110 protein-coding genes and 1 riboswitch (2 of these 111 running past the window's edge) are annotated in these 115343 nt (G+C 44.4%); of the genes, 94 read left to right on the top strand and 16 right to left on the bottom strand.

Annotated elements, in window-relative coordinates:
- Together LOR49_RS07480 and LOR49_RS07475 are read left to right on the top strand one after the other, a co-directional pair.
- Positions 1-541 carry the 3' portion of an alpha/beta hydrolase gene (locus LOR49_RS07480; protein ID WP_240375683.1) on the top strand. Its footprint begins 50 nt before the window's first position, so the window shows 541 of its 591 coding nt (coding positions 51-591); its start codon lies off the left edge, out of view; the stop codon is at positions 539-541.
- Between the two features lie 56 nt (positions 542-597).
- Positions 598-1134, top strand: a complete 537-nt coding sequence (locus tag LOR49_RS07475) for a YceI family protein (RefSeq protein WP_240375682.1) — start codon at positions 598-600, stop codon at positions 1132-1134.
- 490 nt (positions 1135-1624) lie between these two features.
- On the opposite strand, the gene LOR49_RS07470 is transcribed toward LOR49_RS07475, so the two are convergent.
- Positions 1625-2239, bottom strand: coding sequence for a CadD family cadmium resistance transporter (locus LOR49_RS07470; protein WP_240375681.1), 615 nt, complete (start codon positions 2237-2239; stop codon positions 1625-1627).
- A gap of 190 nt (positions 2240-2429) precedes the next feature.
- Here LOR49_RS07470 and LOR49_RS07465 point away from each other — a divergent pair, with 190 nt between their 5' ends.
- The 16 genes from LOR49_RS07465 to LOR49_RS07390 all read left to right on the top strand — a co-directional run bounded on the left by LOR49_RS07465 (position 2430) and on the right by LOR49_RS07390 (position 19960).
- Positions 2430-2735 carry a monooxygenase gene (locus LOR49_RS07465; RefSeq protein ID WP_240375680.1) on the top strand — a complete coding sequence of 102 codons (306 nt, stop codon included), beginning with the start codon at positions 2430-2432 and terminating at the stop codon, positions 2733-2735.
- Positions 2736-2900: 165 nt separating this feature from the next.
- Positions 2901-5180, top strand: coding sequence for an ATP-binding cassette domain-containing protein (locus LOR49_RS07460; protein WP_240375678.1), 2280 nt, complete (start codon positions 2901-2903; stop codon positions 5178-5180).
- 557 nt (positions 5181-5737) lie between these two features.
- Positions 5738-6286 carry an O-acetyl-ADP-ribose deacetylase gene (locus LOR49_RS07455; RefSeq protein ID WP_240375751.1) on the top strand — a complete coding sequence of 183 codons (549 nt, stop codon included), beginning with the start codon at positions 5738-5740 and terminating at the stop codon, positions 6284-6286.
- A 215-nt stretch (positions 6287-6501) separates the two neighbouring features.
- The gene (locus tag LOR49_RS07450; RefSeq protein ID WP_240375676.1) at positions 6502-8097 is read left to right on the top strand and encodes an ABC transporter substrate-binding protein; all 1596 of its coding nucleotides are present in this window, start codon (positions 6502-6504) and stop codon (positions 8095-8097) included.
- 43 nt (positions 8098-8140) lie between these two features.
- On the top strand, positions 8141-9115 hold the full coding sequence (locus tag LOR49_RS07445) for an ABC transporter permease (RefSeq protein WP_240375749.1): 975 nt from the start codon (positions 8141-8143) through the stop codon (positions 9113-9115).
- Positions 9116-9117: 2 nt separating this feature from the next.
- The gene (locus tag LOR49_RS07440; protein ID WP_275899570.1) at positions 9118-9966 is read left to right on the top strand and encodes an ABC transporter permease; all 849 of its coding nucleotides are present in this window, start codon (positions 9118-9120) and stop codon (positions 9964-9966) included.
- A gap of 16 nt (positions 9967-9982) precedes the next feature.
- Positions 9983-10930: an oligopeptide/dipeptide ABC transporter ATP-binding protein gene (locus LOR49_RS07435; RefSeq protein WP_240375672.1), complete on the top strand. Its 948-nt coding sequence runs from the start codon at positions 9983-9985 to the stop codon at positions 10928-10930.
- The gene (locus tag LOR49_RS07430) at positions 10923-11546 is read left to right on the top strand and encodes an ABC transporter ATP-binding protein (RefSeq protein ID WP_240375670.1); all 624 of its coding nucleotides are present in this window, start codon (positions 10923-10925) and stop codon (positions 11544-11546) included. Before LOR49_RS07435 ends, LOR49_RS07430 begins: the two co-directional genes overlap by 8 nt.
- Positions 11547-12232: 686 nt before the next feature.
- The gene (locus LOR49_RS07425) at positions 12233-12670 is read left to right on the top strand and encodes a MarR family winged helix-turn-helix transcriptional regulator (protein WP_240375669.1); all 438 of its coding nucleotides are present in this window, start codon (positions 12233-12235) and stop codon (positions 12668-12670) included.
- A 462-nt stretch (positions 12671-13132) separates the two neighbouring features.
- A complete protein-coding gene (gene wrbA / locus LOR49_RS07420; RefSeq protein WP_240375747.1) occupies positions 13133-13744 on the top strand; it encodes an NAD(P)H:quinone oxidoreductase in 612 nt (203 codons plus the stop codon).
- A 322-nt stretch (positions 13745-14066) separates the two neighbouring features.
- Entirely contained in the window at positions 14067-15191 is a 1125-nt protein-coding gene (locus LOR49_RS07415; RefSeq protein WP_240375667.1) for an acyl-CoA dehydrogenase family protein, read from the top strand.
- A 446-nt stretch (positions 15192-15637) separates the two neighbouring features.
- Positions 15638-15775: a hypothetical protein gene (locus LOR49_RS07410; protein WP_240375666.1), complete on the top strand. Its 138-nt coding sequence runs from the start codon at positions 15638-15640 to the stop codon at positions 15773-15775.
- A 375-nt stretch (positions 15776-16150) separates the two neighbouring features.
- Entirely contained in the window at positions 16151-17704 is a 1554-nt protein-coding gene (locus LOR49_RS07405) for an AMP-binding protein (RefSeq protein WP_240375665.1), read from the top strand.
- 1 nt (position 17705) lies between these two features.
- Positions 17706-18482: an SDR family NAD(P)-dependent oxidoreductase gene (locus tag LOR49_RS07400; RefSeq protein ID WP_240375664.1), complete on the top strand. Its 777-nt coding sequence runs from the start codon at positions 17706-17708 to the stop codon at positions 18480-18482.
- A 29-nt stretch (positions 18483-18511) separates the two neighbouring features.
- Positions 18512-19648 carry a thiolase C-terminal domain-containing protein gene (locus LOR49_RS07395; protein ID WP_240375663.1) on the top strand — a complete coding sequence of 379 codons (1137 nt, stop codon included), beginning with the start codon at positions 18512-18514 and terminating at the stop codon, positions 19646-19648.
- Between the two features lie 3 nt (positions 19649-19651).
- Entirely contained in the window at positions 19652-19960 is a 309-nt protein-coding gene (locus LOR49_RS07390) for a Zn-ribbon domain-containing OB-fold protein (protein ID WP_240375662.1), read from the top strand.
- A 410-nt stretch (positions 19961-20370) separates the two neighbouring features.
- On the opposite strand, the gene LOR49_RS07385 is transcribed toward LOR49_RS07390, so the two are convergent.
- From LOR49_RS07385 to LOR49_RS07375, 3 genes are all read right to left on the bottom strand, one after another.
- Positions 20371-20970 (bottom strand): TetR/AcrR family transcriptional regulator, encoded by a 600-nt coding sequence (locus LOR49_RS07385; RefSeq protein WP_240375661.1) that lies wholly within the window; start codon positions 20968-20970, stop codon positions 20371-20373.
- A gap of 369 nt (positions 20971-21339) precedes the next feature.
- Entirely contained in the window at positions 21340-21717 is a 378-nt protein-coding gene (locus tag LOR49_RS07380; RefSeq protein WP_240375660.1) for a hypothetical protein, read from the bottom strand.
- A 184-nt stretch (positions 21718-21901) separates the two neighbouring features.
- Positions 21902-23692: a sulfate adenylyltransferase gene (locus tag LOR49_RS07375; RefSeq protein ID WP_240375659.1), complete on the bottom strand. Its 1791-nt coding sequence runs from the start codon at positions 23690-23692 to the stop codon at positions 21902-21904.
- A gap of 825 nt (positions 23693-24517) precedes the next feature.
- Here LOR49_RS07375 and LOR49_RS07370 point away from each other — a divergent pair.
- Positions 24518-24901: a DUF302 domain-containing protein gene (locus LOR49_RS07370; RefSeq protein ID WP_240375657.1), complete on the top strand. Its 384-nt coding sequence runs from the start codon at positions 24518-24520 to the stop codon at positions 24899-24901.
- 291 nt (positions 24902-25192) lie between these two features.
- Entirely contained in the window at positions 25193-25966 is a 774-nt protein-coding gene (locus tag LOR49_RS07365; RefSeq protein WP_240375656.1) for a hypothetical protein, read from the top strand.
- A 110-nt stretch (positions 25967-26076) separates the two neighbouring features.
- On the opposite strand, the gene LOR49_RS07360 is transcribed toward LOR49_RS07365, so the two are convergent.
- The gene (locus tag LOR49_RS07360; protein WP_240375655.1) at positions 26077-28284 is read right to left on the bottom strand and encodes an S-layer homology domain-containing protein; all 2208 of its coding nucleotides are present in this window, start codon (positions 28282-28284) and stop codon (positions 26077-26079) included.
- Positions 28285-28637: 353 nt separating this feature from the next.
- Between LOR49_RS07360 and resA the strand changes: the two genes are divergently transcribed.
- The 21 genes from resA to LOR49_RS07255 all read left to right on the top strand — a co-directional run bounded on the left by resA (position 28638) and on the right by LOR49_RS07255 (position 49318).
- A complete protein-coding gene (gene resA, locus LOR49_RS07355; protein ID WP_240375654.1) occupies positions 28638-29171 on the top strand; it encodes a thiol-disulfide oxidoreductase ResA in 534 nt (177 codons plus the stop codon).
- Between the two features lie 25 nt (positions 29172-29196).
- Positions 29197-29913: a cytochrome c biogenesis CcdA family protein gene (locus LOR49_RS07350; protein WP_240375653.1), complete on the top strand. Its 717-nt coding sequence runs from the start codon at positions 29197-29199 to the stop codon at positions 29911-29913.
- A 108-nt stretch (positions 29914-30021) separates the two neighbouring features.
- Positions 30022-30210, top strand: a complete 189-nt coding sequence (locus tag LOR49_RS07345) for a four-helix bundle copper-binding protein (protein ID WP_240375652.1) — start codon at positions 30022-30024, stop codon at positions 30208-30210.
- A 691-nt stretch (positions 30211-30901) separates the two neighbouring features.
- Positions 30902-32419, top strand: coding sequence for a multicopper oxidase domain-containing protein (locus LOR49_RS07340; protein WP_240375650.1), 1518 nt, complete (start codon positions 30902-30904; stop codon positions 32417-32419).
- A gap of 217 nt (positions 32420-32636) precedes the next feature.
- Entirely contained in the window at positions 32637-32876 is a 240-nt protein-coding gene (locus LOR49_RS07335) for an SHOCT domain-containing protein (protein WP_240375649.1), read from the top strand.
- 95 nt (positions 32877-32971) lie between these two features.
- Positions 32972-35050, top strand: coding sequence for a heavy metal translocating P-type ATPase (locus LOR49_RS07330; RefSeq protein WP_240375648.1), 2079 nt, complete (start codon positions 32972-32974; stop codon positions 35048-35050).
- A 98-nt stretch (positions 35051-35148) separates the two neighbouring features.
- Positions 35149-36660, top strand: a complete 1512-nt coding sequence (locus LOR49_RS07325) for a multicopper oxidase family protein (RefSeq protein ID WP_240375647.1) — start codon at positions 35149-35151, stop codon at positions 36658-36660.
- Positions 36661-36876: 216 nt separating this feature from the next.
- A complete protein-coding gene (locus tag LOR49_RS07320) occupies positions 36877-37584 on the top strand; it encodes a response regulator transcription factor (RefSeq protein WP_240375646.1) in 708 nt (235 codons plus the stop codon).
- A complete protein-coding gene (locus LOR49_RS07315; protein ID WP_240375645.1) occupies positions 37581-38936 on the top strand; it encodes a HAMP domain-containing sensor histidine kinase in 1356 nt (451 codons plus the stop codon). Before LOR49_RS07320 ends, LOR49_RS07315 begins: the two co-directional genes overlap by 4 nt.
- Positions 38933-39151, top strand: coding sequence for a hypothetical protein (locus LOR49_RS07310; protein WP_240375644.1), 219 nt, complete (start codon positions 38933-38935; stop codon positions 39149-39151). Before LOR49_RS07315 ends, LOR49_RS07310 begins: the two co-directional genes overlap by 4 nt.
- 318 nt (positions 39152-39469) lie before the next feature.
- A complete protein-coding gene (locus LOR49_RS07305; RefSeq protein WP_240375643.1) occupies positions 39470-39808 on the top strand; it encodes an ASCH domain-containing protein in 339 nt (112 codons plus the stop codon).
- A 143-nt stretch (positions 39809-39951) separates the two neighbouring features.
- Positions 39952-40284 carry a cupin domain-containing protein gene (locus LOR49_RS07300; RefSeq protein ID WP_240375642.1) on the top strand — a complete coding sequence of 111 codons (333 nt, stop codon included), beginning with the start codon at positions 39952-39954 and terminating at the stop codon, positions 40282-40284.
- Between the two features lie 1222 nt (positions 40285-41506).
- Positions 41507-43153 (top strand): DUF2207 domain-containing protein, encoded by a 1647-nt coding sequence (locus LOR49_RS07295; protein WP_240375640.1) that lies wholly within the window; start codon positions 41507-41509, stop codon positions 43151-43153.
- Between the two features lie 606 nt (positions 43154-43759).
- Positions 43760-43933 carry a hypothetical protein gene (locus LOR49_RS07290; protein ID WP_240375639.1) on the top strand — a complete coding sequence of 58 codons (174 nt, stop codon included), beginning with the start codon at positions 43760-43762 and terminating at the stop codon, positions 43931-43933.
- A 33-nt stretch (positions 43934-43966) separates the two neighbouring features.
- Entirely contained in the window at positions 43967-44158 is a 192-nt protein-coding gene (locus LOR49_RS07285) for a winged helix-turn-helix domain-containing protein (protein ID WP_240375637.1), read from the top strand.
- Between the two features lie 443 nt (positions 44159-44601).
- Positions 44602-44928, top strand: coding sequence for a YnfA family protein (locus tag LOR49_RS07280; RefSeq protein WP_240375635.1), 327 nt, complete (start codon positions 44602-44604; stop codon positions 44926-44928).
- A gap of 99 nt (positions 44929-45027) precedes the next feature.
- Complete coding sequence (locus LOR49_RS07275; RefSeq protein WP_240375634.1) at positions 45028-45414, top strand: HI0074 family nucleotidyltransferase substrate-binding subunit; 387 nt, start codon at positions 45028-45030, stop codon at positions 45412-45414.
- A 164-nt stretch (positions 45415-45578) separates the two neighbouring features.
- Entirely contained in the window at positions 45579-46136 is a 558-nt protein-coding gene (locus tag LOR49_RS07270) for a DUF488 domain-containing protein (protein WP_240375633.1), read from the top strand.
- 117 nt (positions 46137-46253) lie between these two features.
- Complete coding sequence (locus LOR49_RS07265) at positions 46254-47417, top strand: lactate 2-monooxygenase (protein ID WP_240375632.1); 1164 nt, start codon at positions 46254-46256, stop codon at positions 47415-47417.
- Positions 47418-48243: 826 nt separating this feature from the next.
- Positions 48244-48714 (top strand): hypothetical protein, encoded by a 471-nt coding sequence (locus tag LOR49_RS07260; RefSeq protein ID WP_240375630.1) that lies wholly within the window; start codon positions 48244-48246, stop codon positions 48712-48714.
- Between the two features lie 61 nt (positions 48715-48775).
- Positions 48776-49318 carry a DinB family protein gene (locus LOR49_RS07255; RefSeq protein ID WP_240375628.1) on the top strand — a complete coding sequence of 181 codons (543 nt, stop codon included), beginning with the start codon at positions 48776-48778 and terminating at the stop codon, positions 49316-49318.
- 223 nt (positions 49319-49541) lie between these two features.
- Here LOR49_RS07255 and LOR49_RS07250 read toward each other — a convergent pair whose 3' ends face one another.
- The 3 genes from LOR49_RS07250 to LOR49_RS07240 are packed head-to-tail and all read right to left on the bottom strand — an operon-like array spanning position 49542 to position 53187.
- Entirely contained in the window at positions 49542-51053 is a 1512-nt protein-coding gene (locus tag LOR49_RS07250) for a sodium:solute symporter family protein (RefSeq protein ID WP_240375626.1), read from the bottom strand.
- Positions 51054-51103: 50 nt separating this feature from the next.
- On the bottom strand, positions 51104-52474 hold the full coding sequence (locus LOR49_RS07245; RefSeq protein WP_240375624.1) for an LLM class flavin-dependent oxidoreductase: 1371 nt from the start codon (positions 52472-52474) through the stop codon (positions 51104-51106).
- Between the two features lie 50 nt (positions 52475-52524).
- A complete protein-coding gene (locus LOR49_RS07240; RefSeq protein WP_420830411.1) occupies positions 52525-53187 on the bottom strand; it encodes a carboxymuconolactone decarboxylase family protein in 663 nt (220 codons plus the stop codon).
- Positions 53188-53783: 596 nt separating this feature from the next.
- Positions 53784-53894: riboswitch (SAM riboswitch) on the bottom strand.
- A 247-nt stretch (positions 53895-54141) separates the two neighbouring features.
- Between LOR49_RS07240 and LOR49_RS07235 the strand changes: the two genes are divergently transcribed.
- From LOR49_RS07235 to corA, 4 genes are all read left to right on the top strand, one after another.
- Positions 54142-54885 carry an alpha/beta hydrolase gene (locus tag LOR49_RS07235; protein WP_240375623.1) on the top strand — a complete coding sequence of 248 codons (744 nt, stop codon included), beginning with the start codon at positions 54142-54144 and terminating at the stop codon, positions 54883-54885.
- Positions 54886-55010: 125 nt separating this feature from the next.
- Positions 55011-56525 (top strand): flotillin family protein, encoded by a 1515-nt coding sequence (locus LOR49_RS07230; RefSeq protein ID WP_240375622.1) that lies wholly within the window; start codon positions 55011-55013, stop codon positions 56523-56525.
- A 918-nt stretch (positions 56526-57443) separates the two neighbouring features.
- Positions 57444-58649, top strand: coding sequence for a YecA family protein (locus LOR49_RS07225; protein WP_240375621.1), 1206 nt, complete (start codon positions 57444-57446; stop codon positions 58647-58649).
- An 89-nt stretch (positions 58650-58738) separates the two neighbouring features.
- The gene (gene corA / locus LOR49_RS07220; protein ID WP_240375620.1) at positions 58739-59692 is read left to right on the top strand and encodes a magnesium/cobalt transporter CorA; all 954 of its coding nucleotides are present in this window, start codon (positions 58739-58741) and stop codon (positions 59690-59692) included.
- Positions 59693-60444: 752 nt separating this feature from the next.
- On the opposite strand, the gene LOR49_RS07215 is transcribed toward corA, so the two are convergent.
- The 5 genes from LOR49_RS07215 to LOR49_RS07195 form a co-directional block, all read right to left on the bottom strand.
- Positions 60445-60984 (bottom strand): hypothetical protein, encoded by a 540-nt coding sequence (locus tag LOR49_RS07215; protein WP_240375619.1) that lies wholly within the window; start codon positions 60982-60984, stop codon positions 60445-60447.
- Positions 60985-61850: 866 nt separating this feature from the next.
- Positions 61851-62129, bottom strand: a complete 279-nt coding sequence (locus LOR49_RS07210) for a hypothetical protein (RefSeq protein WP_240375618.1) — start codon at positions 62127-62129, stop codon at positions 61851-61853.
- Between the two features lie 15 nt (positions 62130-62144).
- Positions 62145-63137: a hypothetical protein gene (locus LOR49_RS07205; RefSeq protein WP_240375617.1), complete on the bottom strand. Its 993-nt coding sequence runs from the start codon at positions 63135-63137 to the stop codon at positions 62145-62147.
- A gap of 108 nt (positions 63138-63245) precedes the next feature.
- Positions 63246-63992, bottom strand: coding sequence for an ABC transporter ATP-binding protein (locus LOR49_RS07200; RefSeq protein ID WP_240375615.1), 747 nt, complete (start codon positions 63990-63992; stop codon positions 63246-63248).
- Positions 63989-64378 carry a GntR family transcriptional regulator gene (locus LOR49_RS07195; RefSeq protein WP_240375613.1) on the bottom strand — a complete coding sequence of 130 codons (390 nt, stop codon included), beginning with the start codon at positions 64376-64378 and terminating at the stop codon, positions 63989-63991. The genes LOR49_RS07200 and LOR49_RS07195 overlap by 4 nt, the downstream gene beginning before the upstream one ends.
- A gap of 639 nt (positions 64379-65017) precedes the next feature.
- Here LOR49_RS07195 and LOR49_RS07190 point away from each other — a divergent pair.
- From LOR49_RS07190 to arsC, 8 genes are all read left to right on the top strand, one after another.
- Positions 65018-65266, top strand: coding sequence for a nucleotidyltransferase substrate binding protein (locus LOR49_RS07190; RefSeq protein WP_240375612.1), 249 nt, complete (start codon positions 65018-65020; stop codon positions 65264-65266).
- 275 nt (positions 65267-65541) lie between these two features.
- On the top strand, positions 65542-66030 hold the full coding sequence (locus LOR49_RS07185; protein WP_240375611.1) for a YjdJ family protein: 489 nt from the start codon (positions 65542-65544) through the stop codon (positions 66028-66030).
- 131 nt (positions 66031-66161) lie between these two features.
- A complete protein-coding gene (locus LOR49_RS07180; RefSeq protein WP_240375610.1) occupies positions 66162-66329 on the top strand; it encodes a hypothetical protein in 168 nt (55 codons plus the stop codon).
- 394 nt (positions 66330-66723) lie between these two features.
- Positions 66724-67179 (top strand): helix-turn-helix transcriptional regulator, encoded by a 456-nt coding sequence (locus tag LOR49_RS07175; protein WP_240375609.1) that lies wholly within the window; start codon positions 66724-66726, stop codon positions 67177-67179.
- On the top strand, positions 67179-67562 hold the full coding sequence (locus LOR49_RS07170) for a hypothetical protein (RefSeq protein WP_240375608.1): 384 nt from the start codon (positions 67179-67181) through the stop codon (positions 67560-67562). The genes LOR49_RS07175 and LOR49_RS07170 overlap by 1 nt, the downstream gene beginning before the upstream one ends.
- A gap of 984 nt (positions 67563-68546) precedes the next feature.
- The gene (locus tag LOR49_RS07165) at positions 68547-68891 is read left to right on the top strand and encodes an ArsR/SmtB family transcription factor (protein WP_240375607.1); all 345 of its coding nucleotides are present in this window, start codon (positions 68547-68549) and stop codon (positions 68889-68891) included.
- A gap of 14 nt (positions 68892-68905) precedes the next feature.
- Complete coding sequence (locus tag LOR49_RS07160; RefSeq protein ID WP_240375606.1) at positions 68906-70204, top strand: arsenic transporter; 1299 nt, start codon at positions 68906-68908, stop codon at positions 70202-70204.
- Between the two features lie 27 nt (positions 70205-70231).
- Positions 70232-70651 carry an arsenate reductase (thioredoxin) gene (gene arsC, locus LOR49_RS07155; protein WP_240375605.1) on the top strand — a complete coding sequence of 140 codons (420 nt, stop codon included), beginning with the start codon at positions 70232-70234 and terminating at the stop codon, positions 70649-70651.
- Positions 70652-70715: 64 nt separating this feature from the next.
- Here the strand turns inward: arsC and LOR49_RS07150 are convergent, their stop codons facing one another.
- Complete coding sequence (locus LOR49_RS07150) at positions 70716-71297, bottom strand: LOG family protein (protein WP_240375603.1); 582 nt, start codon at positions 71295-71297, stop codon at positions 70716-70718.
- 690 nt (positions 71298-71987) lie between these two features.
- Between LOR49_RS07150 and LOR49_RS07145 the strand changes: the two genes are divergently transcribed.
- From LOR49_RS07145 to LOR49_RS07060, 18 genes are all read left to right on the top strand, one after another.
- On the top strand, positions 71988-72545 hold the full coding sequence (locus LOR49_RS07145) for a DUF3231 family protein (protein ID WP_240375602.1): 558 nt from the start codon (positions 71988-71990) through the stop codon (positions 72543-72545).
- A gap of 273 nt (positions 72546-72818) precedes the next feature.
- Entirely contained in the window at positions 72819-73388 is a 570-nt protein-coding gene (gene folE, locus LOR49_RS07140) for a GTP cyclohydrolase I FolE (protein ID WP_240375601.1), read from the top strand.
- A 27-nt stretch (positions 73389-73415) separates the two neighbouring features.
- Entirely contained in the window at positions 73416-73634 is a 219-nt protein-coding gene (gene mtrB, locus LOR49_RS07135) for a trp RNA-binding attenuation protein MtrB (RefSeq protein WP_240375600.1), read from the top strand.
- Between the two features lie 265 nt (positions 73635-73899).
- Entirely contained in the window at positions 73900-74685 is a 786-nt protein-coding gene (locus LOR49_RS07130; protein ID WP_240375599.1) for a heptaprenyl diphosphate synthase component 1, read from the top strand.
- A gap of 37 nt (positions 74686-74722) precedes the next feature.
- The gene (locus LOR49_RS07125; RefSeq protein WP_240375598.1) at positions 74723-75445 is read left to right on the top strand and encodes a demethylmenaquinone methyltransferase; all 723 of its coding nucleotides are present in this window, start codon (positions 74723-74725) and stop codon (positions 75443-75445) included.
- A gap of 63 nt (positions 75446-75508) precedes the next feature.
- The gene (gene hepT / locus LOR49_RS07120; RefSeq protein WP_240375597.1) at positions 75509-76480 is read left to right on the top strand and encodes a heptaprenyl diphosphate synthase component II; all 972 of its coding nucleotides are present in this window, start codon (positions 75509-75511) and stop codon (positions 76478-76480) included.
- A gap of 101 nt (positions 76481-76581) precedes the next feature.
- Positions 76582-77025 carry a nucleoside-diphosphate kinase gene (gene ndk / locus LOR49_RS07115; protein ID WP_240375742.1) on the top strand — a complete coding sequence of 148 codons (444 nt, stop codon included), beginning with the start codon at positions 76582-76584 and terminating at the stop codon, positions 77023-77025.
- Between the two features lie 354 nt (positions 77026-77379).
- Positions 77380-78552, top strand: a complete 1173-nt coding sequence (gene aroC, locus LOR49_RS07110; RefSeq protein WP_240375595.1) for a chorismate synthase — start codon at positions 77380-77382, stop codon at positions 78550-78552.
- Position 78553: 1 nt separating this feature from the next.
- The gene (gene aroB, locus LOR49_RS07105; protein ID WP_240375593.1) at positions 78554-79645 is read left to right on the top strand and encodes a 3-dehydroquinate synthase; all 1092 of its coding nucleotides are present in this window, start codon (positions 78554-78556) and stop codon (positions 79643-79645) included.
- Positions 79642-80010 (top strand): chorismate mutase, encoded by a 369-nt coding sequence (aroH, locus tag LOR49_RS07100; RefSeq protein ID WP_240375591.1) that lies wholly within the window; start codon positions 79642-79644, stop codon positions 80008-80010. Before aroB ends, aroH begins: the two co-directional genes overlap by 4 nt.
- A gap of 608 nt (positions 80011-80618) precedes the next feature.
- Positions 80619-82157 (top strand): anthranilate synthase component I, encoded by a 1539-nt coding sequence (gene trpE, locus LOR49_RS07095; RefSeq protein ID WP_240375590.1) that lies wholly within the window; start codon positions 80619-80621, stop codon positions 82155-82157.
- Complete coding sequence (gene trpD / locus LOR49_RS07090) at positions 82126-83151, top strand: anthranilate phosphoribosyltransferase (RefSeq protein WP_240375589.1); 1026 nt, start codon at positions 82126-82128, stop codon at positions 83149-83151. Before trpE ends, trpD begins: the two co-directional genes overlap by 32 nt.
- Complete coding sequence (gene trpC / locus LOR49_RS07085) at positions 83144-83920, top strand: indole-3-glycerol phosphate synthase TrpC (protein WP_240375588.1); 777 nt, start codon at positions 83144-83146, stop codon at positions 83918-83920. Before trpD ends, trpC begins: the two co-directional genes overlap by 8 nt.
- Entirely contained in the window at positions 83901-84542 is a 642-nt protein-coding gene (locus tag LOR49_RS07080) for a phosphoribosylanthranilate isomerase (RefSeq protein WP_240375586.1), read from the top strand. Before trpC ends, LOR49_RS07080 begins: the two co-directional genes overlap by 20 nt.
- A complete protein-coding gene (gene trpB / locus LOR49_RS07075) occupies positions 84535-85734 on the top strand; it encodes a tryptophan synthase subunit beta (RefSeq protein WP_240375584.1) in 1200 nt (399 codons plus the stop codon). Before LOR49_RS07080 ends, trpB begins: the two co-directional genes overlap by 8 nt.
- Positions 85731-86537, top strand: coding sequence for a tryptophan synthase subunit alpha (gene trpA / locus LOR49_RS07070; protein ID WP_240375583.1), 807 nt, complete (start codon positions 85731-85733; stop codon positions 86535-86537). The genes trpB and trpA overlap by 4 nt, the downstream gene beginning before the upstream one ends.
- Positions 86538-86582: 45 nt before the next feature.
- Complete coding sequence (hisC, locus tag LOR49_RS07065) at positions 86583-87680, top strand: histidinol-phosphate transaminase (protein WP_240375582.1); 1098 nt, start codon at positions 86583-86585, stop codon at positions 87678-87680.
- A 55-nt stretch (positions 87681-87735) separates the two neighbouring features.
- Positions 87736-88836, top strand: coding sequence for a prephenate dehydrogenase (locus tag LOR49_RS07060; protein ID WP_240375581.1), 1101 nt, complete (start codon positions 87736-87738; stop codon positions 88834-88836).
- A 766-nt stretch (positions 88837-89602) separates the two neighbouring features.
- Here the strand turns inward: LOR49_RS07060 and LOR49_RS07055 are convergent.
- Positions 89603-89839 carry a hexameric tyrosine-coordinated heme protein gene (locus LOR49_RS07055; protein WP_240375580.1) on the bottom strand — a complete coding sequence of 79 codons (237 nt, stop codon included), beginning with the start codon at positions 89837-89839 and terminating at the stop codon, positions 89603-89605.
- A gap of 424 nt (positions 89840-90263) precedes the next feature.
- On the opposite strand from LOR49_RS07055, the gene LOR49_RS07050 reads away from it, so the two are divergent.
- From LOR49_RS07050 to LOR49_RS07015, 8 genes are all read left to right on the top strand, one after another.
- Positions 90264-91529, top strand: coding sequence for a tetratricopeptide repeat protein (locus tag LOR49_RS07050; RefSeq protein WP_240375579.1), 1266 nt, complete (start codon positions 90264-90266; stop codon positions 91527-91529).
- A 50-nt stretch (positions 91530-91579) separates the two neighbouring features.
- Positions 91580-92044 carry a YpiF family protein gene (locus LOR49_RS07045; protein ID WP_240375578.1) on the top strand — a complete coding sequence of 155 codons (465 nt, stop codon included), beginning with the start codon at positions 91580-91582 and terminating at the stop codon, positions 92042-92044.
- Between the two features lie 143 nt (positions 92045-92187).
- A complete protein-coding gene (locus tag LOR49_RS07040; protein WP_240375577.1) occupies positions 92188-92688 on the top strand; it encodes a Rieske (2Fe-2S) protein in 501 nt (166 codons plus the stop codon).
- A 17-nt stretch (positions 92689-92705) separates the two neighbouring features.
- Positions 92706-93380 (top strand): menaquinol-cytochrome c reductase cytochrome b subunit, encoded by a 675-nt coding sequence (gene qcrB, locus LOR49_RS07035; RefSeq protein ID WP_240375574.1) that lies wholly within the window; start codon positions 92706-92708, stop codon positions 93378-93380.
- Between the two features lie 54 nt (positions 93381-93434).
- Entirely contained in the window at positions 93435-94304 is an 870-nt protein-coding gene (locus LOR49_RS07030) for a menaquinol-cytochrome c reductase cytochrome b/c subunit (protein ID WP_240375573.1), read from the top strand.
- Between the two features lie 94 nt (positions 94305-94398).
- Positions 94399-94995: a lipoprotein heptaprenylglyceryl N-acetyltransferase LhaT gene (lhaT, locus tag LOR49_RS07025; protein WP_240375741.1), complete on the top strand. Its 597-nt coding sequence runs from the start codon at positions 94399-94401 to the stop codon at positions 94993-94995.
- 91 nt (positions 94996-95086) lie between these two features.
- Positions 95087-95908: a sporulation protein YpjB gene (locus LOR49_RS07020; RefSeq protein WP_240375571.1), complete on the top strand. Its 822-nt coding sequence runs from the start codon at positions 95087-95089 to the stop codon at positions 95906-95908.
- Between the two features lie 107 nt (positions 95909-96015).
- On the top strand, positions 96016-96696 hold the full coding sequence (locus LOR49_RS07015; RefSeq protein ID WP_240375569.1) for a zinc metallopeptidase: 681 nt from the start codon (positions 96016-96018) through the stop codon (positions 96694-96696).
- Positions 96697-97418: 722 nt separating this feature from the next.
- On the opposite strand, the gene LOR49_RS07010 is transcribed toward LOR49_RS07015, so the two are convergent.
- The gene (locus tag LOR49_RS07010) at positions 97419-98297 is read right to left on the bottom strand and encodes a YitT family protein (RefSeq protein ID WP_240375568.1); all 879 of its coding nucleotides are present in this window, start codon (positions 98295-98297) and stop codon (positions 97419-97421) included.
- An 830-nt stretch (positions 98298-99127) separates the two neighbouring features.
- Between LOR49_RS07010 and LOR49_RS07005 the strand changes: the two genes are divergently transcribed.
- From LOR49_RS07005 to LOR49_RS06935, 15 genes are all read left to right on the top strand, one after another.
- Positions 99128-99487 carry a nucleotide pyrophosphohydrolase gene (locus LOR49_RS07005; protein ID WP_420830409.1) on the top strand — a complete coding sequence of 120 codons (360 nt, stop codon included), beginning with the start codon at positions 99128-99130 and terminating at the stop codon, positions 99485-99487.
- A gap of 3 nt (positions 99488-99490) precedes the next feature.
- On the top strand, positions 99491-100306 hold the full coding sequence (gene dapB / locus LOR49_RS07000; RefSeq protein WP_240375566.1) for a 4-hydroxy-tetrahydrodipicolinate reductase: 816 nt from the start codon (positions 99491-99493) through the stop codon (positions 100304-100306).
- An 11-nt stretch (positions 100307-100317) separates the two neighbouring features.
- Complete coding sequence (mgsA, locus tag LOR49_RS06995; protein WP_240375565.1) at positions 100318-100716, top strand: methylglyoxal synthase; 399 nt, start codon at positions 100318-100320, stop codon at positions 100714-100716.
- A 56-nt stretch (positions 100717-100772) separates the two neighbouring features.
- Positions 100773-101480 carry a bacillithiol biosynthesis deacetylase BshB1 gene (gene bshB1, locus LOR49_RS06990; protein WP_338021128.1) on the top strand — a complete coding sequence of 236 codons (708 nt, stop codon included), beginning with the start codon at positions 100773-100775 and terminating at the stop codon, positions 101478-101480.
- A complete protein-coding gene (bshA, locus tag LOR49_RS06985; RefSeq protein WP_240375564.1) occupies positions 101477-102595 on the top strand; it encodes an N-acetyl-alpha-D-glucosaminyl L-malate synthase BshA in 1119 nt (372 codons plus the stop codon). Before bshB1 ends, bshA begins: the two co-directional genes overlap by 4 nt.
- 6 nt (positions 102596-102601) lie before the next feature.
- Complete coding sequence (locus LOR49_RS06980) at positions 102602-103768, top strand: CCA tRNA nucleotidyltransferase (RefSeq protein WP_240375563.1); 1167 nt, start codon at positions 102602-102604, stop codon at positions 103766-103768.
- On the top strand, positions 103758-104717 hold the full coding sequence (locus LOR49_RS06975; RefSeq protein WP_240375562.1) for a biotin--[acetyl-CoA-carboxylase] ligase: 960 nt from the start codon (positions 103758-103760) through the stop codon (positions 104715-104717). Before LOR49_RS06980 ends, LOR49_RS06975 begins: the two co-directional genes overlap by 11 nt.
- Positions 104718-104892: 175 nt before the next feature.
- Positions 104893-105735, top strand: a complete 843-nt coding sequence (panB, locus tag LOR49_RS06970) for a 3-methyl-2-oxobutanoate hydroxymethyltransferase (RefSeq protein ID WP_240375560.1) — start codon at positions 104893-104895, stop codon at positions 105733-105735.
- Positions 105732-106580: a pantoate--beta-alanine ligase gene (panC, locus tag LOR49_RS06965; protein WP_240375558.1), complete on the top strand. Its 849-nt coding sequence runs from the start codon at positions 105732-105734 to the stop codon at positions 106578-106580. Before panB ends, panC begins: the two co-directional genes overlap by 4 nt.
- Before the next feature lie 138 nt (positions 106581-106718).
- On the top strand, positions 106719-109523 hold the full coding sequence (gene dinG, locus LOR49_RS06960; protein ID WP_240375556.1) for an ATP-dependent DNA helicase DinG: 2805 nt from the start codon (positions 106719-106721) through the stop codon (positions 109521-109523).
- Between the two features lie 52 nt (positions 109524-109575).
- On the top strand, positions 109576-110052 hold the full coding sequence (locus tag LOR49_RS06955; RefSeq protein ID WP_240375555.1) for a PepSY domain-containing protein: 477 nt from the start codon (positions 109576-109578) through the stop codon (positions 110050-110052).
- Between the two features lie 161 nt (positions 110053-110213).
- Positions 110214-111401, top strand: a complete 1188-nt coding sequence (locus tag LOR49_RS06950) for a pyridoxal phosphate-dependent aminotransferase (RefSeq protein ID WP_240375554.1) — start codon at positions 110214-110216, stop codon at positions 111399-111401.
- A 139-nt stretch (positions 111402-111540) separates the two neighbouring features.
- Positions 111541-112227 (top strand): DnaD domain-containing protein, encoded by a 687-nt coding sequence (locus LOR49_RS06945; RefSeq protein ID WP_240375553.1) that lies wholly within the window; start codon positions 111541-111543, stop codon positions 112225-112227.
- Positions 112228-112245: 18 nt separating this feature from the next.
- On the top strand, positions 112246-112911 hold the full coding sequence (nth, locus tag LOR49_RS06940; RefSeq protein ID WP_240375552.1) for an endonuclease III: 666 nt from the start codon (positions 112246-112248) through the stop codon (positions 112909-112911).
- Positions 112912-112961: 50 nt separating this feature from the next.
- On the top strand, positions 112962-115343 hold the 5' portion of the coding sequence (locus LOR49_RS06935; RefSeq protein ID WP_240375551.1) for a dynamin family protein. The gene runs 1197 nt beyond the window's last position; the window shows 2382 of its 3579 coding nt (coding positions 1-2382); its start codon is at positions 112962-112964; the stop codon falls past the right edge of the window.

Raw genomic sequence — 115343 nt, 5'->3', positions numbered from 1 at the left:
GCTCCACGGTACAGGGGGGTCAGAAACAGACCTTCTCACTCTGGCTGAACTGCTTAACCCGGAGTATAACGTTCTAGGTATCAGAGGTAACGTGCAAGAAAATGGTATGAACAGATACTTCAAACGACACGGAGAAGGCCAGTACGACTGGGAAGATCTTGAGTTTCGCGGGAATGAACTTTATGAGTTCATCGTGAAAAAATCAAACGAGCATGAGTTTAAACTCGAGGATACCGTTCTTGTCGGATTTTCAAACGGCTCCAACATCGCCATACACATGATGCTCCGGCACCCCGACACGTTCAAAAAAGCGGCTTTATTCGCACCGCTGTACCCGGCAGACGTGGAAGACAAACAGGATTTTCGTGAGGTGGACGTATTCCTGTCGCTGGGTAAAGGCGATCCGATTGTACCGGAATCCGAAAGCGAGCGAGTCATCCATCTATTTAAAGAAAGAGGTGCAGATGTTACGACAGCTTGGGTTAACGGGCACAACCTAACACAAGAAGTCGCGTTGGAAGCGAAAAATTGGTTAAATTAATTGATTGCTAAAGGTTAGTTCTAAATGAAAATCAAATAGTATGGGAGGCATTTACAATGACAAAAGCAATATGGAACGTTGATAAGGTACACAGTACAATAGGATTTACAGTAAGACACATGATGATATCAAACGTGAAAGGGACTTTTAATGATTTTGAGGGTACGGTTGAAGGAGATCCAAATGACTTAACAGATGCATCCATTGAGGTTAACATTCATGCAAATAGTATTGATACACGCATGCCGGACAGGGATGATCATTTACGCTCAGCTGACTTTTTTGATATGGAGAATCATCCGAATTTAACATTTAAAGCAACAAACATGGAGAAGAAGTCTGATAATCACTATGATGTGACAGGTGATTTTACAATTAGAGGCACAACAAAGCCAGTAACTTTTGATATTATTTTTGAAGGTATTGCGAAAGATCCGATGAGCGGAGAGGAAGCTGCCGGATTTACAGGCAGTACAAAGATAAACCGTAAAGACTTTGGTTTAACATGGAACGCAGCCCTTGAAACAGGCGGCTTTGTAGTAAGTGACGAAGTGAAAATCAATATAGAAATACAAGTACGGAAGCAAGATTGATAAGACAAAGATAATAGAAGGAAAGCTATTGCAATGGATGATGTACCACTCCTTAAAGTTAGATGATGAAATCTAACTTTAAGGGTGTTTGTTGGGAAGGAACTTCAGAACTTTAACATACAATCATCATCTGGCTCAATTCTGGCAAAACATTCATTCGTCATCACGCCCAATGACTCTTAAGAACTTGAAAAAATTTCTCCAGGTTAAGTTAATTTCAGAAGTACTTATTCAGCTAATAAATACGAACGATTATATAACATCATTCATTGTACGTTTTTTATGTAGATGGTGTTGATTGTAACGAAAGGCGGCGACTCCTGCGGGAACAGCATGAGTCTTGAGACCCCGCAATGAGCGAAAGCGAATGAGGAGGCTCAAGCCATGCCCGCGGAAAGCGTCCGCCTGCAGTGGAAATCAAAAGCATCACACTATTTTTGAAACATTCGTATTTGACCAACTGGATTTGAATTATAAAATTGATTCCAGGTTAATTAAGGAAAGATACTAATGTCTGTATAGTGTCGTTTTCATAAACGATAAAGACACCTAATGCTATATAAACCGTTGCCACAATCCATCTGCTGAACCTTTCAATAACCCTTGCAATACCTGGAATATTCGAAAGTTGGCCGGCAGTATATACGAGTACAAAAATAAGTATGATAAAGACAAATAGCGTCACTATGAGTTCATTTACTTCCAATGTGATAAAGTAAGGTGTGAACAAACCGATATTATCAGCACCACAACTTGCTATCACAACTACCGTTACCGTTCTCGCTAATTGGCTCAATCCTTTTTGATCCATCTGTTCTTCTACTTGTTCTCTCTCGTCATCACCAGATATCGCTACGTTAAGACCGAAATATACAGGAACCAAACCCAATAAACCAAGTATCCATTTTTCAGGGACGAAGTTTAAAACATATGCTAAAAATAAACTAATCGTAATTAATGTGAAGGAACCAATAAATTGACCAACGTATATATCCCTTTGTTGCTTTTTGGTTTTAGCTTTTGCGAAAAAGATAAGTAACAAAACTAATAAATCTAAAGCAGTTGCTGTGTAGATAATAAATGCTGTAATAATGATCTCAAACATGGATACATCAATCCTAAATGCTAATATCGGATTCAAGGGAAAATAAATTTGATAGTGCATTCTACAAAAGCCAAGAGGTGCAAATTTCATTCCCGATCAAATCATTAATAAACCTAACGTGAGTTGTGATTTAGAAACAGGTATATATACGGAAGAACTGCAAACAAAAAATGAAAAAAGGAGAATGACGATGGCATACGTATTACAAATGGATTTTAACATGAATGGACCCTTCGGAGATGACATGGCAGCGCAATTTTCTGATTTAGCAAAGAGTATCAATGAAGAGGACGGCTTCCTATGGAAAATCTGGACGGAGAATCCCGAAACAAACGAAGCAGGAGGAATCTATGCTTTTGAAACAAAAGAAACAGCGGAAAAGTATTTGGATATGCATTCAAAACGGTTAGCTAGTTTTGGAATAGAAGATGTCAACGCTAAAATCTTTGCCATCAATCACACTCTTACGAAGATCACGAATGGTCCGGTACAGTAAATTTAACAGAATTGATAAATGGAAGGCGAGTAGCTTGGGTGCTGCTCGCCTTATTGACTATCATTGCTGGCAAATCACGGAAGCCGGCATCTTAGAAGGTAATGTTGGGGGCAGCGTGAGTCGAAAATCCACTTGGTAAAAGAAATATGCAGAAAAGGTGATATTTTGTCAGAGGAAAAAGATGAAATCATTTTAAGAGGACTGAAAGAAAATAATTTAAAAAACATCGATTTGAACATACAAAAAGAAAAAATAACGATTGTTACTGGTCTTTCCGGCTCAGGAAAGAGTTCCGTTGTGTTTGATACATTAGCAACGGAAAGCAGAAGACAAATGACGATGAACTATCCCGCCTATGTCCGAAATCAGATGCCGCGATACGAACGGCCCCATGCTGATTTGATGCAAAACGTAAGCCCTGTTGTTGTCGTAGAGCAAAAGCCTGTCGGAGGCAATTCCCGCTCCACCGTTGGCACTTATATGGATGTCCATCCGTTAATAAGATTGTTGTTCTCACGAATAGGAAAGCCGTCCATTCCTTCCGCCACCGATTTTTCGAGCCAAAGCTCTTTTGGCAGCTGCCCGGAATGCGGGGGATACGGACGGGTCATTATACCGGACTTACAGAAGATGGTTGATGAGGAGAAGTCACTCCGGGAATATGCCGTGAAATTCAAGCCGTTATCGCCATCAGGCTGGCAAGGAAGATGGATGATAACAGGTGGTTTATTCGATCCGGATATGCCGATCAAGGATTACCCGGAAGAAAAACGCCGCCTGCTGCTGTATGGTCCCCCGGAAGGTGAAAGAGTCTTCGCGCCGTTTCATACAAAGAACGGCCCACAGGATCATGAGTGGGATGGGTTATTGCCAAGATTTACGCGTCTTTATATCAACAGGGATATCGAAAAGTTAAAACAAGTCTCCCGGGAAGACGTGTTAGCTGTGTCCACCCATTCTTTGTGCGAGACCTGCCAAGGCTCCGGGCTGAACCCAAAAGTGTTGGAGTGTAGAATCAATGGTTTGAATATCGCAGAATATGACCAACTGGAGTTGACAGAGCTACTGGAGGAGCTAACGAAGATTACAGATCCTCTCGGAGAAGCGATCGTCCAGCAAGGAATCCCGTCGATCAAACAACTCATTGAAATGGGTTTAGGGTATTTAAGCTTATCACGAAAAATGGGCACCTTGTCCGGCGGCGAGGCGCAACGAGTGAAAATTGCCCGTCATTTAGGGAGCAGTCTCAACAATCTCACCTACATTTTTGACGAACCGACCGCAGGACTCCATCCCGAAGAAGTGAATATGGTCATCCACATGCTTCAACGATTAAAAGACCAGCATAATACAGTCATCGTCATTGAACATGATCTGTCCGTCATACGAGCAGCGGATGAAATCATCGAGATGGGAAAGGGCGCAGGTGTAGACGGAGGAGAGGTCGTGTATCAAGGCACACGGGACGGACTCCAACACTCTAGAGCCGCCACCACCTTAAAACATGAACTCAAAGTAAACAAACAGCCAAGGGATATCAAAGGTTGGTTCACCATAAAAAATACACGTAAGCATAACCTGAAAAATATCAGCGTACACATCCCTGAGAATGTCCTAGTCTCCGTGTGCGGGGTCTCTGGCTCAGGCAAAAGTTCCTTGTTGGTAGAAGCATTCCCGGAACGTTATCCAGAAGCGATTATGGTAAGGCAAGACCGAATCGGAATCTCAAGCCGTTCGACACTCGCTACATACATGGGGATCATGGATGACATTCGCTCCATCTTCGCCAAAGAAACAGGACAAGCACCCGGTCTGTTCAGCTTTAACTCCTTAGGTGCATGTCCTGTCTGCGCCGGGAAAGGAGTCACCACCCCGGACGTAGCGTTTGCAGACCCCGTCACCATTCCCTGTGAAGCGTGCGGGGGTACGAGATATTCAGAAGAAGCGTTGTCCCATCGGTATCGAAATAAAAATATCGTAGAAATGCTGCGTGTGACGATCGACGAGGCCGGGAATTATTTTCATAAGCCTAAGATCATCAAAAAAGTGAACACCTTACAAGACGTGGGACTCGGGTATCTCACCTTGGGACAGACGACAAGTTCTTTAAGTGGAGGCGAAATTCAGCGTTTGAAACTTGCCAGCCATTTACAAAAAGAAGGGCAGATCTATCTGTTAGACGAGCCATCCTTAGGACTCCATCCAAAAGATAACGAAAAACTGTTAGACGTGTTCCAGCACCTTGTAAACAAAGGGAATTCGGTTATCATCATTGAACACAATCTAGACTTTATAGCGGCGAGCGACTGGGTCATCGAATTAGGCGCGGGAGGAGGAAAAAAAGGCGGGTACCTTCTATTTGAAGGCACGCCAGAAGAGATGCTGCAAGCAAACACCGTTACAGCAAAAGCCTTAAAAGATGAAGGGACAGAACATTTTACGTAGAGATGAGAACATCGTCTGAAGCGAATGGAGTCATGAAAAGAAGCGATTGCCAAAATAGAAGCACCACAGCCCGTGAATGGGACTGTGAAATCAGAGATGCATAGAAATAACAACCACATATGGAGTGGTTGAGGCCATGAAACAGAGCGACAGCAAAAATAACATCATCATAGATGGTGTATGACGTCGTGAAAACCGGAGTGTGTAAAAATAACAGCATCATCCAGGGCGAATGAAGCCATGAAAACGAGCGGCGGCTGAAATAGAAGCGTCATAAGTCGTGCATGACGTCGTGAAATCAAGGGCGTGTTGAAATAACAGCATCATTCAAAGCGAATAATGTCATGAAAAAGAACAGTCGCAGAAACAAAGACTTCATAGCTACCCTATACCAATTTTACCTATCATACACAAATTGGGGATTGCGGGCTAAAATACATCGGCAGTGTTCTTTTAAAAAAGATTTATTGCTTTGCGGAGTAATGATGAAGAGGATACAATAAATGAAAATGTATGTGTGGATGATGCCTATAAATGTGATGCGAGGTGACCTTAACATGAATGTGGAGATTAATGGCAATATACTAGCGTTAGTAACGGGTGACATTACGACAAGAAGCACAGATGTGATCGTTAACGCTGCTAATGGAACGTTAATGGGCGGCGGCGGAGTAGACGGCGCCATCCACCGTGCCGCTGGGAAAGAACTGCTAGAAGAATGTAAAGCTGTCCGTGAGAAGAAGTTAAACGGCGATTTATTGCCGACAGGGGAAGCCGTGATGACGAAGGGGTACAATTTACCCGCGAAGTATGTCATTCACACCGTAGGACCGGTATGGGGAGAGCATAACGGCCGGGAATCGGAGCTATTAAATTCGTGTTACCGGCATGCGTTACGGCTTGCGAGTGCGAAAGGAATGAAACGAATTTCCTTTCCGTCGATCTCCACCGGTGTTTATCGCTATCCCGTAGAAAAGGCTGCCCATACAGCTCTAAGCACTATCATCGAATTTCTACGTGACGAATCATTCGGAACCGTGACGATGGTATTGTTTTCAAAGGAAGATTATCATACATATGCAGATGTACTAAAGAAACTCAGCTAGCAGCTCGAAGGGGACAGCCTTTCATGTTTTTTTGAGCACTCTATGATTGATGCTTTCCAGCTTTTCAATTTTCACAGAAAACTTTTCAGGAATTTGATGAACGAAAACGGGAGGGACCTTTCCGCGCTATGTTGCATCTGTGACAGAGCCGTTTTAACTGGGAGCGTCCGCAACAAAAAATCGATGTACCGTTTTACGATAGGGAGTAAAAAGTTATGAAAATAAGGATTGTTTTTATATTCTTGTTCTTATCCAGTTTGGTAATGGCGTGTTCGGATGAGAACGGGAAGGAATTTAGTGCAAGGGACGTAGATACAAAGAGTAGTTTAGTATTGGCGATTGGTGGAGAGCCGGAAGATGGATTTGATCCTACTACAGGTTGGGGTCGTTACGGATCCCCTCTTTTTCAAAGTACCCTGCTAACATATGATCAAGATTTTACGATACAAAATGACCTCGCAACGACCTATAAAGTAAGTGATGATGGACGAAAATGGACCGTAACAATCCGTAAAGACGTGATGTTTTCAGATGGAGAAGCTTTGACAGCGGAGGATGTTGTTTTCACGTACAAAACGGCGAAAACAAGCGGATCTGTTATTGATTTAGATAACCTGGAAAAGGTAGAAAAAACAGGTGACGATACGATACACTTTTATTTAAAGAAGCCAGAGTCAACGTTTATCTATTTGCTGAGTACGATCGGTATTGTTCCAAAACATGCCTATGACCAGGATTACAATGAAAATCCGATTGGATCTGGTCCATTTGAATTCGTTCAATGGGATAAAGGGCAACAGTTGATTGTCAAAGAGAACGAGTATTATTATGGAGAAAAACCTTCTTTTAAAAACCTAACGTTCCTATTTCTTTCAGAAGATGCCACCTTCGCGGCAGCAAAATCGGGTGAAGTGGATATAGCTGCTGTCCCCCCCACCTATGCGAAGGAAGATGTTCCAGGCATGAGAATTGAAACATGGAAGAGTGTCGATAATAGAGGCATTATGTTCCCATTCGTTCCAGCAGGGGAGAAAACAAAGGAAGGGGTAGCCGTTGGGAATGACGTAACGGCAGATAAAGCCATTCGTCAGGCAATTAACGTTGGCATTGACCGCCAGGCCTTAGTGGACGGGATTTTGGATGGATACGGTACACCGGCATATACAGCCGCAGACCGTCTTCCATGGTGGAATCCAGATACAGTAATCGAAGATGGAGACATGGAAAGAGCAAAAGATATGTTAGAGGATGCAGGCTGGATAGATAACGGGAATGGGATTCGGGAAAAGAATGGAATTCAAGCAGCATTTACTTTACTTTATCCGGCAGGAGATCAACTTCGCCAATCCTTATCTATCGCTTTCGCTGATATGATCCGACCGCTTGGAATAGATGTGAAAGCAGAAGGGAAGAGTTGGCGTGACATCGAAAAGCTCATGTACTCCCATCCGGTCATGATGGGGTGGGGCAGCCATGACCCGCTCGAGCTGTATAATTTGTTCAGCAGCAATACAAGAGGAATTGGCCATTACAATTCTAATTATTATTCGAACCAGACTGTAGATGCATACATGGAAAAAGCATTGCGCGCCAGAAACGAGAAGGAAGCGAACCAATATTGGCAGAAAGCGCAATGGGATGGAGAAACTGGTTTTTCAGCACAAGGGGATGCACCTTGGGCTTGGTTGGTAAATGTGGACCATGTCTATTATGTACGAGAAGGCTTACACATAGGAGAACAAAAAATTCAGCCGCACGGACATGGCTGGCCGCTAACTGATTCTATTGCACAGTGGGAGTGGGACGAGTAGAAAGACAGGGGAAGAGGGATAGGTTGTGCATTATAAACAAGTCATGTTATTTATCACCGGAAAAGCAGTCAAGCTGGCAACTTTATTGATTGCGGTTAGCATTCTATCCTTCTTCCTTATTAGTTATTCTCCCATTGATCCCGTCCAGTTATATATAGGGGCAGACATGACACGAGTGAGTCCGGAACAGCGTGAGAATATCGCTGAATATTGGGGGCTTCATGAGTCGAAACCGCAGCAATTTATAAACTGGGGTAAGGCTGTTTTACATGGGGATTTTGGAACGTCCTTATTATATAGGAGTCCGGTTGCGGATGTTATCGCAGAACGTTTTTTGGCATCTCTTGCACTAATGGTTGTGGCATGGCTCCTATCGGGTGTCGTTGGTTTTCTGTTAGGAATCATCGCAGGGATGCGGCAAGGCACGTGGGCAGATCATGTTATCAAAGGATTTTGCTTCACCCTTGCTTCTACACCGGCTTTTTGGCTGGCTTTATTATTTTTAATGACATTCTCTGTTTGGCTCGGGTGGTTCCCGGTCGGGCTTGGAACACCGGCGGGAGTGTTGGCGGAAGATGTTACGTGGGTGGAGCGGTTGCGGCATTTGGTCCTCCCGGCGTTAACGTTAAGTATAGCAGGGGTCGCAAATGTGGCGCTGCACACGAGAGAGAAGCTGATAGAAGTGCTTGCAAGTGAGTACATTCGTTTTGCGAAAGCGAAAGGAGAACATGGCTTCGTGTTAGTCTGGCGGCATGGGTTACGAAATATTTCCATACCGGCTGTCTCTCTACACTTTGCTTCTTTTGGCGAGCTTTTTGGTGGCGCTGTGCTGGCGGAACAAGTATTTTCGTATCCAGGGCTTGGGCAAGCCATTGTACAAGCCGGGCTTGGCGGAGATGTTCCCCTCTTGCTTGGTATTGTTCTATTTAGTGCGGTATTTGTATTTGTCGGAAACGTAATGGCTGACTTGCTCTATCAGCTCATCGATCCTCGAATGAGAAGAAGTGGTGTCCAGTGAGCATGCAACGAATAGACGCATATGCTACGCCAACAAAATCGAACAGGAGTGAAAGACAGCGGGCATGGACGAGGATTATACTCGCACTACTACTACTCGCTGGGATTGTTGTTTGGGCATTACTAATCAATGCCGATAACTTGAAGGTTAACTTAGAGGGGAGGAATACCGCGCCCTCCCTTGCACATCTGTTTGGCACCGATTGGTTAGGTCGTGATATGTTTGCACGTACGTTAAAGGGATTAACGTTAAGCCTGGCTGTTGGCATGCTCGCTGCCCTTTCCAGTACTGGCATCGCGCTTTTCTTCAGCCTGTTATCTTCATGGAATAAATGGTTGGATGACATGGTGACGTGGGTGACTGATCTGTTTCTCAGCATCCCGCATATCGTCACGCTCATCCTCCTTTCTGTTGCAGTAGGCGGTGGCTTTAAAGGGGTCGTGGTAGGACTTGCATTGACACATTGGCCACGTTTCACTCGGTTACTCCGCGCAGAAGTCCTTCAGGTAAAAGAGGCAGAATATGTAGGCGTTTCCCGCCAATTAGGAAGATCCCGTCTATGGATCGCCAGGCATCATTTCTTGCCGCATCTTTTCCCTCATCTTTTGGTTGGGTTTCTTTTACTTTTGCCTCATGCCATCTTACATGAAGCAGCCATTACGTTTTTAGGCTTTGGATTTTCCACAGATACCCCGGCCATTGGAGTGATTTTATCCGAATCGATGAGTTATTTATCAACGGGCTTATGGTGGCTGGCATTTTTTCCGGGGCTTGCCTTAGTCATCATGGTGTCCATCTTTGAGCTGCTTGGCCGCAGTATACGCCGGCTTGCCGAAACGTCTTCCGGCTGAGAAGGAGTGGGAGAAAATGAATCTAATATCATCTACTAGAAACACACCCCTGCTGGAAGTGAAGAACTTTTCCTTAACGTTTCATTCGGATCGTAAAGACCGGCAGGAACCCCTCACACAAGTGATTCGTCAATTCGATATCACGATACGGGAAGGGGAGATCATGGCAGTAGTTGGAGCTAGTGGGTCAGGGAAAAGTTTACTAGCGGATGCTATTTTAGGGATACTCCCGGAAAATGCCACCTGTAAGGGTATGTTGCATTACAAGGGTGAGCCCCTAACGGAAAAACGACGTAAGCACCTTTGTGGGGACCAAATCATGCTTATTCCGCAATCGCTTAACGCTCTGGACCCTTTAATGAAAACCGGGAAGCAAGTACAGACAGTAATGAAGGGAAAAGGGAAGAAAGACGGGCAACGAGCTGTCTTTCGAAAAGTAGGCCTTCCTGATCATGTCTCAAATCAGTACCCATTCGAGCTTTCCGGCGGGATGGCAAGAAGAGTTCTGATAGCAACCGCCATGGTCAGCAATGCTCATTTCATTATTGCAGACGAAGCAACCCCAGGCATAGACCCTCACGCTCTTGGTGAAATGGTGACATTCATCAAGCATTTGGCTATGGAGGGAAAAGGGGTTATGTTTATTACCCATGATATCGAGACGGCTTTACAGGTTGCGGATAAGGTAGCTGTTTTTTATGCGGGGGAGACGGTGGAAATAGCGAACGTAGAAGATTTCAGCGGCACGGGAGAAACATTGCGCCATCCTTATACGAAAGCTCTATGGAACTCGCTTCCCCAAAATGGATTTGTCCCATTAGAGGGCCATCAGCCGCTTGCCGATGAGAAAGGAAAGGGATGTGCGTTTCAACCGAGGTGTCAACGAGCAACAGACATCTGCCTGCAAAAACAGCCGGAATCACGAATCGTGAAGGCGGGGATGGTTCGGTGTTTTCATGCTTGAAGTAAAAGGAATCAGCTTTCGCTACCGGAAAGGACAATGGTTGTTCAAAGATCTTCATCTAACGGTAAAGCCTGGCGAAGTGGTTGGATTGTTCGGGTATAGCGGAGCAGGTAAGTCCACGATGGCACAAATTATGGCAGGTTACAAAGAGCCTCTCGAAGGGGAGATTATCGTGGATGGGAGGACTGATTATGATTCAAACGCCCATCCAGTTCAATTAGTCTGGCAGCATCCGGAAAAAGTGATCAACCCGAAATGGCGTATGAAAAAGCTAATGACCGAAGCAACTGTTTCGGACCCTGCGTTCCTCACAGCCCTCGGTATAAAAGAGGAATGGCTCAACCGCTATCCTAGTGAGCTTTCCGGGGGAGAACTCCAGCGATTTGCTATCGCCCGTGCGCTGGCATCTTCTACTAAATATCTGATCGCAGACGAAATGACGACCATGCTCGACGCCATCACCCAGGCGCAAATATGGCATGCTGTTCTCAAGTTGGCAGCACAGCGCAATATCGGCATTCTGGCTATTAGCCACGACGCTCACTTACTGCGAAGGATCAGTGACCGTACGATAGACTTTAGTGGACTTACAAGCTGCTCCGGACCATTTGATTGATGGTAAGTGTTCATGTACCGATTACGGTACCGGCTCGTGAAGGTTTGGAAGGAGCGCCACGTAAACACAACCGCGCGCTAGCGCCATAGCCTCTGTATGAAGCCGTGAAAACGACAAACGCCTAAAATAACAACATCAAACCGGTTGTATGAAGTCGCGAAAACAGTAGAATTCTGAAATAGAGGCATCCAAATGCTCGAATGAGGTAATGAAAACGATGGATTTCTGAAATAAAGGCATCCAAATGCTCGAATGAGGTAATGAAAACGATGGATTTCTGAAATAGAGGCATCCAAGTGCTCGAATGAAGTCATGAAAACGATGGATTTCTGAAATAGAGGCATTCAAGTACTCGAATGAGGTCGTGAAAACGGCGGATCTCTGAAATAAGGTACTCATGGCGGTTGTATGAAGTCATGAAATCAACATCCCGCCCAACTAACAGCTTCATCGAACGAGGATTCCGCAAAAAAGCGGACAAATCTCTGGCAATAGCAACGCAACCAGCACTTTGCTGCATTGATAACAGATGGCCTCAAAATGGCCTCATGCCTGAAACCTCGATTTGTCTGCCTTGCTTGCCAGTGCTGAATCTGTTGTAAAATGAACGATAGGATTGACATATCTTGATATATGATATATTATTATCTTGAAATCAAGATAAATGAATAAAGGATATGAGGAAGATGAGTCACAGGGAAGATTTATCTCTTAAATCGCTGATTGTTCTCTCTCGTGCCAATCGTGTGGTAGAAGATAAGATCAAAGAAGATATTCGAAAGCATGGTTTAAATCCAACAGAATTTGCCGTTCTCGAATTGCTTTTTCATAAAGGGGATCAGCCGATTCAGCGGATAGGGGAGAAAATCCTGTTGTCGAGCGGAAGCATTACGTATGTAGTGGATAAACTGGAACAAAAGCGCTTTTTAGAACGGAAACGATGTCCCGAAGACCGGAGAGTCATTTTTGCTGCCATCACAGAGAAAGGTACAGAGCTGATGAAAGAAATCTTTCCGAAGCATCAAGAAGCTGTTCAACATATGTTTCATGCATTGGATGAAGAGGAAAAGAAAACATTAATCACGTTATTAAAGAAAGTCGGACTCTCTCTAGAAAACCAATAATTTTTTTTATGCAAATATCTCGAAATGGAGATAAATGAATTAAGTGTATTACGGTGCGATGTGAATACAGAGGTACTGCCGCAAAAGATCAAAGGGTTGGTCGTCATAAAATGGCCGCTATGGGGTATTCTAATGGTGCCAATGTAGCCGCGAGCTTGTTGTAGTACGACTGTCCAAAAAGATTTGATAAGGATCATTCTGTTTCCTCCCATCGTACTACGGACAAAAAGCGGGATAAGAAAAGGGATTCAACAAGCAGTTGATAGAAGAGAGAGTACTTTCACAAAGCTTTTATCTCTTGAGTTTATAAAAGGGGGTGTCAAGATTCTTCGAATAGGGTAGGAGCAGGTGTGGCGATACCTATAGGATGAGAAAGAGTGTAACAGGAAAACATAAATGGTGGTGCCTCCAATGAGTATAAATGATTTCTTTAAGAAAAATAAAAAAGGGAGCGATTCAACGATGGCAAACGTAAAATTAGCAGTGATTTATTACAGTTCAACAGGTACGAACTACGAAATGGCAAAGTGGGCGAAAGCAGGCGCGGAAGCAGCAGGCGCGGAAGTGAAGCTATTACGAGTCGAAGAGCTTGCGCCGGAAGCGGCGATAGCGTCTAATCCAGCCTGGAAAGAGCATGTAGAAGCGACAAAGGATGTTCCTGTTGCAACCAATGACGATTTGGAGTGGGCCGATGCGATCATCTTCAGCGCACCGACACGCTTCGGTAACGTACCGGCGCAAATGAAACAGTTTTTGGACACAACCGGCGGACTATGGGCAAACGGAAAGCTGGTCAATAAAGTAGTGAGCGGCATGTCTTCCGCGAACAATCCGCATGGTGGCCAAGAAGCAACCGTGAAGGCTCTCTATACAACGATGATGCACTGGGGTGCCATCATTGTACCTCCGGGATACTCGGATGCTGTTCAATTCACATCAGGCGGGAACCCATACGGCGTCAGTGTAACAGTCGATCAGGAAGGGAACATGCAGGAAGATGTGGAGGGTGCGGTGAAGCATCAAGCGAAGCGTACTGTATCCGTTGCTTCCTGGGTAAAGCAAGGTCAACAATAAATGATATGTAACATGTAGGAGAAAAGCCTGCTGGGATGATCAATCATCTTGGCCGGCTTTTCTTTTTTTAGGTCTTCCTCGGTTCTTTTATAATACGATTCATACTGATTTCACGTAATATTCAAACTCATTGTGTTATTTTATAAGTTTTTCAAATATTCTACCATTGTATTATACGTTACATGTTTGAAAGGGATCGACATGAAGCGGAAACATTCCGGTACATGTGGTGTGCCACATGATTTTAAAACGTGAGAGTTTTATGACTATTTTCTGAATTATTTTATAGGCGAAATGATAGAAGAACCAGGAGGGGACAAATATGACTGTTAAAACGAAAAATCAAAGCTTACTTGACAGTGTGTTGACTGAAATACGTACACGAGGAGATGAGTTTGAAACACGAAAGCATGTGCCAAAGGACATGGTGGAACAACTAAAAAAAATAGGGATCTATCGCGCCCATGTGTCACGTGCTTTCGGTGGTGACGGCCTCTCGCCCTCAGAATTCCTCCAGTTGATTGAGGATATATCGGAGGCGGATGGTTCTACCGGATGGGTAGCAAGTTTCGGTTCTGCGGCGCTTTACTTGGCAGCGCTTCCACGTGAGACCCTCGCTCAAGTATACTCCAATGGACCGGACATAGCCTTTGCGGGCGGACTGTTTCCCGTCCAGCCTGCAGAGAAGGTAAAGGGCGGCTGGCGCGTGAACGGTCTTTGGAAATTCGCGAGTGGTTGTATGGGGGCCGACATTCTCGGTGTTGGTATTGGAGCAGGTGAAGACGGTAAACCGCTCACCGCTGTGCTGAAGCCTGAGGACGTGGAGATTGTCGAAAACTGGGAAGTCATCGGGATGCGCGGAACGGGAAGCCATGATCTGCGGGTGAAAGATGCCTTCGTCCCTGACGAGTGGACCTTTGTCCGTGGGGGTGAGCCAACCGTTGACGATCCGATCTATCAATATCCATCCATCGCGTATGCAGCCCAGGTACTGGCGGTCGTTAATCTCGGAATCGCCCGTGCAGCTATTGATGAAATTTCCAAGATGGCTGGTGCTAACTCGATTACAGGGGCCCCGAAAATGGCGGAGCGCGCTTATCTGCGAATTTCCCTGGCAAAAGCAGAGGCAACCCTTAAGTCAGCACGTTCCTTTTTCTATGAGGCAACGGACGCTGCATGGGAATCCATTCTGAAAGGAGACGGTGTATCCGATGACCAAACCAGTGACCTTCGTTTAGCATCCGCACAAGCTGCCCGTGAAGGCGCGAAAGTCGTACAGGAGGCCTATTTGCTGGCCGGCACAAAGGCGATTTATGACGGGCATCCGTTGCAGCGCCATTTGCGTGATGCAATGGTTGTCACGCAGCATGCATTTCTTAACGAAAGCATGTACGAGGGAGCCGGCTCGGTCATGTTGGGTGTCCCGCCAATGCGTGGGTACATCTGATCTTGACGGGGGACGAAGGAAGAAGATTCTTGGACCTAAATAACAGATAAACATTAGGTTGCGCCGTAGGAACACAGTCCAGACTGCCACTGCATGACGCCGGTTCTCCTACTTTTCTAGTTGAAAAAGGTCTTATGACTGCTTCTTAAAATACGGTATGTTGATAAACGAACGTTATGTGGTCTCATGAGTGCGTCATGAGACCATTTTTATGTTCAATTCCGTCCTGACAGGTCTTATGGCGCCTTCATAAGACCATTATGGAAAAAATACGGATGGTGTTGTGTCTTATGAAGCCTCTATGAGCCCAATTTATGGGGGGAACAGGTGATATTGGGTCTTATAAACGCCTCATGAGACCGACTCTCTAGAAAAAACATGACATGACGGTCTCATAAGCCTTTTTATTTTTATACGAGCGGATGCAAAGCGGGATCAGCGTTGGGATGAAGCCACGAAACCAGCGTTTTGCCAAAATAATAGCATCCAAGCACCTGAATGAAGTCGTGAATACGGATGATGCTTACAATAACAGCGTCAAAGCGGTTCGATGGAGTCGTGAAAATAAAGCAAGGAAGAAATAGAGGCATCCAAGCACTTGAATGGCGCTGTAAAACCAGCGTTTCGTTGAAATAGCAACGTCCTAGCACTCGAATGACGCCATGAAAGCAGCGTTTCGCCGAAATAACAGCATCATCGCACGTGGATAAAGCAAACGTCGATAAAAAAGCGTTTGTAAGTAGAGTCTATCTATCTGAATGTGGTTTCACTACCTCTCACTTGGCTTATTAGGTGAGAGGTAGTTGACGTTTACGGTTGACGAATGCACAAAAATGTCATAGACTATAGTCTGTAACACACAGACTGTGGTCTGTGTTTAAAATTAACGTGTTTGAAAGCGCTTAAACGAAAATGAAAATAGAGTATCGATACATAGCACCCGATGGGGAGGGGTACCGATGGATATAATGGGAGAGAGAACGATCATCGACTTGCTGCATGAAAAATGTGAGCAGCATAGGGATAAGACATTCCTATTGTTCGAGGATAATGACCAGAAGACGGTGAAATACACGTATAACGAATTTTTGGATCGTGTCAACCGGTTCAGCTGTGTCCTTTTAGACTTTGGGATAAAAAAAGGCGATCGGGTGACTCTTCATTTGCCGAATTCTTCGGATTTTATTGTTTCTTGGTTTGCGTTAGCGAACATTGGGGCTATTATGGTGCCGACTAATGTGCTTTCGACCGCGAGTGAAATGGAATATCTGATGGGTCACTCGGAATCGGTCATGTTGGTTACTGAAGAGGAGTACCTAGATAAATTTGAATCTATAAAAAATAACCTGCCTCGGATGCGAAATATATTGCTCACCCGTTGTTACGATAAAGAGCAGGAACATGTAAGCGTTAACGCCTTAATAGAGAAAGCGAGCAGCCAGGTTCCGGAAGTTGAAATCCGAGGGGAAGATGTGGTCGCGATCCTTTATACGTCAGGCACTACTTCTAAACCAAAAGGTTGTTTGATTACGCATACGAATTATCTTTATACCGGGGAAGCCGTTTCGAAATCGATTCGCTTTTCACCGGACGATAGAGCCTTGATTGTGCTTCCTCTTTTCCATGGGAACGGCCAGTATTACTTGTTTATGCCGGCCCTAACGGTAGGTGGGAGTATCGCCATTACCGAACGCTTCAGTGCTTCCCAATATATCAAGCAGACGAAGCGGTTAGGAGCGACACTCGGATCGTTATTTGCCGCTCCCATTCGAATGATTCTTGCCCAGACATATGACCGCGAAGACAGAGATAATTTTCTGCGATTAGTGATTTTTGCCCAGGCAGTGACGCCGGAAGAGGTCACCGATTTTGAAGAGAAATTTCAAGTTCCTCTTCTTCAACTTTACGGTATGACAGAAACGGTGGCGCCCCCGCTTATGAACCCACTTGATGGAAAGAAAGACAATACGAGTATTGGCAGGCCGATTATTACGGCAACTATCAAAACTCTCAATGAGACAGGGCAGGAAACACAGATTGGCGAGCCAGGTGAAATTGTGGTAAAGGGGATTCCCGGCCGGACGATTATGAAAGGTTATTTCAAAAACGAAGAGGAAACCAATCAGATGATCCAAAATGGCTGGCTTCACACGGGAGATAAAGCAAGGCGATCAGAAGAGGGGCTCTTCTATTTCGTAGACCGACAAAAAGATATGATAAAACGGGCTGGCGAAAATGTGGCAGCCAGTGAAGTAGAAAATGTTCTTATGGAGCATCCGGCTGTCTATGAATCGGCTGTGATTGGCATACCTGATCCCATACGCGATGAGGCTATCAAAGCTTTCGTAATTGTCAAAGAAGGACGCTCCATTTCAGAAGAGAAACTTATCGACTTCTGCAGAGAACGAATGGCTAAATTTAAAGTACCGGACGTCATCGAGTTGGTTGAGGACTTCCCACGTACCTCAGTCGGGAAAATACAAAAGCATCAATTGCGAAAGAGGGGTGTGTAACGTGGATAATACATTGAAAAATAAAGCAGCGTTAGTAACGGGAAGTGCAAGAGGCATAGGCTTTGCAATCGCAAAATGTCTTGCCAAAAGAGGAGCGAATATTACGATCGTAGACGTGCTCGATAGTGAGCAGGCCAAAAAAGAAATCGAAGAAGAGTTTCCAGATGTGAAAGTGCTGACACAAAAGGTGGACGTAAAGAACCGAGAAGAGGTACAACGCGCCGTCCAGGCGACAGTCGATACGTTCGGTACGATCGACATTCTCGTCAACAACGCCGGAACTTGTTCGCGATTAGATTTGGAAAATATGACCGATGACATGTGGATGCGGGACCTTGATACGAATTTAAGAGGAACTTTTCTTTTTACGCAGGCAGCGATTTATCCGCACATGAAAAAGCAAGGAGACGGCAGAGTTATCAACATCAGTTCGATTTCAGGGATGATGGGCGGCGCGATTTCGTATGATGAAGATGGGAAGCGCGCGCAAGGTCGGTCAGGACCGGCATATGCGGCATCCAAAGGCGGAATTATCGCCTTTACGAAGTGGGTAGCCAAAGAAGTGGGCGATTTGGGCATTAACGTAAACAGTGTGGCTCCGGGAGCCGTTCAATCTGAAATTACGAAAGGGATGAACTATCCGTTAGATTTGCAATCGATTAAACGGCCCGGTGAGCCCGAGGATATTGGAGAAGCCGTAGCCTATTTAGCCTCCCCGGCTGCAGGATATGTGACAGGAGAAGTATTGAAAGTGTGTGGGGGAGCAGGGATCGGTTAAACAAAATAAGATCCATGAGGAGTGGAACGATGAGTGCGGTATCTGTTATTGGCAGGGGAACAACAACATTTGGCAAAAAAGAAGACTCGCTGAAATCCATGCTGGTAGAAGCGAGTAGAAAAGCGATCATTGATGCAGAGAGACCAAAAATCGATGCGGTTTTCGTTGGAAACTTTACGGCAGGAACGCTTGCGAATCAAGAGATTTTAGGATCGATCCTGACGAATGAACTGGGGTTGGGGGACGTTCCCTCTGTGAAAATGGAAGGAGCTTGTGCTTCCGGAGGGCTTGCATTCCGGCACGCGTACCAATTAGTGAAAGCGGGCGAATATGACACCGTATTAGTTGCCGGCGGGGAAAAAATGACCAGTCAAGACACGGAAACGGTGACGAATGCGATCAACCATGCGATGGACAGTGGAACGAACGAAGCGGCTTCCGGCCTGACGTTCCCTGGATTCTTTGGTGTACTGGCCAATCGGTATATGCATGAACATGGGGCGGACAAGAAACACTTGGCCATGGTAGCACTGAAAAACCGCGACTATGCGTTGGCTAACCCGATTGCTCATTTTAGAAAGGAAACAACCTTAGAAGACATTATGCAAGCACGGAAGATTACGGATCCCCTCGGATTGTTTGACTGCTCTCCTATATCCGACGGCGCGGCCGCTGTTGTTATCCAGCGGGGGGAGAACGGTGTTCAGGTTCTTGCTTCCGGGCAGGCCTCGGGGATACCGGTCATGCAGGAAGTAGATGATTTGCTTCATATCCCAGCGACGCATCAATCGGCTAAGAGAGCCTACGCGGCAGCGGGTCTTGGTCCGGAAGACATCGACGTCGTAGAGGTACATGATTGTTTTTCGATTACAGAAATCATTGCCACGGAAGAGCTCGGATTTTTTGAAAAAGGGTGCGGATGGGAAGCAGTTGAGAAAGGCTTAACCAAGCATGGAGGTAAAGTACCGGTGAATACGAGCGGTGGGTTACTATCGAAAGGGCATCCGATCGGTGCAACCGGCATCGCCCAGATCATTCAAATCGTCGATCAGTTGAATGAAAAAGCATGCAACCAGGTGGAGAATGCCAAAATAGGGCTTGCTCAAAACTTAGGTGGCACTGGGGCGTATTCAGTCGTTCATATTTTCAAAAAGAAAGGAGCATAGTCCATGGATTTGCCAATTAAACGATGCACAGAATGTGATGAAATTCTGTACCATTATAAATACCTCTGTCAAAACTGTTTTTCCGATCAACTAGAAGACAGCACCATCGAAGGAAAAGGCAGCGTGTATTCGTACACGAAGATCCACGCGGCTCCGAAGCAATTCGCACAACAAGCCCCTTATTTTATTGTGCTGGTTGAAATGGAACAGGGGCTGAAGGTAACAGGAAGATATGAAGGCGAAGACATTACCATTAACGATTCCGTCGAATTAAGCGGAATCAAAGATGACTGCTATTATTTCAAAAACTAAATCAAGTTCATACAACAATATAAATAACATATAAACCATTCGTTTACAGTCAAGCACATCTGTTGTTGATTGTAACAGAAGGCGGTGACTCGGGAATGTAACCGAGGAACTTCTGCTAAAAGCGCGAACGTCCTGTTCGCAACGCAGAAGCCACCGCATCTTGCGGAAGTGAGACTCCGTAGGTAGCGGGATTAAGGTTCAAAGGCTAAAAACGCCACGTCCAGTGGCAACGCCTTTGTGACCAACATCGTGTTGGCCTGAGGAGGCTCAAGCCATGCCCGCGGAAAGCATCCGCCTGCAGTGCAAATCAATCGTTCTATGCTATTTGTTCGGGTTTCGATAACTGGTTTTGAATTCTTATGAGAGTACAATCCTCGCCTTGTTAAAAAAGCGGGGATTTTTAATATGTATTATTTCCTGACCCCGCTTAAAACGGCGCGCATGATTTTTTCGCTTTCTGCGACAAGGTTATAATTCTCTTCAAATAAGAACCAATCATAAAGAGTTCCCCGCATACAGCGTGTAATTAACATCGTAATCTCACTGGAGGAAAGTTCTGTGGTGAATTCTCCGGCTTCCTGCCCTTCTTTTACGAATTCATGCACTATTTTATAAAGAGTCCGGTCGGTGTTTGCAAAGTAATTCTCCGGATTCGGAGTTAAGCCACCCTTATAGACCACTCTCATTAAATCTTTTCCTAAGTCATCCTTGAGATAAGTCATTTGCGCTAAAGTTAAACGAAGCAGCTTTTCACTTGAGCTGAGTTCAACAGGCAGCGTTTGAATAAAGGATGCGTAGAAGTCATCAATTTCTTTAAATTTTTCAAGGAAAATATGATATTTGGATGTAAAGTGTACATAAAAGGCACCCTTGGATGTATGGCTCGTGCGAACGATTTCATCAACCGTAACGTGATCAAATCCCTTCTGGCCAAACAGGTGTAAAGCAGTTTCGAGAATCCGGCGTTTCGTTTCTTTGGCTTTCATCTGCCGGGCAGTTAATCGTGACATCGAAATTTCTCCTCTTCTCCTGAAAAGCGTTTGGTAAAAGTATAACATGGATTATCCACGAATTAGAAATAGCTATCCCTGTACAATTGTTAGTAGATATGGAAATTGACAAGAAAATCGTTAAGCGACTTGATGATCAAGATTATTCACTGAGAAAAAGTTCCTAGAATACCGTTGGATTAAAACAAGAGGAATAAAGAAGCATCGTGAAGTGAGATAAAAAGCATGAAGCGAGTGGGGTAATGATAGCAACGACGTGATTGCTTACGATTGCATCGGAATTTTTAACGTGAGATTCTGTCCGCACGGTGCGGATACATTTTCATGCGCAAAAAAACATGGGCTTGTCCAACAGCCCAGAGAGGAGTTTTAACGTGCGCGTTTTAAGTCGCGCAGGTCTGTTTCTTGTTCGAGGGAGCGTGCGGCTAAGGATTCTAAAATTTTATCTTGCCGTGATTCATTCGCTTTTAGCGAGACGATGTCGCCATGAAGCTGATGAGTATCCATCGAAAGTGCTTCAAGCTTGGCATTTGTTTCCTCTTGACGGTCTCGAATGGCTCTGGTTAGATCGGTATTTTCGTTAAGCTGGACTTTGATCAGCGTGATGTCATCTTTCATGGAAGTCTGCTCAGATTTAATAAGAGCAATGTCATCTTTCATGGAAGTCTGTTCAGATTTAATGACAGCAATGTCGTCTTTCATGGTTTTCATTTCAATCAATATTTGCTGTAAAAGTGCTTCGCTCATTTGGGCTCCTCCTTTCATTTGATTGATGGCAACTCGGCTGTGAAGATCTCAACCTTATTCTAGCACATCTTGTCGAGAAAGGGCCTAAGAAAACTTACATCCCCTAAAACACGACGAAAGTCAGAATCAGGGTAAATAACACTGATTCTGACTCTTCTTAAAGAAGTGCTATCTTTGCCGTTTGCTAGCTTCGATAGCGCTTGTATGGCAGGGGATTCCATGTTCTGTATTCAAGTTCTTCCGACCGCAGCGGAGATGGAATATCATCGAACATTCTTTGGGCCACTTCTAATTCCCGTTCTGCTTCCTCTCTGTCCTGATACATAAATTCATCGGAAGCCTTCTCGGATGCTTTATCGACCTTTTCCTTCAAGGAGGCGACAATCATCTCTTGCTGTTTATGGAGGGACTCGCGCGCGTCGGCGATCCAATCGGGCTGGGTGGACCTTAGGGTGTCCGTGATATAGCTGAACTCGTCATAAATTTCTTTGTAAATGCGATCAGCATTCGCGCGTACATCCAACATAACTGTTTCTAAATCATCAATCGTCAGTTCTTCCACTTTCAGTTCCTGACCCCGCTTTGGTCCGCCCAGCCTCGATCTGCTTAAATAATAGGGGAAAATACTCTTAATCGTTTTCCCAACCGGATGGATCGCCTGCCGGTTTTCATCCACGCCTTTTGGCTGCACACCTTGCATTGCAATCCGGGCAGATTCAGGCCGAACAATTTCCTTCGGCGGCAGAACACCATAACGCAACAGTTCCCTGATTCCTGTTCCGGAAATATTAATCCGGTACTTTTCGTCATGCGGACAAGTCAGGTCCGTTGCTTGGTGGTCACAACGCGTACAATAGAATACTTCATGGAATAGGCGGATATCAATACCTAACTCCTCAGAGGTAAAGTCGTCAAAAATGGTATGAGCCGCATATTTATCATAAAAGTCGCCAATGCCCGCATGGTCCCTGCCGATAAGGGCATGGGTGCAGCCGTAGTTTTTCATAATGATCGCATGCAAAACAGCTTCTCTTGGGCCGGCAAAGATATAGGTCACTCGTAACGGAGCGAGCATCGTTCTTTCTTTTGGGTAGTAGTTATCCAGGACACTCCGATAAGATAACATTCTGAACTCATGTCTCGTATATTCACGCTTAGCCATCTCTACCAGCGGCTGTACAAACAAGCCGTCCATTTCTTCGAGGGCATTGCGGTGAATGTATTCATGCCCGCGATGGAGTGGATTCGCTCCGGTGATAAACCCGCCGACCGAGTTGAATTTCTTCTCTTCATAAAATAGCTTCCACGTATCTTTCGGTTCCATGCGAATCTCTTCAAATGGCCCCCAGTGTACCCGGCGCAGCAACTGGATCGGCCCGCCTAAAGCGGTATCTCCCATGCGTCGGTATATCGAATCGACGCCGGGATGGCTCCGATCTGTGGTGCCAAAAAGATGCGATGCACGAAAATCCCGGTCATAGTAAAAAATGTCATCTAGTTTAAGAATGGCGACTGGCTCTTTGGTCTCGTCAGCAAGCGCAACCTCGTCACCAACTGAAAGTGTCCTGATAATTTCCTTGTTCTGATCCCCAATAGGCGCAAAACTCAGCGGAACCGGCCAAACGACGCCATTTTTCAAACGGCCGGTTGTAAGAACGGACTTGTAATCATCTTCCACCATGAAACCTTCATTCGGAGACAGCACACCGGTCGCAATCATTTCCAGTGTAATGACCGCTTCCAAGTCAATCATAATCATGGGCAGACGCTTTGCTCTTTTCATAGCGTTTTCTTTTTCTTTCCCGGTAAGGACCCGGTTCACCAATTTTCCTCCGTGCGGCTGTTGTGGGTAGTCTGCTACCTTTTCTTCCTTCCATACGATTGAATCATTGTTCACTCGTTCTCCTCCTCCTTCTCCTAGCACACTGGCAGTCAGGTGATCTATTGAAAGACCAACGGAATACTTTGCTTCCATGGCCCTTGTCCCTTGTTTATGTATATGGGAAAATCCTTCCTCTATAACAGCGAAATAAACGTACTATCCGAATAGCGGGGGAGAAAAATATATAACTATACAAAAAATTAAAAATTCTTTATTACTACTATCGTAGTCGAATTGCAATAAGTTGTAAAGCCGAGTATTAGGCGGCCAGTAAGCCGATTTTGGTAAGTTTGGTTTTTCGAGCATTTTTTTCAAAACTATGGACATGTACCGTTTCCAACTATTTGTTCCCCTAATATGTTGGTAATAGCTAAGGGATGTTTCACCTATCCCTAGCAATAATGCGAAGGAGTGGAGACAATGGCTACAACGAAGGAAAGCTGTATAAATAAGTGTCTGGAAGCATGCCGTGCCAAGCACTCAAGTGTGTTGGAAGCTTCCGACTGTGTGCAAAGATGTATATGGAAATGCCAAAAGGAAAATCCAGCAATATGGCTGAACCCCCGAGCATTTCGTAAGCATTAGATAAAGCAGCTTTTGAAGCCGCACACTGGGAGGAGGGATAACATGTAGTTAAAAATACAATGTCCCCCTTTCTCCTCTTTTTTACAAAAAAACTGAGAATCGTTGTCGGCTTCTTATTTTATGCGTTGACCGCTGTATGTTACGACAACTTCCTACATAAGCTAAGACGGCCTTCGAAAGAGGAGGCCCAGCATGTATATGTACTTTTGGGCTGGATAACGTTTCATAGATGACAGGTGGTTTTTCCTGATCAGCTGGAAGAAGAAAAAAAGTTAGCATTCGTGAATCAAAGGGTATCAGACATAGGAGGATACCGAAAAAGGAGATGAGCTTATGTTTCATTATACGGTTGAAACGAATCGAGGCATCGAGGAGGCGGTAACCACGTTAGAGGAAAAATTAAAAGACGAACAATTCGGAGTGCTGTGGCACTTTGATATTAAGGAAACATTGCAAAAGAAAGGCTTTGAATTTGATCAGCCTTATCAGGTCATGGAAGTATGTAATCCGAAGGAAGCACAACGCGTATTGTCTGAAAATCAAATGGTAGGTTACTTTCTTCCATGTAAGATTGTTGTATATGAAGATAAAGGAACGACAAAAATAGGGTTACCACGACCAACAGCTATGATTGACATGGTGAATGATCCATCTATTAAAGAACTGGCCCAGGATATTGAAGACCGTTTAATAACGTGTATCGATCGGGCGGTTTAGATCAAAATGAAGGTAGATAAAAAAGTCCCTTTCACTGTCGAAGGGGCTTTTTTCATGCACCTTTTACATATAAATAAAGGGCCGGTTTATCAGGAGAATGAAGAAATCACGGGATAGAAAATCTCATAAGGTCTCCCTTTCTTGAACGTAGCATTAGTGACGTCCTCTCGGTACTGAAGTATATACCGAATCGGGAACGTGTGTTGCGGGAGATTTCGCCGTATGACATTATGAAAGAGAGTGATTAAAAGTAACGGGTGCTTATCTGCTAAAGATAGGAGTAGCATATATATGAAACCTAGAGTAAGAAGCCTTATTTTAAGAAAGTTGATTACAACCTTTGTTACTACAACTATTTTTTCGATGCTATTAGTTTTTGTTAGTATGATAGATGGGTTTGAATTTGTATATAACCAAGGGAATCAATTCATCGGTTGGTTCTTCATATATGAAATATATATTGGCGCGATTATCTTAATTTACGGGAACTTAGTATCTATAGTAATAGAGTATTTGCAAAGAAAATGGTTTCGGCAACGTGATTGGCTGTATGTCTTAATTCTTGGTGTTTTTGGATTGGCGAACGGACTATTTTTTCAAGAAAGAACACTTGCCTTGTTCGGCATGTTGGCAGCAACCCTCTATGCGATTATTGACAAGTGGCTATATAAAAGAAATACAAAAGGCAAGAGTATGAAAATGTTTATTATACTACCAATAGCTTCACTTCTACTATGTTGGGGCTATTTTCATTTCACTTCTCCCACTATGCCCCCATTTACAAAAGAAGATGCTGTTCATTTTGCAACATCTGGAGAAGGTACCGTAATAGAAAATTTTCCTGAAGATATTGGTAAATGGGAAGGTATGATTGAAGGTTATCAAGTAACAAGGGAAACAAATGTAGAAGAAATCGGAGAAGAAATATATATCGTTACCTTTATCGAACATTGGAAAAAAGGTCATGATATGGGTACGTGGGAATTATCCTATAAAATTGAAAGAGGGAGTTTAACTGCTAATGGGGAACAAGGCAATATACCACCATACTATAAAGGGAATTAACGAGTAAGACCACTCTTTCTTACTATTGCTACATTTTCACAACAAGGGTTACGCCTTTAAAAAGGCCATGTTTTAGGGCTTTCCCTTTAACATGGCCTTTTTTCTATCAATTAGGATACACCTAATTCACTTGCTTTTTCGGCAAGACGGAAACTTGTTACAGCTAAATGGGCTAATGTTACTTCATCCTCAGGATTAAACGTGTTGTCATTTCCTTGCAAGATTTCCATGGCGTAGGCAAGGGCAACATATCCTTTATATTCGTCAGCAATCTCCTCGGAATCTTCAAAAGGAACTTGGTAAATGTCTGCATGTTTGGCAGCTTCCTCTAAGCCTAATGCACGTACAAGCCAGTAAGCCAGTTCTTCACGAGTCAAACTTTCATCTACCGGGAATGTACTGGTATCTGTGTTAACAATGCCTTGTTGCGCTGCACGCTCGACAACTTGATAAAGGGGATCACTTGGCTGAATATTTTCAAAGGTAGATTGTTGTTCCTGAGACGGGTTGTCTGGGTAGAAACGCTCTAATGATTTCATTATCATTTCAATTGCTGTCCCTTTTGTCACTGTTTTGTTCGGTTCGATCTCATCCTCTTGATCTGCAGAAATAATACCTGCTTCCATCATGTAATTGAGCTCGTCCGCAGCCCAGTGATCGGTAATAACCGGTTTAGTGGAAGGTTCTTCTTGTTGATGTGTCTTGTCCCATTCTCCCGCTATCGCATCATAATAAGCATAATCACCTTGATAAGTTGGGCGGTACACGAGGTGGTATTGATTGCTTTCCTTAGATTGTGGATGGGACACGTATGCGAGTTCGACGTCAAGATCGGCCAAGTAGTCTTCCAACGCTTCCTCCTTTTCGACTGCGTCTTCAGGGTTCGGCCAGTCCGTTACGGTATGTTGGATACTGCTAAATGATGCCAGTTTCCCGTCCTCGGCAGAAATACCAACGTTTAAGAAGCTTCCATTTACAAGTAAGCCATTTTTTACTTGTGGGAAGGAAAAGCTGTAGATGCCCCGGTCATCCGGACTTTTATTGGTGACGTTGATGGGATAAGCATATTCATGCATAGTGGATGCCCCGTAGGTTTCAATTGCCTCGACAGCTTTTTCTAATGCTTTTTTGTAGGCTAAATTTTCTTCGAGTGATTGATTGTATAGATCGATGTTTTGAAAATTGACGATTTCACCAGTTTCTTTCTCTACATCAAAAGTCGTGCCAGAACCTGAGTTGCCACGATGAATCATAAATTGTACGGTAAAAACATCGACCCCATTTCTTACTCGTTCATGAATAGACTCAATTTGCAGTTCCGCATCATCTGGCACCGTCAACAACTCTTTGGCCAGTTCTTCCACGTCATCACGTGAAAGCGGGCTTGGTTCTTCCTCGACAGGTTCATCACGCAGCATGTTCACTTCTTCATGCTCTGGGAAATCCGCTACAAAAGACTGTCCTACTTCCCAGTCACCACTTCGGGCATGAATCCCATTAAATGGTGGGGATGGAACATAGACGAGGCTCACGTCTTGTTCATTCGTTTCATAGTTATGTTGCACATTATACTGTAATTGCAGGCTAAGGTTATCTGAAATGGATGCTAAAATCTCATCACGATCTATGACACCGTCTTGTTCCTCGTATTTCACCGGCTCTTGGTGATAGGAGCTATCACTAAATTGCGTGATGTCACCATTACCTAAAACAGTTACGACAATATCCTGGTTAATCACAGGAACGCCATTTTTCATTCGTTGAAAATAAAATCGATATTCAACTGGATCCGTTAATGTTTGGTTTCCCCAGGAAACGGTTGGCGTAGTCCGGTTACTCTGTTTATAATCACTTGATACGTTGTTAGACACAAATTCCTCTGCCACTTTTTTTGCCTCATCTTGAGAGACACTCGCTGGGTAAAGAGCATCTTGAACGTTTTCCGGTTGATAATTGAAATGTTGCAGCTTTAAATCTTCCCCCACAAACGCAACATTCCCATTGATCCGTTGATTATTATCAACTTCCTTAAAAAATCTTAAGGAATGACGAACAACGTCATCCTTGGTACCATCAACGGGACGAAAATGATCCATCCTAAAATCACTTTCATCAAGAAAACCAAACCCCGATGGAAACAACTCATAGAAACGATCAATCAAATCTTGCTTCGTCAAGTCAACATCGGCTGCACTTATTTCAATGACCTGATCAGACTGCTCACTAGAGTAAGTGTCCGCAGCAGAAATACTAGGTGCGAAAAGACCCATCATTAAAACTGTGGAAAGTGAAGCCATTCCTAAACGTTTGTAATACATAGAAACCCCCCATATTGTACTCTCGTAAACTATCGTAACAAAGTTTGCCAATAATTAATATGAATGACAGAAAGTTTAAAAGGTTGAAACACCCATCCTCATGCTGCTATTGGGAACAATGTTGATAAGTGCGGTGGCAGCACAGCTTGTATTTGGACACTGCTTATTATTTTGATATTTTTGCCTTTGGATCTTGAGGAGGGCTATTTGATATAGAGTTCACTAATTGTTCATTTCTCCTTTGGCATCTCTTACTTTTCTTCATAATTTTTACACATATCTCTTCTATAATAACAAGGTAGAGGTTATCTGGAATAGGAAGAAGATTAGGGGTATGGAGGGGAAAAAGAAGAATGTCCAAAAAAAGAAAACGACTATATTTTCGCATTTCTGTACTTAGTGTCATCGGAATCTTGCTTGGTTATGTGTATTATACTAACTTTATTAAAAATGAAAATACGTTAGTTCTGGAAGGAGAAACGGCCCCTAATTTTCGGCTCGAAACACTGGAAGGGGAAACAGTGGAGTTGGAGAATTATCGGGGTCAGGGTGTGTTCTTAAACTTTTGGGGTACCTATTGTCCGCCTTGCGAAGAAGAGATGCCTTATATGGAGAATCAATATGCGGAATTTCAAGACAAGGGAGTGGAGATACTTGCTGTAAATGTGGGAGAGTCCAAATTAGCGGTGGAACGCTTTGTAAACCGGCATAAGTTGACTTTCCCGGTCCCCATGGATGAAAATAAAGCCGTGCTAGATAGATATGGGATTGGACCTTTGCCAACCACGTTTCTCATAAACGAGAATGGAATAGTCATTGATATTTTAACCGGAGGGATGACAGAAGAAGATATTCGTGGATATATGGAGCGAATCCAGCCTTCCTAGGAAAACATAAGGAGGAATACAACTAATGAATGAAATAACGATTTGGCTGGCTTTGGGAGCAGGGGTGGTGTCGTTTTTATCGCCATGTGTTTTCCCGCTCGTTCCCGCTTACTTAGCCCAGCTGTCGGGTACTACGGTGGCGGAAAACGAAATTAAAGCCGATCAGCGCTTGATTATTCTCAGAAGCCTTGGGTTTATTCTGGGATTTACGATTATTTTTATGCTTCTAGGCGCATCTTCCACTTTTGTTGGCCAGTTGTTCAGCCGATATAACAATCTGGTCGCACAAATCGGTGGTATTATTATCGTGCTATTTGGTCTCCAGATGGCAGGAGTATTGTCCGTGCGCAGTTTGATGTCAGAGAAAAAGATATCTTCCAAGCCAAAGAAAACGGATAGCTTTGGCGGTTCTGTCATGTTTGGATTGTTTTTTGCAGCTGGCTGGTCTCCTTGTGTGGGGTTAGTACTGGGTTCTATTTTAACGCTCGCCAGTCAGAGTGGCACCATGATGACTGGTATGGCGATGCTCTTTATTTATTCTATTGGAATGGGAATCCCATTTTTGTTAGTCGCTGTGTTTTACTCGAAATCCCTACATAAGTTAAGGCGTTTTCATAAGTTGATGCCACGCATTCAAAAAGCTGGTGGCGTCATCATGATTATTATGGGAGTGATGCTTTTTTTCGGTTACTTTCAAATGCTCTCCAGTTACCTCGCTCAATTTGTCCCTTTTAGCATATAAATAACGGGACAATTTATCGCAACAAAATAATTAAATGCCAAACACTCAAACAAATGCCGCGACCACAGAATTAAATCGTTCAAACGTTCGATTCCCAAAGAATAAGTGATGTGCTGTTGGATATCCCGTGGAAGTACGTATGCAAAACAATTCTGTCAACTTTGTGCGACTATTTGTGATGATTATGCAACCGAATGTGAAAAATTCCAGGATGCTCATTGTCAAGAATGTGCGAAGTTTTGCCGTCAATGTGCGGAAGAATGTCAAGATGGCAGGATAACGTTTGAAAGCAGGTAGCGTATGTTACCTGTTTTTTAATTTTGGCGTGCCCGGCATGTGCTAATATCGCTATGAATCCTGACAGAACGAAGGCCAAAGGAGAAAAAGATTCAAAAAATAATAGAGCTCGCAGAGGAAAATAAATGAACTTACATTATGTCTGATAGTGAAGGATGAAGTAGGAACGAACACCTTGTCCCCGCATAAACTGGAAGCTATTAAATTAACTAGATAATATTAAAAATATTTTGATTTATAGAAGGTAATAAAGGAACTTACATTTGTTGAGGAAGGCGGATTGTGATGATCTGCCTTTTTTAACTGTTCTAAAGGATTCCCTGTTCTAATGGATCACTCATTTTTATAAACAGATCATATTGAAGGGCGACGAAACTGTATTTTCGGGTAAAAGTCATCGTTACGAAAAGTTACTTTCTCCATACTTTCTTGACAATTGCCTAGTAGGATAATAGTTGTTTAAAAATCTATCATGAGGAGTGGAAGCCATGAAAATAATGGATCTTTGTTTTGATCCCAACCATGATATAGGTTTTACGAATTAAAAAGCTCCAAATTAAAATGCTTAACTTCTATCCCCGTAGTGATCGTTCTAATTGAATACCGTATCTGCGGATTGGTATGTAATAACGTGGAAAAGAAGTGGGCTATCTAGAATAGGTAAAAGACTACTAAAGGAGCGAAAGAAAAAATGAGAAGAACTATATTGGCAGTCGTAGGCCTGGTGCTAATATTAGTAGGCTGCACAAACACTGCAACAGAACAACAACCAGAAGAACAAAATACGGAGCAGGAACAAATGCAACAGAAAGAAGATATGGAAATGGACCATGGGAACATGGAAGGTATGGAAGCGCACATGGACCATGATAATATCCCTCCACTTCAAGCGTCCGAAGGAATACAGAAGCTGGCTATCCCACCTCTGTTAGAAAAACAGAAGGGATCAGATTTCGATTATGACGTGGTTGCTCAAGAAGGCGCAACAAAATTCTTTGATGGATCTTCAACTAAAACTTACGGATATAATGGTAATCTGTTAGGGCCAACTTTACGGCTGAAAGAGGGGGAAACCGTCAAAGTGAAAGTTCGAAATGAGTTAAATGAACCAACGACATTTCATTGGCACGGCCTTGAAGTGCCGGGGACTGAGGATGGTGGCCCAAGTGATCTCATCCAGCCCGGTGAAAGTAAAATCGTAACCTTAAAAGCAGATCAGCCGACAGCAACATTGTGGTATCATCCACACCCACATGAACGGACAGCGGAACAAGTGTTCAAAGGGCTTGCGGGAATGCTTTATATAGACGAGTCTGATGTGACCACTGATTTGCCAAATACGTATGGTGTAGATGATATCCCTCTCATCTTTCAGGACCGGCTTTTCGATAAAAACCAACAACTGGATTATGAGGCTCTCATGAACAGCGACGGAACAATTGGTGATATATCGCTTGTCAATGGTACTCTAAACCCGAAACTGACTGTGACAGAACCGCTGATGCGTTTCCGAATCCTTAACGGGGCAAATGCCCGAAATTACACGTTCCGTTTGAGCAACGGAGCAACATTCGTTCAAATTGCTTCGGATGGCGGGTTATTGCAGGAACCTGTTGAAACGGATGAGATAACACTTTCCCCGTCGGAGAGAGCGGAAATCCTAATTGATTTCTCAGCGCTGGACTCCAATGAACCGATTGCCATTACAGATGAGGAAGGAAATGCCCTATTGCCTTTTGATTTGGATCTAGATAACCGAGACGTAACGGAAGAAACGGAATCAATGTCATGGGAAGATAACACTACATTTCTTACGGAAGAAGAGAAGTCCTTATCGGTCACCAAAGAGATTGAACTGTACGGGATGATGGACATGGTTACCATCAACGGAAAGAAATTCGATCCTGGCCGAATTGATTTGCGGCAAGAGCAAGGCGTGTCGGAAGTGTGGGAAATCTATAACAAGCCAGATGAGATGGGCGGAATGAACCATCCATTCCATATTCATGGTACCCAATTCAAAATTATTTCCCGAGATGGCGAAGAACCGGACCCGAAGGAACAGGGACTGAAAGACAGTGTTCTTATCGAACCTGGCGAACGGGTGAGACTGCTCGTTACTTTCCCGGAAGAGGGAATCTATATGTACCATTGCCATATTCTTGAACACGAAGACAACGGTATGATGGGCCAGGTAGAAGTATACTAAATTCATTTAAATCGGGCAGGTGGCTAATCATTAGTTGATGAGTCGATCTCACACACCACCGAGCAAACGGGTTGCGCATTTGACAGCAACTCTTTACGAAAAAAGCCGGATTCATGTGACTAACATTTTTTAAAGGGTCTTCACGTTTGACAAAATACATATAGGGGGTATATAAAGTAGTAAGGAACACCTGGCGGGGGACTAAAGGAGGGGTATTATGCATGGAATGATGAATGGAACAGGGATGTGCGGTGGATTTTTTGGTTATGGATTTTTATGGATAGTGATTATTGCAGCAATCATTGCCATTATTGTTTGGATGAGGAAGGGTTCGAATACGACGAATCAATCGCAATCCTCCAGTAGTCGTCCTTTGGAGACATTAAAGGAGCGTTTGGCAAAAGGAGAAATAACCGAAGATGAATACGATCGTTTGAAAAGGAAATTAGAGCAGTAAGGCTTAAAGTAAGTTTTCATTATATAAAGTCGTGGCGGTTCGTGCTTAGATACATGTATCACGTAACAACAGAGTACCAGAAAGGAGAATCGTATATGACAAAAGACAACGAACATAATACCGACCAGCATCACAAACATCACCACGAACATCACCACGAACATCATGATCACCACGATACACACCAGCATGAAGGACATGATCATGGACACGGAGGCCATCACGGTCATCATGACCACGGGGAAATGATTGCGGACTTTAAAAAACGCTTTTATATTTCACTTATTTTGACGATTCCTATTCTAGCCCTGTCTCCTATGATCCAAATGTTTCTCGGAGTGGACTGGAGTTTCCCGGGTGACTTGTACATCTTATTCGCTTTATCCACTGTCGTCTTTTTCTACGGAGGCTGGCCGTTTTTGACAGGCGCCGTCAGTGAATTAAAGGAAAAGAATCCTGGAATGATGACGCTGATCGGACTAGCTATCCTCATTGCGTACGGATACAGCACGATGGTTGTGTTTGGCTGGGAAGGAGACCAGCTTTTCTGGGAATTGGCAACGCTCGTCGACATTATGCTGCTCGGGCACTGGATTGAAATGCGTTCCATCATGGGAGCGTCGAACGCACTCGAACAGTTAGTTAAATTAATGCCGAATGAAGCGCATCGCTTAAATGAAAAAGACGAGGTCGAGGACGTACCCATTTCTGACCTGCAAAACAAGGACCGTGTTCTCATTAAGCCTGGGGAAAAGATACCGGTAGATGGAACGATCACAAACGGCAGTTCTGCGATTGATGAAGCAATGCTTACCGGCGAATCGGTCCCAGTAGAAAAGGCCGTTGGCGATGAAGTCATCGGAGGTTCGATTAATAAAGAAGGGTCTTTGACCGTACAAGTAGAGAAAACTGGAGAAGACTCCTACTTGTCCCAGGTTATTACGATGGTCAAAGAAGCACAGGAATCCAAATCAAAAACACAGGATTTAACGAATCGGGCAGCGAAGTGGCTGTTTTATCTTGCGTTAGCAGCCGGGTTTGTCACGCTAATCATATGGCTGTTGCTAGGCTTTTCCTTTGACGCGGCGCTTCAACGGATGGTGACGGTGATGGTAATCACTTGTCCGCATGCCCTCGGTTTAGCCGCACCACTAGTAGTAGCGGTGTCTACCGCGATTTCCGCAAAGCACGGTCTTCTAATCCGCAACCGCGCTAATTTCGAAGAAGCGAGGAACTTAAATGCCGTGGTTTTTGACAAAACCGGAACCTTGACGAAAGGGGAATTCGGCGTAACCGATATTGTGCCGCGAGAAGGCTATTCGAAAGAAGATGTGTTATATTACGCTGCCAGTTTAGAACAGCAGTCTGAACATCCCATCGCAGCCGGCATTGTCAAAGATGCGGCAGAGAAAGAAATGACGTTAGGGAAAATAGAAGAATTTCAATCGATTACCGGGAAAGGCATCGAAGGAAAAATTGATGGAAAGAAAATCAATGCTGTCAGCCCCGGATTTGTAAAAAGTCAGAATTTAACCTATGATAAAGAGTTATTTGATCAAATGTCAGAAGAAGGAAAAACGGTTATTTTCGTTCTCGTCGATGATACATTAATCGGGATGGTTGCGCTCGCAGACATGGTTCGGGAAACAGCCAAGGAAGCGGTAGCGCGATTAAAAGAAAAAGGGATTCACTCTATTATGCTTACCGGTGATAATGAAAAAGTAGCGCACTGGGTAGCGAAGCAACTGGAAATCGATGAAGTGTACGCGGAAGTATTACCGGATGACAAAGCCAATCAGGTGAAGAAAATTCAAGAAAAGGGCTGGAAAGTGGCGATGACCGGTGACGGTGTCAATGATGCTCCGGCTCTTGCGACAGCTGATTTAGGGATTGCCATTGGGGCAGGAACGGATGTCGCCATGGAAACGGCGGATGTTGTCTTAGTAAAAAGCAATCCAAATGATGTAGTAGGGCTCATGGATTTATCGAAAAAAACCTACCGTAAAATGGTACAAAATCTATGGTGGGCAACCGGGTACAACATAGTAGCTATTCCGCTTGCAGCTGGTGTTTTAGCGCCGATCGGCATTGTGTTAAGTCCGGCAGTCGGAGCCGTGTTAATGAGTTTAAGTACTATTATTGTAGCTATTAACGCTCAGTTGTTAAAAGCGTAAGGTGTGTTAAATGGCTGTGGGGGGGACTCTGTGTCTCGCACAGCCTTCTATTATTTGGAGAAAATCGTAGGTAAAGAGCTGTAACGAGGTGAAAGGTCATGAACAGAAAAGGGCTTGGGTCTATAGGGATTGTGGTGCTTTTAGTGATTGGGGGATGGACGTTTTTTAACTCCCCTTTTAATCTTAGTCAGGGATATGATACTCGTTCACAAGAGGGGATAAGTATTTTGGAGGTTGGTGCCCAGGAACCAGGAGATCGTCCGGTCAAAACGTTTACACTAAAGGCCCAGGAAACGGAATGGGATTTGGGGGAAGGAAAACAGGTGAATGCCTGGACGTATAATGGTACCGTGCCCGGAGAAGCATTACGGGTAACGGAAGGTGATTTTGTTCGGGTTCATCTAAAAAACGAATTGGACGTGCCGGTTACGATTCATTGGCACGGTGTCCTGCTTCCGAATAAGATGGACGGGGTACCAGGGTTGACACAAGATGCCGTGGAGCCTGGCGAATCATTTACGTATGAATTTATCGCAAACGATCCCGGTACGTATTGGTACCATTCCCACCAGCATAGTGCCGTACAAGTAGATAAAGGGTTGTATGGGTCTTTTGTAATTGAAGAGAAGGAGCCGGAATACGCGAGAGACGAATTTTTTATACTAGATGAATGGGCGACGGGATCAGGTGATCAAGGATCATTCCGCAAGGGTGGAATGATGCAGGGCCACATGTCTGGGGACGGCGAAATGGATACGAAACAACTTTACGATACGTTTACGGTAAACGGAAAATCAGGAGATGCTATTGAACCTTTAGTGATGGAAAAAGGAGAAACAGCAAGACTACGGTTTGTGAACGCGGGCTACCAACAGCATCAGCTTGTCTTTCCAGAAGGTTCGATGGAAGTGATCGCGAATGACGCAGAGGAAGTCTCAGGAGAGAATGGTTCTCCTCAAATCGTCGAGATTGCACCAGGCGAGAGAATCGATGTGGCTTACACAAAACAAGGGGAAGAGACAGAAGTCATTGCGGAAAACCCCGAAGTAGAAAATGCGGAAGACATGATGATTCCAGTCGTGTCAAAAGAAAATGCCGATCGTCCGCAGAGTGTGACGGTATCCTCACGTTCGGAGATAGCGAATGGAACATCTTTTGGCAGCGAAGCGATATTGTTTAAGGAAACCCCGGACCCAGATGTCACATACAACATGGATTTAAGCATGGGTATGAAGATGGGAGAGGGGATGTCGTTCCAAATTAATAATCAAACCTTTCCGGACACACCGCCCATCAGGGTAACAGAAGGGGACATCGTGAGAGTAAAGATGACGAATTCGGGAATGATGAATCACCCGATGCATTTACATGGTCATCGCTTTCAAGTAGATTCAAAAAACGGACAAAAATATAACAAGCCGATTGTAAAAGATTTAATCCACGTCAAACCCGGTGAAGAGTATGTTGTTTATTTTAAAGCAGACAATAAAGGGGAATGGCTCTTCCATTGTCATGACAATAATCACGCCGACCTTGGCATGGTAACGATCGTTGATTATGAAGGAGTGTACTCGCCGTTTAATTTGGAAGGTAAAAACCAGCCGGACTAACGGGAGAGCCGAAGAATGGAAAATAAAAACAAAATGCTCTGCGAGTCCTTAGTAAATGCAGAGCTTTCCCTGCTAAAGAACCCTTGGATGCGATAATTGCGTATCTGTCTGGAGGGTTCTTTATTAATGGAAGCCTGAACAGAGTTCAATTCTGCTACACACAAATTCCACAATTGTCAGCTATACTACACACAACGGACAAATGGGGGGAAATGGATGGCACGTATACTGGTCGTAGACGATGAACAACAAATGCGCCAATTAGTCTGTGTTTATCTTCATAACGAGGGATACGCTCTGGAAGAAGCGAGTTCTGGTGAAGAAGCGCTACAAAAAATAAAAACACAAAAACAACCTTTCCATGCTCTTATTCTAGATATTATGATGCCTGGAGTAGATGGGTGGGAGGTTTGCAGGCAAGTGCGAAAAACAGCTTCAGAGACAGGCATCTTGATGCTCACGGCAAAAACAGAGGTCTCTGATCGCGTGAAGGGGTTGGATGTTGGAGCAGACGACTATCTGACAAAACCATTTGCTCCGGAAGAACTTGTTGCCCGCGTAAAAGCATTACTTAGAAGAAGCGCTTATGCTGACCACGATAAAACTCAAGACTTAAAGATTGGAGAATTACGTATAAATGTAGAGTGTCACGAGGTAAAAGTGAAAGGGACTCCCGTTGACCTTACGGCGAAAGAGTTTGATATTTTATTTTTAATGGCTAATCGTCCAAAGCGCGTCTTCACCCGAGACCACGTAATGGAGCAGGTGTGGCCAATAAATGAGTGGCATGACCCAAGAATTATTGATACGCACGTAAAAAATATTCGCACAAAGCTAAAGGCTCATGGACTTACATATAACCCGATTAAAACGGTTTGGGGTGTTGGCTATACCTTTAACCTAGTAGAAGAGACAACTTCATGAATTCCATATTTTATAAGCTTGGCGGGGCTATCACCATTCTGTTTCTTGTCGTTTTACTCCCCCTCAGTTTTGTGATTTTAGAGATCTTTCATCATTATAATGATACGCATCTCAAGGAAGAGACAGAAGAAATGGCTGCGCAGTATGCCGTGCTTCTGTCCTCCGAAGATAAGGCGGAAATAGAAAAGCTAGTTGACTCTATTTCCGAAACCAAAAGAGAGATTATCGTATTTGATCAGGCAGGACATGTCATCGCCACGTCAGGGATGGAACATTTTACACCAGGTAAATCGGAAACTGGAATCTATACGGATCCATCCACAAACCGAAGTTATTTGTATGCGGAGGAAGCGATGACAGGAACCGCTGAGAAAAACGGCGCTATTTATGTCTTTTCTCCTGCAGATATGATGAGCGGTTCGGCCGTTCGAATACGAAATGCGTTGTTTCTGTCAGCGCTTGGAGCTCTGCTTTTGGCTCTTGGTTTTACGTTTATTTTTTCCAGAAAACTGACTAGGCCTCTGCAGATGATGGAAGAAGCAGCGAAGAAGTTCGCACATGGAGATCTGGAAGCGGATGTCCCTGTCGCAACAAAAGATGAACTGGGTTCTTTGGCTCGATCGATGAATGAGCTTGCACGAGAATTAAAAATGTATCGGGACAGCAGGCGTGAATTTCTCTCTAATATTTCTCATGAATTTCGAACCCCGCTATCTTATATACAAGGATATAGTCATGCCTTACAAAATGGCCTCCATCAAAACGCAGAGCAACAACAACAATTTATTACTATCATTCATAAGGAAGCAAACCGAATGAATCGATTGATTGATGATTTATTTGAATTATCACGGATGGAAGAAGGACGGTTCCCTTTGGAGCTGGAACTCGTAAATCTTGGTTCTGTAGCTCAACATGCCGTGGCAAAAGCAAGAGCGCATATTGGCGAAAAAGAAATAACCTTTGTGACGGAAATAGAGGAAAACATCCCTGATATCGTGGCGGACAGTTTTCGTTTGGAACAGATCTTGATGAATTTACTCCAAAACGCCGTGCGATACACAGAGCATGGCAGTGTTCGAGTCAAAGTATTTGCGGAAGACGGACAAGTAAAAGGAATGGTATCTGACACCGGCCCCGGGATAGATTCCGAGGAACTTCCTTATATTTTTGAACGCTTCTATCGGGTTGAAAAGTCAAGGGCTCGTCATTTCGGAGGAACAGGTTTGGGGCTTGCCATCGTGAAACAATTAACGGAACTCCAATATGGAACAGTAGACGTAGAAAGCCATTGCGGAGCAGGAACAACCTTTACATTATGTTTTCCGGAAGCAAGGGAGGGTGACGAATGAAAAGAACAGAATGGATAATGGCCTCCATTTTTATTATGCTGGGTCTTCATTGTCTCGTCACGGCGTGTACTCTCTTACCAGGAGCTGCAGGAGGTTCCGGTTATTTTTCTTTCTTGCTTCAGATTTGTTTTTGGACGGGTATCCCTCTTTTGGGAGGTTTTGTTATTTACATGACCATAAGCATAATAAATAAGCAGAAAGGAAAGGCACGATGAAAACTTGTGTCTCTCCCTGACTTCCTCCGTCAAAGAATCAATCACTTGCTTAGTTGATGAATAACCGTACATTAAGGGTTGGCAGATAGTAAACGACTTGAGAGTTTGGTACCATTATGAGAGGGGAGGTGGATAGTGAGGATCTCCTGATCAAAGTGGAGGTACCACGAATGAAATGACCCACTTCACTCCACAAATGCTCCTGTTTCAACAGAGGATAGCATATCATTAGCTAACGCCTGGCATTCCTCTTTCGTTCATCAGTATATAACCACTTAACAATCACAATCTTTAGGATATCCAAAGGAGCGATCCGTCATGGTCTATGAAAATAAACAAGATTGGCCGGAGAAGTTTGACATCAATAAGCTTGTCACCCACCAAAAGGATATAGACAAGATGATGAATGGGGAAAAAACATCGCAACGACGTAATAACCGCTATGCCGACGCTGGTGACGAATTGGTGTTGGACGGGCATGCGTTTATCGTCGAAAATGTGTATCAGCAAAAGCTTAAAGCGATCACGGAAGAAAACGTCAAGAAGGAAGGCTATACCAGTTTAGATGCATACAAAGAAGCACTCACCTCCATTCATCACGGGGCCGTGTGGGATCCGGAAGCAGTCGTCTGGGTTCATGAATTAAGGAAAAAATAATGGTATCTATTAGGCTGACGACTATTTTAATATCACCATTCTAAGTTGTTTATTAAAGTCATTTTTTGTAATCGTTTCTTTTCCGATGTCATTGGTGTTTTCCCTTTTGCACAAGGAAAAAGTAAATATAGGGAGTGATTGGGATGGCGGAGACAAATTTAACAAAAGTACATATCAGCAGGGGAGATGAAAAGGCAACACCGGATAAAGCATCAACCGGAGCATTGTCCAGATGGCTTGAAACCGACAAACAGCGTCTGCGTGTCGTGACGTATCCAACTGGATATGAAGCGGACCACGTGTGTTACGATGGACATTCTTTTTACATCACGGAAGGCAGCATTAAAATGGAGGTAGGGGAGGAAGTTGTCGAGTGGAAAGAAGGAGACGCATTTATTATTCCAGATGATGTTCCTCACCGCGTCTTTAACCCGTTTGCCTCAGATGCGAAAGTCATTGTTGTCGACAACGTGTAGTCAGAGATGTGTTTGCAGTTTTACCAGAGTATAAAAACAGGAAGATACCAGGTTGAAAGGTACCTTCCTGTTTTTTTGTGGCCGCCAGGAGATTATGATGCTATGAAATCAAGATAGTGCTGGAATAACAACCTCATACACCCGGAAAGGAGTCATGAAAAGGAGTGTCCGCTGAAATAAAGGCAGCATAGCCCTTGTATGAAGACGTGAAATCAAGAAAGCATGGAAATGAGAGCGTCATACACCCGGAAAGGAGTCATGAAAAAGAGCGTTCGCAGAAATAAAGGCAGTATAGCCCTTGTATGAAGGCACCAAAACAAGAAAGCGTTATAATAACAGCCTCATACGACTCCAATGAAGCCACGAAATGGAGCGGTTTCAAAAATAAAGACCACAAAGCCCGTGCCTGCCAGACATTCATACTCCCCCTTGGTGCCGGACTGTGTTTGCATACCGTCTGACGATGCTATTTTGATGGTACTCCGATTTCGTGATCTCATACACCTGCTCTGTGGTTGCTATTTATGGTCGTGGTTCTTTTTGCGACGTCATCCCACCCGTATGGCGTTGTTATTTTCAAGGTGCCGCGTTTTCACGACATCATCAGGTGGTTTGGGTGTTGTTATTTTCACAGTTTCGTTGTTTCATGGCTTCATTCGCTCGCAATGAGGTCGTTATTATCGCATTGGCGCGATTTCGAAGCAACAGCGCGAGTATGGAATACTTCTATGCTGGAACCGGAGACAGTTTGTTAAACACAATATGTTAAAATGAAAGAATAAACGATAAATAAAGGTGAGGATTACCAGTGAAAAAATATATGGTATTTGTTGTTAGTTTCCTGCTGTTATTTTCGCTGTTTATTGTATCGGCTGAAGTGTTGTCTGGGATGTACCTTACGTCCGCTTACACTCCCGATATAAAGGAGGCTTGGAATGCGAACGCGGCATTGCCTCAGCAAACTGTAATCCTTTCAACTAACAGCTCATTTTTGCTCACACTAGTTCCAGCTCTTTTGTCTGCCACCATAGCCTATTTTCTATCGCAAACGTTTTCAAAGCGTACCCACAACAAGGTGGAATAGGTTGTTCCGCCGTTAGATGCCATGCCCAGAATAAGGCTTTGTATAGGAGTAATTGGTTGTACGGTTTTTATAAAACAGAAAAATAATTCAAATGTATGTTAGAGGGTAAGAAAAAGCAGAATGAAGGAGGGGTGTTTGATGAAAAAAGTGCCCGGTGTTGTGCTCTTTTTCCTTTTACTTGTGGTCTTTGCCAATCCCACATTCGCGGTAGAGTATGAAATTAATGAAACAGACATTCATGCTGCGCTGAAGCCGGATGGACAAGTGGAAGTGAAAGAGACCCATACGTACACGTTTGAGGGGAAGTTTAACGGGATTACCCGGACATTGGTACCAAAAAAGGATAGCGCCATTGCTAATGTACGTGCGTTGGAAAATGGTACGAAGTTGCCCGTTGAACAAGACGATGAATTATATAAAGTGCACCGTAAAGGAAAAAACGAGACGGTGACGATCGATTTGTTTTACACCATAAAAGGTGGAGTAGACGTCTATGAGGATGTTGCTCAGTTTTATTGGCCTTTTTTCGACACAAGCAATGAATCTACTTATCAAGATTTAACGATCACGATCGTGCCGCCAGAGCCTGCAGATGTAAAAGCTGCTTACGGCTATGACGAAGCGTATGGAACGGCGCGGGTCCAAGAGGATGGCGTCGTCACCTTCCAATTAGGAGAAGTGCCGGACGAGACAAACGGAGACATCCGGGTGGCTTACGACCGGGATATGTTCCCGGCTGCTGACGTCACAAGCGCTGAACCTATGCTTGACACGATTCTCCAAGAGGAGGCAGCTTTAGATAAGAAAGTAGCCGCTCACACGGAAAACAAGGCACGGTGGAATAGACTCGCACCATGGCTCATAGGCGGAATGGCGATCACTGCTTTCGTGCTGATGGCTTACGGTTTGTGGAAACGACGGGAGCAGATTCATGAAGTGGAGCGGCAAGAAAAAGGAACCGGCCATTTTCCAAAGGAGCGGATGAGTCTACCAGCGATGCTGTTATTTATGAACCACGGTCAGCTCCCCGTGTCCGCGTTAACAGCCTCCTTTCTTGATCTAGTCAGAAAAGGAAAAGTGGCGAAACAATCAGACAACGTACTTCAACTCAAGAGCCGGGAGACCGATTATGAACACGAGCAATATTTGCTGGACTGGATGTTCGGAAAAATAGGCAGGGAAGATGGGACCTTGCATATGGAGGATGTGGAAGCTTATACAAAGGAAAAAAAGAACCAAGAACAATACCGAAAAGACTACTCGATTTGGCAAAGTGCGGTGAAGCAGGAGTATAAACAACATGATTTGTATACAGAATCCACGGCGCCAAGGTGGATTGCCGGTTTTCTCGTCCTCCTCGCGCTGCCCATTGCCATTTTATTTGCCTATTATGGTCTCGTCGGCTGGGCCGTTGCAGCGGTTGCCCTTACGCTAGTGTATATCGTTTTCACATTAGCTTACCGGCCATTAACCATTCAAGGACAAAAGCTCAAAAAGAAACTTGGCTCGCTCACACTCGGCAATCAATGGAAGAAGTGGAAAGCCGAGGATAACGTACCTGCCTTCCTGTACCAAATGGGTATGGGAAAGCGCGATCTTTTCACAGAACCAATGCATCCGACCGCATCGGAAGGTTGGATGATGTTTTTATTGCTCGGCAGCATGCTTCATCCCACGTTGCAGGAAGCAGACCGTCACGCTTCTGCCTCTGCGGCAACAGGAATGGGCAGCGGTGGTGGTGGCACCGGAGCAGGAGGCGGCGGAGGCGGATCCGGCGCTTTCTAAGAATTTTTCCTGCATTCCTGTTCCTATATGAAGTGGAACAGGAAATGTTTCATTCAATAGTTGGTATAATAAGTTTAGGTGGGGAGGACGTGGAAAATAAAGAGTTAATGCAAATGTTTTCATCCTTGTTAGACAAGAAGTTACAACCATTATATGAGCGTTTGGAAAGACTTGAAGTGGACAACAAGTTATTATAGACAAACTAGATAACGTGTCCGAGCAAGTTGCCAGTAACACCGAGAAAAAAAACTAGTGTCGCAAGCGTAGCTGTAAAAGTAGCAGAGCATGATACTGATATAAAGTTACTAAAAAAATTTATAATAAATTAGAAAAAGGTTGAATGAGACTTGTGTCGTTCATCCTTTATTTTTTGTTTATCCATACGACAAAAAGCACTCATTTGTTTCGAAATTTGGAGAGGTTGTCGCTCGACTTTTTACCACCATAACAGATGAAGACATTCTTGATTTGGGCTGTGGATCGGCGATATAGGCGGAAAAATTAATATTCCTCAAATCTTAAGATATTAGGTCTGTTATTTAGTTCTGTTTGTTCTCTATGCTATTTTTGATTGACTAACCATGCCGGCACTATACGACGTATTATATGTTTGAACATGGAGCGGATACCGCTTCTGTACGGAATATATTAGGGCATGCATCCGTTCAGACGGCTGAGCGGCATATGTTAAATAAGAGAAAGTATGGGGATCATGCTGCATTAAAAAATTTAAAAGAATACTACAGAGTAGAATGGATGTACCATTCTAATGCCATTTAGGGGAATAACCTGTCTTTAAAGGACGTGTTAAGTGTGGGAGAAAATCCGAATATTGCTGACGTTGTTTCTCTTCTTGGGGACTCTACAAAGGCATCCCTTTTAACCAATTTAATGGATAATCGATATCACACAGCCAGTGAATTAGCATGTATGGCAGACATCAAGCCGCAAACAGCCAGTTTTCATCTTGCCGAGCTGGTTGGTGGAAATCTTGTTATTGTGTAAAACACGGCCGACACCATTATTATCGACTTGCCAATCAAGAGGTAGCGAGTCTAGTAGAATCATTCCTTACCATTTCACAACCTGCCCATTTAGCAGGGAAGCTGGGTGTTGGATTGACTGAATCCATGGTGAGATTAGGTTATTTGAGGAAAGAATTTATGGTAACATCTCGTGGGGAACGTTTTTTTTTCGGGATTTCGGATTGGACTTAACGGATTTAGGAAAAAAGCGGCGCTCTTGTTTAGGGCAAGCCATGGCTTCTCGACTTTTGGAACGGAGCTGGATTGAACGGAAACCTTCCAGTCGCACTTTAATTATTACCGACATAGGAAAGAAAGAACTAAAAATTCATTTTGATTTAAAGTTGTAACCATCATTTCATCCCCTGCATTTTGCTGTCAATCAAAAAAATCGGGCTAGATGGTCGAACAGGAGGTGTAGCAGTGTTTCGTGCTTTTATATTATTTCTATTGGCTGGATTGGCTGAGATAGGTGGAGGCTACCTTATTTGGCAATGGTTACGAGAAGATAAATCTGCAGTTTTAGGGTTATTTGGAGGAATTGCCTTAATTCTATACGGGGTGATAGCGACATTTCAAACATTCCCATCCTTTGGGAGAGTTTACGCGGCCTACGGAGGAGCCTTTATCGTCCTTTCTGTTTTATGGGGGTGGGGAATTGATAAAAAAACACCTGATTTATATGATTTGGCAGGTGCAAGTATCTGTTTAGTCGGTGTATTAGTGATGTTATTTGCACCACGTCAATAATCTAGAAACGGGCACGGTTGTTTCAAGAATTGTAGCTCAATCGGCCCCGATTAATTTCGTTCAAGAGGACAAAATATAATAGAAGATACGATCAATCAAATGACTACTCCTCTAAAAATAGATATACATTTTATAAATAGATTGAATAAAGCGAAACTGCTTTTAATATACGGAAAGAATGTTTATGACGGTGTTATCCAACGATTTGAGTTCACGTTTGAGTTAAGTTGGAAGATGATGAAATCGTTTCTAGAATATATGGGAATTGTGGAAATTAAAAGTCCTAGAACAACGATAAAAGCAGCTTTTTCCTATGGGTTAATTGACGATGGAGAACAATGGATTGATATGATGGTAGAACGTAATAAAACTTCTTATGATGAAAAAGAAGTTATAGTAATCTATGAAAAAGTAAAAAGAACATATAATGGACGTTTCACAAACCTTAGGAAAAAATTGGAAGAAGAAATATCTAGATTGAAGTAACTACGACGATATATATTCCAATACCTTTCAAGAAGCCTGTATCGTTTGGGGGCTTCTTTTTTGCTTCTAACCCATTTCCAACTGTGTCAGCTACGGTAGATTAGGGTAAGGAACAGAAGACAGATACACACTAAGAAACTTTATATTTTCTGGAGGGCACTCTGATGAAGATATTTACCATTGGTCATTCTGTGCATACGAAAGAACAATATGTCTCCATGCTGCGTGAAGCTGACATTGGCTGTGTGGCGGATGTCCGCGCATTTCCGGGGAGCCGGAAGTATCCCCACTTCAAAAAAGAAGAAATGGAAAAGTGGCTGCCGGACGCGAGACTGGAATACGCTCACTTCCCTTCGCTCGGCGGCAGGCGGCGTGTTTCTGCGGAAGTATCCGAAGAGTTGAACGACGGATGGGACAATCAGTCTTTTCATAATTACGCCGATTACACGCTGACGGAAGATTTCTCTGCAGGGATCCAAGAGCTAAAGAAAAAAGCAAAAGAAACAAACGTAGCCTGCATGTGTTCTGAGCGGCACCCGGCCCGGTGCCACCGCCTTCTCATTAGCAATTGGCTAGGGGCGAACGGGTCGGAGGTATACCACATAATAGACAGCTCCGGGGGCGAGACGGAAGTGGTCCTGCACGAGCTGGGGAAATGGGGAGCGACCCCTATTATAGAAGAAGACGGAACCGTCGTTTATCCGCCATTAGAGGAGAACTAACCTATCTTCCAATCAAACAAGTTGGAGGGAAAAAGAAGGAAAGATCGACATTTTCAAAAGGTCCTTAAAGAACCCTTGTTGAAAATGTATATAGTGAAAAAGGAAAGGAAGATTTATATGTTCAAATCAGGAAATGAAGTACAACAGGAGATGTATCAAGGGATGTTTTCGCCGGAGAAGGAACGTCTGCCTGTTTCTTATGAAGAATGGGAAAAAGAAGCTCGAAAAAAACTAGAAGACGGGCCTTTCGATTATGTGGCAGGAGGAGCTGGATCTGAACAAACAGTACGTTCCAATCGCTCGGCATTCGAACGGTGGCAGATCGTACCGCGAATGCTCCAAGATGTCTCGGATCGGGATTTAAGCGTCTCGTTGTTTGGAGAGACATTTGCTTCACCCCTCATGTTGGCACCGATCGGGGTACAATCCATCATCCACCCGGACGGAGAACTAGCATCGGCGAAAGCAGCCTCAACGGTAGGCATTCCTTTTACAGCAAGCACCTTATCGACCAATCCGATGGAAGCTATAGCAAGCGCAGCAGGAGATTCCCCGAAATGGTATCAGCTGTACTGGAATGAAGACAACGACATGAATGCCAGTTTGTTAAAACGCGCGGAACAAGCAGGGTATTCAGCTATTGTGGTTACGCTGGACACCACATTGGTTGCTTGGAGGGAGCGCGACCTTAGAAATGCCTATCTGCCTTTCTTGTTAGGTGAAGGCATTGGTAACTATCTTCATGATCCTGTCTTCTGTTCCAAGCTGGAAAAGGTCCCTTATGAAGACATGGAGGCAGCGATTAATGCTTATCTTAAGGTATTTGGGAATACACGCGTAACCTGGGACGACATTGATTTTCTTAGGAAACATACGAGCCTGCCTATTATACTTAAAGGTATTCTTCATCCTGAAGATGCCCGTTTGGCCTTACATCATGGAGTGGACGGCATTGTTGTTTCAAACCACGGTGGTCGGCAGGTTGATGGGTCCGTACCCGCCATCGATGCGCTTCCGAGAGTAGCGGAAGTAGTGCGGGGGAGAATTCCTGTCTTGATGGACAGCGGAATCCGGAGAGGAGCCGATGTATTAAAAGCGCTGGCGTTGGGAGCAGATTCTGTTATGATTGGACGTCCTTTCGTGTATGGCTTGGCCGTTGCGGGAGAGAAGGGCGTCGAACAAGTTATCCGTAACCTTATTGCCGATATAGATTTAACCTTGGCTCTATCCGGAAAGAAGTCGATTGGCGAAATTGATCGGTCGCTGATCGTGGAGGCATAAAGCGGATGTCTTTTCTGTCATTTTTATCAGATGCATGGACGTCACAATAACGGAGGAATAGACATTGACTCTTTTGTTTCAATCAGCCCAAGACTTGGCTCTAGCGATTAAGCAGCGTAAAGTATCCGCCGTGGAAGTAATGGAAGCGTTTCTCACTTAAATTGAGAAAGTGAATCCTGAGATAAATGCCATTATTTTGTGACAGCCGGAACAGGCATTAGCGCAGAAATAGAAGCATCATAGGATCCAGATGAAGCCATGAAAAGGAGCGGATGCGAAAATAAGGGTGTCATAGGCGTTGGATGAGGCCATGAAACGAAGAAAGCATGGAAATAAGAACCCCATATGCCCCCAATGACGTCATGAACCGGAGCGATCGTAAAAATAACGACTTCATAGCCGGTGTATGAGGCTATGAAACTAGGATTTTGCCAAAATAACAGCGTCATAGCACACGGATGAAGTTGTTATTGTAGAAAACGGTCAAAATAACAGCTTCAAAGGGCTCGGTGCTGTGCTGAAAAAGAAAGGTAGACGTCTGCTTCGATGAATAGTAATGAACGTTGGGGATCACAGTCAAGCAAAACTGGAAGGGGGAGGAGGACAGTTTGAATTAACAAACGAATCAAGAATCAATGAGCGCGATTTTCTTATAGACAAGGTAAGGTAAATAAAATGGAAATAGAATTATATCTTTTAAAAAATAGGAACAGTAACTGAAGAATGCGGCTCTTTTCCGCTGATATCATCCGCAAATACACCACCTATTAGATGAAAAGAGAAAAAAGTTTTTACAATCACTTTATAATTAGTTAGGGTGCATATCATGAAACCTGTTTTATTTAATTTGATCCCTCTGTTGTTCATATTATCAGCGTGTTCGGGACAGCCGGCAGAAACGAATTATTATTTATCGCTTCCCGGTGAAAGTGATACGTGGAAATTAACTGGTTATGAAATGATGCTGACGGAAGACGGAGAGAAAGCAGGGAATGGTACACTGGAAATGAAAGGCAAAGAGGAATATGTCACGGATTTTTTTAGTTTTAACACACATATCGTTGTAAACGGGGAAGATACTAGAATTCACGGAGGTTCGGTGTCGGGACGAACCGATATTTCTGAAGAGACGACCGGCGCCATTGAGGGCAGCGGCATGAACCCCATCTCACTCAGAGAGGTGGACCACATTTACATGATAGTGGAATGGTGGGACACCGAACAAAAAGCAGATGCACAAGAACGAATTCATCTGTACCGAAAACCAGAAAACGGAGAGACGTTTTTAAACGACTAGGTAAGTGGCAAAAAGGTGTACATTCCTTAGCATTTTGACCAACGGCAAGGGAGGGACGAAGGTGAAAAGTGAACAAATCAAGCACCATTTTGCCAGAATGAAAAGCCAAAGAACGTCATTTTATCACGATAGTGGTGTAGATTTTACAACTCCTTGGCGAAGGCCGTTGCCGGAAAAGTGGTCACTTGGGGAAACGTTTTTTCATCTTCTTTTAATGGAGAGGTTATTCAGGAGATTTTCGTATATCTATCTGCCCATCATGCTTCCATTTGCCCACCTGCGGAAAAAGAAGCCGTATAAAACAGAAATACATAACCCTTATCAGGACTTTCAGAAGAAGCGGAAAAGACCGATGAAGGCTCCATTTCTTATCGTGCCCCCGTCCCGCTTGGAAGAGAAATTTACTTTCGAGGACATCCAAGCCCTTCTCGAAGCAGAAACAGACAAGCTAAAGGTACAGCTCCGTGACATGGAAGAAGAGGTGGCCGGGCAAATCCGCTACCCTGACCCGGTCGTGGACTATCCGAATCTCATCCAGTGTATACATTTGCTTGCGATCCATGAACAGCATCATTTTAATGTTACGAAAAAATACTTGATTTAGCGGCGGCCAAATCAAGTATCAATAGTAGAAAGTATGGAGATTGTGACCTCTTACGCGAAAGGATTTGTGTATGTTGATCATCTGCCTCCCCTTTATAATGGATACTCTACTTTTTAAAATACCATTTCCACAGGGAGAAACCGACGACAGTAAGACTAAAAAGAAACCCATATAACCATATCGAAAGCATTGGATTAATAAACATGGAACCTCATCCCTTTCCCTAGTTTGCCAGTGTGCGGTTTTTTTCTATTTTTCCTTCATTCGTTGTGTGGGGAGTTTTCAGTACTCGCGCCAGGATCACAATCGTTACAATACCAATAAACGTAGCTACTGCTCCTGCTGACATCGTACTTGGAACGAGACCAGTAAAGTAGATAATAAGATAGGAGAGCAAACCGACAGTCATCGACAGCTCCGCCGCTCTAGCAGGAGCTTTTCTCTTGCCGTAAATGGCATATAGAATCGGCCCCATTGTGCCTGCTGCCACGCCCGAAATTCCTATCCACATGACATCTCCCATATATGCAGGAGGCTGCAGAACAATGAAGAAGGCAGCGAGGCCAATCAAAGGAACAGTCAGACGACTGATCTGCAAAGAAATCTTTTGAGCCCTCTCGTCATTTATATTAATGATCCCTCTTTTTACAAAGAATTTCAGGAAAATATCATTAGCAAACACAGTAGAAATAGAAACGAAAATTCCGTCTGTGGTTGACATGGCCGCTGCAAGAATGACCACCCCGAAAATTGCCACAATAATGGCAGGAAAAGCCCAGACAGCGTATTCCATTAACGCTAGATCCGCTTCCATCACATTATCACCAAGTGCCACTCTGCTATATAATCCTCCAAATAAAACGAGCAGACAGAAAGAAGCCGTGATCACATAAGTCGCAATCATCTTTCCTAAATCTTTCTCATGTTTCAGACCAAGCACTTTGTTGAATAAATGAGGAGCAGATGCAAAGGCCCATTGAATCACGATGGCTCCTGATATGGCGCCGATGGAATAGAAATGAGCAGAGTTCGGATTAAATACTTCTACTAAATTCTCATTTTGTGAGCTATGCCCATCGACCACACCGGCGAATGTCTTCGTTACACTGCCTTCCCAAAAAACGACAATCCCAGAAACAAATATAACTACACCCGCAACCGCCATCATAACTGCCTGCACAGCATCGGTGTATATATCAGCAAGAGCGCCTCCTGCAAAGACATAAAGCACGACAATCGCTGTAATGAAAATCAAACCGTTGGTATAAGACATCCCTAAAAGGTACTCAAAGATCCGCGCACCTGCGACAAATTGGGCAGCTATATAAAATATATTGAAAAGCAATATCAGTCCTGTCCCCACTCGTAAAATATCACTGTTATAAAAATCACCCAGCCAATCCGGCAGAGAAAGGGACTTTTGCTTCGTATTCAGTTTTCTTACCTTTTTGGCTACCATTAATACTCCAATTGGTCCACCGCCGATCATCGCCAAGAATATCCATAGATTGGATAATCCCCAATCATAAGACCAGCCCGGATACCCAAGAAATGTTGCAGCACTTAAATAAGTTGCAGCAAAGGATAGACCGAGCACATAGGGCCCTAAGCTTGCCCCACCGGTAGCAAAATCACTGACGCTTTTTGTTTTTCTTGCACTAATGAATCCAAGAAAGAGCATAATAACAAGAAATATAGCAAAACCAATCCATGTATATAATGTAATCGTGCTCATTACGAACCACCTTTGCTGTTATGTATAGCTAGAGGGGCTGCCCCCTCTAGTTAAGATTGAATGACCGCTGCCTTTCGTGCTGGATGATTATCAGGCAAATGGGCACGGCCTTTACCAAACATATTTTCTCGTAACGTCTTCCCTTCATACTCTTTTCGGTAGAGGCCGCGTTTCTGGAGTTCAGGGACAACGAAATCTACAAACTCACGGAAGGTATCCGGAGAATACGTTTGCGCGATGTTAAACCCATCCACATCTCCTTCTACCGCCCATTCTTCCATACGGTCTGCTATTTGTTCAGGCGTACCAATAAATTTCACGGTCCCGTTACCAAGTCCGTGATTTTTGACCGCTTCTCGCAGTGTCCATTTCTTGTTTGGATCTTTCGTATACATATCCAGATTCCCTTGGACTGCTTCTGTCTCAATATCTTCTATATATTGGTCTGGATCATAGTGGGAGAAATCAATTCCTGTGTGTCCAGATAGAAGAGAAGCTGTACCTTCGTAGCTTACATGTTCGGTTAAATTTTCATAATTCGCATACGCTTCTTCTTCCGTTGATCCGATGATCGGCAACACCATAGGGAAGATTAACACGTCTTCTGGATGTCTACCCTGCTCCTGCGTTCGTTTTCGAATATCCGCTACATATGCTTTTGTTGCTTCAAGGGAATGATTTTTCGTAAAGATACCCTCGGCATGTTTGGCTGCAAAATTTCGACCTTTCGGGGAAGCTCCTGCTTGGAATAACACAGGAGTCCGCTGCGGAGAAGGCTCGACTAAATGAGGCCCTGGCACAGTAAAAAAGTCGCCTTCATGGTTAATCAATCGAACCTTATCCGGGTGTGCAAATGTATCATTTTCTCTATCATAAACAACTGCATCATCGTCCCAGCTCTGCTCCCAAAGTTTGTAAACCACTTCCAGAAACTCATCTGCTCGGTCATAGCGGAGTTCTTTCGGAAGTCGGCCAGAAAGTCCAAGGTTCATCGCTTCGCTTTCCAGATAAGATGTCACTACATTCCAGGCAACTCTTCCCCCCGTTAAATGGTCGAGAGTGGATAATTGGCGTGCGAGCGCGTAAGGCTGCGCATAGGTAGCGGAAATCGTTGGAGCAAAGCCAAGATTTTCAGTTACAGCAGCCATAGCGGTAATGGGCAGGACAGGATCATGAGCAGGCAGCTGTACGGCATGCTGAACAGCGGCGTCTTGACTATTCCCGTAGACACTGTACGTCCCTAAGACATCGGCGATAAACATAGCATCAAATTTTCCGCGTTCCAGAATCTTTGCCGTTTCTATCCAGTAGGAAAGACTATTATGATTTGTCCCCTTATCCTTCGGGTGTTTCCATAACCCTGTAGAGTGGGGAGAAGGTGAATTTTGAATAAATCCATTTAAGTGAATTTGCTTTTTCATGCTCAGGACCCTCTTTTCCATGTTGTTTCGTAACGGTGCTGACGTATAACTCAGGACTCGTCATACGCATTTAATGCGTTCACACTATGCGCAATAGCTGAACCTGCTTTTAACGCGACAGCTACGAAGACGGCTTCTGCTAGTTCTTCTAAAGTAGCTCCCGTTTTTTTAGCATTTTTGGTATGTAAGTGAATGCAATAGGCACATCCAGTCGTATGTGCGGAGGCTACCGCGATTAACTCTTTCTCCTTTTCTGTCAACTTCCCAGCTTTTGTTGCTGTTTGATCAAAAGAAGCAAATGCCTTAAATGTCTCTCCATCGAGGTCAGCGAATTCTTCCAATCTATTAAAATAAGAGGCTTTATAAAGCTCATCCTCGCTGTTGCCATCAAATGCATTCAACGCATTCACACCATGAGCAGCGGCTGAGCCAGCCTTTAATGCCGTTGCCACGAAGATAGCTTCTGCCACTTCCTCTTTATCGGCATCATTTTTCTTCGCGTTTCCCACATGTAAATCAATGCAGTAAGGGCATCCGGTAATATGAGCCACGGCAATGGCAATCAGTTCCTTCAGTTTTACAGACAAAACTCCATCCGCCAAAGCCTTATCATTAAAGTCAAAAAATGATTGAAAAGCATCAGGAGCGTACTCCTTTAATTCAAAGATCCGGTTAAAATATGATTTTTTGTATAAGTTATCTGTTTGTGCCAATGTAATCTCTCCTTTTAATTTTTTAATTTTAGTTGTCTGAGTCAATTTCATAATTCAAATGTAGTGATTAAAAAACGTACAATTTAGAAATAGCGTTCAAAAGTTGATTTCCACTGCAGGCGGACGCCTTCACCCACAGGCACAAGTGCGACATCAATTCGAGGCTGCGCTTACGCTTGCTCTCACTGTGTCTTCTTTGCCGCGGGCATGGCTTGTGCCCTCGGGCCTGCAGGATGTAGGTCATGCAACCGTTGCGATAGACGCTAGCGAACTTAGGTTGTTTCCTTACCAGATACGCTCATTGCGAAGTCTTAAGACACATGCTATTCCCGCTGGAGTCGCCGCCTTCCGTTGCAATCAACAATAGAAATCCCGAGAACAGAAACGAATGATATATCATTTATTTACAAATTTGTTCGTTTTTATTGTTAAATTAAGTACTTATGAAATTGATTCGTCTTACATAATTAGATATCCTTAGTATGCTAAATTTATTGATCAACCTCCTTAAATAAATAAATTTTAATTTGTCTTATAAAATTACTTGGTTTAATAAACAAAAAAAACCTTCCGATGAGAAGGTTTTTTGTACACGCTACTCATCTCTCAAGCGAATGCTTGCTGGAATTAGCACCTTTTTGCTGTGTTTCAAGCAACGGTTGCTGCGGGATCACCGGACCAGTTCCTCCCCCGACTCTTGATAAGAATTTGTTTATTAAATTGATTACTTTATATCTTATAGGATTACTTGGTAAAATGTCAAGTGTACAATCTAAATTAATTTATAAAAAAATGTCAGCCTATTACACTGGTACTTACATTTCTGTGGGCGCAAGAAGGATTAAGGGTTGTTTGTACGTCTTCATACGGTTTCGATTAAGGCAGTGCGTTGGTAAAAAAAAGGTGGTGAGATGTTAAGATAAAGTAAATCAACTACACGAGGAGAGAAGAAAAATGAAAATAGTGGCGCCGAAGTCATTTACATACAAAGGTGGAGATCGGGCGGTTCTTCTGTTGCACGGGTTTACTGGTAGTACGGCAGATGTGAGGATGCTCGGAAGGTTCTTAGAGAAGCGCGGATTCACCTGCCACGCCCCTTTGTATAAGGGTCACGGCACAGATCCGCAGAGATTGTTGGAAACCGGTCCGGATGAGTGGTGGCAAGATGCAGTAGCAGGTTATCACTTTCTAAAAGAAGAAGGATTCGAGGACATTGCAGTGGCAGGTATTTCGTTAGGCGGCGTATTTGCGTTGAAGGTGGGCGCAGAATTACCGGTGAAAGGGGTCGTCACGATGTCCGCTCCCACGGAAGGGAAAACAGCAGACGACTTGCGTAAACGGGTCATCGACTACGCTCGGGCTCATAAAAAAATGGGGGGAATGGAAGTAGGGAAAATACAGAGTGAGCTGAAAAAGCTCGAGCAACAGCCGATGCCTTTTCTTCCGGCATTACGAGAAGTTATTGAAGAGGTAAGCGAGAAGTTGGGCACGATCACAGCGCCAGTCTTTGTGATCCAGGGCTTACTCGATGACCCTCTTTACGTGGACAGTGCGAAACGGATTTTTGAAGAAGTGCAAACGGAAGAAAAACAGCTGAACTGGTATGAAAAATCAGGCCACATTATTACGCTCGGGGAAGAGCGGGAGAGGGTGTATGAAGATATTTACCAATTTTTACTTTCAATAAATAATAGCTAACGGCACGGTGTTGTGTATAGAAATGTGGCCGGTGTTCCTTCCTGGAAATACAGACTCCCCTTTACAGGCACTTATATTTACTTGAGAATGGGAGGGGAATCAGAATTGAAAGGGGAGAGGGAAGCATGACTCAAGGTTTGATTATGCTTATATTGGCCATTTTATTGTTCCTGGCCATAGTGGCAGGAGCGGTGGTCTTTTTCATCTTTCGGATCCGGTATAAGACAGCGAGTTCCAATGAAGCGTTGATTGTGACGGGCCCGAACTTAGGAGATCCCGAGAAAGAAAAAAATATCTTCGAGGATAATAATGGGCGCTCGGTAAAGATTATCCGCGGCGGTGGTTATCGTCTTCGTATGTTTCAAACCGCGACTCCGATTGATTTAACATCTTTCCAGTTGCAGGTTAATTCGGAAAAGGCATACACGAAAGAAGGTATTCCTGTTAGCGTTGAAAGTACGGCTGTTATCAGCATTGGAAGTGAATTAGAGATCATGGCTAATTTTGCTGAGAAATTTTTAGGGAAGAAACAGAATGAGCGAGAAGCTGAATTGAATGATGTGTTAAATGGTCATTTGCGCTCGATTATTGCTTCGCTTCCGATTGAGAAAATCTATAATGATTTTAAAGAGGTTAACAGCCAAGTGAAGAAGATTGCCGAAGCAGATTTGAAAGGCATGGGTTTTGAAATTACATCGTTTGCGTTGAACGATGTAGAGGATGTAGATAAAGAAAATGGCTATATTGATGCGCTCGGGCGTCCTCATATTGCCGAGGTGCAAAAAAAGGCCGACATGGCTGAATCTGATGCGGAGAAAGAAACACGTATGTACCATGCGAAAAACGACCAGGAAGCGCAAGACGAAGAAAATCGCCGTTTAACTACGATTGCGGAATCGAAAAAAGATAAGGACATTAAGGAAGCCGAATTCAAGAAGGAGACCAACCGGGCAGAAGCGCAGGCGTCTCAGGCAGGTGAGCTTGAAAAGCAGCGATTAGCCCAGCAAGTAAAAGAAGAAGAACTGAAAATCCAGTACATAGAAAAACAGCGCGCCGTTGAACTAGAAGAAGAGGAGAACAAGCGCCGTCGTTCGATCGCTGATGCCGAGGCCTATGAAACAACGAAAAGGGCGCAGGCTGAAGCAGACAGAGAGAGAATCAAAGGGGAATCCGAAGCAGAAGTCATCCGCCAGCGCGGTGTTGCTGATGCCGAAGCGAAAGAACGCATGGCCAAAGCAATGGAGCAATACGGAGAAGCAGCCATCGTGGAAATGCTCTTAAATGTACTGCCAGACTACGCAGAGAAAGTATCAGCCCCGATTTCGCAAATTAAAGAGATGAAAGTCATCGACATGGGAGGAAGCCAATCCCAAGGAGGAGCAGCAAAAGTATCGAATAATGTCACTTCCACGATGCTTGGCATTCAAGAATCCTTGAAAGAAGCAACCGGCATGGACTTAAAGGCGATGCTCGAAAGCTATGTGTCCCGGGGACAGGTTTCAAACGGTGCGCATGAGCAAGGATACGAGACTGCAGCGGCACAAGAAGACGGTGATAAAGAAGAGAAACAAGAGACCGGAGAGTTAGAAGAAGCTGAAGGGCATACGGACAACAACCACACAGATGAAAAAGCAGAGTAATCAGCTTGAGCAGACGCTAAAACAGGCGTCTGCTTTTGTTTCTGCTGACAGGGCTCCAGTCCCGACAGCCGGCGGCGATGATGTTGCGAAAAGGGAGATGTTGACGAGATGAAAGCATCATAACTACTGCATGAAGCCATGAAATCTGTGGTGTGTCAAAATAACAGCATCATAGCGGCTCTATGACGTCGTGAAAATGGAGTACGGGCGAGATAGCGACGTCATAGCACACGTATGAAGTAATGAAGTCGAGTAAGAGTGAAGATAACAACGTCATACGAGCGCAATGAGGTCATAAAACTGCAGGAACATGGCAATAGAGACGTCATAGCGGTCGTATGAAGCAGTGAAAACGAGTAATGGTGAAAATAGCAACATCATGGCAATAGTAAGAAGTAGTGAAATCGAGCAAGAGTCAAAATAACGACGTCATAAGCGCGCAACGAAGCCATGAAAATGAAGGAACATGAAAATAGAGGCTTCATAGCCCTTGTATGAAGCTATGAAAAGCGTGTTTTGCAAAAACAACAGCATCATAGCAGCACGATGACGTCGTGAAAATGAAGTACAGGCGAGATAGCGACGTCATAGCACGCGTATGAAGCCGGGAAATCGAGTAATGGTGAAAATAACGACGTCATAGGAGTACAATGAAGGCATGAAAATGGAGGAACATGGAAATAGAGACCCCATAGCGTTTGAATGAAGGTATGAAATGGAGCGAGTGTGAAAATAACGACGTAATACGAGTGCAATGGAGTCATGAAATGGGAAGACTCTGCGAATAACGACCTCACAGCACTTTTTTTCTTGTACGTACTATCATTTTTTCACGCTTCTAACGGTACTGTCTTTTTTTTACCACATAAGTCATTTAAAATAGAATAAAAGTATGGAACGGATCGGGGAGGTCGCAGAATGAGTGGGAGAATGAATGAGGAAGACATGAATCTTCTTTTAGAAGAGCTAAAAGACATGAGGAAAAAACAGGAAGAAAAGCGTTATAAAAAATATTGGCGAGAAATCCGTATGCCGTTGACTTTGCACGAGGGGTTAAGTCGTTACACAAAAGATGAATTGAGCGTCATACGAAAAGGTTTACATATTAAAAACGCCAGCAGTTTGAAAAAGGCTGAGTTAATTGCGGTGCTGGAGGAAAGTATTCCGCCGATGCTCGAGCATATCTGTCAATATTGGGATGACGAGCGTTTTAACTTTCTGATGAAGATCGCTGGAAAAGAGGGGAAGTTGGCGATACCTGAACAAAGCGTTGATGATGAACAGCTTGATTATTTTCGTTCTACTGGTTTGATTTACAGTGGGATGAATGAAGGAAAAATGGTATTGGCCGTTCCAGAAGACCTTATTGAACCAATCAGAGCTTTGAAAAACAACCTAACAGTAAGGGCGGCAATAAATAGAAATACAGAGTGGATTAAGCTGACCGGCGGCCTTTTGTATTATTACGGAACACTGAGCCTTACCCAATTAGAGGATATGCTTGAAGCATATACAAAAAGAACCGTAGATGTGAGGGAATATATCTCTGTTATGTATCAAGCTAACGATTACCGGGAACAAATCCAAATAGATGGTGGTTCTTTCTCGGATCTGCAAGTTGTCGATCCAGACAGGGTGAAACGGGAACATAAAATGAGGGAAGAGACGCCTTATTATCCATTTACAAAGCAGCAACTGCTAAAGGCCGGAGTACCGGGATTTGTCGACAGAAATGAAAGTTACGTCCAATTTGTCCGCTTCCTTTCCCAAAACTTTACCATAACGAAAGAGGAAGTGGGCCATATAGCAGAGGAAGTTGTCCATGCAACCAAAATTGGTCATTCACCGAATGATGTCATCCGGTACTTGGGAGAGACCCTGGAATTTAACGACATGCAGAGTGTCCAAGCTTTAATGGAAAAGCTGATGCAGTTAATGAACAACACAAGAGAATGGTTTCTGAAAGGACATACGTCAAGCGAGTTGCATGAGTATGAGAAAAAGCACTTACAGCCATTGCCAGACTCCAAAAATAATCAGGCAACGAGCCCGGCGAAAGTTGGCAGAAACGAGCCGTGTCCGTGCGGCAGCGGGAAAAAATATAAAAAGTGCTGCGGCAGGTAACGAAAAAAACATAGGTCCGACCACTTTGCTGGAATAATATAATCCACCAACACGCACAACTTTATGACTGGCGAAAGGGGTTTCACACATTGATTCAGGTATACGGGATAACCAATCAAGGGGTCCTGGAAAAGGATATTCCGATAACGGATATACATTTCCCGAATTATAGATGGTTGTGGGCGGACTTTGATCAACCTACAGAGACAGAAATTGACTATCTGCGAACCGTATTCCACTTTCATCCGCTCGCGATCGAGGACTGTGTCCAGCGGTTGCAGCGCCCGAAACTGGATTATTATAATGATTATACATTTTATGTCACACACAGCGTGGCCGAAGAAGATAAAGAAATATATAAAAAAGAACTTGATTTCTTTGTCGGACCAACCTTTATTGTGACCTTTCACCGGGAACCTTCCAAGGAAATTTATCAGGTTCGGGAAAGATTACTGGAGCTGAAAGAGTCGGAAAACTGGGATCCCTATGATTTGTTTCACCAAGTTCTAGATAAAATTGTAGACAACTATTTTCCTTTAATCTATGAGATGGAAGATAAATTAGACCATCTTGAGGACAACACACAAAACTTGAAAATGGATGACTTAATGAATGAATTATTTGACATCCGCCATATGCTGCTGAATTTAAGACATACCATTAATCCGATGCGGGATCTGCTTTATCGCATGTTGAATTCGCAGCATCAGAACGGGGTCAGGCAAAGAAAGGAATATTTTTCGGATATCCACGATCACCTCCTTAAACTATCGGAAATGGTCATGTCCAATCGAGAAATCACGGCGGACATCAGGGACAGCTATCTTTCATTAAGCGCAAATCAAACGAATAATGTAATGAAATTCTTGACAATGATCACCTCCATATTCGTCCCGTTAACCTTTATTGCCGGTATTTATGGAATGAATTTTGCCTATATGCCGGAGCTGACATGGAAATATGGCTACTTCGGAACACTTGCCATCATGGGAATCCTTGCCGTCTCTATGTATCTCTGGTTCAAGAAAAAAGGTTGGTTTTAAAGTACGACATAAACTGTTGAGAAACGATCAAGGGCTGACATCCGTGCCGTTCAAAAATAACAACATCAGAGCGGTTCTATGACGTCGTGAAAATGGAGAAACATGAAAATAGCGGTACCACAGCGCTTAAATGAAACCATGAAATCGAGTAGTTGTGAAAATAACAACGTAATTAGAGCGCAATGAAGCCATGAAAATGGAGGAGTGTGGAAATAGAGCTCTCATAGCCGCCTTATGCAGTCATGAAAACCGTGTCCAGCCAAAATAACAGCATCATAACGGCACGATGACGTCGTGAAAATGGAGTACAGGCGAGATAGCGACATCACGTGTCTGTATGAAGCCACGAAATCGAGTAATCGTGAAAATAACAACGTCATAAGCGCACAATGAAGTGATGAAATTGGAGAAACATGAAAATAGCGACATCATAACGTCCGTATGAGGTTGTGAAATCAAGGAAGAAGGAAAATAACAGCGTCATAGGAGTCCAATGAAGCCGTGAAATCGGGAGGACACGTAAATAAAGACGTCACAGTCCTTGTGTGAAAGTGTGAAATCTGTGTTTTGAAAAAATAAGAAACCCATGTCGCTTGTACGGAGCCGTGAAATCATTAGTGTGTTAAAAATAGCATCAAAGCGGAACTATGATGTCGTGAGAACAGGTTTAGTGAGGTCGAAACGACAGCGAATCTATAGTGTGTGGAAGGCTGGAAAAGGGAGCAGAAGGGGGAAAAATCTGGAACACCAGTTTAACCTCTCAGTTTGTTGATTATATTATGGAGTTCCATATCATGCTTGCCGGTTTTGGAACTTAAATACTCAATATCTACTTTCGTATCATTCAACTCATTCGAAACGACATCAAAAACTTTCCGATGTTCGTCTAGTTTATCGTTTGTATACTTGAAATTGCTACTTAGTTCTGATGATAGACTATCTACTTTTGCTTCTATCCGTCCTTGGCTCTGTTTTAAATGTGTCATGTCTTGTTTTAAACCGGCGACGTCCTGATTCAAACTTACCATATGTTGTTTCATGCCAGTAACGTCCTGATTCAAATTTGACATATCTTGCTTAATGCCAATAACATCCCGATTCAAATTTGTCATGTCTTGTTTCACGCCAGTAACGTCTTGGTTCAATTTGGTCATGTCTTGCTTAATGCCGGTTACATCTTGTTTTAAACCAGTTACGTCCTGTTTTAAACCAGTTACATCTCCTTTTAAATCTGTTAAATCCAGTTTGACACCTTGCATTTCGTTTAGAATTTGTTTTAAGATTTCTTCCATTAAACAAACCCCGCTTTCTATTTTTTATAGTATAACATACTAATTGATACAGAAACGGTCAACTAAAGATCGTGCTTCACTAACAATAACCCTTAAGCATCTATTTAAAGTCGTGAAATTGAAGAAACACGAAAATAGCAACATCATAGCGTCTGTATGCAGTCGTGAAAATCATTTTTTTCAAAAATAACGACATCATGGCGCCCGTATGAAGCCATGGAATGAGTGGTGTGCCAAAATAACACCCCCATTGCGGTACTATGATGTCGTGAACATGGAGTGCAGGCCAGATAGCGACATCAAACCGCTCATATGCAGCTGTCAAATCGGGTAAGTGTGAAGATAACGACGTCATAAGAGCCCAATGAAGTCATGAAATTGAAGAAACACGAAAATAGCAACATCATAGCGTCTGTATGCAGTCGTGAAAATCGTTTTTTTCAAAAATAACGCCACCATGGCGTACGTACGAATCCATGAAAACAGTGCTGCGTCAAAATAACATCATCATAGCGGCACTTTGGCGTCATGAAAGCGGAGAACGGGTGAGATAGCGACATCATAGTGTCCGTATGAAGCTGTGAAAGCTAGGAAGAATGAAAATAACAACGTCATAAGAAGCCCAATGAAGTTATGAAATCGGAGAAGCTTGGAAGTAGAGACCCTATAGCCTCCGTATGCAGTCATGAAAACCGTCTTTCGTAATAAACCTGAGCACTGCTTGAAATATTTTTAACCTCTATAATTGTTCGTGGTACGGGAAAGGTATATTCACCTGGTGCCTAGTCTTTGGAGTCATCACATGCTCACCTTTTTTGGAAACTAACAGAGAAGTCCTTCCTTAATCCACGTTTTTATAATAGCCCTTAGCTGTAGATGACACTGCGTATATACCAACCTGCTAATAGTAACAGTGCCAATGATAGAGACAAGGACCCTAATAGTAATGCATTCATTTCTTTTCTATTTATGAAAGCAAATAAACATAAGACAACAGTCACGGGAAGTATAAAGAAAACGATGACGATGAATACAAAAGGCAAGTGACCTTTCATTAATAATGGGGCTAATAGAAGAAATAAACATATGATGCTAAGCCCTAAAGCAGTGTAACTGACCCAAGAATATCTTTTCCGTACTGCCATACATACCAACCCCCTTTACCTTTTTGTTGTTTGCCATGTTTTGTGTTTGTATGGAGTTTTACTTATTAGATAGGCTGCTGCTCCCCCTAAAAGAAACCCTGTCCAATAAAAAAGAAGGGAGGAAGATCCAGTGCTAAGCACCCTTTCTAAAAAACTTCCGGTGATCAGACTACCACTCAGTACGATACTTGTTTGAATGACTGGATAAAGTCTTGGAAACAGCAGGAATTCTCCATTATGCTCATTGGGGGACTTTTCGTATAGGTATAGCCCCGCGAACAAACTGCATAACGTGACTAAAAGTGGAATCCAGCTATACGAAAGAAGTGGTGGATTAGAAAAACTAGTAACATACCACGGCAAGGTAAAGGCTCCTAGCCAATAAGGGGTACTCGGAAGACTCTCCATACCGTGTACGTATAGAAAATGCCGAATAAGAACAAAAATTCCAGCCGGCGCATACAAGCAGCCGACACTGAGAAGTAATTGCGGATAAATATCCCCTGTTATCGTCCCGACAAAGAGGCTGAATGTAAATATTCCGATGAGACCCATTAAGGTTGCTAGAAAAGTCGGCCAAGGATCGGCGGCCGCAATCGATTCCTTATACCCATAAGAAAGAAACATTCCGTAAGCTGCCAAAAAACTTCCCGTGTAAGAGACTGTCAACACTCCCGTGCCCAGTACCCATTTAGACAAGAAAAGCGTGGAACGTTTATACGGAAAGGTCATAGAGAAATTATGAAATCCATTTCGCCTCTCTAACCCAAGAAAAAAAGCTGCAAGGAGGATAACGAAAAGGATCATCCAAACAGAGTATCCTCTAGCCCGTAAGACTCCCTCAATGTGGCTGGCGAACGTTTCTATACTTGCTTCTGAAGAACGATTTAATCGTTCAATACGGAGGTAAGCATTTACAGGAAAACCTAGAATCGGTATGATAACGAGCCCTGCCAAAAGCATCCACGTTTGCTTGATTTCTTGTCTTATTACTGCTTTAGGTATCAAAATTCCCACCTCGAGAAGTGACTTGAAAGATATCTTCTAACCTGATCGGAAGTTCTTTATAAAGAGAGGGGTTATACGAAGAAATTTGATTTTCTTTCTCTTTATGAACTAAAAGGGTATAGATTTTTCCGGTGTGATTAAGAATATAAGCTTTTTTTTGCATGTCTTTAGGAAGATCCCCCTTAAACGTAACCTGTACTTTTTATATTGGTGTTTCCATTCTTCCGGGTTTACGTTCGCTGAAATGCTGCCTTTTTCTAAGAAAATAAAGTTGTCTGCCATCTGTTCGATCTCATGTAGTTGAGGAGAGGTGATGAAAATAGCGGTTTGTTGATGAACAACATTTTCGATCAACAGGCGGAAAACATCCTTTTTAACAAAGGAATCAAGCCCATTCATAGGTTCGTCCAAAAGGATATATGACGGATGAACGGCAAAGGCGAGAATAAGGCCAAAAAGCGCTCGTTGTCCTTTAGAAAAGTGACGAACTCGCTTCACTTCCTGTAAAGAAAAGCGCTGCATCAACTCCTCGTAGTGTGCTGAATTGAATGAAGGATAGGTTTGTTCATACATATAACGAGCATGTCGCGTAGTCAGAGACTGAAGGTAGGGAAGATCTGTACCCATATACACGATGCGGGCTTTTAATTTCGGATGTTTGTGTAGGTTGGTATCATCTATCAGGATGTTCCCGGTGTCTGGACGAATAATATCGGCCAATATTTTTAATAATGTTGTTTTTCCTGAACCGTTCCTTCCTATAAGTCCTGTAAGAGTACCGGATTGAATAGAAAAAGAAATATCACGGAGAACTTGCTTTTTATTTATGTGTTTGGATATCCGCTGGACTTTCATTTGCTGTCCCTGCCTTTGAATGTTTGATAATACTCGCTCACCCACTGCTTCATCGTTTCTTCGGTTACGTTGGCGTAAATGCTTTCCAATACTGCCTCTTTCACTTTCTCTCGTACTAAGAGTGCGGACTCTTTTGTCATTTCTTGTTTGATATTTTCTGAAATAAAGGTTCCTCGGCCACGTACGACCATTAATATTCCTTGCCTTTCTAACTCTTTATAGGCCTTACTCACGGTGTTTGGATTGATCTGTAACTGTGCGGATAATTCCCGAACGGCAGGGATCTTTTCTCCCTTTTCTAACGCCCCCACAGCAAGCAACTCCTTTACTTGTTGAATAATTTGTTCATAAAGTGGAAGTGGATTTTGGAGATTTAAGTTAATCATTCACATAGACATCCCCTTAGTTAAAGTGTACTACGTGAACTGTAACACACAGTACTTGATTAAGGACCATGAAATCAGTTACGAATCAAGATACAGCATCATAGTGTGTCTATGGCGTCTTGGAAACGGAGTGCAGGGTGAGATAGCGACATCATAACGTCCGTATGAAGCTGCGAAATTGCGTGAGTGTGAAAATAACGACGTCATAAGCGCGTAATGATGTCATGAAATTGAAGGAACGTTGAAATAGATGCTTCAAAGCCTCTGTATGAAGTCGCGAAATCGGGTAAGCGTGAAAATAACAACGTCCTAAGAGTCCAATGAAGTCGGGAAAACAGAACACTGGCAAAATAGAGGCGTCATAGTAAGCGTATGCAGTTGTCAAATCGTGCAAGTAAGAAAATAGCGACTTCATAAAAGCTAATGAAGTAATGAAATCGAAGAAACGTAGAAATAGCAGCACCATAACCACTGTAGGACACGTAAAATCCGTGGTTCGGAAAACTAATAGCACTATTACAGCTTTATAGTGAAAACAAAATGCCAGGTGCGGTTGATATAGCACCTGGCATTTATTCATGAAAATTATTTTAGTTATAGTAACACGTCCCGGATGACTCTTGAAGAGGAGGGGATTACATGGAAAGACTGCATCACCGGTTAGCGTCTGCTGAGAGAGCCCTACGTTCGCTGCAACAACTCGCCTTACTCGAAAATCCGTCGGATGTGGAACGAGATGCTACTATCCAACGATTTTCATTTTCGTTCGAGTCTTGCTGGAAAGCAGCTAAACAGTATTTATATGATGTGGAAGGGTTGGATGTCGGATCTCCGAAGGGTGTTATTCGAAGCAACCGAGATAGCATGCAAGACGATAAAACAACGTAATGCAGTCATGAAAAGGCATGGTCTCAAAAATAAAGGCCTTATTGTTCACGGATGAAGACGTGAAAACAAAGGGGTGTTGAAATAACAACAGTATACGACCGCAATGACGCCATGAAATGGGTAGGTCGCAGAAATAGATACCTTATAGCCCTCGGTTGATGCTATGAAAACAGAGATTTGTCAAAATAACAACGTCATACATAAATTCCAATATGCGATGGTGGATGAAGATAGGACCAACAATCTTATATATTTTTGGTAGGAGTGTCGTCACTATGTTTTTGTTTGTAATACAGTTAGGTATCGTATCTATTTTACTCTTGTTTTCGACATTGGCAGCTTGGTATGAAGGTAGTGCCATCTTGGATAATCCTTGGGAATGGAAATATTCCACCCCATTTTCTCAGCTATTTCATGGAGAAGTCCAAAACAGTAGTCACGTATCGCAACTTGACCATTTTGTATACGCGGCAAAGTTCGGACCTACTTTTCCAATAATTGTGGTGATTAGCACGATTTATTTAATCGTACTCCTCGGATATTACTTTTTAAAAAGACAGCTTAAGGGATTTGCTTATTATCTATTCTTTTGGAGCGGAGTTTTGATGTTATTAAGCTCTTTAATCTCTAAATCCCCGACACCAGGTGGACAGATTTTATTCAACATGTGGTTATTAAGTGGGCTCTTATGTGCTGCAATTGCTGTGTATCTGTATGTGCGATCGTCTAATCGGGGGAAACGGGAAGAAGGTCTCAGACAGTAAGGGAAAATATCGGCTTAGACAGGGGCTGTACATTCAGCTTCTGTTCTTACTCATGGACAGAATTGCTACATTAACGGTTTTTTCACCTATTTAGCCGGCGCTTTTCCTACAGTGATAAAAGGAGATTTGATATGAATTATAATGCTTTGTCCTACGCCATTATTGCAGCTGTATTGACAATTGTCCTGGCGAATGATTTATCACTGCTGGTAACTAACATATTATTAGGATTAATTGCCGGAAAACTAAATCAATTTCTTAATTTAGACAAAATACGGATAACAACACAAATAACTTAGAAATCATTCGTTGACTATTATAAATATCTGCTGTTGATTGAAACGGAAGGCGGCGTCTCCGGCGGGAAAAGCATGAGTCTTGAGATCCGCAGGTAGCGAAGCGGACGAGGAGGCTCAACCATGCCCGCGGAAAGCGTCCGCCTGCAGTGGAAATCAACCTTTAACGTAAACTCTAAATTGTTCGGTTCGTAATAACTGGATTCGAATTATGAAATTGATTCAACTAATGGATAATAAATAGCCGCCTTACTTTATTTAACATTTGTGTTCTTTTCTTTGAGATTAGCATAATGAAGCCCTGAAATCATAAAAGCTCTTTTTTCACTGCAAAGCAATTTGAAAAACTACCCTTAAAGTGTATAATTACACCAAAAGTGAAAAAAGAGGTTTTGACATGGATCGCCAAACGGCAAGTGAGCTTATTTCGGAAAAATTAAGACTGGTACGGACAGAACAAGGGTACACGCAAGACAAAATGGCTGACTTTCTTGGTATTTCTAAGAAAACACTTGTTCAAATTGAAAAGGGACGAAAGACAGCAAATTGGACGACAGTTGTTGCAATATGTGCGTTATTTAACCACAGTGAAATCCTTTTTTCAGTACTAGGTGATGAGCCGGTCGAGTTCATTAAATTAGTTGGTCTACAGAATGGTGAGGCACCTAAGGAGAAAACGATGGGTGGGAAAGTATGGTGGAAGAACGTTGACAAAAAAGGAACACTTCGTCTGCAGCAAAATGTAATCAGTAACCATTACCGTATTTTAGATGAGCAACATTATCGTTTGTACAGCACATTTAGTAAGAAGGAAGCAGAAAATCGCTTGCATGAGCTGGGAGGGCGTGACTGATGAGATTCTTGAGAATGTTGTGGTTGATTTTGTCTCTTGCTCCGGCAGCGTTCCTGTTTCATTTTTATGAATACGGTCAGTATCTTAAGCAGGAAGAAGCATCTTTTTTGTTATTAAGTTCTCTCCTATACGTTTTCATCGTTGGATTATTGGCGGGACAAATAAAACTTCGTTACATTATCTTACTCCATACTATTACAGCATTATTATCTGTAGTGTTAGCTATTACCTTCATTCCAGATGACGGCGGCTGGTTTGCGCCAGTGGGGCGAAATGTTGCTGTCATGCTTACTGCCATTCCGTTTTTTATTGGCCAACTAATAATGAGGACGTTTTCAAAAAGATACTTTTCCAAAAGACGTGTGATGGGTCGAACTTCTTAACAACCCGATGGAGTTACGTATATTCTCTGTTTGGGCAAGTATTATCTCCTTCGAATGAGTCTCTAATCATTATGAAAATGGTTTTTCACGGTTTGTGGAGGCACGAATAATTAGGTGGTAAATGTTTTAGGATTACCTTGGTTTTCAGTTTGATTTTTATCGAAAAATATTTGGAAACCATAATTCGCAAGCGAATACACCATCGAAAGAACAAATAAGTTATCGGACTGATTTTCCTTAATTTATAAAGATTAATTTTTTCAAAAAATGCGTTTAAAGGGTAAGCAAGCAAGAAATCAAAAACTAAATTAACAAAAGTATATAACCAAAACTTACCGTAAGTGAAATGGAATATCCAGAGGTTCCCTACAAAATAAGGTCCTAATGCAAAAGCTAAACCATTATTCGCTACGGTTTTTATACCACCTTTAGCACTCCATATTCTATTAAAATAATCACAGATGAAAAAAGTGTGACAGGCAGATATTTAAAAAATGTCCTTTTAGGCAGGAACATAACCGTTGCCTATGATATAAGAATTAATCCGATAAGAAAGACGTTAGACATAGATGATAATCCCTCCCCGTTTTTTCTTATTTTTATCAAGGAGTCAAATATTTATACAATGGCCTTTGCTTCCAGCAGATAGTCTGTTGAACCAAAAAACACGGGTCATGAGAAAGGTGTTACGCTGGCCCAACTTCAAGAAAAGCTTCAAATTCATTCACTGAGAGTTTCAGGCACTTTGTCGGGATAGATGAAGAAAAATTGAAACTTTTGTTTTGTCATTGTCAACCGCACTATACTTCTCTCAAATTGTACGTGGTTCAATAACTGTACTGAATTATGAAATTGGCTCATGGATTTTTTTGTCAAAATCAATTGCGAATATAAGCATATGCTTATATACTAATGCTAGTTTCTTTCTAAGCCATAGTCTCTAGTAAAGCAAATGAACGCAAGTATAGGGGGAAGGTGACGTTCTTGGAAAAGTCCGTTTTACAGGTGGAACAAGCTGCGAGTGTGTTGAAGTTGTTGGGGGATAAAACGCGGTTAACGATGGTGGGCCTGTTGTTTCACCGGGAGTGTTGTGTCTGTGAGTTTGTGGAAATCTTGGATATGAGCCAGCCGTCCGTGAGTCAACATCTGCGAAAGCTCCGTGACGCAGGGCTGGTAAAGGAACGAAGAAAAGGACAATGGATTTTTTATTCATTACATAAGGGAAGCGACGTGTTTCCATTACTCGAGAGCCTTTTTACCTTTCTCCCGGATCAACAAGAAAAACTGGACACCCTAGAGGCGGAAGGGAAACGAATTGTTTGTGAGTAATGGAGGGTGATGAATTGAGTTCTGTACTTTTCGCATTATTAATTTTTCTTGTGACACTGGTGTTTGTCATTTGGCAGCCAAAAGGGCTTGGCATTGGTTGGACGGCTTGTGCGGGTGCGATCCTTGCTTTACTCGCGGGTGTTGTTGACTGGGGAGACGTTGCGACGGTGACCGGGATTGTTTGGAATGCGACGTTGACGTTTGTTGCTGTTATTCTGATTTCATTAATTTTAGACGAAATTGGCTTTTTTGAATGGTCTGCTTTACATATGGCCCGTATTGCGAGAGGCAATGGGCGGAGGATGTTTATTTATATTATCTTATTAGGAGCGGTCGTGTCCGCCTTTTTCGCAAATGACGGTGCGGCGCTTATTCTGACACCGATTGTGCTCGCGATGGTGCGCAATTTAAATGTTGAAGAGAAAATGATTTTGCCTTTTATTATGGCGAGCGGCTTTATTGCGGATACAGCGTCACTGCCCCTCATTGTCAGTAACCTGGTGAATATCGTTTCTGCGGACTTTTTTGGGATTGGCTTTGCCGAGTATGCTTCGCGGATGATTGTTCCGAACTTCTTTTCCATCGCTGCCAGTATCCTCGTCTTGTATTTATTTTTCCGTAAGAGCATTCCAGGAAACTATGATGTTCGTGAATTACGTGAACCTAAACAGGCGATTAAGGACGATAAAATGTTTCGTTTGTCCTGGGTCGTTCTCGCTGTCCTTTTAATCGGTTATTTTGGCAGTGAAGCCCTTCATATCCCGGTTTCAATTGTAGCTGGAATCATTGCGGTTTTCTTTATTATAATGGCACGAAGAAGTCCAGCGGTGCCAACGAAACAGGTGATCAAAGGCGCTCCCTGGGATATTGTCTTTTTCTCTATCGGGATGTATGTGGTCGTGTACGGGCTTCAGAATGCCGGGCTTACCAATATGCTTGCCGGTGCCATTCAGGCTGCCGCCGAGCAAGGATTGTTCACTGCGACCATCGCAATGGGCTTTATTGCCGCCATCCTCTCTTCGGTGATGAATAATATGCCGACGGTGATGATCGATGCGCTCGCAATCGCACAAACCAATGCAACAGGCGTGCTCAAAGAAGCTCTGATTTATGCAAATGTGATCGGTTCGGACTTGGGACCGAAAATAACCCCCATCGGTTCGCTCGCGACGCTCTTATGGCTTCATGTGTTGCGAACAAAAGGCGTGAAAATTTCCTGGGGTTATTATTTTAAAGTAGGGATCATTCTTACAATACCGACGTTGTTTATCACATTGGCCGGTTTATATCTATGGCTGATTATTATCACATAACCACTATGTACAAAGGAGGGATTTATCATGTCGAAACCGATTATTTATTTTTTGTGTACCGGGAATTCCTGTCGCAGCCAAATAGCAGAAGGATTCGGCCGGAAATATCTAGGGGATACCTACGACGTGTATTCGGCTGGTATCGAAGCGCACGGACTCAATCCGAAAGCAGTGGAGGCAATGGAAGAGAAACATATCAACATTTCCAATCAAGAATCGTCTCTCATTGACCAAGAGATTTTGAACAAAGCCGAGCGCGTCATTACACTTTGCGGGGACGCTAATGATAAGTGCCCCGTGACCCCGCCTCATGTAAAGCGGGAACACTGGGGCTTTGACGATCCGGCGAAAGCAACAGGGACAGAAGAAGAAAAATGGATAGTGTTTCAACGAGTGCGGGATGACATTGAAGCACGCATCCGTAAATTTGCGAAGGACGAAACATGAGAAAGAATCGCGCGTGTTCCTAAAATAAGGGACACGCGCGTTGTTTCAGTAGAAAGGGGATGATTTAGGTTTGGTCTTCTCTAATAAACGTTTTAACCGCAGGAGGTTCATACGTATCAAACTTATCGAGAAGAACATCGGGGGAGGAATCTACCACCGCCATCATACGGTATTTTTCCTGTAAAAACTGTTCTTCAATCATCTGGTTGAAAAAAGCGACGATAGGATCATAATACTGATTGATATTCAAGAGTCCGAAAGGTTTTTGGTGAAGGCCTAGTTGCGCCCATGTAAAAATTTCGACGAACTCTTCCAACGTTCCCGGCCCTCCTGGAAGTGCGATAAAACCATCGGCTAACTCGGCCATCTTCGCCTTGCGTTCGTGCATCGAATCAACGACAACCAGCTCGGTTACATGTTGGTGTGAAATTTCCCGGTCTTCGAGCATCTTGGGAATAATGCCGATCACTTCTCCGCCTTCTTCCAGGACAGCATCAGCCACTGCTCCCATTAAACCAACACTTGCGCCGCCATAAACGAGCGTGATCCCGCGCTGTGCCAATGCTTTCCCTAGAGCCTTCGCACCTTCCTGATAAACAGGAGAAGCACCGTAACTAGACCCACAAAAAACAGTTATTCGTTTCATACTAATCCCTCCTTGTAAAACTTGTTCCCCGCTTATTATATAAAAGGTCTGGAAAAACTAAAAATGATCATGGTTTTAAGTTCGATGTATTCGTTGGAGCCATAAAAGCGGAGAATGGCTAAAATAAAGGCATCATAGCCGTCGTATGACGTTGCCAAAATAGTGTTTAGGTAAAATAACAGCGCCAAAATGGTTCGATGGCGTCGTGAAAACGGAGTATTGGTAAGATAGAGGCGTCATAGTGTCCGTATGCAGCAGCGAAATTCAGCAAGTGTGAAAATAACGACGTCATAGACACTCTATGACGTCGTGAAATGGGAGAAACACAGAAATAGAGGCACCAAAGCCCTCGTATGAAGTCGTCAAAAACGTTGATTGTAAAAATAACAGCATCATAGCGGTTCGATGGTGTCGCGAAAACGGAGTATTGGTAAGATAGAGGCGTCATAGCGTTCGTATGCAGCAGTGAAATCCAGCAAGTGTGAAAATAACGACGTCATAAGGTCTTTGTGAGACCATGATATAGAAAAAACGATAAAGCAGAGGAAGCTCGGAACACGTATGCAGCTGTGAGCCGCAGCCTGAAGAACAGGACCATACACGCAACATTATAATAGGAAGAATGCATATTTTTTGACGGATGGTATATGATACTCCCTATTAATGACTTCAAAGAGGGGGGTATGTTTTGTGCCGAGTTTTACAAGTATCTTCAAAAACGCTGCGAATATTGTAGAGTCTTTAACCGATAACCATAAAGGCCCACTACATGTCGGTGAGGCTATGGCTTGCTGGACCTACTTTTCATTTTCATCGAGTATCATCCCCTATTTTGAGATAGGGATTAACACCACCTCAGATCCCGAACTCGCAAAATTATTACAAGAAGGGTTGAAAGTAGTCAAGTCTCACAAGCAAGAACTAGCCGAATTTATGAGAAAAGAAGGTGTTCCTTTATCAGAAGCGCCGGAGAGTAAACCGAACTCCAATGCAAACGATATCCCCCTGGGAGCTAAGTTCTCGGACAACGAACTAATCAATACGGTGAACCTTAATTTTGTTATTGCTGCCGATATGTGTGCCGCCTCAGCAAGTCAATGTCTTCGCCAGGATGCGGCGTTAATGTTCCTGAAATTCCAAACAGAGAAATTATCCCTTGGATTAAAATCCAAAACACTGATGCAACAAAACGGATGGCTTAAAATACCACCACCATATAATCCACCCGGCTCGCCTTCATCAGAATAATTATACTTAAAAACAAGAAACGCTGTCTTCTTACATTCGCAGGAGACCGTTTCGACAGTTTCCCGATCCAGGGACAGCTTCGACTTGACAGCTTGTCCCTTTTTCTCTTTTTATATGTATGTTGGCGTTTTTTACAGGGGTTATCCTCCCCTGGTTTTATTTGTTTACATAATAAAAATATCTGTGGCTCACAAGCGTCGATCTTTTGCTTTATACATACCCGTGTGCTAAAATTTTCAAAGATCATAAATTTGTCGAATGGGGGAAAAAAGAGTGCCAGCCTTTGACCATGAGAAGATAGAAAAAGCGGTACGTCTAATACTAGAGGCTGTAGGGGAAGATCCTGATAGAGAAGGTCTCCAGGACACGCCGAAACGGGTAGCAAGAATGTATGAAGAGGTATTCGCAGGACTTAACGAGGATCCTACTCATCACCTACAAACTGTTTTTGGAGAGGATCACGAAGAGCTCGTATTAGTGCGGGACATACCCTTTTACTCCATGTGCGAACATCACCTCGTCCCTTTTTATGGAAAAGCTCATATCGGGTATATTCCAAAAGGCGGAAAGGTCACCGGTTTAAGTAAACTGGCACGAACCGTGGATGCTGTTGCCAAAAGGCCGCAGCTGCAAGAAAGAATCACCTCCACGATCGCCAACTCGATTGTAGAAACATTAGAGCCGCACGGTGTCATCGTTGTCATCGAGGCGGAACATATGTGTATGACAATGAGAGGTATTAAAAAGCCAGGTTCAGAGACGGTCACGTCAGCCGTACGTGGGGTTTTTGAGAAAGACAGTGCCGCGCGTGCAGAAGTACTTTCACTCATTAACAGGTCTTAATGAAAAATACAAAGGCAGGTGCTGAAGATGACCAACAAAGATGATTTCTTTGTTATAAAAGCAGAGGAGGACGGCGTAAACGTTATCGGCCTCACTCGTGGTACCGATACAAGGTTTCATCACTCCGAAAAGCTCGATAAAGGAGAAGTGATGATTGCTCAGTTTACGGAACATACATCAGCCGTCAAAATAAGAGGTAAAGCCGTCATCCAAACGAGCCACGGGGAAATGAAGACAGAGGGATAAACAACCGCTGTAAGGCGGAATGATCATAAACGGAAGATATAAGAGAAATACGTACAGGGATAATCGGTTATGTTTGCGGAAAGATTAGGTTCTGCACGCTTCTTTTCTATGCTATAATTACATCGTTAAAAAACCGAACAAGCATTACATCATCATGTTTGTGCTTTTTTTCGGTGTAATTTCTTACTTTCAAGGGAAGACGTAAAGTAAGCTAACCTACTTGGAGGTAACACTGTATCTATTGAGTAATGGGGGGACGTCAAGCATGTTAGAGCTAGAACAAGAAACGACCGAAATCCAACACATTCAACGCATTTTCGACGGTAAGACGGCCCACCACTATTTAAATAAATATATAGACCCGCCGGAAATAGAGAAGGATATCATCTTTTTTTTATGGGAGGCAATGCGGACTGCCTCTGTGTCTGCAGTGGAAAAGAGAGAACAAATTTTAGCTGCTCTTTTTATACACGCCGCTTTCGAGACTCACGAAAAGGTAGAAACCGGCCGGCATGTGAAGCATGGAATTAAGCATCGGCAGCTTGCCGTTTTAGCTGGAGACTTTTTTAGCAGCCTTTATTATTCCATGTTAGTAGATAACGGACACGTCAAGATCCTTCCGATTTTCAGCGATTCCATTCAAAAAATAAATGAACAGAAAATGAGTCTGCACTTCTGTGAGTATAAGGAAGAAGAAGAGCTTTTGGAAAGCCTGCGCTCTGCAGAAGGCAGCCTTGTTGCCAACATTGCCGCTTATTACGGAAAAGAGGGATTGGGGACGCTCGCCAAAACGTATTTTCTTTTAAAGAAAATGTATAGGGAAAGAGAAAGAGAACAGGATAAACATTTGTCTTCCTTTGCAGAAGGGATCTATAGTTTTGTGGAAGGAAGAAGGGCGGATATTGTGTCGGAATGGCCGCCGCCGCAAACAAAAAGCTTTCTTGATGAACAGATCCGATCGCAACAAGCAGAACTGTCTCGACAGCTTAAAACTTCCGTTTGTCACAAAAACACCCCCCTCTTTCGAAGGCTGAAGGCTATTCTTTCATAAGAGACGCGTTCCCGGGATTACAAGAGAGGAAGGGACTATGGATAAGCATACAAAAGAAGAAAAAGTCCATGACGTATTTGAAAATATTTATGATAAATATGATTACATGAACTCGGTTATTAGTTTTCAACTACATAGGCTGTGGCGGAAAGACACCATGAAGCACATGGCCGTCCGTCCTGGCAGCAGTGCTCTCGATATTTGTTGCGGAACAGCAGACTGGACGATACAGCTGGCGCAAGCGGCGGGGCCCGGTGGATCCGTAACCGGCATCGATTTTAGCCACAACATGCTGTCGATCGGCAGGCGTAAAATCAAGGAACTCGGTATCGAAAACGTGGAATTGGTGGAAGGGAACGCGATGAGCCTTCCCTATGACGACAATTCTTTTGACTACGTGACGATCGGGTTTGGCCTGCGTAACGTTCAGGATTACCAAACCGTCTTAGAGGAAATGCACCGGGTATTGAAGCCGGGCGGACTGGCGGTCTGTCTGGAAACATCACAGCCGGAACAAAAAGCTTTTAAAAAGCTGTATTCGTTCTATTTTCGTCGTCTTATGCCGCTGTTAGGGAAATATTTAGCCGGCAGCTATGATGAATATTCTTGGCTGCAACAATCGACTATGTCTTTTCCAAACAAAAACTTATTAACCTTTTTATTTGCAGAAGCTGGGTTTCAAAAGGTAGCTGTCAAGTCTTATTCTCTCGGTGCAGCTGCCAGTCATTTTGCGAGAAAACAACCTGTACGTACGAACTAAAGCGCCATAGTAACTCAGGCTGGCCAGAAACGGGGTGCAATATTTATTTTGAAGGTGGATACAATGAAATTGGCGGACTTATATTTGTTTTTAAGAACAGATATAAATAAAATAGAAAAAGAACTGGAACGGTCCGTGAAATCGGAACAATCCCTATTAAATGAAGCATCCCTTCATTTGCTGCGCGCAGGCGGAAAGCGAATTCGGCCGGTTTTTGTTATGTTGAGCGGCAAATTTGGCCATTATGATATAGAGAAAGTGAAACACATTGCGGTTGCATTAGAACTTATACATATGGCCTCGCTCGTTCACGACGACGTCATTGACGACGCGGAGCTGAGGCGGGGGAAGAAAACGATAAAAGCGAAATGGGACAATCGCACGGCGATGTATACAGGCGATTACATCTTCGCGAAAGCCGTTGAAAAAGCAGCGTTCTATAAAAATAAAAAAGTTCATTCGGTTCTTTCTAAAGCGATGGCTGAGATTTGTATTGGCGAAATTGAGCAGATTCGTGATCAATTTAACTGGGACCAGCAGTTAAAAACCTATTTACGCCGGATCAAAAGAAAAACAGCTTCGCTTATTGCGATCAGCTGCCAGCTTGGGGCGATCAGCGCCGGTGCCTCTGAAGAAAACCAGTCCCACTTATTTCGGTACGGTTATAACGTGGGCATGTCCTATCAGATCATCGATGATATTCTTGATTTTATCGGCACAGAAGAAGAGCTCGGCAAGCCCGCCGGTGGAGATTTGCGCCAAGGAAATGTTACCTTGCCCGCCCTGTATGCGATGTGTCAAGATAATTCCGTAAAACGTGACATCCATGACATCTTGCAGTCCGATCAGGCGTCAGAAGAAAACGTTTTGGACTTGCTGGAAAAGATCAAGACATCAGGAGGCATCGAGTACGCCCGCAAACTCAGTAAACGATATTTGCAAAAAGCATTTTCTGCTTTAGAAGAACTTCCCGACATACCAGCTAAAAGCTCACTCGAAGAAATAGCCATGTACATAGGCGGCCGCAATTATTAGAGGCAGATTGCTAACATTATCCTGATCTGTTATAATCGTGAAGGTTAAAAATGTCCGAATGTGACGACTATACATAGAAAAAGAAGAAAGAGGGATAAATGATGGAAAAAACATTTATTATGGTTAAACCTGACGGAGTTCAACGTAATTTGATTGGAGAAATTGTACAGCGTTTTGAGAAAAAAGGTTTCACCCTCTGCGCTGGTAAATTAATGCAAATCCCAACTGAACTGGCAGAAGAACATTACGGCGAACATAAGGACAAGCCTTTCTTCGGCGAGCTCACATCCTTTATTACATCCGGCCCCGTATTTGCCATGGTGTGGGAAGGCGACAACGTCATTAGCACCGCCCGTAAAATGATGGGAGCAACTAACCCAAGCGACGCAGAAGTAGGTACAATCCGCGGCGACTATGGTGTGCAAGTAGGCATGAACATCATCCACGGCTCCGACTCCCCAGAAAGCGCAGAACGTGAAATCGGTCTCTTCTTCAACAAAGAAGACCTGATCGACTACAAAAAAACCATCTCTGAATGGGTATAAAGGTACAATGAGCACCAACCGGTCAAACCGGGGTTGATACCATTTATCAAACACCTAACGTCTTTCGCTCTTTAGTGGAAGGCGTTCGGTTTTTATATAGACAGAGTGGGTGACACCCACCGAAGGTCTGACTCGCCTGCAGTGGAAATCAACCGTTCTATGCTATGCGATATTTAATCATAAATTTTATATGATTGTTCGCATTTATGCCCTAATGAATCATTTGTGAAATTGTTACCACCTTGTTTTTAGTTGAAATCTATTAAAAATCCCCATCATAAAAAGCAAATATGTTATCATTTAATGCATAAACGCGCTAAAGTGAACCGGAAGCATGGAAGAGGAGTGGAAGAAATGAGGTATTTAACATCAGGGGAATCGCATGGCCCCCAACAGACAACAATTATTGAAGGACTTCCTGCCAATATGGAGCTGCTTGAAGAAGACATTAATGTCGAGTTAAAAAGGCGGCAAGGCGGACACGGCAGAGGCCGCCGCATGCAAATAGAAAAAGATACAGTGCGGATCTTAAGTGGAGTCCGGCACGGTAAAACAACCGGAGCCCCTGTTACGTTAGTTGTCGAAAACGACGATTTCAAAAGCTGGACCAAAATCATGGGCTCCCAGCCGTTAACAGAAGAGGAAGAAAAGGAAGTGAAACGTAAAATCAGCCGGCCGCGTCCGGGTCATGCTGACTTAAACGGTGCGATTAAATACGGCCACCGTGATATGCGAAACGTCCTGGAGCGCTCGTCCGCCCGGGAGACGACAGCGCGTGTCGCTGCAGGTGCTGTTGCCAAAAAAGTTCTCAAAACATTCGGCATTGAAGTCGGTGGACAAGTCCTCGAGATCGGCGGCATTAAAGCAAAAGATACGAGCTACAAGGATATTTATGACTTGAAAGAACGAACCGAAAATTCCCCGGTTCGCTGTTTAGATAAAGAGGCAGAACCCAAGATGATGCAGGCAATCGACGACGCTAAAAAAGACGGTGATTCGATTGGCGGTGTCGTTCAGACGGTCATCACCGGCGTGCCGACAGGGCTCGGAAGCCACGTTCACTATGATCGTAAACTCGATGCGCGGATTGCGAGAGCCGTCGTCAGTATTAATGCCTTTAAGGGAGTTGAAATCGGCATCGGCTTTGAAGCAGCGTCTCTTCCAGGAAGCCAGGTTCATGATGAAATTATTTGGGATAAGGAAACAGGTTACTCTCGTAAAACAAATAACCTTGGCGGCTTTGAGGGCGGTATGACGACAGGAATGCCGGTCGTTGTCCAAGGTGTTATGAAACCGATCCCGACTCTCTATAAACCATTAAACAGTGTCGATATTGAGTCAAAAGAACCGTTCGCCGCGAGTATTGAACGCTCTGACAGCTGTGCGGTCCCAGCGGCATCGGTCGTGATGGAGAACGTCGTTGCCATTGAAGTGGCGGCTGCGTTACTGGAGACGTTTGGCTCTGACCGCGTGGAAGCAATCGCGAGAAATATCGAAGAACATAACCGCTGGGCGAGGGAGTTTTAAGATGGAGGAAGTAATCGTCGCGACAGATACAACTTCCTATCCGGTTTACATCGGGAAGGGCCTTCTTCGTGATGCTGCTGCCATGCTGCGTAACGTTTTAAACGGGAGGAGTAAAGCTCTGATCGTAACAGATGAGACGGTTGCACCGCTGTATGGGGACGATTTGTTAAAATCGCTGGAAGTGGTGATCCCAGTCGCGATGCATATCGTCCCGGCAGGCGAAAGTTCTAAATCGATGGCGGTGTATGAACAGGTACTGACAGCTTGTATGAAAGAAGGGCTGGACCGGAAGTCGATCATCATTGCTCTTGGCGGCGGTGTGATCGGCGATTTAGCCGGATTTGCGGCTGCCACGTACATGCGCGGCATCCCTTTCGTTCAAGTGCCGACCACTTTGCTCGCACAAGACAGCAGTGTCGGCGGGAAAACAGGTATTAATCATGAACTGGGTAAAAACTTAATCGGCGCCTTTCATCAGCCCGAAGCAGTTCTTTATGACACGGAAACATTGTCCAGCCTGCCTGACAAGGAATGGCGTTCCGGCTTTGCTGAAATGGTCAAACATGCGTATATAAAAGATCCGGAATTTTTGGCTTGGCTGAAAGAAAATGTCCACAGTGAAGCTGATATAAAAAAAGATCACATTCGCGGGTTTTTAAAGCGTTCGATTTCGATCAAAGCCGACATTGTAAAGCAAGATGAGAAGGAGTCCGGCGTAAGAGCCTTTTTGAATTTTGGTCATACGCTTGGCCATGCCCTCGAAAAAATAACCGGCTACGGCGAACTGACACACGGAGAAGCAGTCGCTTGCGGCATGATTTTTGCAATGAGAGTAAGTAATGAGCTCAGCTTGTCTTCATGGGATATTGCCGAGGAAGCGAGCTGGCTGCAGGCTCTTGGCTACCCGGTTGATGCAGCCGATCGTTTTACGGCGGATGAACTTATTACCATTATGAAGCATGATAAAAAAGCAAACGCTGGTGATATTACTTTTGTGCTGCTCAGGGAAGTTGGCCAGCCGTTTTTGCAAACAGTGGAAGAAAGATTGTTACATTCCTTATTAACGCAAGCAGGATGGGGGGACAAAGCATGATTCGAGGGGTACGTGGGGCCACTACTATTTCAGAAGACCGAGAAGAAGAGATTGTAAGCGCAACAACAGAACTGTTAGCGGAAATGATCGAAGCGAACAGCTTAGAAGCAGAGTCCGTTTCCAATATCTGGTTTACCGTAACAGCTGACATAAAAGCCGCATTTCCTGCTAAAGCAACCCGCCAGTTTCAAGGATGGGAATACGTCCCGGTAATGTGCGCGCAAGAAATACCGGTACCAGGAAGCCTGCCACTATGCATCCGCGTCATGCTCACCGCAGACATCGCAGGCGCACAATCAGAAGTGAAACACATTTACTTACGCAAAGCCACCCGGCTGCGACCCGATTTATCCCAAACAAAATGAGTCTCATTTTATCAGTGAATCGGTTTCATAAGTGATTTAATTTAACGAGGAACAGCACGAGCTGAAGATCCACTTGGTAAAGGGTTTTACTTTACCATGTTAGCTGAAGCGTTGCCCGCGGCTAAGAAGACACAGTGAGAACGAGCGTGAGCGAAGTTTCGAACTGATGTCGCGCTTGTGCCTGAAGGTGAAAGCGTCCGCCCAGAGCGATTGGAAGTTGGTTGTAGATGTGTAAAAACAAAGTATTGAAAGTATTGTTCTTATAACCATTTAGAGAAAAACGTGACGCATACACTCATTAATTTACCGTTGACAAAAGAGAAATAAACCGTGTAAACTAAAATTAGATTATTTGAGCCGAGTATAGAGTGAACGAAGTTTAGAGATTACGACTTTAATAAATAAGTATAGCATAGTTGAGTGCAGTTGAGAGAGAAGAGCAGAGAACAGTTGAGCGGAGTCCTATTTGAATTTCCGTCAGCCTGAAACTGGTCGTTTCAGGCTTTTTATAGTTCATTTTCTTCACGTGCTTTCGCCTGCCCAAGGTGGCAGCACTCCTTTCTCTCTTTCCTCCTGCTCTCTTCTTAAAATAGAAGAGGTGAGCGTATATGTCCGAGACATCTTTCCGTTCCTATGAGGAACAAACCTTTCAGTATAAAATGGTTCCCTATGTAAGACGTTTTTTTACCGATACGGTAACCCCGATCGAAATGTTTCAAAAGTTTCGTGAAGACGCCGTGTTTTTGCTCGAAAGTAAAGATGAAGGATCACCGTGGTCGCGTTTTTCCTTTATCGGCTTGACCCCCCGCTACACGATCAAAGGAAAAGGCGGTACTTATCAATTTACTGATGAAAAAAATGAAATTCTGTTAGAAAATGATGACCTGGCGCAGCTGTTTGATGAGGCGATTGCTTGGCTGAATCCAGGAACACTGCCGGGACCGATCCCATTTAAGGGCGGCGCTGTCGGCGTCATTCCCTACGACAGTGTTGATGACTTTGAAACGGAATTACAGACAGAACGGGACAAGGAACGGGAGGAAGACGTTCACTTCCTATTTTGCGAAACGCTTATTGCTATTGATCATGACACGAAGGAGATCACGTTTATTCACTTTGATGATGATCAAGTGTCAGATGCGGCCACTCGTTACGAACGCTGCCGACGAATAGTAACACAAAAGATGCAGCAATTCACGGCAGGCATCAAGGAAGAAGCGTTCATCTCTCCACTGGAGTTATTCGATGCAGCGGATTTTGAAAAAGTTGTCTCCAATTACCCGAAAGAGAAGTTTTTGCGAGATGTGGAGAAAATCAAGGAATACATTAAAGCGGGTGACGTGTTTCAGGCTGTATTATCGCAGTGCTTTGAAACGGAAATCACTGTTTCCGCTTTTGACATTTACCGGGCGCTGCGCATGATCAATCCGTCTCCGTATTTATTTTATTTAAAGCTCGGGGAGACCGAAGTCGTCGGCAGTTCACCGGAGCGTTTAATCCAAGTGCAAGAGGAGCATGTGGAAATCCACCCCATCGCAGGTACGAGAAAACGGGGCAGAAATGCAGCGGAAGATGACCTTCTCAGCGAGGACCTTTTACAGGACGAAAAAGAAATCGCCGAGCATTATATGCTGGTAGATCTTGCCCGTAATGATGTAGGACGGGTGTCGCAATATGGATCGGTGGAAACGCCAGTACTTCTTGAAATCGGTAAATTTTCGCACGTCATTCATATTATTTCGAAAGTAACGGGGAGACTGTCGGCTGAGATGCGGCCGATTGAAGCGCTTGAAGCTTCATTTCCTGCTGGAACGGTCTCCGGGGCGCCGAAATTCCGGGCAATGGAAATCATTAAAGAGTTGGAGCCCGACCGACGCGGGATTTACGCCGGGGCTGTCTGTTATCTCGGGTATGACGGCAATATTGATTCCTGTATCGCGATCCGGACGATGATCGTGAAAAACGGCAAGGCACGCGTGCAAGCTGGGGCCGGGATCGTGGCCGACTCGGTACCGGAAAATGAATTTCAAGAGACGCAAAACAAAGCCGCGGCCTTATTGAAGGCAATTGAAGCAGCGGAAAGCATGTTTGGTTCGAAGAGGGAGGAGCGAAAGAATGATGAAAGATATATTGAACGCGTGTATTGAAGGGAAAACACTCACAGAAATAGAAGCGAAAACGGTAATGGACGATATCATGGCGGGTAAGGCAACCCAAAGCCAGATTGCGAGCTTCCTTACAGTGTTGCGTTTTCGCGGTGAAACAGTCGAGGAAATGACTGGTTTTACCAGATCGATGCGCGATCACGTTGTTACCATTCCTCATACCGAATCATTTGTTATCGATACGTGTGGGACTGGGGGAGACAAAAGCTCGACCTACAACATTTCGACTGCTTCCGCGATCGCTTTGTCTGCTTTCGGGATTAAGGTGGCCAAACACGGCAACCGTTCTGTCTCCTCGAAAAGCGGCAGTGCCGATGTCATGGATGAGCTTGGGCTCGGTGTGCAAACCGATCCTCTAGAGGCGGCGTCGGCTCTTCGTGAGAAAAACATGACGTTTCTATTTGCTCCGCTTTACCATACGGCGATGAAGCATGCTGTATCGCCGCGAAAAGAAATCGGGTTTCGTACGATCTTTAATATCCTCGGTCCGCTTACCAATCCTGCGAATGCAGGAGCGCAGGTCGTGGGGGTATTCGATAAACAGTACGGTTTGAAAATGGCACAAACCCTTCAGCGGCTCGGAACAGAGCGGGCGCTGTTCGTAACCGGGGAAGACGGCTTAGATGAAGTGACCATAACCGGCAGAACACATATCACGGAGTTGGCAGGCGGCGAGATCCAGCAGTATACGATTTCTCCTGAGGAGTTAGGTCTTGCAAGCGCGGGAATCCAGCCGGCCCAGGTGAATAATGCGGCGGAGAGTGCTCACTTGATAAAAAATATTTTTCAAGGAAATACAAAAGGTGCGGCAAAAGATATTCTTATCATGAACGTTGCTGCGGGTCTTTACGTTGCGAATGCTGCATCTTCTTTAAAGGAAGGTGTCCATGAAGCAAACGCAGCCATTGAAAACGGAACGATCCTGCAGAAATTGACTGATTTGCAAAAAGAAAAGGTGGAAAAACAGCATGCTTAACAAAATTATTAGGACAAAAAAAGAAGAAATTACGCAAGTAAGGATGCCGGAAGCCGTAAATGTTCACCGCTATTCCCTAAAGAGCGCTCTGCAAAAGAGAGAAAATGACATTCAAGTGATCGCCGAAGTGAAAAAAGCATCCCCGTCAAAAGGATTGATCCGTTCTAATTTCGATCCGGTTCAGATTGCAGAAGGGTACGAAAAAGGTGGAGCGGCTGCGATCTCTGTCTTAACGGATACGGACTATTTTCAGGGGCATCGCGATTATTTAACGGCTGTTAAAGAGCGCGTATCTGTTCCTGTATTACGAAAGGATTTTATCATTGATGCCATTCAGATTGAAGAAAGCGTCCGGATCGGGGCGGATGCGATTTTGTTAATTGCGGCCGCACTCGAGACCGAACAGCTGCATGAATTGTATGAAGCTGCTCATGAAAGCGGTTTGGAAGTCCTAGTGGAATTTCATACCGAGAGTGAACTCGAACGGGTGCTGAATAAGTTCAAACCTGCTATAATTGGCGTTAACAACCGTGATTTACACACATTTGAGACGTCCCTTCACACGACAGAACAGTTGCAGGCCTTTGTGCCGCCGGAAAGCGTGTTGGTGAGTGAGAGCGGCATTCATACGCATGAAGATCTTCAAATCGTTAAACGTGCCGGCGCGAAAGCCGTTCTCGTCGGGGAGTCCTTAATGAGGCAGGACGATGTGTCAGAAGCCGTTCGTTCATTAAAAGGGGAAGAGATCCATGGCTCCTCCTTATCTTAAGTTGTGTGGGCTTCATTCAGAAGAAGATGTGATCACGGCAAATCACTCGAGGGCGGATTACGTCGGGTTCGTAATGGCAGAAAGCAAGCGCAAGGTCCACCCAAACGAAGCTGCTTCCTGGCTTGACAGGCATAAGCTGCCTGGTAAGAAGGTGGCAGCTCTTTTTGTAAACGCACCGCTTCACGAAATAAGGAGTTCGGCAGCTGTTTTACATCCTGATATTATTCAGCTGCATGGAGCCGAATCTCCAGAAGAAGCAGGAGAAGTGAAAGAGGTCACCGGGACAATCGTCTGGAAAGCATTGCCCCACGACGAGTACACGCTTGACAAAATGAAAAAATACTTGCCGTTCGTGGACGGTTTCGTGATCGATGCAAAAGTAAAAGGTGCCTGGGGAGGAACGGGAAAAAGTTTTGACTGGGGACACGTGCCTCGCTACGTCCAATTCGGTAAGGACGAGCGGATACCTGTTTTGATTGCAGGCGGTATTACTCCCGCTAATATTGAAAATCTTCTTTCCTACCATCCTTGGGGGATTGATCTCTCAAGCGGTATTGAACAGAATGGTAAGAAAGATAAACATTTAATACATGAGTTAGAAAAGAGGCTAAACGATGATTAGTGCTTACCCAGATAAAAATGGCCGCTTCGGTACATTTGGCGGTCAGTTTGTTCCTGAAACGTTAATGTATGCATTAGAAGAACTAGAGCAATCCTTTCAAGAGGCTTGGAATGATCGTGATTTTATGGATGAATATACGCACACACTCGCGGAATACGCCGGACGTCCGACTCCGCTCACGTTTGCGGAACGGATGACAGAGAAGCTCGGCGGGGCGAAAATCTATTTAAAAAGAGAAGACCTGCTTCATACAGGGGCGCATAAATTAAATAACGCCGTTGGACAGGCATTGCTCGCCAAAAGAATGGGAAAAACGAAAATAGTAGCAGAAACCGGTGCCGGCCAGCACGGCGTGGCGGCCGCGACCGTCTGTGCCCGCTTAGGCCTCGAGTGCAAAGTATTTATGGGCGAGGAAGACATGCGCCGCCAAGCGTTAAATGTATTTCGGATGGAATTGCTCGGGGCTGAAGTCGTTCCGGCTGTTTCCGGGAGCAAAACGTTAAAAGATGCGACCAATGAGGCGATACGCTACTGGGTGGCAAACGTGGAAGATACGTTCTATTTAATTGGTTCCGTCGTCGGGCCGCACCCGTATCCGCGTATTGTTCGCGATTTTCAACGTGTCATTGGCGATGAAACAAAACGCCAGTTTCAAGAAAAGGAAGCGACCCTTCCGGATGCAGCCGTTGCGTGTGTCGGCGGCGGCAGCAACGCGATGGGAATGTTTTATCCTCTCTTAGAGGACGACGTGAAGCTGTACGGGGCAGAAGCTGCTGGTAAAGGACTCGCCACGGACAAACACGCGGCGACGATTACGAAAGGGACAAAAGGGGTGATCCACGGCTCGCTTACGTATTTGATACAAGACGAACACGGGCAGATTACTGAGCCGTACTCGATTTCAGCCGGCTTAGACTATCCGGGAATCGGGCCGGAACACGCTTATTTATCTGAAAGCGGACGGGTTGATTATGAAGGCGTAACCGATCAAGAAGCGCTAGCTGCTTTGTCGGTGTTGACGAGAACCGAGGGCATTCTTCCGGCCATTGAATCAGCACACGCCCTTCATCTCGCCTTTGAAAAAGCAAAAACGATGAAGAAAAGCGAATCTATTGTGATTTGTTTATCAGGGCGCGGTGACAAAGATGTGAATTCAATAAAAGAAGCAATGGAAAAGGAGTCGGGAGAATGAGCAGAAAAAACGTATATGAAGCAGCTGCAACAGCAGAATATCCCCTGTTTATTCCCTTTATTATGGCAGGAGATCCCGATGCGGAAACGACGATTGAGTTAGCGCTTGCGATGGAGGAAGCAGGTGCCCATATTTTGGAACTTGGTATTCCTTACTCGGATCCGTTGGCGGATGGGCCGGCCTTGCAGCGCTCGGCACTGCGGGCGTTAAAGCAAGGAATGAATTTGCGGGCCGCTATGAATCTTGTACCCGCCATGCGGCAAAGAGGATTAAGCATTCCAGTCATTATTTTCACGTATTACAATCCAGTGCTGCAAATGGGCGAGACGGCATTTTTAGACTATGCCAAGGAGGTCGAGGCGGACGGGGTGTTAATCCCGGACCTTCCTTTTGAAGAAAGTGAAAAGGTAAATGCGCATGCGAAAGAGAGGGGACTTGTCAACATTTCCCTCGTAGCCCCGACGTCGTCTACACGCATCAAGAAAATAGCAGAACGGGCGGAAGGCTTTTTGTATTGCGTTTCAAGCTTAGGAGTTACGGGAACGAGGGAATCTTTTCCACCCGAGGCGTTTACGTTTATCGAAACGGTTAAACAAAACAGCGCTGTTCCGGTAGCAGTAGGATTTGGGATTTCAAAAAAGGAACACGTCAAAGGCCTTGCCGAAAGCTGTGATGGGGTGATCGTCGGCAGTGCCATCATGAGGCAGGTCGAGGAGCGTCTTGAGTCATTGACGGATAGTAAAGATAGGGAAAAGGCGTTAACGGAAATAAAAACGTTTGTCTCTTCGCTTATTTCGTCGTAACATAAGGAGAAGGTGAACTAATTTTCCGATGTGAGGTGCCAAGACATGAAAGTGAAAAAGCAATTATTAGGTATGGAGCCCTACCAGCCGGGCAAACCAATCGAAGAGGTCCAAAAAGAACTAGGGTTATCGGAAGTACATAAGTTGGCTTCGAATGAAAATCCATATGGCCCTTCCCCGCAAGCAATAGACGCGATGAAGCAGGCAGCCGCTCAGGCAGAAATTTATCCAGATGGATATGCGGCAGAGGTTCGCACGGCAGTAGCCGCGCATTTGAATGTAAGGCCGGAACAATTGTTATTTGGCGCGGGTTCGGATGAAGTTATCTTAATGCTGTGTCGGGCGATGTTAGGCCCGGAAACGAACACCGTTATGGCGACCCCATCCTTCTCTCAGTACAAGCATAACGCGGTGGTGGAAGGGGCAGAAATTAGAGAAGTGCCTCTAAAGGACGGGGCACATGATTTGGAGAGCATGCTGGAGAAAATCGATGAAAATACGCGAATCGTTTGGGTGTGCAATCCGAATAATCCATCTGGCACGTATACCACGAGAGATGAGTTCGAGCTGTTTTTAAAACGGGTTCCGGACGATGTTCTTGTCGTCTCCGATGAGGCTTACAAAGAGTATGTCACAGCGGAAGATTATCCGGATACACTTTCTTATTTAGACGATTACGATAATTTAATGATTCTACGGACCTTTTCAAAAGCGTACGGTCTTGCCTCGCTGCGCATCGGCTACGGTGTCGGAGCAGAAGACCTTATCGCGCTTCTTGACCCGATCCGTCCGCCGTTTAATACGAGTACAGCGGCTCAGGCTGCGGCGATCGCAGCGCTTGGCGATCAAGCGCATCTTGAGGAGTGCCGAGAGAAAAACAATCAGGGACTAAAGCAGTTTGAGGATTTTTGTAAGAAGCATGATCTCTCGTTTCTGCCGTCTCAAACAAATTTCATGTTGATGGAAACAGGAATACTCGGAAATGTTATGTTTGATGCGCTCCTAAAGAAAGGTTTTATCGTCCGCTCAGGCGAAGCACTTGGATTCCCGCGCGCGATCCGTGTGACTGTCGGAACGGATCGACAAAATCAACTCTTTTTAAAAGCGCTGGAAGAGTGCTTAGCAGAGCATCGTGCGAATTAACATATAATCATTTCTCGGCGTATGCCTCGGCAATAGCGAAAGAGAGGCCTTTGTAATGGAAAGAAAAATATGCATAATCGGTATGGGGCTTATTGGGGGATCCATAGCCCTATCTATTAAGAGAGAACACACCGCCCACATCACCGGAGTAGATATTAATGAAGAACAATTAAAGCTCGCATGTTCATTAGGCGTGATCGACGAGTGCGCAATGGATATGGAGGCGGGAATACAGGATGCTGACTTAATCATCTTAGCAGCACCCGTCACGAAGACAGAATCATTAATTGAAGAGATGAGCGGCCTACCTCTTAAAAAAGGCGCCATCATAACGGATGTAGGAAGCACGAAAACGAAGATCTTTGAAAAAGCGAAACAGTTATCGGAGCAAGAGGTAACCTTCATCGGAGGCCACCCGATGGCTGGTTCTCATAAGAGCGGCGTAGAGTCAGCGCGTGCTCACCTATTTGAAAATGCATTCTACATTCTAACTCCAAGTGAGCAGGCAAATGCCAATAAAATTATTCAATTACAAAATTGGTTGAAAGGAACGAAAGCACGGTTTATCGAAATGAAACCAGAGCAGCATGATAAGCTTGCCGGGTTGATCAGCCACCTTCCGCACATTGTGGCTGCTGGGCTTGTCCAGCAAGTAAGAGATGTAGAAAAAGAAGATGAACTGGTCTCACGGCTGGCAGCCGGCGGTTTTCGTGATATTACACGTATTGCGTCTGCAAGTCCCATCATGTGGAGAGACGTTCTTTTACATAACAAGAACACGATCTTATCGCTCTTGCGCCAATTTAAATTAGAGATTGGGCGTGTGGAAGAGATGCTCGATGCGGAGAATGGCGAGAAGATCTTTGAGTATTTTGCTACAGCGAAAGCGTTTCGTGATGGGCTGCCTTCCAGAGAAAAAGGCGCTATCCCGGCGTTTTATGATCTTTTTGTCGATGTCCCCGACCATCCCGGCGTCATTTCCGATGTGACCGGAATACTAGGGAAAGCAGGCATCAGCATTACGAATATCCGTATCATTGAGACAAGAGAAGACATCATGGGGGTCCTGCGCTTAACATTTCGTTCGGATGAGGACAGGGTAGAGGCGCGCCGCTATTTAGAGAACGCTTTGTACGATACGTACGTAACGGATTAAATCAGAGGACAGCGGTCAGTCGCACATGGCCGCTCCTTTCTTTTTTTCGTCTTCTTCTTGACATTTACACAATTTTCTTTATACTTAAAAGTAGCGTATGGTTTCTCTCCACTCCTATCCATACTCTTGAATGGAATAGCTTTTTGCTAACCCGATATGTAAGCGTTTACGCTGCGTGTCGGGTCTTTTTTTGTTTACGGTGACTTTGGCCGTGGCAGAGAAACCGCCGAAATTGCGACTGAGTCCAAATTTGCGGGAAACCATACTTAGACGGGATGCAACCACACTTCTGATCAAGAAACTCATACATGGGTGGAGAGGATCCAACCTTACCCGTGAAGGATCAAAACTCAGCGCGAAGCACCTCCTGTATGGCATCGTCAAATTAGGAAACCGTAGGAATAACGACGCCATAAAAGTTGGATGATACGGTGAAATGAGTAACATGCTAAAATAACGGCTCCATTGATAGGATATGCGGCTATGAAAGCAAGAAAGCGTTGAAATAACAACGTCATACGCATCTAATGAAGTCATGAAATGAGAGAACCAATGAAATAATGACGTCATAGTACTCATAGGAAGTCGTGAAACAAGCGGCATGCTAAAATAACAACCCCATAGCAATCCAATGAAGCTGCGAGAAGTGAAAAAATTGAAGCAATGGTTTTCATGTGTCGTCTAATACTTCTGAATTATGAATTGACGGAACAGTAGACGGGGTACATCCTTGAATTTACCCGTGAGAAGCATGAGGTGAATGGGTTTATTTCATTTTGGTATTCCAATAGTTGTTTGCAGCAGCTACTGTTTGGAAATGAATAGCGACAACCTGTGAAACGGATATGAGACTGTTGGCGTTTTTAGAATATTTCGGGCGCAGTTTTTTGCGAATATCTGCGGATGGTTGGGTATATTCCACACCCTTTTGCGCTAATGTAATGGCCAGTTCAAAGCCCTCTTGGGGTGTTTTCGTTTTCAAGTTATGAATCCAAGTTTCCATAACACGATCTCCTCCTTACATATTTTTAAATGTATGTTTGTTGAAGTAAAAAATGCGTTTTTCGCAACAGCTGTCAAACGCCTTGCAGTTAAAAATAACAATATCATGAGGTATTATGAGACTATGAAATTGAGAAAAGCACTGAAATAGTAACGTTTTAGGCAACCTACAAAGTCATGAAAAGAGAGAATGAAAAAGGTCGTCAATCAAGGATCACAGCCGATGCACTGGCCAACACCTTATGGTATGTGTCACTATTAGGAGATGATTAGAATAAATGAAAAGGAATGTCCGAAATGTCAGGGTACTGGATTTGGCGAAGGAGAGAGGTTGTTTCTACAAGGATTGAAAGTCCTGAAAAATTTCGCAAATAACTTTAGCCGTTCCCTATTTCTAAATTTACAGAGTGAAGGAGGAGCTAAACGTGGAGCAAAGCTTAGATGATATTTTGGCCGTTTTAGAGAGTGGTAATATTGAAAAGGGGCTGGACCTGTTGCATGATTTTGAACAGGGGGCTGACCAACAAGAGAAATATGATCTTATTCATGTATACAGTGAACTCGGTCTTGCGGACAAGGCGCAGCCGCTTATTGAGGAGCTCATTGGTGATTATCCGGATGAAGGCGAACTTTACGTGTTGGCAGCGGAGAATGCGATTGATATGGACAAGGAAGATGAGGCACTTGAGTGGCTCTTGGAAGTAGGGACAGAGGATGAATCGTTTGTAAGGGCGCAGATGCTGCTTGCAGATTTATATCAGCTGCAGGGGCTCGATGAAGCAGCGGAACAGCGGTTAATGAAAGCATTGGAAAGAGCACCGGACGAACCAGTACTTATCGCGGGGATCGGCGATTTTTATTTGGAACGGGGCGATTTCAACAAAAGTATTCCTTACTTGAAACAAACGGAAAATAAAGGCTTTGAATACCCCGAAGGAAGCGTAGAATTAAAGTTGGCGGAAGCTTACAGTGCGACTGGGGAATTCGAAAGTGCCCTCCATTACTACGAAAAAGGGCTTCAGGATAAAACAGATGCTGAATCGCTGTTTGGTTATGGATATACGGCTTTGCAGGTCCATCATTATTCCCTCGCTGCCCGTAAGTTACAGGAGCTAAAAGAGATGGACCCTGATTTCCTCTCTCTTTATCCTTATTTAATCCGCGCGTATGAAGAACTTGGGGAAATCGAAAACGCATTAGAAACAGCAGAACAAGGTATGAAAGTAGACGAATTTAATGATAAGCTGTTTTTGGAAGCGGGGAAATTACAGCTCTCGCTTGGGCGTAAAGAAAAGGCAGAGGGAAATCTTCGTGAAGCATTGTCGTTAAACCCCAACAATACAGAAGCCGCATTGATTCTCCTGTCTTCCTGGGCGGAGGAAGAGGACTACGACGAGATCAAAGAATTAATGACATACTTGCGTGATCTTGGAGAAGAGGACATACGGTTTCAGTGGTATTACGGCAAGGCTTTGTATGCAGAAGACAATCTTATCGAAGCGAGACAGGCATTTGAGGAGGCTGCTCCTGCTTACAAAGATAACGGGGATTTTCTGCAGGAGTACGGCCGTCTCTTACTTGAGCTCGGCAACAGAGAAAAAGCTGTTTCTATCTTAAAAGAAGCAGCACAGCTTTCCCCGGCTGATGAATCACTTGCGGAGCTCATTATGAGCCTGGAGGAAGATTATTAACACAGGTGTGACGATGAACGCATCCAACAAAGAACTGGAAGGTGATGTTAATGAACTGGACAACGGAAGATATCCCGTCTTATGTGAAAGAAAAGAAGTATGTGGATACGGCATTGGTGCCGCTTATTTCACTTGAGTTCGGGGACGGAATCAAACAAAGTGCTGCGATGAATGAATTTATTACGGTTATATCAAAAGAGATGGAGCGGCAATTTCGCGGGCGGATGCTGTTAGTGCCGCCGTTTACGTATTTAGAGGATAATAATATAAACGACTTAAAAAAATTGGCAGAAGAATGGATAAAACAGATGAAAAAAGGAGATGTTAAACATATCATCCTGATCACGGCTGATCCTTCATGGAAAAAAGTTGAACAAGAGCTTGAAGGAATGCTTTTATGGATGCCGCTCGTCCCGTTTGAGAACATGGATGATGAGTACAAGAAACAAGTCATCTCTGAGCAGATCAAACAGCTTTTGCCGTTGGTGATGGACAAGTGGAAAGAAAATCCATAGAGTCGAAAATGCTCATATTTTGAACCTGCAAAAGATTGACAGCCTGTCTCGTACTAGGCTATTATGAGTATGTCCTAGTTTTGTAAAGTGTGTGTATTATTTGTCCGGGAGGACTGAATTTATACAGCAGGGGGGGAAATGTAGTGAGTGAGAAAAATCATAATGTATCGCGGCGTCAATTTCTGACATATACGCTTACAGGAGTTGGCGGTTTTATGGCAGCAGGGATGATTCTGCCAATGGCAAGGTTTGCTATTGATCCCGTCCTTAAAACGAGCAGTGCAGGAGATATGAATGCGGTAGCAGAAGTAGCGAAATTGACAAATGAGCCGCAGCGCTTTGATTTTTCCTATGAACAAAAAGATGGCTGGTATACGTCAGAGGTTACGGAAACAGCGTGGATCTATCAAGACGGTGACAATATCACAGCGCTGTCGCCGACATGTACACATTTAGGCTGTACCGTAAACTGGAATGCGAACGAGGAACATCCGAATCAATTTTTCTGTCCTTGTCACGGCGGCCGATTTGAGAAAGACGGAACAAATATTCCAGGTACTCCGCCGACTGAACCGCTTCATAAATATGTTACTGAAGTGCGTGATGGCACAGTTTATCTTGGAAAAGCGGAACCACAAATTTAGGAGGGGCGTGCGTTTATATGTTACAACGTGTGTATGATTGGGTAGATGAACGCCTGGACATTACTCCAATGTGGCGTGACATCGCGGATCACGAAGTACCGGAGCACGTCAATCCGGCGCATCATTTTTCAGCGTTTGTCTACTGTTTTGGAGGTTTGACTTTCTTTATTATTGTCATCCAATTTTTGTCCGGCATGTTTTTGACCATGTATTATGTACCCGATATCGTGAACGCCTACGAATCAGTGAAATATCTTCAAGGAGAAGTAGCGTTTGGATTGATTGTTCGCGGTATGCATCACTGGGGAGCGAGTCTCGTAATTGTAATGGTGTTTTTACATACACTGCGCGTATTCTTCACCGGTGCATACAAGAAGCCTAGAGAGTTGAACTGGGTTGTCGGTGTACTTATGTTTTTTATTTTACTTGGATTAGGATTTACTGGTTATTTGCTTCCATGGGACATGAAAGCTTATTTTGCAACAGTGGTTGGCTTGCAGATTGCAGAAAGCGTGCCAATCGTCGGAACACTTGCGAAGACGCTTCTTTCGGGAGATCCAGAGATTATTGGTGCCCAAACATTAACGCGTTTCTTTGCGATCCACGTGTTCTTCCTTCCAGGTGCATTGCTTGGATTGTTGGCAGCGCACTTTATTATGATCAGAAGACAAGGAATTGCCGGACCGCTATAAGGCCGGCTTAACAGAACAACTAATGAAAGATAAATGGAATAAGGAGGGAAACCGATGCATCGAGGTAAGGGCATGAAGTTCGTGGGGGATTCGCGTATCTCTGCAGAGCGTAAGCCGAACATACCGAAAGACTATTCGGAATACCCCGGTAAAACGGAAGCATTCTTTCCTAACTTTTTGTTAAAAGAATGGATAGTCGGAGCGGTTTTTTTAGTCGGTTATTTATGCTTGACAGTGGCTCACCCATCCCCGCTGGAGCGGATGGCGGATCCTACAGACTCCGGTTACATACCGTTGCCGGACTGGTATTTCTTGTTTTTGTACCAGCTTTTGAAATATGAATTTGCTGCCGGAGATTATCTGTTGATCGGGGCGGTGCTCATCCCGGCTCTTGGGTTCGGGGGATTGTTGCTGGCACCATGGCTTGATAACGGACCGGAACGAAGAGCTTCCCGGAGACCGATTGCTTCAGGGTTGATGTTTATCGGGGTTTTAGCTACTGTTTATCTCACATGGGAATCGGTTGATCACCATGACTGGGAGGCAGCAGCCGAGCAAGGTGAGATGCTTGGTGATGAGGAAGCAGAACTTGCGGAGCAAGTAGATACCGACGCAGATGGTTATCAGATTTACTCGGATCAAGGTTGTATCGCCTGTCACGGCGACCAGCTCCAAGGAACAGGAGCGGCAGGACCGGCGCTATTCAGTACGCAATATGATGCGGAGACAATCAAAGATATCGCAGTAAATGGTATCGGGCAAATGCCTGCCGACCAGTTTGACGGAAGCGATGAAGAGCTTGAAGTACTCGCAAACTATATCGCAAATGGTGGTAACCCAGACGGCGGCGGTGAAGAAGGTGCAGCGGAAGCTGAGGAAGACACTGACGCTGAAGAAGATGCTGCAGCCGCAGAGAACGAATAAAGGATAAAGAAGCTGCTCTCCCATATGTGAGCAGCTTCTTTCTATGTTAGCTACGTATACTCGAGTGCTTGTTAACGGATGGGAAGTGGATGAAATGGGTCTTATCATTCGATTTTTAGGAATGCCTTCCATGCTTGCGTTACTGTTGATCGTAAATGGGTTGGGAACGATTTATGGCTACTGGTGGTATAAAGCTCAACTGGAAATAACGCCCACTATTTTCTTAGTCTTTGTCCCAGACAGCCCGACCGCCAGTTTGTTTTTCTGCGGGGTATTGCTTTTGTTTCTGCTTCGGAAAAGGAGTGGATTAGTAGAGGCCCTCGCCATGATTACATTAGTAAAGTACGGGTTATGGGCAGTTGCTATGAACCTGGCAGCCGGCGTACAAGGTGCGGACCTCGCTTGGCAGCATTACATGTTGATTGCATCTCACGCAGGGATGGCTGTGCAAGCTGTGCTGTTTGCTCCTTATTACCGTATTAAAGCGTGGCATCTCGTTGCAGCCGCACTTTGGACGATACATAACGACATCATTGATTATGTGTACGGGATGTATCCGTGGGTATCCTCTGTACTTACCGATTACATCGATCATATCGGCTATTTCACTTTTTGGCTGAGTATCGGTTCGATTGCGCTTGCTTATTTGTTAGGAACGCGCCGTTCACGGTGGAAGTTGGAACTCCCTTAAAAACAGAATTTATGTTAAACCTACTTGCCTTCCGGTCTACTCTTGTCTCTTCTTTCATAAGATGGGACAAGGAGATAGGAGGGATTTTTTTATGAATGGGACCCGTATACACGGCAATCACTTTTCATTAAACAAGGCAGTTTGTGCAGCAGCACTGATAGCGCTATTTATTTTCTCAGGCATCGGACAAACTATGGCGGAAGATGCACCATCCTTTACGATGGATACCCTTCATAATAAGGTGACGATAATGTATGAATTGGTCAAAGAGGGTCGCTATGAGGAAGCAAAACAAATACATCAGGGCATAGAAGAAAAGTTTCCAGCTGTCCCATTTCACAAATATGGACTAAAAGCGAACCAGTTAAGCGAGCTGCTTCGTACGTTGGAACGAGCCGGAGAAGCAGTTACGAGTGTGGGTTTAGAGCACGAGGAGAGGCTGCAAGATGTACAGGCATTTCGACTGGCGGTTGATGCTGTGGTAAGCGAAAATCACCCGTTGTGGAAGAAGTACGGGGAACAGCTTATCCCGGTGATTGAGAATATCGAGGATCATTTAGTGAACAATAAACAGGAAGCTGCCCGTCAATCATTTCAAGAATGGCAGAGACACTTTGAAGTAATACGGTCAGCTGTGTACATTAGTGAAGAAGACCGCTACTTGCCGTTTATGTCCTATATCCGTTATTTAGAAGAGCAATCGGATTGGCTGCAAGGGGAGGATCAGAAAGAGTTAAATAAGTTTAAAGCGATGTTCAAAGAATTGTTGTACGGAGAAAGTAAACGTTCTGCCATCGATCCTTCTGTATGGATTGTCATTGGGATGATTGGCAGTGTCATCCTGCTCTCCTTAACATACGCGGGCTGGAAAAAGTATCATGGTGAAAAAGAAAAACAGCAACTGCGTGATTAAAAGACACTTCCTTGTCAAAAATACCAGTATACATCGATTGACTTTCTTTGACGAAGTAAATAAAATAAAAGTATATAAGTTGAAGATCAGCTATTAGGAGAGGATGCATGGTGGGAGTTTGGATTATATATATCGCAGCACTCTTAATCATACCTATTTGGGCTCAGATGAAAGTGAAGAAAGCCTACAAAAAATATTCAAAGGTTTCCAATTCATCTGGTATGAGCGGTGCGGAGGTTGCGACTAAAATTTTACATGCAAATGGGATCTATGATGTCAGTGTTGAACCTGTGAAAGGACAGCTCTCTGACCATTATGACCCACGCGCGAAAGTAGTTCGTCTTTCAGAAGACAATTATTACGGCCATAGCGTTGCCGGACAGGCGGTGGCCGCTCACGAAGTCGGACACGCCATTCAGGACGCGGAAGATTATGCGTTTTTACGCTTTCGCCACAGTCTTGTTCCGGTCGCTAATTTAGGATCCAATTTTTCGTTTTTCCTTATTCTTGCCGGGGTGTTGTTACAAGCAAGCGGGCTTTTATTAGCAGGGATTGTCTTTATGTCGGCTGCGGTGCTTTTCCAGCTCGTCACTCTCCCTGTTGAATTTAATGCGTCAAGCCGCGCGATGGAGCAAATCGTCTCCACCGGCATTATCCGTAACGAAGAAGAACGGGAAACTCGTAAAGTATTGGATGCTGCAGCCCTTACTTACGTAGCCGCAGCACTCGTTGCTGTACTCGAGTTAGTGCGTTTTGTTTACATGTATTTTCTCATGAATGAAGAATAATGAGTAAAGCTGTCCCATCAGTTGGGATGGCTTTTTTATTTTAGAAAAAGGGCAGGGATAAAAATAGGGGACGAACGACGTTGTGAAAAAACGTTATTGGTAAAATAACAGCGTCATAGAGAGTGAATGATGTCATGAAAAAGCACTCTTGAGAAAATAACGACGTTAAAAGAGGTGAATGGTGTTGTGAAAACCGCTGTTGTGGAGAATAACAGCGTCATAGAGGGTGAATGATGTCATGAAAAAGCACTCTTGGGAAAATAACGACGTCAAAAGAGGTGAATGGTGTTGTGAAAACCGCTGTTGTGGAGAATAACAGCGTCATAGAGGGTGAATGATGTCATGAAAAAGCACTCTTGGGAAAATAACGACGTTAAAAGAGGTGAATGGTGTTGTGAAAACCGCTGTTGTGGAGAATAACAGCGTCATAGAGGGTGAATGATGTCATGAAAAAGCACTCTTGGGAAAATAACGACGTCAAAAGAGGTGAATGGTGTTGTGAAAACCGCTGTTGTGGAGAATAACAGCGTCATAGAGGGTGAATGATGTCATGAAAAAGCACTCTTGGGAAAATAACGACGTCAAAAGAGGTGAATGGCGCCATGAAAAGGCCCTGGCTATTAAATAACTTCACCAATGACCTCGCATGGTGCCGTGAAAGAAGAGGTTACCCGAAAATAGCGGTACCACACGCCGCTGACAAAACAAGTGTAAGGGTGGCATTAGCGTTGCAATGGTTTCTTATTTTCATCAAGGGTGAAGCCTTCTCCAATCACGTCCTGGACGCTGTTCACGGTGACGAAGGCATGCGGATCTATTTTTTCCACTACGTTTTTCAAGCGGACCAGTTCGTTTTTTCCGACCACACAATAAAGGACTTTTTTATCAGAGCCAGTGAACGTTCCTATCCCTCGAAAAAAAGTAGCACCGCGGTCCATTTCACTCATAATCGCCTGTGAGATCGCTTCGTTTTTCTCCGAGATAATAAAAGCGGCTTTCGCCGAATACGCCCCTTGTTGAATGATATCAATTACTTTTGAGGCGACGAAAACAGCCACAAGGGTATACATGGCTTCGCGGTAGTCTAAATAAATGAGAGAGCTTGTAATGACGAGAGCATCAAAGACAAACATGGTTCTTCCCATACTCCAGCCAAAGTAATGGAAGCCCAGCTTTGCAATAATGTCGATCCCCCCGGTCGTACCCCCGAAGCGAAAAACAATCCCTAGCCCTGTCCCGAGAAATACCCCCGCGAACAAAGCTACAAGCGTCATATCATCTTGTAAGGGTAAATATAAAAGAGGAAACTCTTGAAAAACCCACAAGAAGAAAGAGATACTAACGGTACCGATGACGGTATAGACGAACGTCGTCTTGCCGAGCAGGCGCCAGCCGATAAAAAAGAGCGGAATATTTAAGACTAAATTAGACAAAGCGGGGTTAATCTGAAACATAAAATAAAGCAAGAGCGTAATGCCTGTAAATCCACCATCGGCTAAATTATTTTGCATATTAAAATAGACGAGGCCAAATGACATGATCGCGGAACCAAAAAAAATAAGAAAACCATTTTTGATATGCTTCATAACTGCTTGCTGCATCACGACACACCACCCTTTTGGATAAGCTGTGTACCCCAAGGCAAGGGGACTTGCGGGAGAGTATTTATTCATTATAAGCAAAAAGCAGACACCGGGGCAAATGGCTGGGGACGGAACTGATTTTCTGGCTGTTGCCTTTTCACGACTTCATACATACTCTATATGGTTGTTATTTTCCGTCCTGCGCTAATTCATGCTTTCATACACGCTCCATAGGATTGTTATTTTGTGACCAACGAATTTATACAACATCCTACACACTCTAAGTCGTCGTTGTTTTCCTTCCAGTCCATTTTCACAACTCCATTCTCATCCCATACCCTCTTATTTATCTTGCTATGCAGACTTCGGTTTTTACAGAGTTATTTAAGAAGAGCTGTGCGGTTGTATGTGTAAAATAGTACTCGATAACTTCAAAAGAAAACTGATATATGTGGACTGAAAAGAGCGTCGGCTAAAAACGGTCACACTAGAACATCGTGTTCGTCGTAGCATGAGTCTTGAGACCCCGCAATGAGCATAAAAAAGGGTGACAACCTAAGTGCGCGACGTCCTGTCGCAACGGTTGCATGACCTGCATCCTGCAGGCCTGAGGCGGGGGCCATGCCCGCGGCAAAGAAGACACAGTGAGAGCAAGCGTCAGCGCGGTCTCGAACTGATGTCGCCCTTGTGCCTGTAGGTGAAAGCGTCCGCCCAGAGCGATTGGAAGTTGGTTGTAGATGTGTAAAAACAAAGTGTTGAAAGTATTGTTCTCATAACCATTTAGAGAAAAACTTGATGCATACTATGCGGTTTGATCAATTGTCAAACGTGAGAGAATTCGTTACGATATGAAAGAAGGCGGGATAACGATGACTACGAAAACAATGAAAGAGATGCAAGCGGAGGTTGACGCGTATATCGGCCAATTCAAAGAAGGCTATTTTAGCCCGCTCGCGATGATGGCGAGATTGAGCGAAGAAACAGGGGAATTGGCTCGGGAAATCAACCATTTTTACGGGGAAAAACCGAAAAAAGAAACCGAAACGGAAAAGTCCTTGGAACAGGAAATGGGCGATATTTTATTTGTGCTGATTTGTTTTGCTAACTCTTTACATATTGACCTAGATGAAGCTTTTGATTTAGTAATGGAAAAATTTCGAGATCGTGACCGCGATCGTTGGACAAAAAAAGATGAAGGAGACAGATAGCATATGAATACGGATCATGTTGAAAACGTGCGGATTATTGTAGCTGGCCCCCGCGGTAAGATGGGATTTGAAGCGGTGCAGCTCGTTCATGAAACCGAGCATTTCGAATTGGCTGCTGTTGTCGATACGAGAAATAACGGATTACAGGTGAAAGAGCTTGCGGGAATGCCGGCGTCTGACGCAAAAGTGTTTGACAGCATGGAGGAATGTTTAGGGGCGGTGGAAGCGGATGTTCTCATCGATCTCACAACACCGGAAACCGGGAAACGCCATCTTAAGCTGGCGTTAGATCACCACGTTTCTCCGGTTATTGGCACGACGGGTTTTACGGCAAAGGAAATTGAAACGTACCGTCAGATTGCAGAAGAGAAAGAAATTGGTGCCATTATAGCTCCGAATTTTGCAGTTGGGGCTGTATTGATGATGAAATTTTCCCAAATGGCAGCCAAGTATTTTTCAGATGTCGAAATTCTGGAGATGCATCATGATAATAAACTGGATGCTCCGTCCGGTACCGCGGCAAAAACGGCTGCGCTTATCAATGAGGTCCGTCCTCCTAAACAACAGGGGCATCCAGATGAAAAAGAAGATATAGAAGGTGCACGGGGAGCTGAAGTGGACGGCTTACATATTCACAGCATCCGCCTCCCGGGACTGGTCGCCCATCAAGAAGTGATTTTTGGGGGTGCAGGCCAGACATTAACGATCCGTCACGACTCCTTTAACCGCCGCTCGTTTATGCCGGGGGTTAAGCTCGCTGTAGAGCAGGTCACCCAGTTGAAAACGCTCGTATACGGCCTGGAAAACATAATGGAATAGGGGAGAGCGGTTTGAATATTGCCTTGATTGCTCATGATAAGAAAAAAGAAGATATTGTCCGTTTTGCGCAAGCCTACCGGCCTCTTCTTGAGAATCATACGCTGCATGCTACCGGAACAACGGGAAATCGGATTGAATCAGAAGTGGGCCTTACGATAGAAAAGCATTTATCCGGCCCGCTTGGCGGTGATCAGCAAATCGGATCTCTCGTCGCGAGCGGACGGATGGATCTTGTTTTGTTTTTCCGTGATCCGTTAACCTCCCAGCCGCACGAGCCGGATATTACAGCACTTATCCGTTTGTGCGATGTCCACAGCGTTCCGGTAGCAACAAATATGTCAACGGCGGAAGTGCTAGTCAAAGGGCTGGAACATGGTCTGTTGGACTTTCGTGATATGTATCGTCAGTAGCTATGCCCTAATGATAGATAAAAAAGAAGCCAAGCTTGGCAGAAGGGAGGCTCTGTATGGAACCAATGGTTATCTTGGCGGCAGGAGCGCATCCTGATGACGTGGAGATTGGCATGGGTGGAACGATTGCGCTGCATGCGAATCGTGGGGATATCGTCTATATATGCAATGTAACAAAGGGAGAACTCTCATCTAACGGGACGGTAGAGACGCGGCAGCAGGAAGCAGCGCGGGCAGCTGCAGTGCTGGGTGTAGCGGAAAGATATCAATTACACTTTCCGGACCGCAGTCTATCGCAAAGTCACCCGGAGTATTACTCCCTTGTTTCCCTCATCCGTGAACTAAAGCCTGATGTTATATTTGCTCCTTACAAAGATCGACATCCGGATCACGGTGCCTGTGGGGAGGTTGTGCAAGCAGCTATTTTTGATGCAGGAATAAAACGTTTTCCTAAGGTGAAGGGCGCTCCTCATAAGACAGCTGCGTTTTATCAGTATTTCATCAATGGTGTGCCAGAGCCTGATTTCTATATGGATATTTCACGATCTCGTTCGGTAAAAGAGAAGGCACTGCTTGCTTATGAAAGTCAATTTGTGAAAAAGCCAGGAAGCGTAGATACGCCTCTTACAGATCAATACATAGAAACCGTCCGAAGGCGTGATCTGTTATTTGGAAAAGAGGCGGGGACAGAGGCTGCTGAAGGGTTTAAGCAGGTGACGCCTTTTCTGTTTTCTGCTCTTCCGAAAAGGGGAACCGATTCATGAAGAAAATAGGCATTACTTGTTATCCGACTGTTGGGGGATCCGGGGTCGTTGCCACGGAACTCGGCCAACTTTTAGCTGAAAAAGGGCATGAAATTCACTTTATTACCACCGCGCTTCCTTTCCGGTTAAATAAAACATACCCGAATATTTATTATCACGAGGTGGAAGTCAACCAATATGAGGTGTTTCAATACCCGCCGTATTCTTTGACACTGGCAAGCAAAATGGCCGAGGTAGTGAAACGGGAAAACCTTGATGTCCTTCATGTTCATTATGCCGTACCGCACGCGGTCTGCGCCTTACTAGCGAAAGATATGTCGACTCGGGACGTGAAAATAGTAACGACGTTGCACGGAACAGATATCACCGTACTCGGTCATGACCAGTCCTTACGTGAAATCATACGTTATGCGATTGACCGTTCCGATAAAGTAACAGCAGTCTCAGAATCCTTAGCTGCTGAGACCGCTGAAGTACTGGGAACGTCCAAACCAATTGACACCATCTATAATTTTGTGGATGAACGCGAGTACTATCCTGCCGAGCCGAATCTTGAATTAAAAGAAGCGTATGGTATTCGCGAGGAAGAAAAAGTAGTGATTCACATTTCGAATTTTCGACCGGTTAAAAGGGTGGTAGATGTGATCGAGGCTTTTTCTTATGTGGAGAAAAGCTGCCCTGCTGTACTGTTAATGATCGGTGACGGGCCGGACCGGACGGATGCTTGCAACAAAGCTGCGGAACTGGGGATCAGTGACCGCGTCTTGTTCCTCGGGAATCAAAAAAACATTGTCGATTATTTGCAGATGTCTGATCTGGCTTTGTTACTGTCCGAAAAAGAGAGTTTCGGACTGGTAGCTCTCGAAGCAATGGCGTGCGGTGTCCCTGTGATTGGCAGCCGTGCCGGCGGAATTCCAGAAGTGGTTGCCGATAGGGAAACCGGCTTTATCGTCCCGATTGGCGATGCCGTCACGGCAGGTAAGCTGGGAGCGGAGCTGTTAATGAATCAAGAGAAATACGCATCTTTCGCCAAAGAGTCCATAAGGCGGGCCCAGGCCATGTTCAAGTCTTCGCGTATTGTCGAACAATATGAAGCAATCTATAACGAGGAGTAGATGTTTTTGCAACGTAACGACTGGCAGGCGGCGCGGAAACTGATTGCCTATATGACAGAACAAGGATGTCCCGCTTACATTGTTGGCGGCGCCGTTCGTGATATCCTCCTCGAAAAGCCGGTTCACGATTTTGATATCGTGACGGCGGCATCACCTGAGGAAATAATGGCGCTGTTTCCGAGAGCTATTAAAGCCTCGCGTCATTTTGATATTTTCTTAGTGAAATGGGACGACGTTTTTTATGAAGTCTCTCCGTTTCGAGGAGAGGCTTCGAACATTGAGGCTGATTTATATGAAAGAGATTTTACGATGAATGCCATTGCCTTGGACGCGAGCGGAACAATGATTGATCCGCTGAATGGAAGGTCTGACCTTCATGCAAAAAGGATTAAAGCCTATCGTCCGCATACTCGGTTTCAGGAGGATCCGCTGCGAATACTAAGAGCGTTACGCTTTGTCGCTGAGCTTGGCTTTATCATTGACACCGAAACAAAACAAGCCGCTTTAACTGAAAGAGATTGTTTGAGAAGGGTGCCGGTGGAGAGAATCCGGGCGGAAATTGGCAAGTTGCTCGTCGCAAGTAAGCATGGGCAGGCACTTGCCGTTTTTTTTCAATGGGACATACCGTCTTTTTTGCCGGCGGCTATAGCGACAGAAGACCAGCAGAGAAAAATGGACAAGCAGCTGGACATGGCAACGCTTGCGACAGAAGAGGCAAGATGGGCTGCTTTTTTGTTAGTAATCTATGTCGGCGCTCCAGTAACACGGCTTCGTGCTTGGAAATTCTCCAACCATCAAAAGAATGTCATACATAACATGCTGTCCCTCATCCTCGCTCACAAACATGCTATCCCGTGGGATGCGCTTCTCATATATAAAGTAGGTGAGGAAACGGCCGTGGAAACGGAAAAGCTGCATCAATGGTACTACGGTGAAACGCACCCGCACCAAGTCACTCACATCAAAAGTGTTTATCAAAAACTGCCGATGAAAAAGCGTGAGGAATTAATGATAGACGGAAGAGATATTCTTCGTTTATTGCCGGATATTGAAAAACCCTGCATCGGCCGCTTGCTCAATTGGGCCGAGCAGGCAGTAGTGACAGGGACTCACGCGAACGATAAAACAGAACTTTTAACGGTTCTAAAGGAGAAGTATTTTCATGAGAAGTAAGCTGTTGCAATTATTAACGAGTACAGACTCTTTTATTTCCGGTCAGGAAATCAGCAACATACTAGGTATTTCCCGGACGGCGGTCTGGAAGCATATCGAAGAGCTGAGAAAAAACGGCTACGAACTTGAAGCACTGCCCCGGAAAGGGTATCGGCTCTTGCGAACTCCTAATTTGGCATCCGCGGATGAAATAAAAGCACAGTTAACGACAAAAAGAATCGGCCAGAACATTGTTTATAAAAAAGCAGTTGCCTCCACTCAGGAAACAGCTCATGAACAAGCGCGCAACGGGGCACCCGAAGGCACGATAGTCGTTGCAGATGAACAGCTTGCTGGGAAGGGAAGACTCGGCCGCAATTGGTACTCTCCTCCAGGGAGTGGTTTATGGTCCAGCTTGATACTAAGACCGGATATCCCTCCGCATAAAGCACCGCAGTTGACCTTGCTGACAGCGGTAGCCGTAGTCGAAGGAATACGAGAGGTGACCGGTTTGGGTTCGCAAATTAAATGGCCCAACGATATTTTACTTCACGGTAAGAAAACAGCAGGGATTTTAACCGAGATGCAATCAGACCCGGATCGTATTCAAGCTGTTATTATCGGTGTTGGAATGAATGTTAACCAGGAAGCGTTTCCAGAAGAATTGGCTGAAACGGCGACTTCGCTCCGAATTGAGGCAGGTGGGACGGTCTACTCGCGTGCCGAGTTGATTGCCGCGATGCTCAAGAGATTCGAACATTGGTATGATCATTATTTAATGAATGGTTTTCCGGAGATACGAGAGCGCTGGGAAGCACTCACCGTGACGATAGGAAAGGAGATTACCGCTACCACGCTGACAAAAACAATAAAAGGATACGCAGAGGGGATAACAGAAGACGGAGTGCTTATCCTTAAAAAAAGCGATGGGACGCTGGAGCATATATACAGTGCGGATATCACCTTATAACGTTTCATCATAAAGTTTGTTATACTATGGGAACAGGCAATATCCGACTGGAATTGCACTGTTTGATTTGAAAAAAATTACTACTGCCCTGATCCACGGGAGAGGACAGGGACGGGGAATGAAGAAACCGATTGAGCGTTTCCTTCATCTTCTCCGAACAAAGGAGGAGAAACATATGAAAAGCACCGCAACATTTCGTAAAATGAAAGAAGAACAGGAACCGATTGCCATGATGACAGCATACGACGCGCCGTCGGCAAAGGCAGCTGAGCGCGCTGGCATGGATATCATTTTAGTTGGAGATTCTGCCGGCATGGTCGTTCACGGTTATGATTCCACGATTCCGGTTACGTTAGAGGATATGCTACTGCACTCAAAAGCAGTGAGACGCGGAGCACCTGACACGTTTACTGTTGCCGATCTGCCGTTTTTGACATACGGCGGTGAGATTGGTGAGACCCTTTCTGCCGTGCGTCAACTTATGCAGGCGGGCGGTGTTCAAGCTGTCAAACTCGAGGGCGGCGGCCGCATGCTTTCGATTATTGGCCTGTTGACAGAAGCTGGTGTTCCGGTAATGGCGCATCTCGGCTTGACTCCACAGTCGGTGGGCGTGATCGGCGGCTATAAGGTCCAAGGGAAAACAAAAGAAGAGGCGGAACGGTTAGTAAGGGAGTCACAAGAAGCGGAGAAGCAGGGGGCTTTTGCACTCGTCCTTGAATGTGTACCTTGGCAGCTGGCAGCTCATATCAGTTCTTTATTAACGATTCCGGTTATCGGCATCGGCGCAGGCGGAAAAACAGACGGCCAAGTGCTCGTCTTTCATGATGCTGTCGGATATACAGACGGATTTGTTCCTAAGTTTGCGAAACAATACGCGAACATTCAAGAAACAATTGTACATGCACTTGAGACGTATGTCGGCGAAGTAAAAGAGTCGGTTTTTCCGGAAGAGCGCCATATTTTTAAAATGGACGAAGAAACCGCCGATAGTCTTTACGGAGGTATGAAGCCGGAATGAAAGTTGTCAAAACTGTGGCTGAGCTCCGTTCGGTGCTAAGAGCGGAAAGAAAGCAGAATCAATCCATTGGTCTCGTGCCGACGATGGGGGCGCTTCACGAAGGGCATCTTGCTTTGATGCAGAAAGCACGGCAGGACAATGACGTGACAGTTGCCAGTATCTTTGTGAACCCTATTCAATTTGGGCCCGATGAAGACTTGGATTCGTATCCGCGTACTCTTCTGAGTGATCAACAGCAGGCGGACGAACAAGGAGTCGATATTTTATTTATCCCGACAGTAGAGGAAATGTACCCGCGCAAGCTGCGCACAAAGGTTGTAGTAACAGAAGGGACAGATGTGCTTTGCGGCAGTTCGCGTCCGGGACATTTCGACGGCGTCGCCACTGTCGTGTTGAAGTTGTTCCAGATCATTCAGCCGGACCGTGCTTATTTTGGGGAGAAGGACGCCCAGCAAGTGGCGGTCATTGATAATATGGTTCATGATTTAAATATTCCGGTGACGATCGTGCCGGTTGCCACCGTTCGCGAAAAAGATGGCCTTGCCCTCAGTTCCCGGAATGTAAACTTAACGAAGAAAGAACGGCAGGAGGCTCCTTATCTTTATAAGAGCCTCCAACAGACAGCCTGTGAAATCGAGAACGGCAACACAGATTATGCAAAATTGGCGAATGACATGCGCGCTTTTTTGACCGACCATACCTCTGCACTCGTTGATTATGCGGAGATTCTTACCTTTCCATTACTTGAAAAAGTCGACAACAACAGCAAGCGCATTATCATCGCCGCCGCCCTGAAGTTCGCGAAAGCACGCTTAATCGACAACATCATTCTCGACCGTAACTAACAGACACGCTGTCCCAATAGGAGTTTGCATAATTGCAACTGTGATTGCCGGCTGCTTAAGGGGCAGCATTGCGATAATTAGGATAAAACGAATACATAGAATCGGCAGCAAGGATTTTTAGAAAGGCCGGGATGGAAAGTGGAAAAGTTTGTTGTTATCGATACAGAAACTACTGGTAACGCTCCAAAAAAAGGAGATAAAATCATTCAAATTGGAGCGGTTGTTGTGGAAGGTGATCGTATCGTGGATACATTCTCCACGTTCGTGCAGCCGTTTCATGATATCCCGGTTTTTATTCAACAATTAACAGGCATTACAGAGGAAGATGTCAAGGATGCCCCTCCCTTTAAACAGATAGCTCCGCAGCTGTTGGAGATGCTCGAGGGAGCTTACTTTGTCGCCCACAATGTGCCGTTTGATCTGTCATTTATCAACGAAGAGCTGAAACGAGCGGGCTTTCCTTCATTTGCCGGCCCGGTCATTGATACTGTGGAATGCACGCGCATCCTTTTCCCGTCAGCACCGGGTTATCAATTAAATCAATTGGCCGCATGGCTCGACATTTCGCATGACCGTCCTCATCAAGCCGATAGTGACGCGCTCGTAACAGCAGATCTATGGCTTATGCTCTCAAAAAAATTAGCTGATTTGCCAGCTACTACGTTACAGTCACTCCTTTCTTTATCAAAGGGCTTCGAAAGCGACGTATATACGATTTTACAGAGCTTGTACCAGGGGAAAAAATCAGACGAGTTGATTAATGAGGAGACTGGTATTGAAGTTTTTAACGGCTTGGCTGTTAGAGCAGAGACGGGACAACCGGACGCTGAAAATCGGGAGCTGTGGCCCGAAGAAGGGATTTTTTTTGAGGAAAAAGGCCTGCTTGCTGCTAACTGGGAAAAATTTGAAGTGAGGGACGGCCAACAGGAAATGGCGAATGCGGTGAAAGAGGCACTCGTCAATCACGAACACGTACTACTCGAAGCAGGAACAGGAAGCGGGAAGACGTTATCATACCTTGTACCTGCACTTCGTTTTGCTCTTGAAACGAACAATCAGGTGATCGTCTCCACCCATACGATTGCGCTGCAGGAACAGCTGATGCATCAAGAGATACCGTTATTAAAGAAAGTCCTGCCGTTTTCTTTTCGATCTGTCTTAATGAAAGGGCGCAGCAATTACTTGTGCCTTCGTAAACTAAAGCAAGTATTAAGCATGGCTCCCGCTACATATGAAGAGACACTGGCGCTGTCGCAATGCTTAGTTTGGATGCTGGAAACGGAAACAGGAGATGTGGAAGAGATCAATTTGGCCGGAGGAACAGGCAGCAGTTTTTGGGAAAAAGTAAAAAGTGATGAAACGGTATACGCAGAATCATCCCGAAACTGGCTTCACCATGAGTATTATCATCGTGCCAGAGAAAAAGCAGGCCAAGCAGATGTCATTATTACGAACCACGCCCTGTTATTTACCGACATCCGCAGTGACCAACACATCTTGCCTTCATCAAAATATGTGATTATCGATGAGGCGCACCACCTTGATGAATTGGCTTCGAATCATTTAGGGTCTAAATTAGATTACTTTCAGGTAAATCAAGTACTAAACCGGCTCGGTATCGTCGATAAAACGGGTTATTTTTCACTGTTGACGATGTATGAACAGACGAACATACAGCATTTTTCTCCTGCCTGGTATCAACGTCGTCTCGATCATTTTGCTCTCCTTAAATATGAAACGGACGAGTTATTTCGCATGCTTTCGCAGTATTGCCGGGAGAAGAACGAAAACAGCCGGACCGACGTAGGACGGCTGATGGTTTCGTACCAGCCGGGCGCAGCTGGTTCCTCTTATTGGGTTACCATTGAAGAGACTGTAAGGCGGGTGCAGCTGTTATTGGATGAAGAAGAACAAGCCTGGCTGTCCTTTTACGATTATCTCCAGGAAGTAGAACCAACGAAACAAGCGAAACAGCTGCTGCAAGATTTTCATGCGGCAGTTCTTGAAGCCCGTGCTGCGTGCCACACGTTATTCACTTTATTGACAGAGAAAGACGACAACACGGTTTACTGGATGGAAACAGATGTGAAGGGAGCCGCCAATGCCGCTTACTTGTACGCGCGTCCTGCGGATGTCTCTGAACTTTTGGCTGACCAGTTTTTCGCCAAAAAACGTAGTGTCGTGCTGACATCGGCGGCACTTACGGTCAGGGGTTCGTTTGAATATGTGATGAATAAGTGGGGCCTCGTTGACTTCGGCCCCCGCACACTGCGCTGTCCTTCTCCGTACGATTACGCGAATAAAGTAAAATTGCTTGTTCCCGAAGATATTACCGCCATAAAAGATGACGAAAAAGCATTTATTAAAGAAACGGCAGAATTTATTTATCACGGAGCCTCTATTACGGAAGGGAAGATGCTTGTTCTGTTCACTTCCTTTCATATGTTAAAAAAGGCGTATTACCAATTAAAAAAATGGGACGAGGCGAGTAACTTTACCATTATTGCCCAAGGCGTGAACTCCGGGAGCCGCTCCAGATTGATGAAATCTTTTAAACAACATGATAACGCAATTTTACTTGGCACAAGTGCCTTTTGGGAAGGGATTGATATTCCCGGGGAGGATTTAAGTTGTCTCATTATTGTCAGGCTCCCTTTCTCGCCGCCACGGGATCCTGTTGAGAATGCCAGAATGGAACAGGTGCGTACTCAAGGAGGGTCACCTTTTTACGAGGTGTCACTCCCACAGGCTGTTTTACGCTTCAAGCAAGGATTTGGCAGGCTGATCCGCCATGATAACGATAAAGGTGTTGTGGTCGTGCTTGATAAACGGCTGATCCAGTCAAGTTACGGCAGCCATTTTACCGAATCACTCCCTGCATTGCCAGTCATCCATGAACCGGTCGATGTCATCCTGGATGAAATAGCCGATTTTTTAACTTGAGGCAGCAGAAGGGAAAGGAAGCCTCGAAAAGGGATAGAAAGGAAGAAAGGGAATGAGACGTTGGCTGATCGGGATTGCAGGTTTTTTAATCCTACTGTTCATAGCCGGAGCGGTTATCATTTATTTGACAGCAAGATCGACACTTGCCGAAGAACTGAACGAGGCAGAAGCAGTCATGCTTCAGGAGGAAGACGTTCAGGCTGTGCATGATGTATCGTATTATTACGGGGAAGAAGCAGTTTATACAGGGGACGCCGTGCTCGACAATGAGAACCGCGTATGGCTTTTTGTCGTGAACGGCAACGTAGTAAAGAAACTGGGAAAAAAAAGCACACTCCCCCCTGAAGAAGCAGCTGCCATCGTGAAGAACCGCTTCAAACTGAAAAAAGTAAGAAGTATCACCCCTGGTATCGAAAAAAATGAACCTCTTTACGAAATAACATTTGAAAAAGACGGGCGGCTCCATTACTACTACATGAGGATGGAAGACGGCACCTTCATTAAACGCTATAGCCTCAAGCAATCCTGAATATGAACCTGATAGGTCGCTTTTCGCTCGCAAGGATGGCAGGAGAGCGTGGAAATGAAGAGAAAACAACCTTGAAATTGTGGGGCTGCTTTACTAAACTTAGCATAATGTACGACTATGAGTGTAATAAATTTAGTGATAAACCGAGGAGGAAGCAATCTATGAAGTTGTCAAAACGAGTATCAACGCTCGCCCCTTCCCCGACGCTTGCAATTACAGCGAAGGCGAAAGCGCTAAAAGAAGAAGGGCACGATGTGATTGGCCTTGGGGCTGGTGAACCAGATTTCAATACCCCGGCATACATAATAGAAGCAGCTGAAGCTTCCATGCGGGAAGGACACACGAAATACACTCCTTCTGGTGGACTGCCGGGATTAAAAGATGCGATTATAGGCAAATTTAAAGAGGATCAAAAGCTTGATTACACCCGTGAAGAAATCGTTGTCTGCACGGGAGCGAAACATGCGCTGTATACATTATTTCAGGCCCTGCTTGATGAAGGAGACGAAGTGATTATCCCAACTCCTTATTGGGTAAGCTACCCTGAACAAGTCAAACTTGCTGGCGGGAATCCTGTTTACGTAGAAGGCTGTGAGGAAAATGACTTCAAAATAACACCGGAACAATTGAAAGCCGCGGTTACAGAGCGGACAAAGGCTGTCATTCTTAACTCACCGAGTAATCCGACAGGAAGCATGTACACGAAAGAAGAACTGCAAGCGATCGGGGAAGCAGCGCTTGAGCATAATCTGTTGATCGTTTCCGATGAAATCTACGAAAAACTTACCTACGGCGGCGCTCAACACTATTCCGTTGCGGAAGTTTCGGAAAAGCTAAAGGAACAGACGGTGATTATAAACGGGGTATCGAAATCACATTCAATGACTGGCTGGCGCATCGGCTACGCAGCTGGAAACAAGGAGTTAATCAAGGCCATGACAAGCCTCGCCAGTCATTCCACGTCCAATCCGACGACAAGTTCCCAATACGGCGCAATGGCGGCCTACACGGATGACGATGGATCGGTTGAAAACATGCGTGAAGCTTTTGAAGAGAGGCTGAACAAAATTTACGAGAAGCTCGTAAAAATTCCCGGCGTCACGTGTGTGAAACCGAAAGGCGCGTTTTATCTGTTCCCGAACGTGAAAGAAGCCGTAACGAATTGCGGTTATGCATCAGCAGATGACTGGGTAGCCGGCCTGCTAGAAGAGGAAAAGGTTGCGGTTGTGCCAGGCAGCGGTTTTGGATCACCCGACAATATCCGCCTTTCGTATGCCACTTCGTTGGACTTGCTAGAAAAAGCAGTGGAACGAATGGAGCACTTTATTACGAGCCGTTCCAACAGCTGAGCGGGGCGAAAGAAATGAATGTCAGGAGAATATTTTCAAAAGGGGGCTTCTGCATCGTCGGCAGGAGTTCCTTCGTGTTCTCGGGGCTGTTCCATGTTAACAGCCGATCAGAGGGATTGAAGGAAAGGGGAATGAATAGATGGAGCATGCGCAAGCCGTGACACTCATCCAATACGGCCACAGTTCTATTCCTAAACTGTTGCTTGATTTTTATGCTAAAATAGGTTTAAAAGAGACAGAGATGATGCTGCTCCTCCATATCAACCGTTTTATAGACGATAATCAGCCATTCCCGACTCCAGCGGAGCTTGCAGAACGGATGTCCATTTCAGAAGGGGATTGTTCTGATTTGCTGCGTGAACTCATTAAAAATAATTTTTTAGAAATGAAACAAGAGCAGGATGAACATGTCATGTATGAAACTTACTCACTCGGCCCGTTATACGAACAGATCGTACGTGAGGTATTTACAAAATCAGAGCCGCAAGAAGAAGCCAACGCAGACGGCAGACTGTTTGATATGTTTGAACAGGAATTTGCGCGGCCGCTCTCACCGATGGAGTGTGAAACGATTACCGTTTGGCTTGATCAGGACCACTACCACCCGGAAATGGTCGAAATGGCATTGCGCGAAGCCGTGCTGTCAGGGAAAGTGAATATGCGCTATATCGATCGAATTTTACATGAGTGGAAGAAAAATGGGGTCCGTTCGTCCAAAGATGCCAAGTCGTATAGTGAGAAATTCCGCCGTTACCAACGTGCGAACCGGCCTGCTGATGAGCAGGTCCCTAAATATCCGAATATTAATTGGCTTGATGAATCGTAGTGAAGGAGAAACCGAGATATGCTGACAAACAAACAAGTGCATGAGGCACTTCAGATTATAGGGGAAATGTTCCCAGACGCCGAATGTGAGCTGACGCATGCAAATGCTTTCGAGCTTCTTATTGCGGTTGTCTTATCCGCACAGTGTACCGATGCGCTTGTCAACAAAGTAACCCCTCGTTTATTTGAAAAATACAAAACACCAGCTGAATATGCTGAAGCCCCACTCGAAGAAATCGAACAGGATATCCGTTCCATCGGTTTGTTTCGAAACAAGGCAAAAAATATTAAAAAGCTCTCGCAATCCTTAATTGACCAACATAACGGAGAAGTGCCGAAGACGAGGGAAGAATTAATGGATTTAGCAGGGGTCGGACGAAAAACAGCGAATGTTGTAGCCTCGGTAGCATTTGGGACTCCTGCGATTGCGGTAGATACTCATGTGGAACGGGTGTCGAAACGGCTCGGCATCTGCCGCTGGAAAGACAACGTTCGGCAAGTGGAAGACACACTAATGAAAAAGGTACCGAAAGAAGAGTGGGCAGTTACCCATCATCGCTTAATCTTTTTCGGCCGCTACCACTGTAAAGCGCAGGCGCCGCAGTGTCCAACTTGTCCGCTGCTTGATATGTGCCGAGAAGGCAAAAAACGAATGAAAAAAAGACAGGCAGATCCGGTAAGATGACGGGAACCAATAAAGGAAAAACTGTCAAACAGAAAAAGAGAGGGAAACACATGGGACATGTACGAACAAAACCGACGCTATCTTCATCCTTACAAGCACTACCGTTTTTTGAAGAAGATGAAAAACGGCTTCGTGTTTTAGAGAAAAAAGCAGAGGATCCATATTTTGAGGTCGCTTTCTGTGGGCATTTTTCAGCGGGGAAATCAACGCTTTTAAATCGTTTGCTCGGCAATGAGGTATTACCAACGAGCCCGATACCAACAAGTGCCAATATTATCTCCATTCAGAACGGGCCCGTTCAATTAGAAGTGGTCAAACAAGACGGTGTTACAGAAGTATGGGAAGAAGAGATCCCGTGGGGAGAGGCTAAAAAATGGGGTATGGATGGGGAAGCTGTCCGCGCCATCCAAATCCAGGCACCTTTACCGTTTTTGGGTGACCACAGCAAAATTTTAGATACACCGGGAGTCGATTCCACGGATGAAAACCATCAACTCGTTACGATGGATCAGCTTTTAACAACAGACCTTATTGTCTACGTATCAGACTATAATCACGTCCAATCAGAAACGAATATTGAATTTCTGAAACAGCTTGCCAATGAAAACAAACCAATCATACTCGTCATTAACCAAATTGATAAGCACGATGAAAAAGAATTAACCCTCCAATCGTTCGAAAATGCTGTTCGCAGCATGCTCGTAAACTTTGGAATTAAGCCGCTTGAAGTATTTTTTACTTCAATGAAAAAATCAGACCATCCTTTTAATCAGTATGAGAAACTAGAAAGTTACTTGAAATCATTAATTTATAACAGTAGTCCTTTACGGGAAGACAGCTTAAAGCGGCTGGAAGAAGGGACGGTCTTACACTTAGTAGATAAGCTGACCGAGGAAAAAAATGAAGCGTATGAAGAATGGCAGCAAGATACGAAAGCGGCCGGCATTGACCCGGATGATGTGAAACAAAGAGAGACGTGGAACCAAGAATTAGAAAATATGGACAGTGATAAGAAGCGGGCGGTTCAAGATTTATACAAAGAACGGGATCAGTTGTTTCAAAATGCGATATTGTTTCCTTACACAACAACAGAAAAAGCGCGGCTATGGCTCGAAAGCCAACAGCCTAAATTCAAAGTCGGTACCTTTTTTGCGAAAGGAAAGACAAAAGCAGAACAGCAAAAAAGGACGACAGATTTGCTCGACGAATTAAATGATAAAATAAAAACCCAGCTTTTATTCCATGTAAGGAATATGCTGATGCAGGCGGACAACGCATTTTTGCAAGACCCGGCTGACTATGAGAAAAAAGTAAAGGCTGTCTCGTACGCAGTGGACGAAGACTTATTGAAGGAGTTCGCACCGGATTCCGAAATTGACCGCCACTTTGTTTTTACTTTTACAGAAAATGTAAGCAAAGAGATTATCCGCCACTTGAAGAGGGAGACAGAGGACTTATTTCAGGAATATGAAACGAGTATTGCCCGCGCTTTTCAAGAAAGAGCAGCTGAGTTAGAAGAGAAACAAAAAGACTCGGAAAGTCTATTGAAAGCATGGGAAAACTGGCGGGCCACCGAAGAACAATATGACGAAGATATCCGTCGCTCCGAGGAATGGCTGCAGACACATGAGCAGTCAGCGGATTTCACAAATTTGCTGCGTGAGGCCGCTTCCGGCAGTTACCCGGGCGACTCAAGCGAAACTATCGTAATCACGCAAGAAAACGAAAGTGTTATCGCCGCCGAAAATGACATGGAGGCACTTCCTGAAAAAGAGGTTGTGATTGATGATTCGTTTTTGGAAAATGTTCGTGACTATCTGGACCGTTTCGATGGCAGAGAGATTTTCACCGCTGAAAAAAATCAACTAACCTCATTAGTAAAGCAGTATGAAAACAATAATGCTGTCATCTCGTTATTCGGAGCTTTTAGTGCCGGAAAGTCAAGCTTTATTAACGCGATGTTAGGAGATTCCGTGCTTCCGGTCTCCCCGCACCCGACAACGGCTGCCGTAAACCGGATCCGAAAAAGTGACAGCGACAATCCACATGGATCTGTTATCATTCATACGAAAACGGAGAAATTTTTGGATGACGAGATTAAAGCAGCCGCACGTGAACTCGGAATCTCCCTTGATTTAGCCAAGATTGAGGCATGGAAAAAACCAAATTCCGCCCATTTAAATAACTATCAGCGTACCTATGCGGATTATTTGTATACGCTGCAGCAAAGCTTGCGACAAAACATTGCTGAAAGAGACGCGGAAATTCAATTAACATTAGAAAAGTTGAAAGAATGGGTCGCAGCGGAAGAAAAGGCTTGTATGATCCAGGAAGTTGTCGTTTATTATGACTGCGAATGGACAGAAAAAGGCTTGGAGCTGATTGATACACCAGGGGTGAATTCGATACACGGTCGTCACACGAATGTTGCT

This window comes from Bacillus piscicola (assembly GCF_022458745.1).
In the GTDB taxonomy this organism is placed as follows: Bacteria; Bacillota; Bacilli; order Bacillales; family Marinococcaceae; genus Alteribacillus_A; species Alteribacillus_A piscicola.
The sequence above is the reverse complement of the archived record's forward strand: the minus strand, read 5'-3'. Positions and strand labels throughout refer to the sequence as shown.

Excerpts from the sequence above, each read along its gene's own strand:
- wrbA (WP_240375747.1), top strand. The coding sequence starts at position 13,133 with ATGGCAAACGTAAAATTAGCAGTGATTTATTACAGTTCAACAGGTACG.
- LOR49_RS06975 (WP_240375562.1), top strand. The coding sequence starts at position 103,758 with ATGAGAAGTAAGCTGTTGCAATTATTAACGAGTACAGACTCTTTTATT.
- LOR49_RS07015 (WP_240375569.1), top strand. The coding sequence starts at position 96,016 with ATGGTGGGAGTTTGGATTATATATATCGCAGCACTCTTAATCATACCT.
- LOR49_RS07055 (WP_240375580.1), bottom strand. The coding sequence starts at position 89,839 with ATGGAAACTTGGATTCATAACTTGAAAACGAAAACACCCCAAGAGGGC.
- LOR49_RS07265 (WP_240375632.1), top strand. The coding sequence starts at position 46,254 with ATGTTCAAATCAGGAAATGAAGTACAACAGGAGATGTATCAAGGGATG.
- LOR49_RS07290 (WP_240375639.1), top strand. The coding sequence starts at position 43,760 with ATGTTTGAACATGGAGCGGATACCGCTTCTGTACGGAATATATTAGGG.
- LOR49_RS07010 (WP_240375568.1), bottom strand. The coding sequence starts at position 98,297 with ATGCAGCAAGCAGTTATGAAGCATATCAAAAATGGTTTTCTTATTTTT.
- LOR49_RS07455 (WP_240375751.1), top strand. The coding sequence starts at position 5,738 with ATGAATGTGGAGATTAATGGCAATATACTAGCGTTAGTAACGGGTGAC.
- LOR49_RS07260 (WP_240375630.1), top strand. The coding sequence starts at position 48,244 with ATGAAACCTGTTTTATTTAATTTGATCCCTCTGTTGTTCATATTATCA.
- LOR49_RS07340 (WP_240375650.1), top strand. The coding sequence starts at position 30,902 with ATGAGAAGAACTATATTGGCAGTCGTAGGCCTGGTGCTAATATTAGTA.
- trpD (WP_240375589.1), top strand. The coding sequence starts at position 82,126 with ATGATGAAAGATATATTGAACGCGTGTATTGAAGGGAAAACACTCACA.
- LOR49_RS07230 (WP_240375622.1), top strand. The coding sequence starts at position 55,011 with ATGACTCAAGGTTTGATTATGCTTATATTGGCCATTTTATTGTTCCTG.
- LOR49_RS06955 (WP_240375555.1), top strand. The coding sequence starts at position 109,576 with ATGAGACGTTGGCTGATCGGGATTGCAGGTTTTTTAATCCTACTGTTC.
- trpC (WP_240375588.1), top strand. The coding sequence starts at position 83,144 with ATGCTTAACAAAATTATTAGGACAAAAAAAGAAGAAATTACGCAAGTA.
- trpB (WP_240375584.1), top strand. The coding sequence starts at position 84,535 with ATGATTAGTGCTTACCCAGATAAAAATGGCCGCTTCGGTACATTTGGC.
- qcrB (WP_240375574.1), top strand. The coding sequence starts at position 92,706 with ATGTTACAACGTGTGTATGATTGGGTAGATGAACGCCTGGACATTACT.
- LOR49_RS07450 (WP_240375676.1), top strand. The coding sequence starts at position 6,502 with ATGAAAATAAGGATTGTTTTTATATTCTTGTTCTTATCCAGTTTGGTA.
- LOR49_RS07245 (WP_240375624.1), bottom strand. The coding sequence starts at position 52,474 with ATGAAAAAGCAAATTCACTTAAATGGATTTATTCAAAATTCACCTTCT.
- bshA (WP_240375564.1), top strand. The coding sequence starts at position 101,477 with ATGAAGAAAATAGGCATTACTTGTTATCCGACTGTTGGGGGATCCGGG.
- LOR49_RS07180 (WP_240375610.1), top strand. The coding sequence starts at position 66,162 with ATGAATTATAATGCTTTGTCCTACGCCATTATTGCAGCTGTATTGACA.
- LOR49_RS07435 (WP_240375672.1), top strand. The coding sequence starts at position 9,983 with ATGAATCTAATATCATCTACTAGAAACACACCCCTGCTGGAAGTGAAG.
- nth (WP_240375552.1), top strand. The coding sequence starts at position 112,246 with ATGCTGACAAACAAACAAGTGCATGAGGCACTTCAGATTATAGGGGAA.
- LOR49_RS07315 (WP_240375645.1), top strand. The coding sequence starts at position 37,581 with ATGAATTCCATATTTTATAAGCTTGGCGGGGCTATCACCATTCTGTTT.
- lhaT (WP_240375741.1), top strand. The coding sequence starts at position 94,399 with ATGGGTCTTATCATTCGATTTTTAGGAATGCCTTCCATGCTTGCGTTA.
- LOR49_RS07125 (WP_240375598.1), top strand. The coding sequence starts at position 74,723 with ATGGATAAGCATACAAAAGAAGAAAAAGTCCATGACGTATTTGAAAAT.
- bshB1 (WP_338021128.1), top strand. The coding sequence starts at position 100,773 with ATGGAACCAATGGTTATCTTGGCGGCAGGAGCGCATCCTGATGACGTG.
- ndk (WP_240375742.1), top strand. The coding sequence starts at position 76,582 with ATGGAAAAAACATTTATTATGGTTAAACCTGACGGAGTTCAACGTAAT.
- LOR49_RS06950 (WP_240375554.1), top strand. The coding sequence starts at position 110,214 with ATGAAGTTGTCAAAACGAGTATCAACGCTCGCCCCTTCCCCGACGCTT.
- LOR49_RS07295 (WP_240375640.1), top strand. The coding sequence starts at position 41,507 with ATGAAAAAAGTGCCCGGTGTTGTGCTCTTTTTCCTTTTACTTGTGGTC.
- LOR49_RS07130 (WP_240375599.1), top strand. The coding sequence starts at position 73,900 with ATGTTAGAGCTAGAACAAGAAACGACCGAAATCCAACACATTCAACGC.
- aroC (WP_240375595.1), top strand. The coding sequence starts at position 77,380 with ATGAGGTATTTAACATCAGGGGAATCGCATGGCCCCCAACAGACAACA.
- LOR49_RS07410 (WP_240375666.1), top strand. The coding sequence starts at position 15,638 with ATGAAGCCACGAAACCAGCGTTTTGCCAAAATAATAGCATCCAAGCAC.
- resA (WP_240375654.1), top strand. The coding sequence starts at position 28,638 with ATGTCCAAAAAAAGAAAACGACTATATTTTCGCATTTCTGTACTTAGT.
- LOR49_RS07390 (WP_240375662.1), top strand. The coding sequence starts at position 19,652 with ATGGATTTGCCAATTAAACGATGCACAGAATGTGATGAAATTCTGTAC.
- LOR49_RS07405 (WP_240375665.1), top strand. The coding sequence starts at position 16,151 with ATGGATATAATGGGAGAGAGAACGATCATCGACTTGCTGCATGAAAAA.
- LOR49_RS07370 (WP_240375657.1), top strand. The coding sequence starts at position 24,518 with ATGTTTCATTATACGGTTGAAACGAATCGAGGCATCGAGGAGGCGGTA.
- dapB (WP_240375566.1), top strand. The coding sequence starts at position 99,491 with ATGAATACGGATCATGTTGAAAACGTGCGGATTATTGTAGCTGGCCCC.
- LOR49_RS07440 (WP_275899570.1), top strand. The coding sequence starts at position 9,118 with ATGCAACGAATAGACGCATATGCTACGCCAACAAAATCGAACAGGAGT.
- LOR49_RS07310 (WP_240375644.1), top strand. The coding sequence starts at position 38,933 with ATGAAAAGAACAGAATGGATAATGGCCTCCATTTTTATTATGCTGGGT.
- LOR49_RS07190 (WP_240375612.1), top strand. The coding sequence starts at position 65,018 with ATGGAAAGACTGCATCACCGGTTAGCGTCTGCTGAGAGAGCCCTACGT.
- LOR49_RS07300 (WP_240375642.1), top strand. The coding sequence starts at position 39,952 with ATGGCGGAGACAAATTTAACAAAAGTACATATCAGCAGGGGAGATGAA.
- LOR49_RS07445 (WP_240375749.1), top strand. The coding sequence starts at position 8,141 with ATGTTATTTATCACCGGAAAAGCAGTCAAGCTGGCAACTTTATTGATT.
- hepT (WP_240375597.1), top strand. The coding sequence starts at position 75,509 with ATGAAATTGGCGGACTTATATTTGTTTTTAAGAACAGATATAAATAAA.
- arsC (WP_240375605.1), top strand. The coding sequence starts at position 70,232 with ATGTCGAAACCGATTATTTATTTTTTGTGTACCGGGAATTCCTGTCGC.
- LOR49_RS07335 (WP_240375649.1), top strand. The coding sequence starts at position 32,637 with ATGCATGGAATGATGAATGGAACAGGGATGTGCGGTGGATTTTTTGGT.
- LOR49_RS07385 (WP_240375661.1), bottom strand. The coding sequence starts at position 20,970 with ATGTCACGATTAACTGCCCGGCAGATGAAAGCCAAAGAAACGAAACGC.
- trpA (WP_240375583.1), top strand. The coding sequence starts at position 85,731 with ATGAGCAGAAAAAACGTATATGAAGCAGCTGCAACAGCAGAATATCCC.
- LOR49_RS07270 (WP_240375633.1), top strand. The coding sequence starts at position 45,579 with ATGAAGATATTTACCATTGGTCATTCTGTGCATACGAAAGAACAATAT.
- LOR49_RS07210 (WP_240375618.1), bottom strand. The coding sequence starts at position 62,129 with ATGGCAGTACGGAAAAGATATTCTTGGGTCAGTTACACTGCTTTAGGG.
- LOR49_RS07225 (WP_240375621.1), top strand. The coding sequence starts at position 57,444 with ATGAGTGGGAGAATGAATGAGGAAGACATGAATCTTCTTTTAGAAGAG.
- LOR49_RS07430 (WP_240375670.1), top strand. The coding sequence starts at position 10,923 with ATGCTTGAAGTAAAAGGAATCAGCTTTCGCTACCGGAAAGGACAATGG.
- LOR49_RS07030 (WP_240375573.1), top strand. The coding sequence starts at position 93,435 with ATGCATCGAGGTAAGGGCATGAAGTTCGTGGGGGATTCGCGTATCTCT.
- LOR49_RS07235 (WP_240375623.1), top strand. The coding sequence starts at position 54,142 with ATGAAAATAGTGGCGCCGAAGTCATTTACATACAAAGGTGGAGATCGG.
- LOR49_RS07475 (WP_240375682.1), top strand. The coding sequence starts at position 598 with ATGACAAAAGCAATATGGAACGTTGATAAGGTACACAGTACAATAGGA.
- aroH (WP_240375591.1), top strand. The coding sequence starts at position 79,642 with ATGATTCGAGGGGTACGTGGGGCCACTACTATTTCAGAAGACCGAGAA.
- LOR49_RS07305 (WP_240375643.1), top strand. The coding sequence starts at position 39,470 with ATGGTCTATGAAAATAAACAAGATTGGCCGGAGAAGTTTGACATCAAT.
- LOR49_RS07465 (WP_240375680.1), top strand. The coding sequence starts at position 2,430 with ATGGCATACGTATTACAAATGGATTTTAACATGAATGGACCCTTCGGA.
- LOR49_RS07415 (WP_240375667.1), top strand. The coding sequence starts at position 14,067 with ATGACTGTTAAAACGAAAAATCAAAGCTTACTTGACAGTGTGTTGACT.
- LOR49_RS07060 (WP_240375581.1), top strand. The coding sequence starts at position 87,736 with ATGGAAAGAAAAATATGCATAATCGGTATGGGGCTTATTGGGGGATCC.
- LOR49_RS07170 (WP_240375608.1), top strand. The coding sequence starts at position 67,179 with ATGAGATTCTTGAGAATGTTGTGGTTGATTTTGTCTCTTGCTCCGGCA.
- LOR49_RS07005 (WP_420830409.1), top strand. The coding sequence starts at position 99,128 with ATGAAAGAAGGCGGGATAACGATGACTACGAAAACAATGAAAGAGATG.
- LOR49_RS07020 (WP_240375571.1), top strand. The coding sequence starts at position 95,087 with ATGAATGGGACCCGTATACACGGCAATCACTTTTCATTAAACAAGGCA.
- mtrB (WP_240375600.1), top strand. The coding sequence starts at position 73,416 with ATGACCAACAAAGATGATTTCTTTGTTATAAAAGCAGAGGAGGACGGC.
- LOR49_RS07380 (WP_240375660.1), bottom strand. The coding sequence starts at position 21,717 with ATGAGCGAAGCACTTTTACAGCAAATATTGATTGAAATGAAAACCATG.
- LOR49_RS07320 (WP_240375646.1), top strand. The coding sequence starts at position 36,877 with ATGGCACGTATACTGGTCGTAGACGATGAACAACAAATGCGCCAATTA.
- hisC (WP_240375582.1), top strand. The coding sequence starts at position 86,583 with ATGAAAGTGAAAAAGCAATTATTAGGTATGGAGCCCTACCAGCCGGGC.
- LOR49_RS07175 (WP_240375609.1), top strand. The coding sequence starts at position 66,724 with ATGGATCGCCAAACGGCAAGTGAGCTTATTTCGGAAAAATTAAGACTG.
- LOR49_RS07275 (WP_240375634.1), top strand. The coding sequence starts at position 45,028 with ATGACTACTCCTCTAAAAATAGATATACATTTTATAAATAGATTGAAT.
- LOR49_RS07150 (WP_240375603.1), bottom strand. The coding sequence starts at position 71,297 with ATGAAACGAATAACTGTTTTTTGTGGGTCTAGTTACGGTGCTTCTCCT.
- LOR49_RS07045 (WP_240375578.1), top strand. The coding sequence starts at position 91,580 with ATGAACTGGACAACGGAAGATATCCCGTCTTATGTGAAAGAAAAGAAG.
- LOR49_RS07200 (WP_240375615.1), bottom strand. The coding sequence starts at position 63,992 with ATGAAAGTCCAGCGGATATCCAAACACATAAATAAAAAGCAAGTTCTC.
- LOR49_RS06945 (WP_240375553.1), top strand. The coding sequence starts at position 111,541 with ATGGAGCATGCGCAAGCCGTGACACTCATCCAATACGGCCACAGTTCT.
- LOR49_RS07425 (WP_240375669.1), top strand. The coding sequence starts at position 12,233 with ATGAGTCACAGGGAAGATTTATCTCTTAAATCGCTGATTGTTCTCTCT.
- LOR49_RS07325 (WP_240375647.1), top strand. The coding sequence starts at position 35,149 with ATGAACAGAAAAGGGCTTGGGTCTATAGGGATTGTGGTGCTTTTAGTG.
- LOR49_RS07080 (WP_240375586.1), top strand. The coding sequence starts at position 83,901 with ATGGCTCCTCCTTATCTTAAGTTGTGTGGGCTTCATTCAGAAGAAGAT.
- trpE (WP_240375590.1), top strand. The coding sequence starts at position 80,619 with ATGTCCGAGACATCTTTCCGTTCCTATGAGGAACAAACCTTTCAGTAT.
- LOR49_RS07395 (WP_240375663.1), top strand. The coding sequence starts at position 18,512 with ATGAGTGCGGTATCTGTTATTGGCAGGGGAACAACAACATTTGGCAAA.
- panC (WP_240375558.1), top strand. The coding sequence starts at position 105,732 with ATGAAAGTTGTCAAAACTGTGGCTGAGCTCCGTTCGGTGCTAAGAGCG.
- LOR49_RS07330 (WP_240375648.1), top strand. The coding sequence starts at position 32,972 with ATGACAAAAGACAACGAACATAATACCGACCAGCATCACAAACATCAC.
- LOR49_RS07195 (WP_240375613.1), bottom strand. The coding sequence starts at position 64,378 with ATGATTAACTTAAATCTCCAAAATCCACTTCCACTTTATGAACAAATT.
- LOR49_RS07345 (WP_240375652.1), top strand. The coding sequence starts at position 30,022 with ATGTGCTGTTGGATATCCCGTGGAAGTACGTATGCAAAACAATTCTGT.
- aroB (WP_240375593.1), top strand. The coding sequence starts at position 78,554 with ATGGAGGAAGTAATCGTCGCGACAGATACAACTTCCTATCCGGTTTAC.
- LOR49_RS07365 (WP_240375656.1), top strand. The coding sequence starts at position 25,193 with ATGAAACCTAGAGTAAGAAGCCTTATTTTAAGAAAGTTGATTACAACC.
- LOR49_RS07350 (WP_240375653.1), top strand. The coding sequence starts at position 29,197 with ATGAATGAAATAACGATTTGGCTGGCTTTGGGAGCAGGGGTGGTGTCG.
- LOR49_RS07470 (WP_240375681.1), bottom strand. The coding sequence starts at position 2,239 with ATGTTTGAGATCATTATTACAGCATTTATTATCTACACAGCAACTGCT.
- LOR49_RS07185 (WP_240375611.1), top strand. The coding sequence starts at position 65,542 with ATGTTTTTGTTTGTAATACAGTTAGGTATCGTATCTATTTTACTCTTG.
- LOR49_RS07360 (WP_240375655.1), bottom strand. The coding sequence starts at position 28,284 with ATGTATTACAAACGTTTAGGAATGGCTTCACTTTCCACAGTTTTAATG.
- LOR49_RS07375 (WP_240375659.1), bottom strand. The coding sequence starts at position 23,692 with ATGGAAGCAAAGTATTCCGTTGGTCTTTCAATAGATCACCTGACTGCC.
- LOR49_RS07250 (WP_240375626.1), bottom strand. The coding sequence starts at position 51,053 with ATGAGCACGATTACATTATATACATGGATTGGTTTTGCTATATTTCTT.
- LOR49_RS07215 (WP_240375619.1), bottom strand. The coding sequence starts at position 60,984 with ATGGAAGAAATCTTAAAACAAATTCTAAACGAAATGCAAGGTGTCAAA.
- panB (WP_240375560.1), top strand. The coding sequence starts at position 104,893 with ATGAAAAGCACCGCAACATTTCGTAAAATGAAAGAAGAACAGGAACCG.